This window comes from Cupriavidus sp. CPT47-8839-RL05A (assembly GCF_058792255.1).
Genome location: NZ_JBYTEG010000010.1, coordinates 168,194 through 252,601 on the forward strand (window position 1 = coordinate 168,194; position 84,408 = coordinate 252,601).

Consider the following 84,408-nt stretch of genomic DNA (forward strand, 5'->3'; position numbering starts at 1 on the left):
GCGGATCGGGCGGGATGGGAAGGCGTCGGCGGACTCGGCGGCGGGCGCTGCCAGCGGCGTGGCGGTGCCGATGGCCGCCAGCGCGGCGGCAGCGAGTCCGAGGAAGCGGCGGCGGGAACGGAAGGCCTGTTGCATGGTGTCTCCTGAGCGTGGAATGCCCGGCGTGTTCCCGCCGGTGCAAGGGGATAAGCGGGGATAAACGGGGGCTTAACGGCGCAAGCCGAGCAGGTCGCGTGCAATCACCCAGCGGTGCACCTCGCTGGGCCCTTCGTAGATGCGCATCAGACGGGTCTCGTTGGCCATCTGCTGCAGCGGCAGCTCCTTGGTCATGCCCATCGCGCCGAAGGTCTGCATGGCATGGTCGATCACGTCCCACGCCATCTCGGTGGCGAATACCTTGATCATCGATACCTGCGTGCGCGCCTCGTCGCCGGCGTCGATGCGGCTGGCGGCTTCGTAGGTCATCAGGCGGCAGGCGTGGATGCGCGTCGCGGCGTCGGCCACCCACCACTGGATCGCCTGGCGCTGCGCCAGCGGCGCGCCGAAGGTCTGGCGCTGCGGCGCGTACTCGCAGAGCATGTCCAGCGCGCGCTGCGCCCGGCCGATGCACCACGCGGCCATCTGCACGCGGCGCGTGGACAGCCGCGTCTGCATCGGCGCAAAGCCCTGGCCTTCGGTGCCCAGCAGCTGCGAGGCGGGGATGCGGCAGTCTTCCAGCACCACCTCGTAAGTCGATGCGCCGCCGATCATCGGGATGCGGCGCTCCACCCGGAAGCCCGGCGTGCCGCGCTCGACGATAAAGGCCGAGATGCCGCCGCGCGCGCCCTTGGCCTTGTCGGTCACGGCCATGACGATGGTCCAGTCGGCGCGTGCCGCGCGGCTGATCCAGATCTTGCGGCCGTTCAGCACCCATTGGTCGCCGTCGCGTTCGGCGCGCGTGGTCATCATGGCGGGGTCGCCGCCGGCGCCGGGTTCGGAAATGGCGATGGCCGACACGGTCTCGCCGCGCGCGTAAGGGGCCAGGTAGCGCTCGCGCTGGGCCTCGCTGGCGCTCAGCATCAGCATGCGCAGGTTGGGCGAGTCCGGCGGCAGTTCGTAGGGCGTGATGGTCTTGCCCAGTTCTTCGTTGACGCCCACCATGGCCACCGTGGGCAGGTCGGCGCCGCCCATCTCTGTGGGCGCATCCAGGCCCCACAGGCCCAGTTCGCGCGACATCGCGTCAAGCCGCGCGTGCTCTTCCGGCAGCAGCGTCATCTGCCCGCCGGCGGCTTCGCGCGCCAGCACCGCGGGTTCCAGCGGGATCAGCTGGTCGCGCACAAAGCGCGCGACCAGGTCCTTGAGCATCCGGTGTTCTTCGTCCAGTTCAAAGTTCATGCCCTGTCTCCTGCTGATTCGTTATGGTTGACTGACACCTTGCGCGAGGCCCAGCTCCTGCAGGACTTCGGCGGTGTGTTCGCCCAGTCCCGGCGCATGGCGGCGCAGCGACAGCGGCGTGGCCGAGAAGCGCGCGGCGGGGCGCACTTCGCGCAGCGGGCCTTCGGTGGGGTGCTGGGTTTCCTGGAACAGGCCGACGGCGCGCAGGTGCGGGTGGTCGACCAGTGCGTCCAGGCCGTAGATCGGCGTGGCGGGGATGTCGAGCGACTCGAACAGCGCCATCCATTCATCGGTGGTGCGCGCCGGCGTCAGCTCGGCCAGGTGACCGTACAGCGCGCGGATATTGGCGTTGCGCTGCGCGCGGTCGGCCACCTCGTAGCGCTCGGCCAGGTCGTCGCGGCCCACCGCGCGGAAGAAGGCTTGCCAGTGGCGCTCGGTGTAGGGCAGGGCGCAGATCCAGCCGTCGCGGGTCGGCGCGGGGCGGCGCCCGCCCTGCAGCAGACGGGCGTAGCCGGCACCGGCGGGCGCGGGCTCGAAGGTCAGGCCGCCCAGGTGCTCGGCCATCACGAACGCGGTCATGGTCTCCAGCATCGGCACCTCCACCGACTGGCCGACGCCGTGGCGCTCGCGGTACAGCAGGGCTGCCAGCACGGCGTTGGCCAGTGCCAGCCCGGTGGTCTTGTCGGCGATCAGGCTGGGCACGTACTCCGGGCGATCGCCGGCGGTGGAACCCAGCGCGACCAGCCCGCAGCCGGCCTGGATGATGTCGTCGAAGGCCGGCTTGTCGCGGTGCGGACCGTCCTGGCCGAAGCCGGTGGCCACGCAGTAGACGATGCGCGGGTTGATGCGCGCCACTTCGGCATAGCCGAAGCCCAGCCGCTCGATCGCGGCTACGCGCATGTTGTGCACCAGCACGTCGGCGCTGGCGATCAGCCCGCGCAGCGCCTCGGCGCCCTCGGGGGTCTTCAGGTCGAGCACGACCGAGCGCTTGTTGCGGTTCAGCGCCAGGTAGATCGAGCTCATGCCGGCGTGCTGCGAGACGCCGTTGGCGCGCATCAGGTCGCCCTCGGGCCCTTCGATCTTGATCACGTCGGCGCCAAAGTCGGCCAGCACCTGCGTGGCCAGCGGCCCGAGCACGACCGCGGTGAGGTCCAGCACGCGGATGCCGTCCAGCGGGCCGGCCGGCGTGGCGCGGGTGTCTTGTTCGCTCATCGGGGCCACTCCTTCAACGGCGCTTGAAAACAGGGGCGCGGCGCGCGGCCATGGCGGCGACGCCCTCGCGGAAGTCTTCGCTGCGGAACTGTCCGTGCTGGATTGCCAGTTCGCGCTGGTTGATCTCGGCGATGCGGTCGGCCAGCCCTTCGCGCAGCGTGGCGCGCGTGGATTCCACGGCCAGCGGGGCGGAGGCGGCGATCTCTTGCGCCAGGGCCATGGCGCGGGCATTGACCTGCGCCTTTTCCACCAGTTCATCGGCCAGGCCAATCTCGACCGCGTCGGTGCCGGTGATGCGCCGGCCGGTGTAGAACAGCAGCGCGGCCTGCTGCTCGCCCACCAGCCGCGGCAGCGTCAGGCTCATGCCGAAACCGGGGTGGAATCCCAGCCGGTTGAAGTTGGCGCTGAAGCGCGCCTCGGCGCAGGTCACGCGGAAGTCCGCCACCAGCGCCAGCCCCATGCCGGCGCCGATGGCGGCGCCTTCCACCGCGGCCACGATCGGCTTGCGGCTGCGGTAGAGCCTCATCGCATGCGCGTAGAAGCCGCCCGGGTCGTTGGCAACCGCGCCCTGGTCGGCGCCGCTGAAGTCAGCCCCGGCGCAGAAAGCGCTGACGCCGGACGCCAGCACGATGGCGCGGCAGTTCTCGTCGTCGTCCAGCGCCTGCAGGGTGTCGGCCAGGCGCCGCATGATGTCGGCATCGACAAAATTGTGCGGCGGGCGGGACAGGACGATGCGGGCGACGTGGCCTTCATGGGTCACCTGGATATTGGCGTCGGCTGACATGCGGGGCGTTCCTCTGTGGTGGATCGGCTCGGGGGCCGGGATGGACACAGTATTCGCGCCGCGCGGCCGTACCGCTATACTCTAATTTCACTAACTGAAATTAGTGGCGATGCCGGACGCCGTGCTGCCAGAGCCCTCCACCCGCCGCGTCACGCACCAGACCGGCCGCTTTACCCGCGACACCGCGGGCAGCCAGTCGCTGGAGCGCGGGCTGGTGCTGCTGCGGGCCTTCCGTGTTGGCACCACCAGCCTGACCAATGCCGAGCTGGCGGTGCGCACCGGCCTGCCGCGCCCCACCGTCAGCCGGCTGACGCGCTCGCTGGTGGATGCCGGCTTCCTGCGCTATGACGTGAACGAACGCGCCTACCGGCTGGCGCCGGTGGTGCTGAGCCTGGCCGATGCCTTCCACCAGTCAAGCCGCGCGCCGGACATTGCATTGCCGCTGATGCGCAAGGTAGCCGAGGCCGGCAAGGTCAACGTGGGGCTGGCCGTGGGCGACCAGCTGGAGATGGTGTACCTGGCGTCGATCCGGCACAGCCGCGACAGCGTGTCGCGCACGCGGCGCGTGGTGCCGGGAACCCGCGTGCCGATGGAGATGACGGCGATCGGGCTGTCATGGCTGGCGGCGCAGCCTGAGGGGGTGAGGGAGGACCTGCTGGCCGGCATTGCCGCGCGCCAGGGCGAGGCCTGGATCAACATGCGGGCCCAGGTGCTGCGCGGCATCGCGCAGGCGCAGCGGCACGGTTATTGCACCGCGGCCTACCAGCCCGGGCACCTGCTGGCCGTGGGGGCCGCATTTTCCGGGCCGGACCAGCAGCTGTACGGGCTCAATATCAGCTTCCCGTTCAACGAGAGCGAGCGCAGCCGCGACAATGCCCGCTATGCGGCCCAGCTGGCGCGGCTGGTGGCGGACATCCAGGAGGCCTGGCGCCGCGCCGCCGGATAATCCGGGTTCAGTACACCGACGGCATGCCTGCGGGCCGGTTCTTGAAGCGCCGGTGGATCCAGTAATACTGCTCCGGCATGGTGGCGATCTGGGCTTCGAGAAAGGCGTTCATGCGGCGCGAATCTTCCTCGACGCTGCCCGAGGGGAAGCCCTCCAGCGGATCGAACACGCGCAGCCGGTAGCCGCGGTAGTCGGGCAGCACCTCGGTGGTAAAGGGCACCACACGCGCGCCGGTCATGCTGGCCAGGCGCGAGGCCGAGGTCAGCGTGCAGGCCGGCACGCCAAAGAACGGCACGAACACCGAATCGTTGATGCCGAAATCCATGTCCGACGCCAGCATCACCGGGCAGCCGGCGCGCAGCGTGCGCACCACCTGCTTGCCGCTGCCGCTGCGCGGGATCATCTCGGCGCCAAAGCGCCCGCGCTGCGTGCGCGAGATTTCTTCCAGCATCGGGCTGGACATCCTGGTGTACAGCGAGGCCACCGGGTGGCGCATCGAATAGAACATGCAGCCGGCCTCGATGCCGACGAAATGGAAGCCCATGAAGATGGTCGGATGCTCCGCGCACGAGGCCAGGTCGATGCGGGTGTCCAGTTCCACCAGCTTGCCCAGGCGCTCGGCGCTGCCGAACCACTGCACGCCGCGCTCCAGATAGCTGCGCAGGACGTGGCCGAAGTGGTTGCGTGCCAGCTTGTCGCGCGTGTCTGCATCCATGTCCGGGAAGCACAGGGACAGGTTGGTATGGACAATGCGCCGGCGGCGGCTGGGGATGCGATACAGCAGCTTGCCGATCGCATCGCCCAGGCGTGCGGTGACACCGTATGGCAGGGCGGCGACGAGCTTGAAGACTGCGATGGTGAGCGCAGCCTGGAGCCGGTGTTTCATGAAGATCCTAGGGTCGGCAGCGGCGGCTCGGGCAATGGCCCCGGGCAGGCGGCTGCGCGGCAATAATTCGGCGCCACTGGCTGGTGGCGAACGGGATGCACCCGAACGACGGGAAGAGCGAGGGCCGGCCCCCGGCATATGCCTGGCGCCTGGCGCGGCACGGTGTGCGCGTCGGGGGCTGACAAAGCAAGGCGGGACGCCAGGGCGGCGCCCCCGGCACGGCGCGCGGGCTGAGGGGCGGCGTGGGTGCGCTATGCGTCGCTGCTCAAGCTTTCTCTGAAGGGCGCACTGTAGCACGATGGCCGCTGCCCGGCGATGACGGTTACTACCAGTAGCAAACAGGGGGAGATTATTGCAGCGCCTGGGTGATTCAGCGGAAATGCTCGGGCCGGGGGCAGGGCATTTCCGACTGTACCGGGAGCGATCCGGAGAAAGGAAAATGGCGCTGAATAATACGCGCAGGCGGCATCGCCACGCCTGCCAATAATGACCGGCGGGATTATCGGGCAGGAATTGCTCAGGGTTTTTTCAATTCGCCCAGGTAGTAATTGACCTCGGCCAGCAGGGCGCGGTGGAATTCCGCCGGCAGGACATGGTCGTCGGTCAGCGACATCAACTGGTTGATGCGCTGGCGGAAGCGCTGCTCGGCGCTGGCGCGCGCCGCCGGCGGCAGGCCTGTGGTCAGCGAGCACAGCAGCTCGCGCATCACCAGCAGGCGCGCGCCGTACTGGATCATGGCATCGCCTTGTGTCTTGAGGTTTTGCGCCAGCTGTTCCGGCATCGTCTTGCCCGGCTCGCCAGGCGCAGGCGGAGCGGGAGTTTCGGCGGGGTTGTGGTCATTGTTGTCGGGCGCGGCCGCGCCGGTCTTTTTTCCTAGCATGGTGATCCTGAACATGGGCGAGGCTCCCTGGTACAAGCGGGGCCGGCCTGAAACGCCGGCGGCCTGGATGGCAGAAGCACTCATCATGGAAGCCTGCCGTGCACCGGACTGTGCGGCGGCAGACACTGGGACGCCTTGCTCGGCGTCAGCCGGCCAACGCCGCCGGCGCGGGTTTGCGGCCCTTGCCTGCGCGCGCCGGCGGCAGGCACAGTCCGCAGACGTAGCGGTGGCGCGCATCGTCGGCCTGCACGACATACTCGCCCCGGCAGTCCCTGCAGCGCGCCAGCCGCAGCATGCCGCGCTCATAGAAGCGCACCAGCGTCCAGGCGCGGGTAAAGCTCAGCTGCGAGGCCTCGCCGGTGGCGCACAGCTGTTCGCGGTACATGCGGTAGCTGGACAAGACCGCGCGGATTCCGTCCAGGATGCCGCGGCTGGTCATGAAGCGGTAGGCGCCAAGCAGCATCGAGGCATGGGCATTCGGGCGCCAGGAGACAAACCAGTCCGTGGAGAACGGCAGCATGCCCTTGGGCGGCGACACGCCGCACAGTTCCTTGTACAGCCGGATCAGGCGCACGCGTGGCAGCGACACTTCGGACTCCAGCACCTGCAGGCGGGCGCCCAGGCCGATCATCTCGATCGCCAGGCGGATCTGCTCAACATCCTGCAGCATGCTCTTGCCGCCAAGCGGGGTCCTGGCGCGCGGAACCGGGGCCGGTGAGCCGGCCACAGCCGTGCCGGCGATATCGTGTACATCCATTGGTCTCCTCCTGGAGATATATCGGAAATGGGCGCGGGCAAAGTGCCGGTTGCTGATCCGGCTTGCCCGGGCCTGTCACCGATAATCATGACCCGGCGTGTCACCGTGCGCGGCACGGTTTCTCTCGGGTCCGGGGCTCAGGTTTCTCGTAGTCGAGGAGGATTTTTGGATCGATCGGGGCGTTATAACCATGACATGCATCAACAATCATATTTCCGCGATTATTGTGTGTCAGGTACGGCGCCTGGATTTGACCGTCCTTATCCTGGTGTAGGAGAAGTGCCCGCACGCTATCGGACTGACGCCGATTTCATTGGCAGGCCCATGGACTACGCTGCAAGAAGACCAACGACGGAGCGATCCATGGCTGCGAACTTCCTGATCAGGCAGACGGCGCAAGGCTGGGAACTGGCGGTCGAAAGTGCCCGCAAGGGCCTGGTGCACTGCGAGGATCGCGAAATCGCCGTCAGTATCGGCATGGCTGCGGCCAGGCGGCGTGGCGTCGCGCTGATCGTGCAGGAGGAAGAGGGCGGCAATAACACCCCGAGCGGCATCACACCACTGGCTGCCTGAACGGGCCCGCCCCGCCCGATAGCGCGGTACGGCACCTAGCGTGCCATCAGAACACCCCAAGCCCCAATCCCGCTGCCAACCCCTCACCCAACTCCCCGCAACGCGCCAGGTCCCCGGCTTCGATCTGCTTGGGCGCAAGGATGCGCTCCGGTGTCTGCGCATGCGTACAGACGATCAGCCCCGGCGCCACGGCGTTGAGCCGCCAGCCAGTGGCGATGCGCTCGATCTGGCGCAGCGCATTCTGGCCATCGCTGCCGGCGCAGATCATGGTGGCGTAGGGGCGGCCGTTGATGCGGTCCAGCGCGGCGTAATAGCAGCGGTCGAAGAAGTCCTTCATCATCCCTGCCATGGCGGCCAGGTTCTCCGGCGTGGCGAAGAGATAGCCGTCGGCGGCAAGGACATCGTACGGGCCGGCCTCGGCAGCGGTCTTGAGCACGACCTTGACGCCGGGCTGCTGGCGGGCCGCGCCAGCGGCGGCCTCGGCCATCTGCCGGGTGCCTCCGGTCATGGTGTGATAGACGATCAGCAGCGTTTTCATGCTTGCGTGTGGGCTGTGTGCCGTACGTTGAAGACTGTATCACGCAGGCCGGCGACGACACTTATCGTAGAATCCGGGGCAGCCATCCTGCGCGCCCGGCGCACGTGCCACCCCTTCATGCCGAAAGCCAAAGCCCCCGCCCTTGACCGCTCCGCCAGCGAGCAGGCCATCCAGTTGCTGGATGCCGCCACCGATCATGTTCTCGCCAATGGCTTGGGCGATCTGTCTTTGCGCAGCGTGGCGGACGCGCTCGGCACGAGCCACCGCATGCTGATCTACTACTTCGGCTCCGGGGATGGCTTCTGGCAGGCACTGTTGCATCGCATCCGCCATGCCGAGCAGGCCGCCCGCGAGCGCATGATGGTGGAAGGCATGGCTCCCGAAGCCGCGATGGAGGCGGCGTGGGAGCGCTATTCCGCCCCAGGCTACCTGCCGATCATGCAGCTGATGTTCGAGATCTACGGCAAGGCCATCCGCGACCGCGAGCGCTTCAGCGGCTTTCTGGAGGACGTCGTCGGCAGCTGGACAACCACGCTGGCGGCACGCCTGCAGCGCGACCTCGGTCTTGGCGCTGCCGAGGCCGGGCTGCGCGCGCGGGTGGAACTTGCCACCATGCGCGGGCTGCTGCTGGACCTGGTCACCACGGGTGACCGCAAGGGCACGACGGCCGCGCTGAAGTACTTCGCCGCCAGGATGGCGGCGCTTCCCCAAACCGGCAAGTAACGGCTTTTTTCCCCGGAAATCCGCGTAAACCCCGATTTTTTCCATTCGTGTACCACATGGTACATTGCATCCCACGCCTTGCGGACGAGGCGAATCGTGGCAAACCAACAGGGTGCAATATGGATCGGCGACAACTACTGGCCTGGGTGGCCGGGACTGCGGTGGCGATGGCGCTGCCAGGGATCGGGCAGGCGCAAACCTTCCCTTCGAAGCCAGTGCGGCTGGTGGTGCCGCAGGCCGGCGGCACCGGCAATGATGTGCTGGCGCGCGCGCTTGCGGAAAAGCTCAGTCGTGCCTGGAACCAGCCGGTGGTGGTGGAGAACAAGCCCGGGGCCAACGGGACGCTGGCGATCAGCTATGTGATCGGGCAGCCCGCCGATGGCTACACGCTGTTCTTCGCCGGCGTTTCCAACCTGAGCTTCAATCCCTTCCTGTATCCGAAGCTGCCCTATAACCCGGGTCGGGACCTGACTGGCGTGGCGATGCTCGCCAACTCGCCCTTTGTCTTTGTCGCGGCGCCGTCGCTCAAGGCCGATACGTTCCCGGATTTCGTGCGGATGGCCAAGGCTCGCCCCGGCGAGATCAGCTTCGCGTCGGGCGGCATCGGCAACTCCACCCACCTGGCGATGGAACTGGTCGCGCAACGCACCGGAGTCCGGCTGCAGCACGTGCCGTTCAATGGCAGCGGCGGCTCGACCAGCCTGATGAACGGGCAGACCCCGGTGATGATGAATGTGCTCGCGGGCGTGCAGCCTTACATCGCCGGCAAGAAGCTGATACCGCTGGCGGTCACCGGCGACAAGCGGCAGCCAGCCTTGCCCGCGGTGCCCACCTTCAAGGAGCTTGGCTATGACGTGCAGGTACCCGGGTGGTACGCGATCGTGGCCCGCGCAGGCACGCCCGCAGGCGTCATCCGCAAGGTCAATGCCGACATCAACCAGATCCTGGACGACCCGCAATTCCAGGGGAAGCTTGCCTTCCAGTTCCTGGATGCAATCAAGGGGCCGCCGACCGAGGTGGAGCGCTACATGAAGCGCGACGCCGATACCTGGGGCCCGATCATCCGCAACCTTGCCATTTCTCTCTGAGGACCGCTGCCATGGCACATCTCACCAAGGCCGTGCACGATTATCGCCTGGCGGCGATGCACAGGCTGATGGACAAGCTGCGCGTCGACGCGCTGGTGTTCGGCACGCCTGACTTCTTCCAGTACGCCACCAATTTCCAGCTCGATGTCTGGCCGTGGGAGCGCCCGGTGTTCGTGGTGGTGCCGCGCAATGGCGACACCTTCGCGGTCATGAACGAGCTGTCGACCAACCATATGCGCTTTGCGACGGAGAAGGGCACGGTCTGGCTTGCCGATGTCACCTACTACGCCGAGCATCCCCGTGTCTCGAACCGCCTGCCGCTGCCGGCGCAGCTGCCGGAAGTGGTTGCTGCGCTGCTGGGTGCCAGGGGGCTCGGCATGTCGCGGATTGCGGTCGACGTCCAGCATCCGATCCTGGCCGGTGCGCAGCGCTACCTGCCTGAACTCACGCTGCGGCCCGCCATGGCGGAGATGCGCAGCCTGCGCTGGGTCAAGCATGCGGAGGAGCTGCAGGTCATGCGCGAGCTAGGTGCGCTGACGGACTGGGTGCAGGATCGCTACCGCGAGAACTTCCGGCCAGGGCGGCTGGTGCAGGAGCTTGACCACGCCATGGCGGCGCTGATGTCGGAGGAGGCGGCGCGGCGCTTTCCGGGGGAGGACTTCGACATCCTCAAATGCTGGACGCTGACCGGGCCCGCTTCGGCATCGCCGCATGGCGATGGCGCCGGATGCGGCGCACGGATTTCCGCCGGCGACACCATCGTCAACCTGGTGCTGCCGCGCCTGAACGGGCTTTATGTCGAGAACGAGCGCACCTGGTTTTGCGGCCGGCCCGGCGACGAGCAGGCGCGGCTCTACCAGGTTGCGGCAAAGGCCACCGACGCCGCCGTTGCCGCGGCGGTGGTGGGCAAGCGCGTCTGCGACATGGATGCGGCCGCGCAGGCTGTGATCGAGCAGGCCGGCTGCGGGGACTACGTGTTCCATCGCACCGGCCACGCGGTCGGGCTGATGCTGCACGAATACCCGGAGGACATGGCATTCAATACCCGCCCGCTGCTTGCGGGAGAGGTGTATTCGGCGGAGCCGGGCCTCTATGTCTACGGCCTGGGCGGCTTCCGGCTGGACGATACCGTGGTGGTTGGCGACCAGCCGGAAGTCATCATCAAGACGCCGAAGACGCTGGAATACGCCACCGTGGACTAGGCGCCTGCCGCGTAGCTCAGTCGAGCGTCACCCCCGTATCCGCCGTCAGCTTGAGCACCACCGGCAGGTACGCCTTGTACGCCGCCTCCGCCTGTGCCGGCGTATTGCCGAGCGGTTCCGCGCCCATGTCCACGATGCGCCGCTGCATGTCGGCGCTGGCGACCAGGCTGGCGGTCTCGCGGCCCAGGCGGTCGATGATGTCCTGCGGTGTCTTCGCGGGCGCCATCAGCGTGATCGGGCCGGTCAGCCGGAACGGTTCGTCGGCGTAGCCGGCCTCGGCGAAGGTCGGCACGTCTGGCAGGCCCTGTGCGCGGCGCGTGCCGGTGACCGCGAGGGGTCGCAGCTTGCCGGTGGCGAAGTGTTGCTTGAGCGCGGTCACGGAGCCCACCGTCACGTTGACCTGGCCGGCGAGCAGGTCGGTCACCATCGGCCCTTCGCCGCGGTAGGGCACATGCAGCATGTCAGCCTGGTACTGCCTGGCGAGGTAGGTCTGGATCGTATGCGGCTGCGTGCCCGCGCCCCACGACCCCATGCGCAGCTTGCCCGGCGATGCCTTGGCATAGGCCAGCAGTTCGGCAACGGTCCTGGCCGGCACGCTGCTGTTGACCGCCAGCACGGTGCGCGCGGTGGCGATGTCGGAGATCGGGCGCAGCTCAGTGCGCGGATCGTAGGGCAGCTTCTTGTACAGCGCCAGGTTGGACGTGATCGGGCCGGGAATGGTCATCAGCAGCGTATAGCCGTCAGGCGCCGACTTGGCGACGTAGTCGGTGCCGATGATGCCGCCGGCACCGCCCTTGTTCTCCACCACCACCGTCTTGCCGAGCTGGCGCGACAGGCCATCGCCGATGGCGCGCGCCAGCGTGTCGGTCAGCCCGCCCGGCGGGTAGGCGACGATCAGGTGGATGGGCTTGGCCGGGTAGGCGCCCTGTGCGCCGGCCGGGGCGGGCGCGGCGGCCAGGGCCAGCACGGTGAGCAGGGGCAGGGCGGCTTGCAGCAGCGGGCCGCGCAGCAGGGGGGCAGCGGTCATCATGACGGCGTTGTCTCCTTGGGATGAATGGTCACGTATTGCTCTACGTCGAAGGGAAGGTCTCACTCCAGCCTGATGCCGCGCGCCTTGATCAGCTTGCCCCATTTTCCGATCTCCTGGTCGATGAAGGCGGAAAACGCGCTGCCCGGCTCCGGCTGCGGCTCGAGCCCCAGCCCCAGCAGCTTCTTGCGGATCTCGGCATCGGCCAGCACGGCCGATGCCTCGCGGTTCAGGCGCTCGGAGACGGCGGGCGGCGTGCCGGCCGGCGCGACCAGGCCGAACCAGCCGTAGCCGACCATGCCCGGGTAACCCTGCTCGGCAAAGGTGGGCGCATCCGGATAGACCGGCGAACGCTGCTCCGAGGCCACTGCCAGCACGCGCAGCTTGCCGGCCTTGATAAAGGGCAGCGCCGAGGTGATGGCGGTCAGGGTGGCGTCCGCGCGGCCGGCCAGCAGTTCGGTATAGGCGGTGGCGTCGCCGCGGTAATGGACATTCAGCAGCTTGAACTTGCCGACCTGCCCGAATAGCTCGGCGGTCAGGTGCGGGCCGGAGCCTGCGCCCGGGGAGGCCAGCGTCACGCCATCCGGCTTGTCCCGGGCCATGCGCACGAAGTCGGCAACGGTGCGAGCCGGCGAGCTGGCATTGACGATCAGGAAGACCGGGCCCAGCACGCGCGGCCCCACCGGCACGAAGTCCTTGTGGACGTCGTAGCGCTGGGCGATACCTGCCGCGGTATTGATGGCGAAGGGCGCGGCGGCCCACAGCAGGGTGTAGCCGTCCGGCGCGGCATGGGCCACCTGCTCGGTGGCCAGCCGCGTGCCGGCGCCAGGCTTGTTCTCCACCACCACCTGCTGGCCCAGCTTGTGGCCAAGTGCCTCGGCAAGGATGCGGGCAGAGATGTCATTGGAGCCGCCGGCGCCATATGGCGACACCAGCTTGACCGGCCGCGACGGATAGGCTTGCGCCTGCGCCGGGCTGGCCAGGCACAGCATCGCCAGGCCGGCCGTCAGCACGGCCCGGGCGAAGATTGAGGTCCGATTCATGATGCTTCCTTCATGCGGCGGATGGGTGGATAGCTGAAGCTGCGTTCCAGGTGCGTGGCGCCGGGCACGTAGAGGCGCAACGCTACATAGAACGGCTCAGCGGGGGCCGGCAGCCAGTTGCCGGCGAGGGCGTTCTCCGTAGGTGGCTGCGCGCCCAGCACGATGCGCAGGCTGCCATCGGGCGCCGGGCGCAGGGCCGGCGAGCGGTCGCCCAGCGAGTAGCGCTGCAGGGAGTTCTCGACCAGCATGCAGTCCGATTTACGGTACATGGTCAGCGACCAGAATGCGCCCACCTGGGGTAGTCCTTGCCGGGGAAACACCAGTTCATACTGGCGCCTGCCGTCCAGCGGCAAGCCGTCGCCATCGCAATCGGCCATCAGGTACATGGCTTCCTCAACGCCCAGCGCACCGATGTAGTTGCGCGCCACTTCGGCGCGCAGGGCGTAGTGGGTGCCGAACGAGGTGCGGATTTCCACCGGCAGGAACCAGCCGCCGCCCAGCGCGGAGGCCCTGGGCGCGGCCAGTTCCGCGTCGACCTGCGTCAGCGCGGTGGCCAGTGCCGCGCGCTGCTCTTCGGTCAGCGGCGCATTGCTGCCGATGCCGGCCCGGGCAAAGCTGCGGACCAGTTCCGCTTCGGCGGCGGGTGGCGGGTTCTCGCGCAGCATGCGGGTGACGACGGCGGCGTAGCGGTCGGGATCGGCCGGCCGCTCGGCGGCTTGCATGCCCGCATCGAATACGGTTGCTGCGCTGGTGCCGTCTGGCCGGCGCAGGCGGATGCCGTCCTGCAGGGCATGTGCACCCGGCAAATCGGCTTCGCCATCGGCCAGGATGCGGCCGATGATCCAGGCCGCGTTGGTGGGGCAGGGCAGCGGCGTTGCGCCGGCTGGCACCTCGCCCCGCCAGGCTGGCCCATGCAGCAGCCAGGTGCCGCCTTGCGTGCCGGTGGTGCGGGTGCCGATATAGCCGAACGGGTTGGTATAGGCGTCGAGCAGGCCTAGCACGTAGTAGCGGCCGTGGCAGTCGGGCACGTCGAGCAGCAGCGGGCCGCCGGACAGGTCGAGCCACGCATTGGTGTAGAGCGTGTCGTTGTTCGGCGTGACGACCTGCCGGTGCTGCGGGCCGAGCAGCGCGCGCACGTGCGTGACGGTGTTGATCCAGCGCTGCGTGGAATCGGGCCCGTCGCCGGCGAAGACCCCGGCGCCATCGCGCCGCGGGCAGGTGGCGGCGCGCATGCGCGCCATCTCGTACAGCGGCAGCGTGTAGCGCACCGCGTCGCACGCCAGCGTGCCGAGCAGGTTGTCGTGGTGTTCCATGGCGCGCTCCATCAGGCAACGCGCCGCAAGGGCGGGATCACGTAGCCGCCGGCCATGAAGCCATCGGTCGGGTGGTAGAGCCGCAGGATCAGGTAGAACGGGCCGTCCGGTGCCGGCAGCCAGTTGTCCTGCGCCCGCGTGGGGCGCTGGTGCGAGATGGTCAGCGTGAGGCCACCGTCGGCATCGTATTGCAGACCGGGGCTGCGGTCGCCCAGCGCATAGCGCCCGATGGCGTTGTCGGTGAAGAAGCGGTCGGCGCCGTAGAGCGAGACCGACCAGAACGCCTGCGCCGGCGGCAGGTGTCCCGCGGGAAAGTGCAGGGCGTAGGTGTGGCGGCCGTGCAGCGGTTCGCCATCGGCGTCGTAGTCGGCAGCGGCATAGACGGCCTCGTCGGCGCGCAGTGCGCCCAGGCCCTTCATCGCGGTGACCGCGCGCTGCATCCAGTCGTCGCCATAGCGGCCCAGCAGCAGGCTGTAGGTCCAGCTCTTGCGCGCATGGCTGCGGGTGTTGGCTTCGATCAGGGCCATGCCTTCGTGCCAGGCGCGGACCAGGCCCTGTTGCACCGCAGGCCGCAGCGCACCCACATCGACGGCGTCGCCGGCGCGGATGCCGCATTTGCGCAGCAGCGACAGCAGGCCGGCGGCGGAAGGCTCGGCGGGATACTCGCGCAGGGCGTTGAAGATGTTGGCGAAGAAGTCCAGCGCGGGCTCGCCGCCCTCCTGCCAGTCGCGCACGCAGGCGGGCTGCATCCTGGTGCCGCCGGACAGGCGGAAACCGTTCTCGAAGGCGCTCGCCGCCGGCAGGTCGTCGGCACCGGTCACCAGCACGCGGCCCAGCAGCCAGACCAGTGAGGTGGGGCAGCGCACCACGCGGTCGCCTTCGGCGTGCTGCCCGGGGCCGGCCAGCACGATGTCGGCGCCGGCCGCGGGCACGTTGCGCGGGCCCAGGTTCTCGAAGTTGTTGGTCCAGGCGTCCAGCAACTCCACCACGTAATAGCGGCTGGCATCCGGCAGCGCCGGCACGTGCAGCGTGACCGGGCCGTCGGCCAGGTTGGCCCAGGCGCAGAAGTAGAGCAGGTCATTGGCCGGGGTGACGATGTCGCGGTCCTTGTGCGTCCACTGGTGGGTGCTGGCCGACAGCACGTTGACGGGGGCACGGCCGTAGCCCGTGGCCTGCGCTACTGAGGTCTGCAGCCGGCAGGTGCGCAGGCTTTCAAACAGCGGATAGGTGGCGAGCACCAGCGGCAACGCCGCCGCGGCGGTGAGGGCTTCCTGGGGCGTGTCGATGGGTGCGCCGGCAAGGAAGGGCGCAGCGGGTTGGTTCATGGCGTTGTCTCCGTCGGGTTTTGCTTTACTCGTTGATGCCGTCCCCGGCATGCAGCGTGACCACGGCATCGGCCGCGACCACGCCCTGGGCGGTGACGATCAGCGGATTGATCTCCAGCGTGTCCAGCCGCGGCCCGAGTGCGGCGGCGGCCTGCGACACGCGCACCAGCACTTCGGCCACGGCATCGGCGTCGACTGCGGGATGGCCGCGATGGCCGCACAGCAGCGCTTCGGCACGGCTTGCGCGCAGCATGGTGCAGGCGCGGGCATGGGTCAGCGGGGCCAGGCCGAACGCGGTCTGCCGGAAGATCTCAACTGCCGTGCCGCCGATGCCGGCCAGCGCTACCAGCCCGAAGACCGGGTCACGCCGCACGCCCACCATCAGTTCGCCCCAGCCGCGCACCATGCCGGCGACCAGCGCGCCGTCGAAGCGCGCCGGGCTGCCGTGGTTGGTAGCGGCGGCCTGCACCTGCGCAAACGCCGCACGCACCGCCTGCGCATCGGCCACGTTCAGCACCACGCCGCCTACGTCGCTCTTGTGCAGGATGTCGGGCGAACACAGCTTGACGGCAACCGGGTAGCCGATGCCTTCGGCGATGCGCACGGCCTCGTCGGCATCGCGCGCCAGTCCGTGGGGTGCGGTGGGGATGCCGCAGGCGTTGAGCCACTGCATGGCATCGAACTCGGACAGCGACGTGGTGTCGCGCGGGAGGTCCGGCGCAGCCAGGGCCGCGGCAGCTACGGCGGGCTTCGCTTGTGCTGCCGCTGCCTGCGCGGCGGCGCGGGCCAGCACGGCCACGGCCTGCACCGCGTGGGCGGGTTCGCGGAAGACCAGCGCGCCGCGCGCTTCGAGCCAGCGGCGCTTTTCGTCATCGACCAGCCCGCTGAACAGCAGCGGCGCCGCGGTGCCGCTGCGGTGCAGGGTCTCGACAGCTTCCTGCAGGCCAGGCCAGATGCGCGGCGCACCAACGCCGCCCGCCAGGAAGGCGACGACACTGCCGTAGTCGGGGCTTTGCGCCGCGGCGGCAATCGCGTCCAGCAGCACTTCCGGCTGCGCCACGATCTGCCCGGTGACATCGATGGGATTGGCCGTGCTGGCAAAGGGGATGGCGCTGCGCAGCGCCGTGGCCGCGGCTTCCGGCATGGGCGGCAGGGGCAGGTCCAGCGCCTCGGCCTGGTCGGCCATCATGATGCCGACGCCGCCCGAAACCGTGACCAATGCGACCGGCGTGACGGCGCTTTCCGGCTCTTTCGCCGAGGGCTGCCAGCGCGTCGGCCGGCGCCCGCGCGAGAGCACGTAGCCCAGCCGGAAGAAGTCATCCAGCGTATGGGCGCGGAATACGCCGTACTCGTCGAAGACCGCCTGGTAGACGGCGTCCTCGCCGGCCAGGCTGGCCGTGTGCGATTGCGCGGAGCGGGCCCCGGCCTCGGTGGTGCCGACCTTGGTCACCACCACCGGCTTGCCCGCGGCACGCGCCGCCGCCAGCGCGCGGCGCAGGCGGGTGCCGTCGCGGCAGCCTTCCAGGTAGGCCAGGATCACGCGGGTGGCGTCGTCGTGCGCCAGCCATTCGATCACGTCGGCCACGTGCAGGCCGGCTTCGTTGCCGGTGGTGACCCAGTGGCTCAGCCCCAGCGATGCCTCGCGCGCCAGCCCAAAGGCATAGGCGCCGAAGGCGCCGCTCTGGCTGACCAGCCCGACATCGCCCAGCGGCGGCAGCCCGCTCAGCGGCATCGGCGAGAAGGTGGCAAAGACGCGCTCGCGCAGGTTCATCGCGCCCAGGCAGTTGGGCCCCAGCAGCGTGATGCCGTGCGCTTGCGCCAGGGCCGCCAGCTCCGCCTGCTTGGCGATGCCGTCGCCGCCGGTTTCAGCAAAGCCCGAAGTGAAGAACACCGCGGCGCGCGTGCCGTTGCGCGCCAGCTGGCGCATGGCGTTCAGGCTGGCACTGACCGGCAGCGCCACGATGGCGAGGTCGGCCGGTGTGTCCAGCGCATCCAGCGAGGGCACCGCAGCCAGCCCCTGTACTTCACGCGCCGTGGCATGCACGGGAATGATGCGGCCGGCGTAGCCCAGTTCGCTCAGCAGCCGCACCGGCATGCCGCCCACCTTGTCGGGCTGGGTGGAGGCGCCGATCACGGCGATGGTGCGCGGCTGCAACAGGGCGCAGAGGTCTGGCATCGCTTGTCTCCGTATGCGTGCGCCATGACTTCCAAGACGGCGCAGCGAATCTTGTCATTGGTGTGTCCGAGCATGTTGTCATGACATGTTATGATGAGTCAATGTTGTTATGATAAGTAGAAGCCCGCATCGGACATGCCGTGAACACCATCAATCTCGTGACAACAAGCTCCCTGCCTCGCTTCAAGCAGATCGAAGGCGCGCTGCGCCAGCGCATCATCAACAACGAATGGACTCCGGGCATCAAGCTGCCGTCCGAGTCTGAGCTGATGGCTGAATTCGGCGTCAGCCGCATCACCGTGCGCCAGTCGCTGGCATCGCTGCTCGCCGAAGGGCTGATCGAGACGGTGCATGGCAAGGGCAGCTTTGTCAGCCGTCCGGCGGGGCAGGCGGACCTGGGGCCGTTGACTGGCTTTTTCGACTACATGCGCGCGCGCGGGCACGAAGCGCACGGCAAGGTGCTGTCGACGCGGCTGATCGCGGCGCCGGCCATCGCCACCGATGCGCTGCGCCTGCCGCCGGGAACCAGGCTGCTGTGCGTGACCATGCTCAAGTCAGTGGCCGGCGCGCCGGTGGCGGTCGGCATGACGATGGCGCCCGAACCCCTGATGCGCGCGATCCTGGAGCACGACCTGGAAAACCACGATGCCCTGATGATCGTGGAAGCCCGCCTGGGTTATCGCCTCAAGTACCTGCATACGGAGAGCGCAGCAATCCCTGCCAATGCGGAAACCGCGCGCCGGCTCAAGGTGGCGCCGGGCGAGCCGCTGCTGCGCATCCGGTTCACGCCGCACGACATCGACGACAAGCCGCTGGCTTACTCCGAATTCATGTTTCGTGGCGACAAGTTCACCTACAAGGCCTGCGTGCGGCGCTAGCGCCGCCTGGCAGTGGCGCCGGGGGAACTTTTGTGCCGGTGCCGTGGCCTGAACGGCATCGGCGCTGGCGTTAGAATGTGGCGCCCAGTTCTGCCCCAGCCCAGGAGTCCAAGATGCTTTCGCCGCTTTTCCCGCGTTCCCTGTCCACCGCGCTGGTGATGGCGTTGTCGGTCACGTGCGCGTCGGCGGCGCTGGCCGCCGGGCAGGATGAAGCGCCAAAGCCGCGCGGCAAGGACGAGGCCCCGGAGGCCCCGGTCGCCTGCATGAAGGCGGTCAAGGCAGCGCTGCCCAATCCCGCCAGCTTCAAGTGGGTCGGCGGCAAGACCCGCAAGGTGGCCGAAGACGCCTACAGCGTGGTGGCCGACGTCGAATACCTGGCGCAGGACGGCGCCGTGCGCAAGGCCAAGGTCCAGTGCGACGTGCTGCGCGCCCCGGGCAACCAGTTCGTGGTGCCCAAGGTCAGGCTGCCGCAGCACTAGGGCCTGCCTGGCACTAGCAAGCCGGCATCCGCTCGAATGCCTGCAACGAAGAATCGATGGCGTCCCACGCCGGCCCGCGCACGCTGTAGGTGAGTACCTGCGGCATGAAGCGGTCCGGGTCGTCCAGGCTGCCCGCGTGGACCGCGATCAGCTCCGGCATTGCGGCAAAGCGCAGGAAGACCGGCGTGCCGCACGCCGGGCAGAAGGCGTGGACCTTCACGTTGCCGCTGTCGCCCGCGACCTCCCAGTGCGTCGCCTCGCCGGTGATGGTCATCTCGGCGCGCGCGGGAAAAGTCAGGTAGGAGCCATGCCCGGTGCCGCTGCGCCGCTGGCAGTCGCGGCACTGGCAGTGGTTCTGGAAGACGGGCGCGTGCCTGGTTGCGTAGCGAATCGCGCCGCACGCGCATCCGCCGGTGTAGGGCTGGGTCATGAGCAACTCCCGGTTCAGGCCGCCTTCGGCTTGGCGAAGACATCGATGCCTTGCCCGGTTTCCAGCAGGGATTTCAGGCTGGAAAGGACGATCGGCCAGCCCTGCTTGACGCCCTTGGCCATCCCGCTGCCGGCCTCCAGTTCGTCGTGGGTGACGGTCAGCCGGACCATCTCCTCGTATGCCTCGATGTCGAAGCTCACGCGGCTGTAGCTGGCAGGATCGGCGGCCTGCGAGGGGCTCGCCCACGTGATGACCAGGCGCGCCGGCGGCGCGGCCTCGACGACCTTGCCGACCACCTGGACCAGGCGCTGCTCGTTGGCGCGCACGTGCTCCCAGGCCGATCCGGGCTTCCAGTCGGAGACGTTCTCGTGGCCCCAGTAGCGCCGCGCGATCTCCGGCTTCGTGATGGCCTCGAACACCTTTTCCGGCGTCGAGCGGATGTAGGTCACATAAACGAAGCTGGTTTTCTCCTGGGTCATTGCGGATCTCCTTCGAGTTCGTTCTTCAGGTCGTGCAGCAGGCTGAGCCGCTGACGTTCGAATTTCCGCACCCAGCGCTCGTAGACCTCGTGCAGCGGCACCGGGTTGATGAAATGCAGCTTCTCCCGGCCACGCCGGACCGTGCTCACCAGATTGGCCGCCTCGAGGATCCCGATGTGCTGGGTGGCCGATTGCCGCGCCATGTTCAGGTGCTCGCAGAGCTCGCCCAGCGTCTGCCCGTTCCTCTCGTACAGCAGGTCGAGCAGCTTTCTGCGTGTCGGGTCGCCCAGCGCCTTGAAAACCTTGTCAGCGTCCATCCGGTCCGTTGTGTTTGTGCGTGAGGGGAGTATATGCAGGTAAATACCTGCATGTCAATCAGCGCATCGCTCTGCGTGCGGCGCGGTTGTTGGCTTGAAGCGATGCGGTGGCAGGCCAACGCAGCGCAGTAGATCGCAGACAAAAGTGGACGCCGTCCATTTCATTTGCTAGGCTATGTGTACGGCATCCACAAACGTTCGTGGATGCAACCCAAGGAGACCGCGAATGAAGACCGAAGCGCAGAAGGAGCACCGCTGGCTGCAACGGCTGGTGGGCAACTGGATCGCCGAAGGCGAGGCATCGATGGGGCCGGACCAGCCAGTGCAGAAGTGGGAGATCCCCGAGCGCGTGAGCAGCGTCGGCGACGTCTGGGTCCAGTGCGTGACGCAGGGGGACATGCCCGGCTGCGGCCCGTCCACCACGGTCATGACGCTGGGCTACGATCCTGCCCGCAAGCATTTCGTCGGGACCTTCATCGGCTCGATGATGACCCACCTGTGGATCTATGAAGGCGACCTCGATACCGGCGGCCAGCAACTGACGCTGCGTGCCGAGGGGCCGGATTGCTCCGGCAATGGCCGCATGGCCCAGTACCGCGACGTGATCACCTTCACCGACGACGACCACCGCACGCTGACGTCCTACATGCTGGGCGAGAACGGCGAGTGGACCCAGTTCATGAACGCCGGCTATCGCCGCCAGCGTTAAGCCTGGCGGCGCAGTGCCGCGAGCCGTGCCAGCCGGCCGCGCGGGCCGGGCGGATCGTCGTGCGGGTGCGCGGCGCCGCCCCCGGCATGGCGCCGGCGGCGCAGCACCAGCAGCAGCGACGCCGGCACCAGCAGCACCAGCGCCAGCAAGGCGAACGTGAACAGGCCCGGATCGCGCGCCGCGGCGGCGACCCGGTTCACCAGGCAGGCAGCGACCACGATGCCGGGCAGCATGCCCAGCGCGGTGCCGACCAGGCAGTCGCGCAGGCTGATGCGCGATGCGCCGATCACCAGGTTGACCAGCGCGAACGGTGCAATCGGTACCAGCCGCAGCACCACCATTGCCACCACCCCGTGTTTGCCCAGCTGGTGGCTGACCCGGTTCAGCCGCCTGCCGCCAAAGCGGCGCACGGCATTGCGCCCCAGCAAGCGGCCGGCCAGGTAGCCTGCGACGGTGCTCAGCACGGTGCCGCACAGCGCCAGCGCGGCGCCGTAGAGCGGGCCGAATATGACCACGGTCAGCAGGATCAGCAGCGTCACCGGCAGCATTGTCACCGCGCCGGCCAGGTAGACGCCCATCATCGCCAGCGGTGCCAGCGGCATCTCGTCCAGCTGCTCGACCACGCCGAGCAGTGCGCGGAAGTCCGCCCATTCGCGCAGCGGCGTATGGCGCCACGCAAATGCCAGCCCCGCCAGCAGCAGCGCCAGCACCACCATCATCCCGACGCGCCCGAGCACGCGCGGGCGTGCCTCATGGCTGACGAACTCGGCCAGCACCTGGTCGCTGTCGATCGGCTCGATCGGGTCCAGCAGGTTGGCCGCCGGCGAAGCGGCATCGACATCGTCCGGCAACGGCGGCTCGTAGGCTTCCAGCGAGCGCCCGTCCGCGCGCTGCAGGTTGCGGATGGCCGCAAGCACGCTGCGGGTGGCGGCGACCTCGGCCTGGAAGGTTTCAGGTGCCACATCCAGGTGCTCGCCTAGCAGCCGTGCGCGCATGCCGGCAATGGCCGCCTGCACGCGCGCGTCGCCGCCCGACATCACCACGACATTGCACTCGGTATCCAGCCCCAGCGAGCGGTTGCTGAGGTTGGACGAGCCGATGGTGATGAGATCGTCGTCGATCACCGTGACCTTGCTATGCACATTGACGCATTCGGGCATCAGGCCGGGAATCGACGGGCAGTACAGGCAGAAGCGTTCGTGCGTGTCGGCCGCGCGCAGGCGGCGGTACAGGCGCGCGCGCAGCACGCCCATGCTGTGCGCTTCCAGCCAGCCGCTCTCGTTGCGTCTCGACACCAGCACGATATCGGGGCCATCCTCGTGCCCCAGCCGTGCCTCCAGCGCGTTGGCGATCTCGCGCGAGCTGAAGTACTGGTTCTCCATGTAGATGCTGTGCCGGGCCGAGGCGATGGCATCGTGCAGCAGCATGCGGATCTCGCTGACACCGGGCTCGTCCTCGCACATGGGCATGGTGCGGGCGATGGCGACGCGCACATCGGTCAGTTCCGGTGCCAGGCCTGGCGGCCACGGGTCTGACGAGGTGGCCGCAACCGGGCGCGGCTCGCTGCCGCTGGCGCGCAGCCAGCGCGCCGCGCACAGGGTGCCCAGCGCCGCCGCGGCGGGGCCGTCGAGCGCGCACTGCACGTCATGGAAGGGCGGGTAGGGCTTGCCTTCGGCCATGCGCAGCGGCGCGCCGGGGGCATGGTGGTTGTCGTCCCAGCGGCGCAGCGTCAGGTCCAGCCCGCCGACAAAGGCGAGCTTGTTGTCGATCACCACTACCTTCTGGTGGTGCGAGGCGCCGGGGGGATGGTTGCCGTCAAGCCGGAACGACAGGTGCCGGTGCGCCTGCCAGTGCGCGCTGGCCGACGGCAGCCACTCGCGCTCCATCGCCATCACCATGGCGTAGTCCCAGCTGAGGATATAGATGCGCAGTTCGGGGCGCTGGTCCGCCAGCGCGCACAGGAAGTCGCGCAGGCCCGCTGGCAGGCCGTCCTGTGCGCCCTGTGGCACCAGTTCCATGCGGCTGTCGATATCCCAGCCCAGGATGAAGATGGTGTGCTCGGCGCGCGGCAGCGCTTCGCGCAACGCGCGGAAGTAGGCGTCGGCGTCGACCAGCATGGCAAAGCGCTGGCAGGGCTCGACGCGCCAGCAGTTGCGCCCCGGCTCCGGCGTAAAGGCGGCCGGGGCCTGGCGATCATGCGGAGGGCCAGTGGCGGGAGACGCGGTGGTGCCGGGCGGGTTGCGTTGCCTCATGTCGCACGCTTCGGGGAGGTTCAGCCAGAAACGTCGCGCAAGTTCCGTACCGGTGCGGCAAGTGGGCTGGCCCAGGCGTGCAGGCGGTGCCCCGGGGGACAAGGGCGAGCCGTGGGCGGCTCAGGCGCGTGTGCGCTTTACCTGCCTTTGTAAGAACGGCATGCCGGCGCGGGCGGGTCGGAAGACCCCGGCATGCGGCGAAGACGCTACGACGGATGGCCGCGCCGCAGCGCCGTGGGGCGCGCAATGCCCCAGACATCCAGCAGCGGCTCGAAATGCGGTTTGCTTTCGCGCGGTGCCGGTGCCACGCGGCGCGGCGGCGGCAAGGGCCGGCCGGTCAGCACTAGCGGGGTATCGGCCTCTGCCGGCGATTCAGGCTCGCCGGCGTAGGCCACTACGCCCATCTGGCGGGCGGACTTCAGCGCGCGCGTCAGTTCCGCGGCGTTAAGGCGGCTGGCGGCGGCAAGCTGGTGCCGGGGCATGGGCCCCTTGGCACGCAGGCTGGAAATCAACGCCATCACGCATTCCCGGGTGGTTCGATTCATTTCGCTGCGTCAGGAAAAAGGGTACAGCGGTGGGCTCGCCAATCGAGCCCGCCGCGTACGGTACCCATTCTTTCGCAGGGGTCATATCCTTGCCAACCGGATATGACACTTGTTCACATTTCCTAGCGCAGAGAGAGGAATCGTCCCTAGGTTAATGCCGCGTTTCCGGGTCGCCGGTCGGAAATCTGCGATCCGCGCGGTCGCGCGGGGTGAGCATCGTGCCATGCCGGCGCCACTTGCGTGCGTGCCTGGCATGGATGTCTTCGGCAAGTTCGTGCAGTTCGGCAACCCTGGCGTCGATCGGGTCGGGATAGATGTCCAGCGGGCGGTACCTGAGGAACAGGCGCATGGGGGTCTCGGTTGGTCCTGGATAATGGCGTGCTGCCTTGGTTCCAGTATCGGTGACAGACCCGTAGCTTTCACGAGCGCAGGCGTAACACATTGATTTCACTCAATGTGTTTCCCGCAATGGATTGTTGTGGCCCGCGTTCGCCGCGGGCCCGGGGGATACAGGGGGAACCGGCCGTTGACGGTGGCCGGGGTGGTCAGAAGCCGATGCGGGCGGTGCCGCGTGCGTCCCGGCAATAGATCTTGCGTTCGCGCACCAGGCCATCGCGGCCGTGGATGCACAACGGCAGGCCATCCTCGCGCGCGCGCATCCAGCCGGCCGCGATCGCAGCTTCCTGGGTCGGGAAATGCAGCGCGGTGTCGTCACCACCGTTCTCCAGGCCTTCGATGGTGAGTGCCCATCCGCCGTCGCCGGCGTATTCGGCGTTGTCGGTTGCGGCGGGAAGCACGTGGATGCTGCGTGACGTCATGGTGTTCTCCGGAGGGCGTGGGCTGACTCTTGATTTTTAAGCGACGGCGCCGCCGCGGGTATCCGTCGATGTCCTACAAGCGCACGCGGTGACCGCCGGTCGCGCCGTCGGCTGACATCCCGGTAGGACGAAAGCCGACTTTTTGCGCTGCGGTGCGTTGCTACGATCCAATTGCCGGTCGGGCAAGCGGCTGCCCGGTCCCAAGCCATTCCGATCCACTCCATCCTGGCGGCGCATGCCGCATCCACACGAAGCAAGGAGATCGTCATGAGAAAGCTATTTGCACTGTTTGCCCTCGCTGGCGTGATGCTGGTCACGGGTTGCAACACCATGGCCGGCGCAGGCAAGGATATCGAGCGCGGCGGCGAGAAGGTACAAGGCGCGGCGGAAAGCACCAAGCAGAAGATGTAAGTCCCGCTGCCTGCCGCCCTGGCATTGCTACGGCCCGCGTCTGGTGACGCGGGCCGTTGTCTTTGCCACGGCGAATTCAATGTGCGGCCGCCGCCGGGGCCTGCGCCGCATCGAGGTGGTTGCGGCGCCAGCTGGCGGGCGGCAGGCCGAACTCGCGCTTGAACGCGCGGCTGAACGCGGCCTCGGAATCGTAGCCGACCGCGCCCGCGACCTCGCTGATGGAACGGTTGCCACTGCGCAGTTCGGCGGCCGCGGAGCGCAGCCGCCAGTGCGCCAGGTACTGCATCGGTGGCTGCCCCAGCAGGTCGGTAAAGCGCTGCGCCAGCGCCGAGCGCGACAGGCCCACGTTGCCCGCCAGCTCATCGACCGTCCACGGGTAGGCCGGCCGCGCGTGCATGCGCGACAGCGCCCGCCCCACATAGCGGTCGCGCAGGGCGGCAAGCCAGCCGCTTTCATTGTCAGGCAGGGTGTCGATGCAGCGCCGCACTGCCTGCACGAACAGCAGCTCTGACAGCTTGGCCAGCACCGTGGCGGTGCCCGCACGCGGTTCCGCCGCTTCAGACGTGGCAAAGGCCAGCGCCGACGCCAGCCATGCCGATTCCAGCCCGCTGCCCAGCCCCACCTTGAACAGCCGCGGCAGCGACGTCAGCAAGGGGTTGCCCATGGTGTCGTCGAACCCCAGGAAGCCGCACACCATGCGCGTGGTCTCGCCGCCGCCGCCGTAGGACACGCGCATGACCTCGCCCGGGCTGTTGCGCAGCATGTCGTACACCAGCGGAGCGGATGGCAGTGGCTGCAGGCGCAGGTCGCTGCCCAGCACGTGCGGCTCGCCCTGCGGCACCACCAGCAGTTCGCCGGTGTCGACGCGCAGGCCCGGGCCGGTGCCGTCGACCAGGCGCGCCCAGCAGACGCCTTCGGTAATCAGGTGGTAGGAGACGACGCGGTCGGCGCGGGGCAGGAAGGCGGCGCGCAATTCAGCATCCGCTTCACTGATCAGGCACCACGGCGACTTGAACTCGCCGTTCAGGAACACGGCGCCGCTGAGCTGCACGGCGCGCAAGAGGTCGGACAAGGCATCCATGGTCACATTCCTCCAGATCCGGTGTTTCGCGCAAGAAAGCCGGACGCCCGATCATACGGGCAAGGGGACCGGGCTCCGATACTAGCACCGTGCCTGGCGCCATACAACGCCGCAGCGCACGTATCAGACTAGCCGGAGACAACACCATGGAAACCCTTTCCGCAGCGGATGCCAGCGCAGGCGCACAGGCCGACTGGCTCGGCCTGGCCGCGACCCTGGGCCGCACCTTCGACGCACGCGCGCCAGAGATCGATGCCAGCGGGCAGTTCGTCAGCGCCAACTACGACGACCTGCGCGCGCACCGCTTCTTTGCCGCGGCCGTGCCGCAGGAACTTGGCGGCGCCGGGCTGTCGCACCAGGAGCTGGGCGCGGTGCTGCGCGAGCTGGGCAAGTACTGCGGATCGACCGCGCTGGCGTTTGCCATGCACACCCACCCGGTGGCCACGGCCGCGTGGCGCTGGCGCAATCAGCAAGCGCCGGTGGAGGGGCTGCTCAAGCGCGTGGCGGGCGAGCAGATGGTGCTGCTGGGCAGCGGCGGTTCGGACTGGCTGCAGGGCAGCGGCAAGGCTACGCGCGTGGATGGCGGCTATCGCGTGGATGCGCGCAAGATCTTCGCCAGCGGCGCGCCGGCGGCGGACCTGTTCATGACCTGCGCCGTCCATGACGATCCGGAGACCGGGCCCACGGTGCTGCATTTCGCGCTGCCGATGAAGTCGCCGGGCGTACGCGTGCTGTCGAACTGGCACACGCTGGGCATGCGCGGCACCGGCTCGCACGATGTGCTGCTGGAAGGCGTGCTGGTTCCGGATACCGCCATTGCCGCCCGCCGCCCGCAAGGCGTGTGGCATCCGATGATGCATACGGTGGCGATGATCGCGCTGCCGCTGATCTATGCGGTCTACGTCGGCGTGGCCGAGGCCGCGCGCGATATCGCGCTGCAGCTGGCGCGCCAGCGGCGCCTGAGCGCGCATGCGGTGGAAGCCGCCGGGCGCCTGTGCAACGAGGCCGATGCCGCGCAGCTGGCGCTGGATGCGATGTTCGCGGCGGCATCGGGGCAGGCGCCGGGCGCGGTCACCACCAACCGCATCATGTGTGCCCGCACGCTGGCCGCGCGCGCGGTGCTGGCAACGGTCGAGGCGGCGATGGACCTGGCCGGCGGCGCGGGCTTCTATCGCGATGCCGGGCTGGAGCGGCGCTTTCGCGATGCGCAGGGCGCGCGCTTCCATCCGCTGCAGGCCGGTGCCCAGCAGGAGTACGCAGGGCGCATGGCACTGGGGCTGGATCTCGACGCGCCGCCCGGCGAGGTGCGGCCTGCCGCGCAATGATCCCCGCCCTGGCGCCGCTGCCGTATGACACGCAAGCCTGCAACGACAGCGGCCAGGACGACCCGGCCCGCGCCATCAGCCACGACGGCGCGGCGCGGCGGGCCTTGCGCGATGCGCTGGGGCAGTTTGCCACGGGCGTCACCATCGTCACGGCCGCGGACGCCGACGGCCAGCCGGTCGGCGTCACGATCAATGCCTTTACCTCGGTGTCGCTCGCACCGCCGTTGCTGTTGTGGTGCCTGGCACGCAGCTCCGGCAGCCTGGCGGCGCTGCGTGCGGCGCCTTGCCACGCGATCAATGTGCTGGGGAGCGGGCAGCAGGCCTTGTGCCGGCGCTTCGCCGCGCGCGGTGCTGACCGCTTCGCGGGCGTCGATTGCCGCCCCGGGCCGTTCGGCACGGTGCTGATCGGCGGCACGCTGGCGTACTTTATCTGCCGGCACCACTCGGTGCGCGTGGTGGGCGACCACGTGATCTTTGTCGTGGAGGTGGTGGCCTATGGATCGACGCCGGGCGCGCCGCTGGTGTTCCACGCAGGCGGGTTTGACGTACCAGCGCCTTAGCCGCGCTTGCCCGCGATCACCAGCGCAATGCCGCCCAGCACCGCGGCAGCGCTCAATGCCAGCCGCAGGCTCAGGGCTTCACCGAGCAGCGCGATGCCGCCTACCGCCGTAATGACCGGCACGCTCAGTTGCACGGTGGCGGCGGTGGCGGCCTTCAGCTGCGGCACCACGGCATACCAGATGACATAGCCCAGCCCGGAGGTGATGGCGCCGGACAACAGCGCATAGGCCAGCCCAGCGCCGTCCAGTGAACGCTGCGCCTGCATCACCGCACCCAGTGCCAGCGCCATCGGCACCGCGCGCAGGAAATTGCCCGCGGTGGTGGAAGCGGGATCCGCGGCGCGCCTGCCGCGCAGCGAATAAACGCCCCACGCGATGCCGGCCGCGATCATCAGCAGCGAGGACAGCAGCGGCGGCGTGGCCAGCCCCGGCAGCAACAGCCACACCAGCCCGGCCAGCGCCAGGGCCAGGCCAATCCATTGCTGCAAGCGCATGGGCTCGCCGGCATAGAGGCCATAGCCGGTCATGGTGGCCTGCACCGCCGCGAACAGCAGCAGCGCGCCGGTCCCCGCGGTGAGGCGCACATAGGCAAAGGAAAAGGCCGCGGCATAGCAGAACAGCGCAAGCGCGGAGATCCAGTTGCCTTCCACCTGCGGCAGCCGCTGCGCCACGACCGTGCGCACCAACTGGTGCCGCGCCACGACGATGACCCACAGCACCAGCGCCGCCGCGGCGACGCGGGCCAGCGTAAAGCTGGCCGCGTCGATGGTGGTGCCTTTCAGCGCGAGCCGGCACAGCAGTGAATTGCCGGCAAAGGCGAGCATCGCCAGCGCGGTCAGCACCACGGTGTTCGCGCGCGGCATGCGGCGGGGCGGCGGCGGCTGCGTGGTTCAGGCTGCGGGCGGTTCGTCACCGATGGCGAACGAGGACAGGTGCTCGATCGCCCTGACCAGTCCGGAATGATCCCAGCCCGCGCCGCCCAGCCCGCTGCAGACATTGAACAGCTGCTGGCACGACGCCGTGTTGGGCAGGCCCACGCCGAGCTGGCGCGCGGTGGACAGCGCCAGTTCCAGGTCCTTCTGGTGCAGCGCGATGCGGAAGCCCGGGTCGAAGGTGCGCTTGATCATGCGTTCGCCATGCACTTCCAGGATGCGCGAGCTGGCAAAGCCGCCCATCAGCGCCTCGCGCACGCGCGCGGGATCGGCGCCGGCGCGGGCGGCCAGCACCAGCGCTTCGCTGACCGCCTCGATGGTCAGCGCCACGATCACCTGGTTGGCCACCTTGGCCACCTGGCCGTCGCCGGCCTCGCCCACGCGCGTGATGTTCTTGCCCATCAGCTGCAGGATCGGCAGCACGCGGTCGAATACTTCCTGCTTGCCGCCGGCCATGATCGACAGCGTGCCCGCCTTGGCCCCGACCTCGCCGCCGGAGACCGGCGCATCGATATAGTCGGCGCCGAGCGCTTCGATGCAGCGCGCGAACTCGCGCGTGGCGATCGGCGAGATCGAGCTCATGTCGATCACGGTAACGCCGCCTGCCGTGTCGGCAAGGCCGTCAGCGACCCCCTTCTCGCCAAACAGCACCCGCTCCACGTCGGGCGTGTCAGGCAGCATCAGGATGATGGTTTCCGACTGCTTCGCCACCTCCTCGGCGCTGGCGCAGGCATTCACGCCAGCGTCCTGCAGGTCTTGCGGCACGCCGCTGCGCGTATGGGCGAACACGGTATGCCCGCCGTCGACAAGGTGCTGCACCATGGGCTTGCCCATCACGCCAAGTCCGATAAAGCCGATCTTGCTCATGTCAGTGTCCGGTAGTGGTCAGGCGCGAGGCCGGCCGTGCGTCGCGCACGACGCCGGGTTCATCTCTGATGATAGTCAGTCGCACGCCAGCGCAGACAGCGGCCCCGGCGCAGGCTGCGCGCCGGCGCGCGCGGCCGCCACCCGCGCGGCGGCATCGTCCAGCTGCGCCAGCGTACCGGCGTCAACCGGGACATGGGCGGCGCGGGCGGCGCGCCAGGCCCGTTCGGGCTCGCCCGGCAGGCGGATGCCATCCTGCCCCGGCTGCAGCCGCGACGCCTTCATCCAGTCGGCGAACGCCGCCACTTCATGCCCGAATGACGTGCTGGTGCCCAGGCGTGCGGGATCGAACACGATCGCCAGCATGTTGTTCCAGACCGCATGCTGATGCCGCAGCGTTTCGGGGCGGATGGTGTGGCCGCCGGTGACCGCGGCGCCCAGCAGCTCGCACATCACGGCCAGCACATGGCCCTTGTGTTCGCCAAAAGGCCGCAGCGCGCCTGGCGGCGCGCCGTCGGCGGGGTACATCACGGCAGGGTCGGCGCTGGGCTCGCCATGCGCGTCCAGCAGGCAGCCGGGCGCCACCGGCACGCCCTTGTTGTGGGCCACGCGCACCTTGCCCAGCGCGATCGCGCTGGTGGCGAAGTCCAGCACCAGCGGCGGCTCGCCCGCCACCGGCACGCCGATGGTGAACGGGTTGGTGCCGTAGCGCGCATCGTAGCCGCCGTGCGGCGCCACGATGGGCTTGGACAGCACGTTGACGAAGTGGATCGAGATCATGCCGGCGGCGGTGGCCTGCTCGGCCCAGTGGCCCACGCGCCCCAGGTGGTGCGACTGCCGCAGGCCCATCACGCAGACGCCATGCTCGCGCGCGCGGCCGATGGCCATGTCCATGGCCTGCGCCGTCACCGCCTGGCCCATGCCGCGGTTGCCGTCCAGGCTCAGCATGCTGCCGGCATCGTGCAGCACGCTGACCTGCTGGTTCAGCTGCAGCTCGTCGGCCTGCCAGGCCAGCACATAGCGCGGGATCATGCCGACGCCGTGCGAGTCATGCCCGCTCAGGTTGGCGCCGACCAGGTGGTCGGCCGTCAGGCTCGCCTCTTGCGTGCTGCTGCCCGCGGCAAGCCAGAGATCGGCCACCCACTGGTGCAGGGCGGCGGTAGGGATGCGGTGTTCGCTCATATCGGCCTTGGCTAGGGATGAAAAAAGCCCCGTGCCGTGTGACGGCAACGGGGCTTCATGATACGGCCGGCGCGAGCCCGGTGGCGCCGGCATGGCCGGTGATCGGCTACTGCTTACTGGCGCAGCACAGCTTCGGCAGGTGACTGGCCAAGGATTTCGCGGATACGGGCCAGGTAGGTATCGCCTACTGCGCGGTGCATGCGCGCCGCCTCGGCCGCGAACTGGCGGCGGCTGGGCGGGCGGATGCCCAGGCTGCGGCAGATCGTTGACAGGTAAGGCTTGCGCTGGCCGCCCAGGCGCAGCGCCGCGGTCTGCAGCGCGGCATCGCCGATGCGCCCGCGCAGCCAGGCCAGCACCTGGCGGTCATAGTCGTTTTGCACACGGATCAGGTGTTCCATGGACGGGACTCCTACTGTTCATCCATACAGGTACTGTAAATATATACAGTATCCAGCGGGACGCAAGGAGTTTGTTGTCGTGTGACACAATTGGTGCGACTGGCGACAGGATTCCTGGAAAACGGTGACGGAAAAGCTGGAAGTTTGCGCTGGCGCTGGCGGACTGATCGAAGTACCTCGGTACCCCAGTTCGGGCGGACATTTATCCCGCCCCTGGTCCTTAACTTGCCGGTCCTGCCATGTGCCTCGAAAGGCAATGTCCAATAGGACGTTGGCCTCGGCGCATGCATTTTCCCAGGAGGCGCCCCATCTGGAGCCGGCTCGCATCGGCTGCTGCCAGAAGCGTCTGGACGAGGTAAGGGCCGACTTGAATGCCGCACGCGCCCGTGTCGAGGCACATTTTGCGCAGGCGACCATGAGTCCAGACGCCATCCGCCAACGCATTGACGTGTCCTCGCAACAGAAAATCGAGCAACCTTTCAACGTTATGGCGGGGAAGCGTCGGTAAGTTCCAATTTTAGGTTCGACAACACATCAAACGGCTGGCGCACGGATAGCCAAGAGGCTTGGCAGGAGTTGCTCTGTGTGGTGCTTCGCCAGCGGTGTTTTTTTGATCGGTGGAGACATGTTTCTCCCTCTTCCATTCAATACTGTCAGTGCCACCCTTTCGCCATTTGCCTAAGCTTTTTCAGGAAGAAGCTTCGGCAGGGCACTACGAGAGCTAAATGATGCAGGAGCAACATTATATAGATCGCTCCACGACCAGCTCGTCACGTGCCATATCGAATCGCATAAGTTCGCGTCGGCCATCTGGATATTCGCGTACTGCGCGGCCGGGATAGAGCGGGTCAGCTATGTAGATGGGTCGACCCTCCCTCAGATGGCGGTCAGCCTCTGCGCCATCATCGTTGGCGATCATCATCTCAAAGGCGACAAAGAATTGCTCTTCCTCTGTCGGCGAGGCGTCATTCAATTCTCTTACGTCGATCATGAGTGCTCCACGGCGTGAGATGGGCACGTCGGTAGTAGTTAGTGTAAAGACAAGAGATGGAATATCAGCGAGGATCATGCCTTCGATCGTACGGAACTCACGTCGGCAGCGAGATGCCACACTTGTCCCGCCTGCGCATCCGATGGGCGAACATGATTTGAGAACCAGTCTCCGCTGTCTCCTTGACACTCCATGCCGGTAATCTCGCCGCAAAGCCATTCCCGAAGCGCTATTACTCGCTCCAGTCGCCACGATGGTGTACCGTTATGATGCGGCGAGATTAGTACGGAAACAGAGCCGATCCTCGTCGGTGTTGATGCAAGGACGCTATGGAGGCGTTCAAAATTCGACGACATAATCCACTCACTGTGAACTGAATCGTCGCGAATTTGAATTAGTTCAATTAATAAGCTCGGGCTTGTACTAGCGAAGGAAAAGCATTCCCATGCGACTGCGGGGCGGGCCAGTGCTTGGACGAATCGATTGGGGTGACGCCACTCGTTAAGTGAAAGAAACATCACCTACTCCTGTAAATGAACACTATAGATTGTAGTTCTATAGTGTTCATTTGGGTGAGATTCTGGGATTTGCCAAGCAGAAATCTCATGGATCTTCCCCGTAATTTTGGTCGGGCCCTTCGGACTGCTAGAAAGCTAAGAGGGGTCTCCCAGGAGGCGCTGGACAGCGTGAGCAGCCGTACCTATATCAGTTCGCTTGAGAGAGGCTTGAAGAGCCCAACCCTGGAAAAGGTGGATCAGATAGCAGGAGCGTTAGCCATTCATCCGGTCACTCTTGTGGCGTACAGCTATCTTGACCCAAGAGATAGTGACGCATTCGACAAGCTTTTGAGCCAGATTAAGGACGAGTTGCGTCAACTTATGGGAGCCAGACACGAATGATGTCACGCGAATTGGACCGACGATTAATTTTCCACTGGCCACGATGGGCACAATGAAATTCATGGACTCACCCTTCGCATGAGGGCTCAGTGAGCTGGCTCGATGCCTGTCGTGTCCATGGATCATGAACTTTCTGGGGGATCCGCATCGCTCGCACAGGGCATGAACTATCCTGCGCAATCAGAGGTGGTGCCGCCTGTGTTTGCGCGGATGTAGCCAAGGGAGTTTACAACGGCCGTTCAGCGCGATCAGTCGACTGTCTCCGCTCGACCCTTCTCGGACATTGGCCAAGTCCACCTCAACAGCCGATTTGACCGTAACCTGACATTCGAAGCTTTATTGGAGAATCAACCGAAGCCACGGCTGCGAGCAGGGATTCCATGCCCTTGCCAGATGGCCATTACCATCATGATCGCCCCGAAGTCGAGGCTTGACGAAAGCCAAAGCGCTTTGGCGCCGAAGGCATCCAGGCAGATGCCGAAGCGCCATGACGCGAGGGCTCGGGCCACGCGCGCGGGTACCATCAGGATGCCTTGACGGTGGCCATAGCCATTGGGTCCAAAGATCACAGCGGCAGGGTCCCTTGGCAATCGGGAGGATGCCATTGCCTGCGCCATGCAGCACCCCAAACAGCGTTGCAGCGGGCGCTTCGGCGACGCCGAACGCGATGGCACCGTCGGCGTGAAGGGCAGCCGCCTTGCGGGCGGAAAGCAGTGGATGGATCCTACGCAGCAGGCCGAACTCCAGTATCCGGGCACCCACCTGAGCGGGGCCGATCAGCGCACTGACCAGCACAGCAGTGGCCAACGTCGCGCCGCCCGCCTGCAGCAATCGCGGCAAGGGTGCCGCCATGGCGGTGCTAATGAACCAGGTCGCGGCGAAGACAAAGGCGAGTGCGAATGAGGAAAGCCGCCGAGACTGCGCGCCGTCGCGAGAAGCCTGCGACGATGTGGCTTTGGCCGGCGGTGGCTCAATTGCCGTCCTGCGGGGCATGCTGAGATTGTTCGTAAAGCCCTGCAGCCACTCCGATACCGAGAATGAGCCAAGCGGCGAAGAGGCCAAAGACGCCCTGTGCGACGCCGAGGCCTTGGCCAGATCGGCGACTGATTTTTCGGCCAGCAGGGTGTTTCGAACTGAGACCTGGCACGAATGATGGTCAAGACGTGATCTCGCTACCCGCCCAGATAGAGCCCCGTACATAGCCAACGGAGCGCGTAGCATGCAGGCGCTCGCGCTCGGCCCCAGTCGGCAAACGCGGCCCGCACGCCAATCACGCCGAATGAAGCATACGTCGCAATCCCGGTGCGGACGAAGGTCGCTTTTTAATATTGACAAAAACCTCAGGATGACGATAATGTCGACATAACATCGGGCGTCACCTAAGGCGGCGCCTGGCCATTTCAGGAGACGCCATGACCCGCCCGCCCCGCGGCGTGCTGCGCACGCCGCCGGCCTTCCCCGAAAGCGCGCTGCCTGCCTTCGTCCAGAAGCTCGACCGGCCCGAAGCCCTGGTCAAGGCCCAGGCGCTTGCCTTCCTGATGTTCGAGAAGCGCGACCTGCTAGCGACGCAGACTTTCCTGACGGATTTCGGCATGCGCTGCGTGTCGCGCACTGGCAGCCGGCTGTTGATGCGCGGCGCCGGCCCCCAGCCGTGCCTGATGCTTGCGACGCAAGGCCAGCGCTCGCGCTATGTCGGCGCGGCCTTTTCGGTGCGCAGCGAGGCAGACCTGGTTCACGTCGAGGCCAACGCGAATGCGCGCCGCCTGCGCGCCGACGAGATTCCGGGCGGCGGCGCCGGCGTCGAACTGACCGACCCCGCCGGGAACTTGCTGTGGCTGGTGACCGGCCAGCAGCCGGTCGACCCGCTGCCATTGCGTGACCCGCTGCATTCGCGCATCAACGACCCGGGACAGCTTCGGCGGGTGAACGCTATGGTCCGGCCGCCGCTCGAGCCCGCGGCCGTGGTCAAGCTCGGCCACGTCGTGCTCCAGACCGTCGACTTTCGCGGCATGGCGCGCTGGTATATGCGTCATCTCGGCCTGATCCCGACCGATGTCCAGTATCTGGAGGACGGGTCACCCAATCTCTGCTTCTTCCGCCTGGATCTCGGCAGCACGCCCGCGGACCATCACGCCCTGGTGCTCGCAGGCGGCATCGAAGAGAAATACGAGCACAGCGCATACGAAGTGCTTGATCTCGATGCGCTCGGCCAGGGCCACAACGTGCTGCGCGCGAACGGCCACCGTCATATGTGGGGGATTGGCCGCCATGTGCTCGGCAGCCAGCTGTTCGATTACTGGTTCGATCCGGACGGCATGGAATTCGAGCACTACGCCGATGGCGATGTCTTCACCGCCGACCGGGAAACCCACTACGTGCCGCTGGAAATGTCCGGCATCTGGGCATGGGGCGACGACGTCCCGGCCAGCATGGGCGTCAAGCGCAATCTCGCTACGGTGTTCCGGGTTGCGCGGCTGCTGCGCGCCGGCCGGCTCTCTGCCGCGCGGCTGAAGCTGCTTGGGCGCGCGATGACCCGGGCGCGGCCCTGGCTCTGAGCCTGCGCTACCGCGTCCCTACGAACCCCCTCACGTCAAGGAAAGCAAATGTCCGTCAAAGTTGTCCGATATCTCCACGGCGGCGAGCCCGGCTGGGGTGTGGTCCATGACCGCCGTATCGCGCCGCTGTCTTGCGGCGCCACCAGCACCGCCGACTTCGTCGCGAACGGCCTCGAAGCCGCGTGGGGCAGCACCCCCGACCAGGCCACGCTGCCGCTCGATGCCGTCACGCTGCTGCCGCCGGTCACGTCTGACCGCCAGTTCCTGTGCCAGGGCATCAACTACGCCAGCCATGTGCGTGAGTCCGGCATGGACCCCGACAAGATCGGCTTTAACACCCTGTTCACCAAGGCCCCGTCCTGCCTTGCGCCCGCCGATGCCGACGTGGTGCGGCCGGCGCATGTGCGCCTGCTCGACTATGAAATCGAGCTCGGTCTGGTGGTGCGCAAGCCGCTGAGCGGCGCGGTCCGCGTCGGGCCGGACCAGCTGCACGAGTACCTCGCCGGCGTGACCATCGTCAACGACATTTCGGCGCGCGACGTCCAGTTGCCGCAGGCGCAGTTTTACAAGGGCAAGAGCTACCGCAGCTTCGGTCCGGTCGGGCCCTTCCTGGTGCTGTTGAACGCAGAGGAATGGCGGCGCTGGCCCGAGTTCCGCATGCAGTTGCATGTCAACGGGCAGCCCCGCCAGGACGCCTATTGCGGCGACATGATTTTCAAGCCGCACCAGACGCTTACCGAGCTGTCGGCGCTGCACGATGTGCAACCTGGCGATCTGATCGCCACCGGCACACCGGCCGGATGCGCCGCCCGTGCCCCTGGCAAGCTTGCTATGTGGGTGTTCCGGCATGTGCTGTCCGAGAGCGCGAAATGGCGCGTCTTTATCAAGAAGGGCTTGTCCAACCCGGCTTACCTGCGGCCGGGCGACGTCATGACCGCTGCGATCCGCACCGACGACGGGGCCATCGACCTGGGCGAGCAGCGCAATCGGGTGGTGGCGGCATGAGCGACAGCTATATCGCCGCCATCGACGGCTTTGGCGATGCCTTCGCGTTGCGGCTGCGCCCGGCGCCCCGCCCGCAGCCGCGCCGGGGCGAGATCGTGGTGCAAGTGCAGGCCGCGGCGGTCAATCCCATCGATGTGCGCCGCCGCGGCGGCTACGGCAGCAGGCTTTTCTCTCTGATGGGCGCGGCGCGCATGCCGCTCGTGCTCGGTAACGATTTTGTCGGGACGATTTGCGCGGTGGGCCAGGGTGTGACCGGGCTGCGCGAAGGCGATGCCGTGTTCGGCGCCAAGCCGCCATCGAGTGCGGGCACGCATGCCACCCATGTCGCGATGCGCGCCGAACACGCTCGCCTGAGGCCGTCGTCCATCCCGGCCGCCGCCCTGGCGACGCTACCGTACAACTTCCTGACCGTGACGCGCGCGTTGGCCGACGCCGGGATCTGCCGCGAGACCGTGAACGGGCGTCCCGTGCTCGTGCACGGCGCGACCGGTGGCCTGGGCCAGATCGCGGTCTGGTTGCTGCACAGGCTGGGCGCGCGTGTGACCGCCGTCGGCGGAGGCAAAGGGCTGGTTGCCTGCCTGGCAGCTGGCGCCGACGAACTCGTCGATCGCCACCGCCAGTCGCTGGCGCGCCTGCCGCGGCATTTCGCTGCCACCCTGAACTTCGCCAATTGGGACGACGAAGCGGACCTGCTGTACCGGCTGGCGCCCGACGCGGCCGGTCATGCGACCACGGTTCATCCGTTGCTCGGCAACTTCGACCGGCTGGGACTGTTCAGGGGCGGGCTGGCCACGCTGGTCGGCAAGCGTGGCAAGCGCGGCCTGATACCGAAGGGCGCGCGCTATGGGTGGACGACCTTCCGCCCGAACCCTTCGGCCTTGCAGGCACTGGCCGATTGCGCGGCGGCGCTCGCGCCCGCCGAGGTCAAGACTTTCACGCTCAGCCAGGCCGGGCAGGCGTTCCTGCACGTCGGGCAAGGCCAACCCCGGCGGGCCGTCCTGCTGCCAGGGGAACTCTAGAAAAAGACAGGGCCACAACACGGAGACAAACATGCCCGATAACACGAACGACCGCGGGACGCGCGCCGGCGGCATCCAGAGCCAGGCCGATATCGACGCTTTCGAGCGCACGCCCTGGCAGGAAAAGCTGCCCGCGCAGAACACTTACGAACTGCTGTGCCGTGCCTGCGACAGTCAGCCGGACAAGACTGCGTTGCGCTTCGTCATGACCGGAGAGGCGGACGCGCCGGAATTCGTCGTCGATTACGCAACCCTCAAGGCGCGCGTGACGCAAGCGGCCAACGCCTTCCACCGCGCCGGCATTACCCCCGGCACGGCGGTGGCGTTGCTGCTGCCCAATCTGCCCCAGACCCATTACGCCTTGCTGGGTGCGCAAGCTGCCGGCATCGCCAGTCCCGTCAACCCGATGCTGGAGGTGGACTATATCGCTGCCATCGTCAATGAGACCGGAGCGCAGGCGCTGGTCGCCTGCGCCCCGGTCTCTGACAGCGCGCTCTGGGACAAAGCCGTCGCCGTGGCCGACCGTTGCCCTTCGGTGCGGACCCTGTTCGTCGTCAGCGCTGCGCCATACCTTCCTGAAGCGGCGCGGGCGCGGGTCGACGCGGCCTTCGACACCGCGGCAAGGCCGTGCCGCGCTGATGTGGAGATCGTCGGCTTCGACCAGGCGCTGGCGGCCGAGCCGTCGGACACACTGGTCTCGAAGCGCCGCATCCTGGCGACCGACATCTGTTCGCAATTCCATACCGGCGGCACGACCGGCCTGCCCAAGGTTGCGATGCACACGCATCTCAATGAAGCCTTCGTGGCGTCGATGCTCAAGGCGCTGATCCCGTCGCCAAACACGATCCTGTGCGGCCTGCCGCTGTTCCACGTGAACGGCGCGATGATTACCGGCCTTGCCGCGTTCCATGGCGGCTGGGAGGTGGTGATGCTGACGCCCGCCGGCTATCGGGGCCAGGGCGTGATGCCGAACTTCTGGAAGCTGGTCGAACGGTTCCGCGCCACCAGCTTCAGCGGCGTGCCGACTATCTACGCCGCGCTGGCCGATCTGCCGCGGGAAGGCGCCGACATTGCGTCGTTGCGCTTCGCCTTTTGCGGCGCCGCGCCGCTACCAGCCGAGGTCGCGCGGCGCTTCGAAGCCGCCGCTGGCATTCCGCTGTACGAAGGCTACGGTCTGACCGAAGGCGCGTGCGTCTCGGCCCTCAATCCGCCGCAGGGCGAACGTCGCCTCGGCACGGTCGGCCTGCGCCTGCCGCACCAGGCAATCGGCGCCTGGAAGGTCGACGGCTCTGGCCACGCCACCGAGCCTTGCGCGCCGGGCGAAACCGGCGTCATCGGCATCAACGGCCCCAATGTGTTTCCTGGCTATCTGCGCGAGCAAGACAATGGCGGTATCTGGCTCAAACCGGGATGGCTCAATACCGGCGACCTGGGCCATCTCGATACCGACGGCTATCTGCATCTGACCGGCCGCGCCAAGGAGCTGATCATCCGTGGCGGCCACAACATCGATCCGGCGATGATCGAGGACGCCCTGCTGCAGCATCCGGCCGTGGCGATGGCGGCCGCGGTCGGCCAGCCGGATGCGCACAGCGGGGAACTGCCAGTCGCCTACGTCATGCTCAAGCCAGGCTTCACCCCGGCTGCCGACGAACTGCTAGCGGCCGCGCGCAACCTCGTGCCGGAACGCGCTGCCGTACCAGCGCGCATCGACATCCTGCAGGAGATGCCGCTGACCTCCGTCGGCAAGGTGGCCCGGGCGGAGCTACGCATGCGCGCTGCCGAGCATGTGTTGCGAGAGATCCTGGCGCAGGCCGGCACGGCCGCCAGCGTGCGCGTGGGGCCGGATATCCGGCGCGGCACCGTCGCCTTCGTCCAATGCCCCGCTGCGGACGTGGCGCGCGTGCAGGACCTGCTCGGACGGTTTCCGTTCCCGCTCGACTTCAACGGCCCGGTGTGAACGCGCCGAGTCCCCTCCCGTAGAGAATCCGGTCATGAATACCACATTGCCCGAGCAGGTCGACGTCTTGCTGGTGGGCCTGGGCCCGGTCGGCGCCACCGCGGCCAACCTGCTGGGACGCTACGGCGTCCGTACCCTGGCCATCGACAAGGCCGCGGATATTTTCACCGCGCCCCGTGCCATCGTGCTCGATAACGAAGCACTGCGCATCCTGCAGATGGCAGGGCTCGAGGAAGGCGCGTTCGATACGCTGGCCATTGCCAAGGTGCAGATGCACTCGCCGCTGTTCGGCAGATACGCGCGTGCCAACACAGCCGGCACCATGGACTGCCACCCGCGACTGGTCACGTTCTACCAGCCGGATCTCGAACGCGCCTTGCGCGCCCGCTTGAGCCGCTATCCCTGCGTGAGCATCGCGCTTGGCGCCGATCTCACCGGTTTCGACGACGACGGTGAAGCGGTGCGCGCCACGGTAAGCCTTCCCGGCAGTGACATGGCCACCGTGCGCGCGCGCTATATCGTGGGCGCGGACGGCGCCAATTCTTTCGTGCGGCGCCACGCCGGCCTTGCCTTCGAAGGCAAGACCTTCACGCAGGACTGGCTGGTCGTCGACGCCCTGAACGTGCCCGACCCGATCGACCATGTCGAATTCCTGTGCGACCCGCGCCGGCCTACGCCGCACATGGTTGCCCCGGGCGGCAGGCAACGCTGGGAGTTCATGCTGCAGCCCGGCGAGACGCGTGAACAGATGGAATCGCCGGACAAGATCCGCGAGCTGCTCGCCCCCTGGTGCAAACCGGAGGACATCACGATCGAGCGCACAGCGGTCTACCGGTTCCATGCGCGCATCGTCGATCTCTTCTCCAGGGGCCGCGCCTTCCTGGTGGGCGACGCCGCGCATATCACGCCGCCCTTCGTCGGCCAGGGGCTCGTTGCCGGGCTGCGCGACGTGGGCAACCTGTGCTGGAAGCTCGCCTGGGTCGTGCAGGGAAGGGCGGCGCCCGCCATTCTCGACACCTACGACACCGAGCGGCGCCCACACGCCCGCTCCATCATCAACCTGGCGCTCCTGATGGGCCGGCTGGTGATGCCGCGCAACCGGCTGGCTGCATTCGCCGTCCATGGCGCGATGGCGCTGATGCAGCGCATGCCCTGGGCGCGAGCCTTATTCGAGGACCTGAAGATCAAGCCGCCCGCGCGTTTCAGGCGCGGCCTGTTCCAGCGCGGCAAGACGCGCGCGAGGCTGGTGCGCGGCGGTCTGCTGCCGCAAGGGCTGGTGCGCCGCGGGCCGGGCGCGCCTATCGTGCCGAGCGACGATGCGCTCGGGGCGCGGCTCGTGCTGGCGGGATTCGGCTGCGATCCCGCGCCGCGGCTGAGCCGCAGCCTTCTCGCCGCGTGGCAGCAGGCGGGTGGCGACATTGTGCAGCTGCGCCATTGCGGACAAGCCGGGCGCGGAGCGCTCGAGGCGCACGAAGGGCAGGGCGGACCTTCGTGGGAGGACATGTCGGACCAGCTCGTGCCCGGCGCCGCACCGGTCGGCTGGATCGCGGTCGTGCGCCCCGACCGCACCGTGCTGCACGATGGCCCGCTCGAGGCCCTCGACGATATCGTGCGCGAATCGCTTGCGATGCTCGGCGCGGACAGCCCGCTGCCCGAAGGCTTGCCTCGCACTTTGCAGGCCGCCGCCTGACATCGGCTTGCCCTGATCGTTGTGGCGTGCGCCCCCGCGCGCCAGCGATGTGCTGGAGATGTGCTGGGCGAAGGTGCGCCGCCGGCCAGAGGCATCCCGCGATAACCCCGGGCGAACACACCGGCCATCCAGGTGGCCTATCTGCCCACATCGAACCTGGCCGTCGCGGCCAAGATATCCGCGGGCCTGAACAGCCGCAACCGGGACAACGATGTACGCAGCGGCAACTGGTTCGGCGTGGAGTTCGCTGCCGGGTATAAAACGCCGATCGGGGTTGTGGGCGTGCATGGGATCCGGATCCAGCAGTACCAGGACGACGAGAACAATCCGCTGGGCGCAAGCCGTCTCAGTTCAACAACCTGGGGGCGTTCTTCACGACGATGATCCCGGTGGTCGATGTGGCATTGACCGTGCAGTACATGGCGACGACATCGTCGCGCAATGCCAAGCACGGGAACTTTACCCAGGTCCGACATGATCCCGATGTTCTGACTGCCGCCAGGGGGCCGGCCGAGTATTCCCGACGCTCCCCGACGGCGCCGGTCATTCCGGCTGAATGCCGGCGGCTTTGATCACCTCAGCCCATTTCACGGCCTCGCCGCGCACGAACGCGGCCAGCTCTTCTGGCGTCGATGGGGAGGGTTGGCCTCCTGTCCGGCTGAAGTATTCGGTAGCCGCCGGGTTCGTCAATCCCTGTCGAATCAGCTGGCTCATCCGCGCGACCACCGGCTTTGGCGTATTGGCAGGAAAGAAGGCAGCAACCCAGGCCGTCATCTCGTACCCTGGCAGGCCGCTTTCCGCCATGGTCGGGACATTGCCGAGCAGGGGATGGCGGCTGGACGTGGTCACGGCGACCGCGCGCAGCTTGCCGTTCTGAATCAGGGGCAGGGCCGGATTGATGTCGGAAATCATGAAGTCGACCTGGTGGCCCATCAAGTCGGTCAGGCCCTGCGGCACGCCCTTGTAGGGCACATGCAGTGCCGATGCGCCGCTCATCATCTTGTAGAGCTCACTGGCGACCCGGGTGGAAGAACTGCCGCTGGCGAAGGTCATCTTGCCTTGCCGGCTTTTCGCCAGCGTGGTCAGGTCCGCCACCTTCTGCACGGGGCTGTCGGATGGCACCACCAGGACCAATCCGCTCTTGGCGATCAGCGAAACCGGCGCATAGTCCTTGATGGGATCATAGGGCAGCTTCCTGAACAGGGATGCATTGGCCGCGTGGGTGGTATTTGTCGTGATCAGCATCGTGTACCCATCTCCGGGCGCCGTCGCGACCGCCGTGGCCGCGATGAACCCGTTGGCACCGGGGCGGTTTTCCACGACGACGGACTGTCCGGTCTGGGCCGTGATGGTCCGCGCGATGTAGCGCGCGATGTTGTCCGTGCCACTGCCTGCAGGGAACGGCACCACGACACGGACCGGTTTGTCCGGATACTCGCTCGGGCTCGCTGCCCACACCAGTTGCGGGGCCGCGCAAGCAGCGGCCAGTCCGGACAGCAGGGCGAGCATGCGTCGCCGGGGAAATCGCTGGATCATCTTGTCTCCTCCCGCATCTTGGGATCTGATGGATTGATTTGGCCGAGCTTGCGTCAGGACAGCGGATCGTGTGCGCGAATGACAATCAGCTCGCACGTCCCGTCCGCCGCTTCGAGGCTGAGCTCCGCACCTTCGGGTACGTAGACCCACTCCCCAGTCCCGGCGGCAAAGCGCTCGCCTTCGATGCGACCGTGAATCGTGCCGCCACGCACGAAGAGCACCTGCTCGGTCTCGCCAAGCTTGTGCGGCTCGGCGCCGCCATCGGGATCGAGGTCGACCATGTAGATGTCGAGAAAGCGGGAATCGACGGTCTGGCGTGTGATGACCGGCCTGGCGAGCGCGCCACGGTAGTGCGGCAGGGTGATCGGTTCGGTGCTGGCGGGAACATCGCGGACCTCGGCGGCACCGGCCTGAAGGCGCGGGTCATCCGGGCCGGTCGCGGTCACTGCTGCGTTGGGGTTTTCGCTGTACGGGGGCGCGTAGACCACCATCACCCGTACCGGTTCGTCGCTGATGACCTCGAAGCGATGGAAGACGCCGGCCGCATTGAAGCTCCAGTCCCCTGCGCGCAAGATGCGCTGCTTTCCAGGTAGTTCGCCGAGACCCTCGCCGGCGAGCAGGAACGACGCCTGCTCGAGGTCCGGGTGTGCATGCGGCAATGCGCCGTGGCCCCGGGAAATCGTGCCGAGCAGGACCTCGAGCCGGCGCGCGCCGACAGTCTCCTTGCCGATGATGCGCTGGTTCGCCGTTCCCGTGTGGTTGGCCGGTGCGTACGCGGGCACGTCGGTGGCCCTCCGTACAAAGGATGATGTCATTTCGGATGTCTCCTCGCTTGAACAGTGAAGTCTGTCGCGCTCAGCGGCGGCTGTCGGGGATGGCGAGCGCGGGGTAGTGCTCGGTCAGCTTGGCAGGCATTTCCACATCCAGGATGAACCGGTCGCCGCGATACCAGAACTCCCCTGCCAGCAGCACATTGCCGTCGACGTCCAGCGTCGACCGGATGATCCTGGCGATTGGCGCCCCGAAGCCATAGGCGAGATCGCGTGCCAGGATGTAGTCGGCCGGCTCAACCGTCATGGTCTGCTGCATCATGCCAAGGCGATCGCCTTCGACCTGGCGCAGCAGATGACCGAGCTTGTGGTGCTTTTCGCCACCGCGCGGAAAGCGGGCAAAGACCGACGACGCCACATACACCTCGATCAGGCAGAAGGGCGTGCCGCCATGCAAATGCAGTTTGCGGACCATCACATAGCTGTCCATCGGCGTGCCGCGACGGGCCAGCCCCGGCCGCAGCGCCACGCCCTCGCGCATTTCCAGGATGCGGATTTCCAGCTCGCTGCCATGGGCCGATTCGTCATTGATGGCGGAGCGCAGGCCTTCTCCGGGTGCTGGCGGCTGCTTCATGACGTGGGTCCCACGACCGCGCTGGCTGCTGACCAGCCCCTCTTCCGTCAGCGCGGCGAAGGCCTGGCGCACGGTGACCTTGGCGATCCCGTAGGTTTGCGCGAGGCTGTCCACGGTTGGCAGTTGCATGCCCACCGGATACTCGCCCGAAACGATCTTGTGCCGGATGACGCTGGCCAGTTGTCGATATCGCGTCACGCCGCCGATGCCGTCGTCGGCCAGGATGACGCCCTCATTGGCAGCGGCGTTGGACGCATGGCTCGTCATGGCAACAACTCCCGCGGCACGCGCACGGGCATGGTCAGCAGGATCTGCGCCATGCCCTTGCCGAGTGGATCATTGCGCAGCGACGCCATGCCGCCGCCATCCAGGGCCGACTCGCAGACAAAGTTCATGGCGTCGAAGCCGGGCAGGTCGTAGCATGTCACCGGCCCCTTCACCAGGTACCCAAGCCAGTCCGCCACGCGCGCGACCGTCACTTCGGCACGCAGCACGGGCAGGTACGCCGGCCGGCGGGCGATCAGCCCGATGTTGGAGGTATCCCCCTTGTCGCCGCTGCGGCCATAGGCAAGCCGGATCAGCGGAACTTCGACGGTATCGTGTTCCGCAGGGCCGGCGCCCGTTTGTTCAGCGACTGGAAGTGCCGCGGGCGCGACTGGTGCCACCGGGCTGCCCGAAGGAACGGTGACGCCTCTGCGTACGCCGTCCATCACCACCGCTGGGGTCAGGGCGCTCTTGTCGAGCAGGAATGCATACTGGCGGATCGATGGCGAGGGACTGGAACGCCCTCCGGCCGAGCCCGTCGTGCCCGGCGCCCAACTGGTCCCCGCCGCGGCAATTTCCCGCGCGAACAGTTCCAGCGCCGCCTTCTCGGGGTGCATGACCGCCAGCCGCATCACCGCCTCGCGGGTGTGGCGCGCGGCAGCATGTGGCCCGAAGCAGGACTCCGCTCCCAGCACCTCTATGTGGGTGCGGCTGTAGTCTCCCCACCCGTTCTCCCCGAACAGCTTGCGCGTGCGGGCAAGGATCGCCTGCGCCGTGCGTTCCGCCTTGGCGACCGCGTCGATGCCGACGATGGAAAGCTGCGCGTTGCAGCGAAAGCCGTCGACATAGGTGGCACAGACCTTGTAGGCATTGCCCGGGGCCCGCCCGCGCGCGCCGCTGACTTCCACCAGGTCCGGTGCGGCCTGCCGAAGGGTCACCTGCGTGAAATCGCAGGTGACGTCTGGCAGCAGGTAGGTGGCCGGGTCGCCGATCTCGTACAGCACCTGCTCGCCGACCGTGGCGGTATTGACCAGTCCGCCGGTGGCGGGCGGCTTGCCGACCAGGAAGGTGCCGTCGGCACGGCACTCGACCACCGGATAGCCGATGTCGTGCCAGTCGGGGACGCTTTCCCAGTCGGTATGCAAGCCGCCCGTCGCCTGGCACCCGCACTCGATGATGTGCCCGGCCAGACTGCCTTGCGCCAGGCGGTCATAGTCGTCCGCCTGCCAGCCGAACTCGTGCATCAGCACGCCGAGCGTCACGGCACTGTCGACGCAGCGTCCGGTGATGACGATCTGGGCGCCCTGGTCCAGCGCCTGTCTGATCGGCAAGGCCCCCAGGTACGCGTTGGCGCTGACCACCTTCTCCGGCAGGGGGCGGCCTTTCTGCATGTCCTGCACACCGGCTTCGCGCAGCTGTGGAAGCAGGGGCATCACGTCATCGCCTTCCACCACGGCGATGCGCAGCGTCAGGCCCTGTTCCGCGGCCAGCGCGGCAATGGCCTGCGCACACCCGTGGGGGTTCATGCCACCGGCATTGCTGACCACGCGGATCCCGCGCTCGGCAATCTCTCCGAGCAGGGCCTTCATTGTCACCGTCACGAAATCGGTGGCGTAACCCAGTTCCGGCTTGCGCAATCGGGCAGCGGCGAGAATCGACATGGTCAGTTCGGCCAGGTAGTCGAACACCAGGTAATCGATATCGCCGTGGCGCACAAGCTGTGGCGCGCCAACGCTGCTGTCGCCCCAGAACCCGGAAGCCCCGCCAATGCGTACCGTTTTCACATCCATTCCCATCTCCCTATCTGCCAGTCCACATGGGCTGGCGCTTCTCGCGGAATGCCAACTGGCCTTCGCGCGCGTCCTCGGTCAGTGCAAACAGCCCGATCTGGCTTTCCGTGAACGCCATGGACTGCTCGAACGACATGGTTTCCATATGCTTGAGCGTGTACAGCCCTCGCCGGATGGCGGCGGGCGAATTGTTCAGCAGGCGGGTCAGCAGCAAGTCCAGTCTGGCGTCGAGATCGTCGCTGACATCGTTGACGAGACCCGCGGCCAGCGCTTCCCTCGCGGACAGTGGCTCGCCGCACAGGCACAATTCGGTGAGCGTGCGACGTGGCACCAGGTGCTGCAGCACGCTCAGGACCTGCGCCGGGAACAAGCCCAGCTTGACCTCCGGCAGGCCGAAGCGGGCGCCTTCGCTGGCGATCGCCAGATCGCACATCGCCATCAGCCCCATGCCGCCTGCCATGCAGGCGCCGTTGACGCGAGCGATCAGCGGCACCGTCGACTGCCTGGCGCAGCGGAAGAGATCCGCCATCCCCAGGTAGGGCTCGGCGTAATCAAAGGCAAAGGATTTGCCGGTCTGCAGATCGGCGCCGGCGCAGAACGCCTGCTCGCCCGTTCCGGTAATGACCACGGCGCGGATGTCGGCATCGCGATCGGCGCGCACAATGCCGTCGCGAAGTCCCTGCACCACGCCCGGCGTGATGGCATTGCGGCGCTCCGGGCGGTTGATGGTCAGGTAGAGCACTGCGCCCCGGACCTCGCTCAGCAACTCTTCACTCATGCCTGGTTTCTCCTTTGGCGGGGCGCGCTTTCGGCCCATCTCCCAAGATGCCCGACGCGTACAGCGCATCGATGGCGGTGTCGTCGTACCCGGCCTCACGCAGTACCTCACGGCTGTGCTCACCCAGGCCGGGTGCATGGCGGCGGCTTGTCGGCGGGGTGCCATGCCATTCGCTGGGCACGCCCATCTCCCGGATACGCCCGACGGCCGGGTGTTCCGATTCGCTGAAGAATCCGATGTCCTGCAAATGGGGATCGTCCAGCAGCGACTCGAACGTGTGCATCGGAAAGACCGGAACATCGGCCTCCTTGAGCAGGGTGCGCCATTCATCGGTGGTGCGCTTGGCCAATTCGTCGCTGACCATGGCATACAGGTCGGTGATGTGTGCGGTGCGGGTGTTGATGTTGGCGAAGCGCGGATCGGTGTCGTACAACTCCGGCTTGCCAATGACCCGGAGGAAGGCTCGCCAATGATGATCGTGATAGATCAGGCAGCAGACATGTCCGTCCTTCGTCTGGTACGGACGCCGCTCGGGCGAGAGCAGGCGCGGATAGCCGAAGCCTCCCTTTGGCGGGACGAAGGTCTCGCCATACAGGTGGTCTCCCATCACATAGGGAACCATGGTCTCGAACATGGGGACATCAACGCGCTGGCCCTTGCCGGTGCTCATGCGCGAATACAGGGCGGCACAGATCACGCCGAAAGCATAGAGCCCCACTGAGCGATCCGCGATGGTGATTGGCAGATACCGGGGACTGTCGCCGCTGCCCAGCGAAACGGCCAGCGGCAGGCCGGTTGCGGCCTGGATCAGGTCATCGAAGGCAGCCTGGGGCGCGTAGCGTCCTCGCTGCGAAAAGCCGAACATGCCGACATAGACCAGGCGCGGATTGATGGCCGACAGCGTTTCATAGTCCAGCCCCAGCCGCTGCATCGCCTGCGGGCGCACGTTGTAGGCCAGCACGTCGGCATCCCGTACCAGGCAAAGCAGGGCTTCCCGCCCCGCGGGCGCTTTCAGGTCAAGCACGATGCTGCGCTTGTTGCGGTTCAGGCCCAGGAATAGCGGGCCCATCTTTTCATCGCCACAGGGACCGATGCCGCGCGTACTGTCTCCGCCCGGAGGCTCGACCTTGATCACGTCGGCGCCCAGGTCAGCCAGCATCTGGGTGGCAGAAGGCCCCATGAATACTGACGTGATGTCGACGACTTTCACGCCGGCCAGCGGCCCCGTTTTCTCCTCTTTCTTCATATCCTTTTCATCCTGGTGGGGCAATGTATGACGGCTGGCCCGGAGGCCGCCGTTTTGTGCCGATCGGCCGCGACATCGGGCTTGCAACAATGCATCGGTCATGGGTCGGGTACAGTTGAATTCGTCCACCATCATCGGCTGCAAGCATTCGTCGACCGGTGTCGTGCGTCGCGCGGTCCTCAGCGACCAGGATCCTGTTGACGTGGACCGCGGTCGAGCGCAAGCCGTTCTGGTATCGGCCTCTTGATTTTCGAGATGGTGTGGGTCTTCACCTGGCGCGCCCACGGCCCATCGATGGTGCGCAGATTCCTCGGCACGAGATGCGCCAGGCCAAGCTCGTCACTGAGCTGCGACAGCGCAGTCTCGACATCGAGCGAGAGGTTGGTGACCAGAATGTCGTCGCCATGGAAGACGAGGCTGTTCGACCAGAGAAAGCCGATCGGCGTGCCATTGCGATCGATGCCACCGAAATCGCCGAGCTTGGCAATCACCCGGCCCTGCGTCGGCTCGAGCACGAGAATCTCGTTGGACTGGTTGCACGCGATCCAGAGGTTGTCGTGCTCGTCGATGATCAGGCCGTCCGGTCCGCCGCCGATCCGGTTGACGAAGACTTCAGGGGTGCCGGGCTCGAACGTTGGGGCGGTCACCGGTATCCTGACAACGATGTCGTTCGCCGTATTGGCAACGAACAAGGCCGTCTTCTTGTTGTTGAACGCCAGGCCATTGGCGCCGATGGACGGCGGTATCCGCGTGGGCTTCAGCAGCGGGGTGGTGACCCATGCCGACGCTTCGCCGCCATCGGGTCCGACTTTCCAGATGATGCCCTGGTGGGCGTCGGTCACGTAGACGTTTCCGGCGGGATCGAACGTCAACCCGTCGAGGCCGGGGTTCTTGCCGGTGACCGTCATGAACACGGACGAGGCACCCGTCCTGGGATCGACGCTCAGGACCTTGGCGCCCTTGTAGTCGACGACGAGCAATTGACCCGTCCGGGGATGGAAGCCGAGGTCAAGCAACAATCTGCTCGAGCCCTTGATGGTGACGGTGCGCTGGTGCTTGCCCCGCGGATCGAATACAAGCAGCGTGCCCTCGCTCGTTCTAGGTTTGTTCGCCGCCACCGTGACGACGTAGACGTTGCCCTCGCGGTCCACGGTGATCCCCTCGGGATGCGCCTCGCCAGCAGGCAACGTTGCGAATGTCTCAACCTTGCCGCGCTCCCACGCTCTTGCGGCTAGCGGCGTCGCCAGCAACACGAGCAACATCAGCATCGGCAGTATCGACATCCTCTCGGCTTTGATCATTCTCATCTTGCACTCTCTCGATCTCGCAGATTGATGGATCGTCACTGATTGATCTGATCGGTGTCGTACACGCTGGCCTGTAAGGAGCAGAGGAACGGCACCGCGCAGGCCGGCGAGCGGCCTGTCTTGGTGTCAGTCGCTTCTTATCGCTCGATAACGTCGGTCCCGTTGCCGCGGACGTAGGGCACCGGTCCGATGCCGCGGGCCGCCGCGAGAGCCTGGATCGCGTACTGGATCGAGAGTGCATCATTGAGCGAGTGGAACGTGCCGTCCTCGTTGAAGCTCACTTGCGCGCCTTCGATCCAGGCGATGGTGATCGTGTCCTCGGTGTTGTCCTCGGGGGTGTAGAAGGTGTGCACCGAGCCGCCGGGTTCGTACAGGTAGGAGCCGGCCGTCTGCGGCTGGTCAGGGTACTCGCGATACTTCCAGCAGCCCTGGATTGTCCATACCTGCGCCGTACCGGTGTGGTAGTGAATCGGCAGGGAACAACCGGGTTCCACGATGGCCATGAAGACCCACTCTCCGCGCTCCGGGTCCAGGCGCAGCGGCTTGATGTGGATGCCCGGAAAGACATCCTTGATCAGCGGGATCTGCTCGATATTGACGGTCAGGAGTTTGTCCTGCGGCAGGGCTGGCAGCGGCAGCTTGGCGCCGGTGGAGGTGGTGGGCTGCGTAAGAATTTTTGCAGTCATGAGTGGTCTCCGTTTGTTAGAGGATGTGGATCAGTGGAAGGAAGCCGTCCTTTGACGAGACATATGAGGCACGCCGGTCCGGCGGGAAACTCAGAGCTACCGCGGGAACGCGCCGGAGGAATAGAAGCGCCCAGCGCGACGGTGAAGCCTGGCTAACCGTCGCGGGGCTACATGTCACTGGAAAACTACTAAAGTTCTAATGTTGGAAGTTTAGAGGGTGAGGAAGATTTTTTCTGCCCCTTGTTTACCCTAGGGACAGCCGCGACATCTAGCGTTTGTAGAGGCCGGTCAGGGTAGCCGTGGCGAGCGTGTACCGGGAGATGAAGAAGCGCACCACAGCTGGGATGATCTTTCTGCCGCTTGTTTAAGCTAAAGGCTGAACGAAGGGGGCTTTAGCCTTGCTTGCGCTCGCCAGCGGCCCGGCGTTGGGGTTCGGTAATGGCGGGCACCGCCTTCAATGCGGACGCGGGGATGTCAATTTCGGAGACGTAGCGGTCACCCCGATACCATGTGACGCCTGCGTAGAGCACGCTGCCTTTGCCATCAAGAAGACGTCGCGACATCTTCGCGACGGGTGTGGCGAACGGGATTTTCAACATGTCGCACAGGGGGAAATCTGCCGGCATCACGGTCGTGCGTTGTCGCACCCGTTTGCCCCGCGAGCCCAGTTCATCGAGCAACGCGGCGAGAAGCTTTTTGTTCCTGGCGGTGTCCTTGGGCAAGGCGTCGAAGACCGGCGCCAACACATAGATCTCCGCGTAGCAGAACGGCTCGCCGGAATAGGTATGCAGCTTTCGGACACAGACGTATTCGCCGTCCGACCGGTCGCCCGGTCCGAGCAGTTCCTGCGGCACCCCGGTGCCGCGCCGGACCTCGAGTACCTCAAAGGCGAGCGCCTCAGGCACGGCGAACGGATCGTTGATCGCCAGTTCGAGGTCGCCCGTGGCGGCCGGCCGGGCCGCCACGTGGGTCCCGATGCCTCGCTGGCTACGAATCAGCCCCTCCTTGGAAAGCAGCTCATACGCCTGCCGGACGGTAACGACGGCCACGCCCAGGTCAGCCGCGAGCTGCGTGATCGGCGGCAGCAGCATGCCGAGCGGATACTCCCCCTTTGCGATCCGGTGCCTCAGCAACGAAGCCAGCCGCTGATATTGCGCAACGCCCCGTTCAGCCGACAGCTCTGCCCTCTCAAGCCCCGTGGTTCGATCGTCCATCATTCCATTGCCTGACATTCAGAACATTGGAGTATGCACCAGAAGAACGGGGAGGCGTTTAGCTTGCAGCCGTCGGTCGGCTGGAAGCGGTAGCGTCGAGACGTGGAGCGGTGGCATCGGGTGCGGAGCGTTTCACGTCTAGCGGTTTAGTGATTGCACGCCGACAGCTATATCGGCCGCGGTGGCTGCGAGGATCTCCCGATACGCCTTCACCACGCCCTCCACCTGCCCGGGCGCGGGCACCTCTGCTTCGGTGCGGCCGCTCAGGACCTTGCCGTCCGGCAGCCGCCGCACGGTCCAGGCGATGGTCGCCGCTGCCCGATTGCCCACGTCGGCGTCGAGGGCTACCACATCGGTCGTCACGCGGAATGCCGGCTGCGTCGCCGACAGGCCGCGCTGGTAGACGTCCACCGCATCGAGGCTCGCCTGCAGTTGTTGCGACAGCGCATCGCGCAGCTCGTTGGGGAATGGCGACGTCCAGCGCGAGGTGTCGGACAGCTTGAGGCCACCGTTGTTTCCGTCACGCACCACCAGCTGAATGCGGTTCAGGCGCTCCGGCACGCGCACCGGCGTGACTTCGATCCATAGTGGGTCGCCGCTACGGCTGGGTCGCGCGGTCACGGCCGGCGCAGCGTCGGAGCGACTGGCCGCCAGCGTGTAGTAGCGCGCTTCGGGCGACGCGCAGCCGTTCATCAGGGTCGTGGCCGCGGCGGCCAGCGTAACGAGCATCGTCAGACGTTTCATCATTTCTCTTCCCTCTTGCCTTGCAGGAGCGCTTCGGGATGCCGCTCGAGATAATCGGTGAGCATGCGCAGCGAGACGGCTGTTTGTGTGAGTTCCTGCATCATCCGGCGCGTATCCTGTTGCAGCGATGCGTCGGGCGCCAGCGCGCCATTGGCCGTGTCGAGCGTACGGCGCATATCCTGCAGCGCGGCGACCACCTGTGGTGCCACATCGCCATTGACCTGTGCCACGAGCTTGTCTGCCTTGACGAGCATCTTGTTCATCGACACCATCGCCGTGCGCGCGTCCTGTCCGATCTGGTCGAACGGCACCTTGCCGATCTTGGTCACGATGTCGCCAAGCTTGGCCTGCAGTTCATCGAAGGTACCCGGTGTGGTGGGGAGTTCAGGCACCGATGCGTTGAGATCCAGATCAACCGGCGAGGACGCTTTCGGAAAGAAATCGAGTGCCACATACATCTGTCCGGTCAACAGGTTGCCGGTGCGCAACTGCGCACGCATGCCGCGCTGTACCATGCTATGCACGATGGCGCGCTTGCGCATGTCGTCAGCGACGTCCTTCTCGCGAAGACCCATGCGAGACGGATAGAGCTCCACCACCACGGGCATGCGGAAGGCCTTCTTGTCACGCTGGTATTCGATACCGATCGAGCGCACCTGCCCGACGGTCACGCCGCGGAAATCGACCGGCGCACCGGGCGACAGGCCGCGCACGGACTGATCGAAGTTGAGTACTGCCAGCGCGGGGGCGAGTTCGTCCGGTTCCTTCATGGCTTCGGATTGGTCCGCCGCCAGCAGGTACTCGGTGTTCTCGGCGGCGGGGGCATGCGCGGTGGAGTGGTCCGGAGCCTGGAAGGCTACGCCGCCAAGCATCACGGTGGCCAGCGACTGCGTGGACAACTTCAGTCCGTTCGCGTCGAGCTTGAGGTCGACACCGCTGGCATGCCAGAAGCGCGTATCGGCGGAAACGAGCTTGTCATAGGGCTTGTCGACGAAGACCCGCAGCGTGATGTCGCGGCCGTTCGGTTCGAGCTGGTACGCCACCACATGGCCGACCCGTACGCGACGATAGTAGACCGGTGAGCCGATGTCGAGCGAGCCCAGGTCCTGCGCACGCAGCACGAACTGCCTGCCGGAGGCGTCAGTGGTGATGACCGGCGGATTTTCGAGCCCGGTGAAGCTGTGCTTCGTCTCGCCCGACTTGCCAGCATCCACGCCAATATATGCGCCCGATAGCAGCGTCTCCAGTCCCGAGACCCCGCTCATGGCAAAGCGGGGTCGTACCACCCAGAATCGTGTGTCGGCCACGGCGAAATTCTTGGCGTCCTTGGTCAGCGCAATCGTCGCGATCACATGCGAACGGTCCGCTGCCAGCCGTGCCGTCTTGACCAGTCCGATATCGACGTCCTTGTAGCGCACGGCGGTCTTGCCTGGCGTCAGGCCTTCGGCAGTGCGGAATGTGACGGTGATCTCGGGCCCGCGCGACGCAAGCGTGCTGATCAGCAGCGAGAGTCCGACCACGGCGGCAACGATCGGGATTACCCAGACGAGGGAGGGTAGCCAGCGCGCGGGGGGCTTGCGTCCTGGCTGCGGTATATCGTTGGGCGGAGGATGTTTAACGTGTTCGGGCATTATCGGAGTGCTGTAATTCGATGGGGGAGGGCGACGTCCCGAGCGCATCCCACAGCAGACGGGGATCAAAGCTCAGTGACGCGAGCATGGTCAGTACGACAACCGAGGCAAAGGCCAGGGCTCCGGCACCGGGCGTAATCGTGGCCAGCGCCCCGGCACGCACCAGCGATGCCAGCAGTGCCACCACGAAGATATCGAGCATGGACCACCGGCCGATGACTTCGACCAGGGTGTAGAGCCTGGTCTGCTCGCGGATGCGCCAGGTCGATCCGCGGCGCACCGATAGCAGCAGCAAGGTCAGGATCATCATCTTCAGCAACGGGACGACGATGCTGGCGATCAGCACCACGATTGCCAGCATGTATGAGCCGGACAACCACAGGTAGATCACGCCGGACATGATGGTGTCGCGCTGCGTGCCGAAGATTGACTGCGTCACCATGATCGGCAGCAGATTGGCCGGGATATACAGCAGGTAGGCGGCCAACAGGAAGGCCCAGGCGCGCGCCAGGCTGGCCGGCTTGCGATGATGCAGTACGGTGCCGCAGCGCGGACACGGTTCGGCCTCGAGCCTCATCGGACTGAGCCGGTCGCACGTGTGGCACGACAGCAGTCCGCGCGAGGTGGCGGTGGGGTGGGGCGACTGAGACGCGGTCATGACACGGCATCCCGCGGGCAGGCCGGTACTTCATCTGCATCGTGCGCATCGAGGTGGTGCCAGAGTTCACGCGGGTCGAACGACAGGATGACGGCCAGTACGACCACCAGGGCGCCGAACGACCAGAGCGCGACGCCAGGCACCACCTGCGCTATGGTCGACAGCTTCACCAGCGTAACCAGCACGCCGATCATGAACACTTCGATCATGCCCCACGGCCGCGTGCGGCAAATGCCGCGCAAGATGCGCTCGAACCCGGCTGGCGTGCGCCCCTGCGCCATCGGCACGAGCAGGTAGCACATCATCAGCAACTCGGCGAGCGGAAACAGGATGGTCGTGGCGAACACGAGCATCGCCACCGGCGCCATGTCGTCCGCGAAGAGGGCCTGTACCGCGCTCCATAGCGTGGTCTCCATGCGCGAGCCCTTGAGATCCATGGCGACGATGGGGTACGCGTTTGAAACCAGGAGCAGGATCAAGGCAGTCACCACGAGCGGCAGCAAGCGGCGATAGGCTCGCGAACTGTCGCGATACAGCGCGCCGCCGCAGCGCAGGCACGTGGCACGTTCGTCCTGTTTCAGCGCCGCGCGCGTATGGAGTGCGTCGCAATGCTCGCATGCCACCAGCTTGTCGGGATTCTGCATGGCAACTGGCAGCGAGGCGTGGTTCTGATGCACAGGTGTCCTGGGGAAAATGATCGGCCTCGTTGTGTGAGGCAAGCAGCGCGTGCGCGCACCGGAATCTTTCATGAGTTCCGCATTCTTTCACATAATGACTGTCGTGTCATCATGACACATTGTATGTTATAAGAAGGGCACGGGCGCCGCTGCCGCCAATATGACGTACGCCATGTGGGCGGCGTTGAAGCGGCGTATTGATATAATCGCGTCGTCACATAAGGTCCTCTAACTGAAGATGCCTGCCGTTCCTGATCCCAAAGACCATCGTCCTCGCGTTGCCGCAGAACGTCGTGAACGGATGCGCAAACGTCTCATTGAAAGCGCGATGATCGTTTTTGCGCAAAGGGGTGTCGGAGCCAGCGTGATCCCGGAAGTCATCGCGTCAGCTGGCGTCTCGCAAGGTTCCTTCTACAACTACTTCCGTACTAACGAGGATCTGCTGGCGGCTGTCGGCGACGCGCTCAGTCACGACATGGTGCAAATGATCGAGAGCGTGGTCGGCGAAATCGAGGACCCGGCGTTGCGGGTCGCAACGGGGATTCGCTTATACCTGCACCTTGCGCGCTCCTATCCTGTCTTGGCGCAATTTCTTTCCGGTACGGGCCTGCTTTTGGTCGGCAGCAAGAGTGCTGCCGTCTACGAATACCTGCCCACGGATATCAAGGAAGGCCTGAAGACGGGCACCTTTGACGAGACTGCGGCCGACGTGGCATTGGACATGGTGGCCGGTGCCGGGCTGATCGCCGTTCACCGCATGGCCAAGGGAAGAACACCAAGGGATTATCCCGAACGGATTGTCCGGGCGGTGTTACGGTCGCTCGGCGTGCCTGCAGCGAGTGCGGTACGGTTGACCTCCGCTCCTTTGCCAAAACTGGTGGCCCCGCCGGAATCATTGCTCGAAAAGGCCCAGGGGAAGCTCGCCGCCAGGGCCGAGCCCTCCAGCTAGCAGCCAGCGCTACGGCAAATCGCTGATCGCTTCCGCGAGCAAGCCATCGAACAGCGCTTCGCTCGCATGCAGTGGCGACCTGGATATCGCATCGGCCGCTGATTCCTCCACGCCCAGGGCGCGCAATGCCACGGCAGCGGCGAGCTCCGAAAAGTCTTCGCGGCATTCGGTGTCAAGCATGCTCTGCATTGCGCTCATTGCGGCTCCGGCAACGATATTGAAGCCAAGGGCGATCGGCATGCGCTTGAAGCGATTGCGACGAACGCCTTCCTCTATGTCCCTCCGGACAAACTCCAGCATATTCGGCGCGTGGTAGCCCGCCCATCCGTGCCGGCCAAGGATGCCAGCCACACCCGGCTGGTGTACCGTCAGTATCGACGCCAGCCGTATTCCCCTGGCGATGTGCTCGGCCGGGTCGTCATGGTCGCGCACAATGGGGTCGGCCGCCCGCACCCACTGTTCAGCCATCTTCCCGACAAGCTCCCGCACGATCGCGTCAGACGACGGAAAGTACTTGTAGAACGTTCCGCGTGAAACCCGTGCTGCCGAGATGATGTCGTCGATGGATGGCGTCGCGGCGCTGTTGTCCAGCATCAGTCGCATCGCGCTGTTCAGCAACAGCGAGCGCATACGCTGCCGCCGCTTTGCCGCGACGCGCTGACGGTGATCGCCAGTCTTCCACGGGTCTAATTCCGCTGCGAATCGCGTCTGCATCGGGGTCATTGAACTGTTCTCTCCTCATGGTTAATGCGTCGACAACGCCGCGCGCGGGTCCTCCTGCGTCTCAGCCTATGTAGTCGCACCCTCGGGTATAGCCATTGTGGTAGCGCACCGCATTCTTGCGGCGCGCGCTTCTTCGTCTCATGCGGTCCGGGACCTCAAAGTCGATCCGTCCTCACACACACAAATAAATTGTACGTCATCATGACAAATAAGTCAGTATGACGTAGACTTCGAACTCTCAGGAAGGGCGAAAGCCCGAACAGGCCTGCCGTCAATGACGCCAGCACGAGTCCGAACACAGCGGCTCGATGACGTGGATCGCTGATGACTCGCAGGAGAGCGACGGACCTTAGTGGAGCGCAGAAATTGAACAGGAACCTTCGAGCGGCAGCTCTTACCATCATCGCGGCACATCTGGCCGCGTGCACACCGGGTCCGGAACCCGAACGCAAGGACGTGAGGCCAGTACGGACAGTGGTCGCCGGGCGCACCGCCGGGTCGGTCGGTGCGACCTATTCAGGCGAGATTCGTGCGCGTTACGAAAGTCAGCTGGGATTCCGCACCGCCGGCAAGATCGTCGCGCGCATGGTGGAAGTCGGCAGCCATGTCAAGCGCGGCCAGCCGTTGTTCCAGCTCGACACCACGCAGGAATCGTTGCAGGTAGCCGCCGCGGGCGCGGAGGTTGATGCGGCAAGAAGCCGGGTAGCGCAGGCGCGGGTGGACGTCAGGCGTACCGAGCAACTGCTCGCCCAGAACTTTGCCTCGCAAGCCGAGCTGGACCAGCAGCGGCTGGCGCTTAACCAGGCGGAAGCACAACTGCGTTCGGCACAGGCGCGCCAGCAGCTGAATGCCAACATGCGCGGATTCACCACGCTCGTAGCAGACCGCGATGGCGTGGTCAGCGCAATCAACGCGGAAACTGGCCAGGTGGTTTCAGCTGGGCAGACGATCGCCACCGTCGCAGCCGACGGCGAACGCGAGATCTCGATCAGCATTCCGGAGTCGCGCGTCGACGAACTGCGCAAGGCACCGACGCTGACGATTACGGTGTGGGCGCAGCCGGACAAGTCCTGGACGGGCAAGCTCCGCGAGCTTGCGCCGGACGCGGACAGCGTAACCCGGACGTACTCGGCGCGCATCTCGATTCAGGAGGCGGATCCGGAAGTGCTGCGGTTAGGCATGACAGCGTCGGTGATCGCACCCGACGTGGACGGCAGCGGCGTAATCCGCGTTCCGCTGACCGCCATCGTCGACCATGAACGTGGCCGCCAGGTATGGGTGGTCGACCCTAAGACGTCGCGGGTGATATCGCGTGAAGTCAAGCTGGGCGCGGCGCAGAACGACAGCGTCATCGTGGTTGGGGGACTGGCGGGTGGAGAGACCGTGGTAAGTGCCGGCGTGCACATGCTGCAGCCTGGCCAGCAGGTGAAGGTGGCCGAGACGGTAACGCTCGCCAAGGCTGGAGGTGCGAAGTGAAAGGTATCAACCTGTCCGAATGGGCACTGAAGCACCAGCAAATGGTCGCGTTCCTGCTGTTGCTGTTGTCAGTGGCCGGCGCGCTCGCATACGGCAGCCTGGGCCAGAAGGAAGACCCCGAGTTCACGATCAAGACCATGGTTGTGCAGGCGTACTGGCCGGGCAGCTCCGCCCAGCAGATGGCCGACCAGGTCACCGACAAGATCGAGCGCAAGCTGCAAGAGGTCGCGGAGATCGACTATACGTCCACCTATGTAAAGCCGGGCGAAACGCAGGTCAAGGTCAACCTGCGCGAGAATGTACCACCAGAGGCCGTGCCGGATGTGTGGTACCAGGTCCGCAAGAAGATGGGCGACATCCGGCATACCTTGCCTCAGGGTACGCAGGGCCCGTTCTTCAATGACGAGTTCGGCGACACGTTCGGTAACCTCTATGCCATCACGGGCGATGGCTTCGACTATGACGACCTGAGACGGATTGCGGACGCCGCGCGTAATGAGTTCCTTCGTGTCGACGACGTCAACAAGGTCGACCTCGTAGGCAAGCAGGAACAGAAGATCTATGTGGAAGTCTCCACCGCCAAGCTTGCCTCGCTGGGTATCGACCCGGCACTGATCGCATCGACGCTTGCACAAACCAATGCCGTGACATCCGGCGGGACGGTGCAAACATCGGCGGAACAAGTACGGCTGGCTGTCAGTGGCGAGTTCGACTCGGTCGAAAAGATTCGCGCCATCGGCATCCGTGCCGGCCAGCGTACCTTCCGTCTCGGCGATATTGCCGACGTCCGCCGGGGCTTTGTGGAGCCGGCCACCTCGAGGATGCGCTTCAACGGCAATGAGGCGATCGGCCTGGCGGTGAGCATGCGCAAGGGCGGCGACGTGATTCGGCTGGGCGCAAAGCTGGATGAAACGATCCAGCGCATCGAGTCCAACTTGCCGGTGGGCGTTCAGATCCACGCGGTCAGCGACCAGCCGCGTATCGTCGAGCATTCTGTATTCGAATTCAAGAAGAGTCTGGCCGAGGCAGTGATCATCGTGCTCGTCGTCAGCTTCCTGTCGCTGGGCTTCCGGACCGGGCTGGTGGTCGCGCTCAGCATCCCGCTCGTGCTGGCCATGACCTTCCTGGCGATGTACATGATGGGCATCGAGCTGCAGCGCATCTCGCTGGGCGCGCTGATCATTGCGCTGGGACTGTTGGTGGACGACGCCATCATTGCCGTCGAAATGATGGCGCTGAAGCTGGAGCAGGGCTGGGACAAGTTCCGCGCCGCCACCTACGCCTACACTGCCACGGCTTTCCCCATGCTTACCGGGACGCTGATTACGGCGGCGGGCTTTCTCCCGGTCGGCTTTGCGAAGTCGGGCACGGGCGAATATGTGTACTCCCTGTTCCAGGTGGTGGGCATTTCGCTGGTGTTGTCATGGGTCGTGGCCGTCCTCTTTACGCCTTACATCGGCTTCAAGCTCCTGAAGGAGCATGCGCACGCCTCGCATGACGAGGACGCGGTCTACCAGCGCGGCTTCTATGTCAGGTTCCGCCGGTTCATCGACTTCTGCCTGAAGCAGCGCGTGTGGGTGCTCGGCATCACGGTTGCTGCGTTCATCGGCTCACTGCTGCTGTTCCAGGCAATACCCCAGCAGTTCTTTCCGGCGTCTGACCGGCCCGAACTCATCGTGGACCTGTGGATGCCGAAGGCTTCGACGTTCGAGGCGAGTCAACGCGAGGTCCAGAAGCTGGAAGGCCTGCTCAAGGGCGATCCGGACATTGCGGCGGTGACCAGCTTTGTTGGCAACGGTGCGCCGCGATTCTACCTGCCCCTCGACGTGCAGACGCCCAATCTGAATCTGGGCGAGATGCTGGTGATGACGAAGGGCGGCGAGGCACGGGAGCGGGTGAAGGAGAAGCTCGAGAAGCTGTTCGACGAGAAATTCCCCAATGTGCGCGGCCGCGTCAATCGACTGGAAAACGGCCCGCCAGTCGGTTATCCGGTGCAGTTCCGCGTGTACGGGCAGGACAACGCCAAAGTACGCGCAATCGGGCAGAAGCTGGCCGCAATCATGCGCGAAGAGCCGCACGTGCGCCAGGTCAATCAGGACTGGGGCGAACGCGTCAAGCGCTTGCAGGTCGACGTCGACCAGGACAAGGCGCGTGCACTGGGTGTCAGCTCAGGCCAGATCAAGGAGGCCCTTGAGGCTTCGCTGTCGGGCACGCCAATCACGCAGTACCGCGAGGAAGACCAGGGCATTGACGTGGTCTCGCGCCTCGTCGCGGCGGAACGCACGGACCTGAATAACCTGAAGGACGCAAAGATCTACGTGCGCGACGGCAAGTTCGTGCCGGTCTCGCAGGTGGCCCGACTCACGCTTGACAGCGAGGACAGCGAGCTGTGGCGGCGTAACCGCGTGCCGACGCTGACGGTTCGTGCCGATATCGCCGGGGCGCAGGCACCTGATGTCACGCGTGCACTGCAACCGAAGATCGACGCACTGGAAAAAGAACTTCCGCTCGGCTATGGCATCGAGATCGGTGGCGCTTACGAATCGAGTGCGAAGGCTCAGGCTTCTGTGTTCGCGGTGATGCCTGTGACGATCATCGCTGTGCTGCTGCTGCTGATGTTTCAACTGCAGGATATGAGAAAGATGGCGATGGTCTTGCTGACAGCGCCGCTCGGACTGATCGGTGTCAGCATCATCATGGCCGCGTTCCGGATTCCGTTTGGTTTTGTCGCGATGCTGGGCGTGATCGCCCTCGCCGGAATGATCATCCGCAACTCGGTGATCCTGGTCGTGCAGATCGACCAGGACGTGGCCGCGGGTGTCCCATTGTGGACGGCCATCGTCGAGGCCGCGGTGCGACGGCTGCGCCCGATCGTGCTGACTGCCCTGGCGGCGATCCTGGCGATGGTGCCGCTTACCCATTCCGTGTTCTGGGGTCCCATGGCGTGGGCAATCATGGGAGGGCTCGCCGTTGCCACGGTGCTGACCCTCGTCTTCCTTCCCACCCTGTATGCGACCTGGTACCGGGCCAAGCGTCCTGCGACCGTCTGATCGCAATGTGACGATGAGAGTGATTTCGATGAATAGATTGAGTATGGCCCTGCGGGCCGGGCAAGTGGCGTTGGGCTGCATGCTGTTCCTGAACGCCGGAGAGTCGGGCGCTATCGATCTCGTGACGGCCTATCAGCAGGCGTTGGCGCATGATCCGACGAGCCTCGCTGCAAACGATGCGCTCACGGCGGGGCGGGAAAAGGCAGTGCAGGGCGACGCCTTGCTGCGTCCCCGCGTAAACCTCCAGGCGACGCTGGACAGGATCAACAATCGTTCGTCCGGCAACCAGCCGGTCGACGGCGCGCCGCTGGTATCTGGCGATAGCTCGGGAACGTCGCGGCAGGCCGGCGTGGTGCTGGTTCAGCCGCTGTACGACAGGACCGCAGTAGCCACCAGGAAGCAGTTCCGCGAGCAGTCAAACCTGGCGCAGACGCAGTTCGACCAGTCTCGCCAGGATCTGGCCTTGCGGGTCGCCGAGGCATACTTCGGCGTGGTGTTGGGCGAGGAAACGCTGCGTGTGGTGCAAGCCGAGAAGGCGGCCTTGCGCCAGCAACGCGACCGCGCCAAGGCCCGCTTCGACGTCGGGCAGGGCAAGATCACCGATCTTCATGAAGCCCAGGCGCGCCTGGATGGTGTAGAGAGTCGCGAAGTCACGGCTCAGTCCGCGCTGGAGCAACGACGCACGCGATTCCAGGAAACGGTCGGCATGCCGCCCGAGCAGCTCACCGCGCTGGCACCCAAATTCGCGCCGAGGCCGCCGGAACCGGACAATCTCGCGGCGTGGCAGGCAAGGGGTGAAGAGCAGAGCTACCTGGTGAAGACCAGGCAGTCGGAGCTCGACATTGCCGGCATGGAGATCGACAAGTACCGCGTCAGCAGCCGCCCGACCGTCGCGCTGGTGGCACGTTATGGCGCACAAGGGCAGAGCGGTAACCTGGCTCCCTGGGTTGCACCCAGCAACACCCGAACCGCGACGGTCGGCTTGCAGCTGAACATTCCGCTTTACGCGGGCGGCAGCCTGGATTCGCGCGAGCGTGAGTCCGTTGCGAAGAAGAGCCAGGCGGAGCAGGAGCTTGCCGCCGCCCGGCGCGACGTGCGCCTGAAGGTGCAGGACGGATTCCTCGCGGTGAAAACGGGCGTGTCGCGCGTCGCCGCACTCGAGCAGTCGCTGACTTCGGCGCGTAGCGCGCTCGCGGCGACGACGCTTGGCCGGGACGTGGGCACCCGTACGGAACCCGACGTGCTGGACGCGCAGCAGCGCGTGTTCGCCGCCGAGCTTGACGTGGTCCAGGCACGCCTGGACTACCTCCTTGGCCGTCTGCGTCTTGCCGCCGCGGCCGGCGAGCTGAGCGAGGAAACCTTGCGCTCGCTGAATGCCTGGCTCGCATCCTGATCGCGAGACCCCATGATCGGCGATCTGCAACACTATTGGAGCGGTAGCTATCTCGCCGCCAACGCGTTCATCGGGTTGAACTTGGTGGGCGCGTTGCTGCTGGGAATGCTGGTGGGCTACGAGCGCTCGTACAACGGCCGGGCCGCTGGCATGCGCACTTATGGCCTCGTATGCATGGCCTCGGCGGCATTGACGGTGTTCGTCGGCTACCCGGCGCTGTGGTACGGCGGTGCTGCAGCGCACGCCCAGGCAGACCCGACACGTATCGTGCAGGGGGTCGTCACCGGCGTCGGTTTCCTTTGCGCGGGGGTCATCATGAAGGACGGCATGACCATCCGGGGCCTCACGACCGCGGCATCGATCTGGGCCGCCTCGGCCATAGGCGTGCTGCTGGGCGTGGGCTTTTATGCCGCCGGGTTGCTGCTCGCTGTGCTCTGCGTGGCTTCGATGTCCCTGCTGCATCGGCTGGAGGCCTGGCTTCCGGGCCGTATGACGCTTGATCTGACGCTGACTTTCCAACCCGGAGAAGCGCCTGATTTCGATCTGCTGATCGACAGGGCAAGGGCTCGCGGCTATCGCGTGCTGCACGATACCCTGAACATAACGTTTGCTGACAACCAGGCAGTGTGGCGCGTCAGCCTGGTCGCGCCGGACAAGGCGCGCGCGATATCGCCGGCTTCGCTGGCGGCCGAGATGGCTGCAACCGAGGGTGTCTCGCGGTTCAGCATCGTACCGGTGCGCAGTTAGCCGGGTAAGCCTGGGTAAGCGCGACGAAGTGTTGCTCACCGCTGCAGCCTGGCCCCCAGAATGCCTTTAACCGTTTTGGTGACCGGTACTTTCGGTAAACCTATCTCTTGCGACGGGCGGTGATTACGCCTCTAATGAGTCCGTGGCAGGCGAAGGTCAGAGGGCAGCATGCGCAAATGCGGGTTCGAGAACCCGGCGCGAGGAAAGTTCTAAGAGGAGTGCGGGCAAAAGCTTGCGCAGATCTGCCCGCAATGCGGCCATGAGTCCAGCCGCAGGGCATAATTTTGCAGTGCTTGCGGCGCGCCCCTGACAGAGTTGCCGGCAACCCTGCTGTTCCGACTGCGTGATCTGAGCCGCTTGCCCGGCGGCCCCGGTGTCGGAACGTGTCTGCCTACGGACAGGCAGCCACGACCAAGCCTTTTCTGCGAGACAGGGCTTCTGTTCGCGACCGCCGCAACGGTCTACGAGCCGAAGGTCATAGCATCATTGATGACCGTCTCTTCTCGGCCCGGAAGCGGGCAGTCGTGAAATTTCCTTGAGCGACTCAAGGTGGCCGTTAGCGACCTCCGCCGGTAGCGCCTCCGTCGGCTCTTCTCGACCTTTCTCAGCCACTTCGCAGTTCAAGGCCCAATGGCCGCGGGGGCCGACAGCCGGCCTTGTTATGGAATAGCCGGCCCAGTGCTGGAAGTTAAAGTCCTTCAACGGGCTGGTTTCGGTAAAGGACGCATGATCCGGCCACGAACGGCTTGCTCCATGTTGAGTAGTGCGTGGACCTTCAGCGCGCTTCTTCTGGTAGTCCTCATTGCTTCCTGAGAAGCGGACTCAGGAAAAATTGACTTCCCCGGAAAGCAACGCCTGCTCTGCAGGTGAAGCGCCGCTGTACTGCACGTGAGTGATCTCGATGCCAGTGATTTTGGAGAGATATCTAATGAAAGGTTCGTGACTTTCCGTTCGACTTGGCTGACATAGACGCGATCGTGAGAGAACATGTCACCCCGAGGGCAACAGTGGTTCATTGGGAGCGCGTCCGGGCTTCTGCAACTGTCGATAGAGCCAGCGCAAGGTATCGAGTTCGAGCAGACCGGCGAGAAATATCGAGTGCCAATTGTTCTTGCTGCCAGAAATGTCGTCCAGTTGATCCAGTTCGTCCTCAAGCGTTTGGCGCAGGCTCACTTCCGAGGCTGGATTTGTTGCAAGGGCGCGCACGACGAGACTCGGTTTGCGACATAGGTTGAACCAGCGCTCAAGAAGGAAGTTCTTGATGGCCGTGCGCTCCACGATCGTTTGTACATGAAACGCAATCGCCGCGTATTCCGGATGTGTGGCTTCGGGGATGATCTGTATCGCGACGCTGGGCACGTCGCCCAGATCCGTGAAGCTAGCGGCGAGCAAGCGAGTTCCGAGACACAGGTCGAAGTAGGGGTGGAGCACTCGCTGATTGGGGCCAGGCCCTGTGACGGCCGTCCCGCGCAGGGCGTTGCACTTGCATGCGGGTACCAGATTGCAGGAAAAAATGGAGAACGCGGCGTACGTCTCCTTTGGCAGAATATGGTCCAATGTTCCGCTATGCGAGGAGCCGCACATCGGGCAAGTCCGGTGCTCGTGGTCCGAACGCAGGGTATCAATATGTCGAAGTTCTGCGGGAGGCTGCTTGTAGTGCTTCCTCAAATGGTTGCCAACCACATCACTAATCGGAACTGGGTCTATCGCATGCACGTTCCCACCGGCGGCCACATACTGGGCGTAGGCCTGCTGCAAATGGGGTAGTTCGGCCCGTAGATCCGGATAGCTGCCGAGCCGCGCGTTGTTGGCTAGGTTTGCGATGGCGGTGGCGTCATCATGAAGTGGGCGCGGCAGGCGATTCATGATGGACGCTCCATCGCTTGGCGTAGCGAACCTAGCATTTCCAGTGAAAGTTGGTCCTTGTACGCCTCGTAGAGCTTTTCCCAGGAATCGAAGCCTTTTTTGAGGCGTGCTTCCAGGGCACGAGCCATTTTTGAAGCTTCATCCTCCCCGAACACGAAGTACGAGATGGCGCCGACGTCGGCGCCAAAAGTCCGCAACTTCGGCTGCTCAGACTGCACGAAGCCTTCTTTGTCGCTACGCAACACAACGACTTGATCCTGGAAAACTTCGCGCACGAAGTAAGCGGAGTGCGTGGCGATAATCGCAGCCGATCCGGACTGGGCGAGTAGCTTATCCAGCAGCGCGGCAAACTGACTAATAAAGTTCGGGTGAAGATGGGTTTCCGGCTCGTCCAGGAGCAATAGGGAGCCGTTTTCGATATGCAGGCTAGCCTGTGCCGCAAAACGGAGGAACGAAATCTCGCCGCTGCTCAGTGGATAGACCATATCGTCAATCGTACGCACGGGCTCCTTGCTAGGATCAATGGAACCGAGTCGCCGCAAGACACTTTGCTCGTTTGTCAGAATCAGGCTGTGCAGGGGAAGGGGGGAGCTGCCCTTGTGTCGCCGGATCAGGGCAAGCTGCTCCCAATTATCGATGGCACGAATCGCGTTCAAGAAGATGTCCCATCGCGAAGAGGTGCCAAGTGCCTCGGCAGAGCGAGCTAGCTGTAGGATCTGCTCTGCGATACTGTCGCTGCTGCGGCTGGACCCTGAGCGATTGAGAGAAAATCGTCGATACCATACACGCGGCCGCTTGACGTTTCCGCTGGGAAACACAGAACGGGCCTCATTGGTAGGCGCAAACGCGAGAATCCGATTCACGACTAGGCGCCCGCTAGTATCTCCATCGGAAAGCTCGCGCCTCCCGTGTAAGGCGGCCTTTGCGATACGTCCGAGTGTCTGACTCTTGCCGACCCCATTTTTGCCTATGACCACCGCAATGCGTTTTGGCAGCAGGGCCTCATGCTCAAACCGGAATGTCAGGTCATGCGGATTCTCTCTTCCCGCCAGTTGAAAACTAATGTGTACGGCACGTGAGAGGTTCCCGAATACTTCAAATTCTCGGCCACGAAGCACTGAGCCAGCGTTCTTGTAGGCAAAGAAGGAATCGGAATTGCGCAGGAACGCCTGTTGAAATACCTCAGTGGCGGTAGCGCGGGAAAGCCATTTTGTTGCGGGTGCAAACTCCGCTGACGTTACCACATCGTTGAGCGCCAGGAGCAGATCAACGATACGCTGGCTGCCGAGATTACGCTCGAGTTCGCGATAGCTTTCCATGTCGGGCAGCATCGTGAAGAACTGGGGCGTTTTATTGACAGGGACCGTTTGTGTTTTCGCGTCATGTAGCAGCTTTTCGATTAGCGCAACGCCGTTAGGTACTCCGTCAGAGTCCGTAACGAATCCCAGGAAGCTCGTCATCCCCTCAACTTGCGTCTCGACGCCAGGTTCGGTAACTATGCGGGCGCGGATGTCAACTCGAATGCGGTAGCCGAAGTCGTTCCAGTCGTTGTCAGAGGGAACGATCAGGATGGTATTGCTCTCTAGCCTAGCTTCGTGAAGCGCTTGGCGGGTGCCAAACAGCAGCGAAAATGAGCGTGAGGGTTTCTTGGATGAAGCATCCATAATCTGGTCAGACGAATATCGCAAAGAGCGCGAGAAGGCTAGCCGCGGACCTCATCGGCGTACCGGGCGCACTGGAATCGAAATGCGGATGGTGTGCAAGAGCCGGAACGGGCCGGCGAACCGGTGAGCCTGGCCACGCTCTCAGGTGTTGATATTGACGCCGACAGGCAGAGCTTGGGTAATCCATCCACTTCGTTGCAATGCCTTATGACCGTCCGCGTACACGTTCGGATTCTCGTCGAGCGAACGAAGCGTGACCAGTACGACCGCCCTGAGCGGTTGCCTCAACGGAGGTTCGAACTCCCGTCGTAGTACGGATGCCTGTACGGCCCAGAGGTTGCCGGCCACTCCGTTGGTCATGGCGCGCCGGAATACCTTGACAGGAGCCCACTTTCCACCGTGCTCGATCTGGGCGCTTTCGAAGCCATGATTGCCCTTTTCATGGTCTCCGGGCAGCTTTCCGTGAAACTGCAAGTCGCCTTGTTCGGACTGTGACAGCGTGCCAAAGCCGATTTCGACGTTGAACCTCACATACTCGGCACCTGCCTCACCGTTCAACGACGGAGCATACGCACAGGTCATGATCACTTCGGCACGAAGCTTGCCGTCGACAACAAGGGATGCCGGAACCGGGAAAGGCGCCTTGCGCCATTTCGCACCGTCGACAAGATCCACTTCGAACATGAGCGTAAAGCTGGAATCCGAGTCGTGAAGAACGCCGAGCGGATCGGAGGGAATGCCAGCCCCAAAGTACCTGCGCTCCCGCGCGGTGCGGGGTGGAGAGTTCAGTTCGGCCGCATGGACGATCAGTGCTTTCACCAAAGTTGGCGAGACGGGGACTGGATTGCGGCGTTGCCCACTTTCCAGGTTCCGCCACGTATGTGCGGCAAGTGCAGCAACAACGGGCGCCGAATAACTTGTCCCAAACACACGGGCTGTCTTGCCATTTGTATGCAATACCTTTAGGCCGACACCCGAGCTATTCCAGTCTGTATTCACATTGCCACCGAAGTGGGTGACATCTGGCTTAGGCGTGAACACTGGCCCAGGGCCGCGCCTGGAATACGGGGCTGGCTGGCCTGAGCGCACGAGGGTGTGTTCACCTTCTCGATGCGCAATTGCCCCTACTGTCAAAGCGCGCACGGAGTCTCCTGGGCTCGCCAGCCGGTCAAGCAGACCATCGCTTGCAGGCCACGAACGCCTTGGCTCTAGCAGGTAGTTGCCGGCGGACACCACGAACAGAACATTGTGGCGGTCGCTGAGTGCATCGAGTTCGCGCGCGAATTCGCTAAACTCCTCATCGCTTACCTCGGAAGTGGTGGCGACGGAAAGGTTCCACACGCGGACCTTCGGTTCTTTGGCGACGGCTGCGCGCAATCGCACGATGAGGTCACCTAGGCGCGTGCCGCCGAGTTCGGCGGCGGCAACGTCGTGGATCCGACACGGCACGAGCGGGAAACGCTTGTCCTCGTCGTTCAGGTGTGCCGCGCAAGCAATTAGCGAGGCCACCCAAGTGCCATGCTCGTAGTTGGTGTCCGGTGGCAGAACATAGGTGTCCCGGCCCGCGATCCACGGCGCCATGCTGCGAAGTGTTGGGGCAACGCCGCTGTCGAAGATGCCCACCACAGGCAAGTCGGCGTCAGGCGCTGGCAATGCGTGGGCCTCCGCTGGGGCGATGATACCAGTGGCGGAGCTGTGTATGTGGGGCTCGGGCATGACCCGGCGAACTGCCGGAAATCGCAGCAGTTCAGTTAGTTTGTTCTTCGTGAGCTGCCCGTCGATCGGGATAAGGAACAGGGGAGGGCCTGACTGCTGGGGGAGCTGATCGGCAGTCAGGCCTGATCGCTTAAGAAATTCAAGGAACCGGTGCACAACCTTCTTAGAAGTTTCCTCCGACGCATAGGAAAACAGCCGGACCAAAACGCGCTGTGCGGCCAACTTGACCGCCTTAAACAGGGCATCGTCCGCCAGGCCGCGCAATGGGGCCGGCAGCCTGCGCTGCATGCCCCATGAACGAATGCCGTCGAGCGCGCTCAGATTTTCGCGGATCGCCTTCGTCGCCCGTGTCTTGATGACCTGATCTAGTGCCGAAATGGCGCCCGCGTCTGCTGCGATCAGCATTTCGTTCAAAGCTCCATGCCCAACAGGCACCGTTTGCGCTTCGGCGGCAAGGGTGGTCGGTCGATGGCTCTTTGCAATGGCCTTTTCTCGGAGCTCCAACACGAGCACGGCGGGGACGTCTGGGACGATCAGGTCCTGACTACTCGCTTCTACGGCGGCCGACAGGGCTTTGCACAAGCTGCTGCGCAGGGCGGGTGTAACGGGTACAAACTCGGTACCACCCCCCCCTTGTGTTTCTACGCCAAACAAATCTTTGGCCTGGAACGCGACATGTACATACGGATTGGCGCGTCTAGCCCGATCGATTCTTTTTGCCCGTACCTTTGGCGGCATTCTGACCCCTCAGCATATTGGAGATTTGCCTGGTCGAGACCTCATAGAGCCGTGCAAGCTCTCGCAAGGAAAAGGCTTCACTTCTCCATTGCCTCAACCAGCGCACCTCGTCTTCTATTGATGGCAGATGGTGCCCATTCATTAGGGAAATGGCAATACCCAACCTTCGAAGGATTTCCGTGGGATCGGCTTCGGGTTGTCCGGCCAGGATAGCCGTGCGAATGGCATCGTTGCATACTTGCTCGATGATGGCGCCCGATACGCCTTCGGAGCTGTGCACAAGTTCGTCCCAATGCAACGACGCCGGCGCAAAGTTTCGCAGCATGGTCTTCCAAAGGGCTCGTCGCAGGGAGGCGTCGGGCATGGAAAAGGGAATCTGAAACGGAAAACGTCTCCAAACGGCAGGATCAATTCCCTGTGCGAAGTTTGTCGCGGCGACGACTACGGTATGGCCAGGTAATGCATCAATGTTCTGCAGTAACGCAATCACGATGCGCTGCAATTCCCCGACATCGCGCTCATTACCGCGCGCAGAGGCGAGCGCATCAAACTCATCCAGTAACAGCACGGATGGCGTCTGCTCAGCAAAGTCAAATACTCGACGCAAGTTTCTACTTGTCTGGCCAAGCAAACTACTGATCAGGGTATCGCATCGCACTGTCGCCAGTGGCAGCGCGAGCTCGCTGGCGAGCTGACGCGCGGTCATTGTCTTGCCCGTGCCCGGCGGACCGTAAAGAAGCAGACGGCTGACTGACGCGATGCCTGCTGCCGCGAGCCGATCATAGTTCGCGACCGTCGCCACAAACTCCTGCAGTCGCTTTGCTGCCGCGGAGGGCAGATGAAACCCCTCCGCCTGCAGCGCGGGGTACGAAATGTCGACAGTATCGAGTCGACTCTCGGTGTCCGTTGGTACAGCAGTCGTCATCCGCGAACCATCTTGTGCGAAGGCCATGGCCGACGGCGCCCGTGCCAGTCGGTCTCGAATACGCAGGGCATCCTCGCGTTCGCCACTACGCTCGAGCTTGTCCGCCAGCAAGCCCGCGTAATTGCCGGCCATCGACGCGTTAGCCTTCAGGGCACCATCTAGAATCTTGAGAACTTCGGACAAGTGCTCCAATGCCAAACCTCAGTATCGTTTCGTCACGGCATCGAATCGTAACGCAAATGACCAGTATCGAATCGAAAAATTTGCATTCTGATCCGAAATTCTGAATCTCGCCTTACTGGAAGGTACCACGGTGGTGGCGAGTGGGTGGTACTACCCCGAACGGACCTTGGATACGCCGTTCGAGCCGGCCAATTACGGCGCGGCTCGCCTGACACTGTATGAATATACAGTTTGGATTTGACCGGAAGTGCACGAAAAGTCGCGCGGTGACCGCTAGCGCCATCTCAACGACGGGGTTCATGGCGGATGGGCCGATCGCTTGGGCGGCGGCGCGTACGCGATGATGGAGCGGTCGCAGCAGGATGCAGGATATCCAACAGTTGTTGAGCAACTGGAACGGGCGCAAGCACTATCTGGACCAACTAAACTCTCCGTGCTTTCAGTCGACGCTTAGTGCGCCCAAAATGTCGACGCATTGGCGCGATCCAGCCGGCGGGATCGGCTGCCGCCGCCGAGGCTCCCGACGCGACTAGCAGGATATGGGTTCTCATCTGGTTTAGAGCTTGGGTTGCTGATGCAGATGCAGCAGGCTCCGATCCTTCGAGGCAATAGATCACGACCTCGTTGTCCTTGTCGTTTTCGAGGACTTTATTGGCTTACCGCAAGGCAAGATCTGGTTGTAGCGTCCCAACATAACCCGAGCTACTTCGCCGTGCCATAGTATTGCGATAACTATCCTTATCCTAATAGCACTGTTCCTGCGCTAAACTGGCGCTCATGAAAACCCGCTTGACCCCGCAATCCAAGCAACCGCCCGTCGCATCCGGTTTCCCGGATGCCGCCTCGCTCGCCGCGCTGCGGGCGTGGCATGCGGGACTCACCACAAGGGAAGCCGTCGCGCGGTATCTGGGCGAAGAGAAGGCCGATGGGCAGTCGTCGCGTGGCATGCTGGGCCGCATCCGCCGGCAACTCGCCACGTATGCCCGCGGCCGCCAGCGCGAAGACCTCGCGCAGTTGTTCGAAATCTCCGCGGCCGAGCGCGCCGAGAATGGCCGCATAGCGGACCAGGCGATCGAGCAGTTGCGCACGCTGCCGCCGCCGGCACCAGCCATCAGCGACGACATCGGCCTGTGGCTGGCGCCGCGGACGGTCGCCGCGCTGCGCGCGCACGGCATCGACACGCTGGCGGCGCTGACGGTACGCGTGCCGCGGCGGCGGCGCTGGTGGGCCGCCATCCCGGGACTGGGCGCCGCCGGCGCGCGGCAGGTGGAGGCCTTCTTCGCCAGGCATCCGCAACTGACCGAGCGGGCGCGCGCACTGGTCGCACAGTCACCGCGTGGCGTGGTGGTGCCATGGGAGCAGCTGCGCCTGCCGCAGCAAGTCGATGGGTCGCAAGGGCAGTTCCGCGCGCCGCGCGAGACCTGCACACTCAACGCGGACAACGATTACGCCGCCGCCCAGGCATGGCTGGCCCTGCATGAATCGCAGGCCACGCAACGGACCTACCGCAAGGAAGCGGAGCGCCTGATCTTGTGGGCCATTGTCGAGCGCAAGCGGCCGCTGTCGTCACTGACCACCGAGGACGCGACGGCCTACCGCAGTTTTCTGCGGCGCCCGACACCGCACGAGCGCTGGGTCGGGCCCGCGCGGCCGCGCACCGCGCCGGACTGGCGGCCGTTCACCGGTGGCCTGTCGGCGCGCTCGGCCGCGCATGCCTTGTCGATCCTCGGCGCGATGTTCCGCTGGCTGATCCAGCAACGCTATGTGTTGGTCAATCCATTCGCCGGCATCAAGGTGCGCGGTGGCGGCCGAAAGACGGCGCTGGAGAGCTCTCACGCGTTCACAGAAGGGGAGTGGCTGCTAGTCCGGACTGTTGCCGACGGTCTGGAATGGTCTTATGGCTGGGATGGCGCCGCGGCACAACGCTTGCGCTTTGTATTGGACTTTGGCTACGCGACTGGCTTGCGTGCCAGCGAACTGGTCGGTGCAACGCTTGGCGACATTGAGACCGACGGGCAGGGCGATTACTGGCTCAGGGTGATCGGCAAGGGTAGTCGCGGCGGCCGGGTGGCGCTGCCGCCGCTGGCCCGGAGCGCATTGGATCGTTACTTGGTTGAACGCGGCCTACCGGTAACGCGAACCCGCTGGCATCCCGGGACGCTGATCATTGGCGGACTTGGTACGCATGCAGACGCGGGTATCACGAGCACGCGCTTGTGGCATGTGTTGAGGCGATTCTTCTCGCAGGTGGCTGAGTTGATCTACGAGGACCATCCTGCAGCGGCTGAGAAGCTACGCCGTGCGAGCCCTCACTGGATGCGGCACACCCACGCCACCCATGCATTGGCGCGAGGTGTGGAATTGCTTGCGCTCCGGGACAACATGCGACATGCGTCGATTTCGACGACTTCCTGCTATCTTCACGGTGACGACTCGAAGCGCGCGAGGCAACTCGGCGTGGTCTTCGGCAACTGATTCCGGCTGGGCCGGCGATCTGAATCGCAAAATCAGTTTAGACGACATCACCTTTGTGAGATGTCCATGCATTGTCACGGGTCGACTACTGCCAGGGCCTAATTCCTGCCTTCAATTGCATTTCCATGCCCCACAAAGCCGTTCTGCCCCACCTGCTTTGCAATGGGGGCAGAACGATTCTTTGAGCATAAGAGAATACTTGTGTGGGCGCGCTTTCCTGACTCTTGAAATGCCAAATGACTTGGCAGCGGACTCAGCTGGCCTGGATATTACTTATCTGTCTGGATCCGCTCGCACCTAGTAGTGACAGTTGTGTCCCTAAGGACTAGCGTTTGATGGTCCTTCCGAAGTTGGGTTACGGTGCCACCAGCCAATCCCCACGGTTGTATGGGACTGAAGCGTGACTTGGTGAAGCGAGGTCCCCGGGTGGCTGTGGTCATCGCAATTCTCTGCGGTTCAGGCAAGTTTCTCGCTTGATGAGAGACAGCGTGAAGAGGATTCACGTCGAAGGATCTGTGTTGCTCAACGTTCGAAGGAGGCGCGTCATGCGCGGCTTCACTTTGCGTAAGGGTGCGGTACTTGAGCGCAACCAGGTTCAAGTAAAGATCGTGCGAATCGTTGAGGATGGCAGCATTGTTCTCGAGGATCTGCAAACAGGCTACGTATATACCTGCCGTAAAGACGATCTGCTGGATGAATACCTGGCGGGAACACTTTCCGCATGCGGACCTTCTGCAGCCAAATTACCTTATTCTATATTCGGGCGTCCACTTGAAGAGCTGCCGGATCATGTTAAGTCCGAAGCGTACAGGAGAAAGCGCTATTTAGATTATTTGGCCGACGCTGGAAGAGTTCCTTGGACGAGAGCTGAGATGGAGAGCCTAATCCAAGCAGCTGCTACAACTTTCAGCGATAACAAGCCACCGACAGTCAGCTCATTGTATCGTTGGCATCGTCGATTCCGGCTGACCCAAGACGTTCGCTCGCTAGTGCCACTGTATCACCGACGGGGGCCGGCTAAGCCGAATACGAATCCCGAAGTAATTGCTTTGCTTGTGCAGGCTATTAAGCAGGCCGAAAAAACGATGCAGCGTTGGACCATGGTAGATGTCGAGTCAACGCTGCGAGTCCTAATGGATAGGGAAAATTACGGGCGACCAGCGCAATTGCAATTAAAAGTGCCAACCCGTAGGACGCTCTATCGGCTCGTTCCTCGTCTTGCGGAGTATGGGTTGGAAAGCATTGAGGCAGGTGGTGGAATGGGAGGTTGTAAGGTCAAGCTTACAAGTCAAACAGTGAAGAGCAAAGCAGTACTGGAGCGAGCCGAGATCGACCATACTCCGATGGATGTGTTCGTTGTCGACGACAAGACCTTTCTGCCTTTGGGTAGGCCGTTGATGACAATGGTGATTGATCACTATAGCCGCATGCCTATGGGCTACTACTTGCGCTTCGGTGGCCCTTCTATATCTGCCGTGCTAGGCGCGTTACGTCACGCGATACTGCCAAAGCGTGCAGCGGAGAACCTTATTCCTGGACTAACGGTGGAGCATCGCTGGCATTGCTATGGCCTGATGCATCGACTAATTGTGGACAATGGCATGGAGTTCCGAAGCGACGCACTAGAACGAGCCTGCTTTGAGCTGGGCATTGAATTGGCCTTCTGCCCTGTACGTCAACCGCGATTCAAAGGAACCATTGAGCGATTTCTGAAGACGTTAAATTATGGATTTGCGCATTGCTTACCCGGCACCAGTCTCGCGCATGTCGCTGAGCGCGGAGAATATGATCCTTTGAAGCATGCCATCTTGACACTAGGTGAGCTCAAGCACGCTTTGGAGAAATGGCTGCTTGACATCTACGCTCAAACGCCACATAGAAGCCTGAACGACACGCCTTACCGCACTTGGGAGACTTCTGCGGCGTTGGAGCCGCCGCGCCTACCGCAAAGTGCCATTGATCTCATGCCTGCGCTAGGCATCCCGACGACACGCCGGATTCGACATGACGCCATTGGCTTGGTAGGGCTACGGTATAGCACTGAAGCGCTGAAACAGCTCATGAGGCGCTATGGTGAAGGCATTTCCGTTCGACTGGTGTACGACCCGGAAGATCTAGGAAAAGTCATTGTGTGGCCACCAGAAGGCAATACCCCGTTGGTCGTGCCAGCCGTACTTTCGGAGTATGCCAACGGGCTTACGGTGGCGCAGCATCGGCTGATTCGAGCGTTGGCCAAGGACCGGCGGATGAACGAACAAGACGAATCTTCGCTCTTGTATGCCAAAGCAGTCCTTGCCAACAGAATCCAAGATCTATTGCGCAGCAGAAAACTACGGACCCGTAAAAAGGCGGCGCGCATCCAAGGCGCTAATAGTGAGCACCCCACTAGAAATCTTGACCGGCAAGGAGTGGTGGCCAAGAGTAGTAGTCTTCAAATAGCGGAAGTGAGCGCATCACTCGCGTTGTCAGAGGTAAAGCCTTTTCCAAAAATGCGGCTGCCGTAGTTGCGGAGGCAATCATGTCACAAGCGATCCCGCCAGATGTCTATAGTGCGATAGCCGCTTTGAGAAAAAACGTCTTCATGTTTCCCCGCTTTCGTAATGCCTTCGAGCAATTGATCCAGGCGATCGAGCTATATCGCGCAACCGGAGTTGCATCGAACCATCTGATCCTGGGGTCGTCTGGTTGCGGGAAGTCCACGCTGTGCAAACTATTAGTCTCGCAATATCCAGAAAGGAGGGAGCCGGAACGAAACGTTATTCCCGTTCTCTATATGGAAATACCAGCCCTTGCCACAATCAAATCATTGGTGGAAGGCCTACTTTCAAAGATCGGTGATCCAGCGCCATGGGCGGGCACGATTTCCGACAAGACAGCTAGGTTGTGCCGGCTAGTTATTGGCTGTGGCGTGTTTATCGCTATTCTGGACGAGATGCAACATGTACGCGATCGTGGGCAGGATTTGACGGTTTCGAAGGCTGCTGACTGGATAAAAGCTTTTTCTAATTCCGTTGGATGTCCTTTTGCGTTAGTTGGGCTGCCACGAACACAATATCTATTGGATGCTAACGAGCAACTACGGCGACGGTTTAGTGCGACCATATTTCTTGAGCGATTCAATATGGACGACCCGGACAGCGTAAACGAATTTGCTGGTGTCGTTATCTCGTTTCTGGAGGGTATGCCGCTACGTTGCTCGCTTCGACCTGATGCATCGATTGATGATTTGATGCAATTTTACTATGCAACTGACGGGCGGATCGGGTATCTCGCTAGCCTATTGAGTCGAGCGTTGCTGCTGGCTCATGTTAGCGGGGCCTGGACCATTGATCAAAGCCTACTCGAGCGAGCTTTTTCGGCGGAAATATGGTATCAGGGTGTGGGGGAACTTAATCCCTTCTCAGGACATTTCTGCGGACGTAGCCTAAGTGAATACGGCGAGCCGTTCTATGCCGCTGATCTTCCCAAAAAAGAGTCCAAATCGACAGCGATCATTAATGACTTGTGAAGAGTTCGTATTGTGAAGACCAGGACGAGGTTCGAATTAGCCGAGTTTCCCCTTCGGCCAAAAGCGAAGGTTGATGAGAGCGTTCGAATGTATATTCATCGGGTTTACAACGCGAACGGCCACCGCGTAGGAGTTCCCTTCTTGGAGCGCCGTCGGATCCGTCCCTGGTTTCAAGTGATGGGACGATTATGTGGGTCCGCCGTCCATGAGATCCCGTTCGCGTGGACTGACAGCCTCACGCAGATTCCGGGTCGGAGACTTGAGAATAGGTGGGTAAAATATTGTTGTGGCTGTGCTGCGGAGTTTGGGTATCAACTATGGATCGTTGATTACTACGATAGTCGATTCTGCCCGGTGCATCTGCAGCCGTTGTTGCACTTGTGTCACGCGTGCAGCAAACCGGTTGCGCCACGTGTAGTTCTTGCTAATCGATGTAGTTGTGGATTCGAACTTAGAGATACTCCGGTTATAGGTGTTCGAGCCGATTCCGCGACGTGGGAGTTGGCAATTGGGACTTATTTGAAGGGTGTCTCTGCCAAGGAACGGATCAATGATAATAGACTTTTATTGCCGTTATGGGTGCGGAAACTGGATCTGCCCGGCATGATGAGATTGCTCATGGAACTTCACTGGTTATTTGAAACACCAACTATCCTGAGTATCGATGATGTTGTTAGAGATTCGCTTATCGATTGGCCGAAGAATTTTCGTGATAATGTTTTGATATGTGCGTCAGACTTCATATTGCTGGAGATATTTGGCGTTGCCGCTGCTTTGCACGATATGGGTAATAAAGATCACCGATGGACCAAACTGGAAGCAGGCGGTATCACGGCGGAGATGGTCAGACAAATAAAACTTCTCATTTTGGATGCGGAATCTGCGCGGTTAAAAAGTTTGAGGGCGGAAGCAGAGCTCATGCAGGATGCAACTTGCTCGAAAAACCACCTGTCGCGGCGCATTCACCTGCACGATATGCGAGGAGGGTGCTCCGAAGACCGCGACTGGTTTTAAAGTAGGAATACGGCGAGAATTCTGATAATAGGATTTTGTCGTGGTTGTGACTCATCGGTCATGTATGTGATGACTCTGCTGTTGCCAGTTGAAATTTCTAGTAATTCCGTCAACAGTTGACGGTTTCGCGACTTTTGAGTCAACCGAGATGAGACTTGGTGACAGAATTACTGAATAAGGCCTTGTATATCAAAGGGCATTTTTTCAGCAACCATGTCATTCGACATTTGTCCAGGAACACTTCGGGCGCACGGCCAAGTCGACTACAAGCCACCCAGGGCATTCACAGTGAACGCCAGAATCCCCATGTTGAAAAGGAACGCGGCCACGCAGTGGCCCAGGACCACCCTGCGCATGTGGGCGCCGGCGATGGTCACGTCAGAAGTCTGGAAAGTCATGCCCAGCGTGAAGCTGAAATAGAGGAAGTCCCAATAGCTGGGGTGCTGCACGCCTGGCACCTGCAGCCCGCCCTGGTCGCCGGTAGCGGTCTGGAGATAGTAGAGATGTGCATAGTGCAGCGTGAAAACGGTGTTGGCAAAAAGCCAGGACAGGATGAGCGTGGCGACGATCAGCGCGATGTCGGCCCAGTGCGGTGTCTCGGGGCGCGCGATCAGCGTACCGATTGCGACCAGGATCACCATCGAGAGCAGCACCGTGATCGTGAGCAGCGCTGTGCGGTTGGCATCGTTGTGTTCCGCCGTGCGCCGCATGGCAGCAGGATCGGCGCGCAACAGTGGCAGCGCGGCGCCAAGGAAGACAAGGGCCGCGAGATCGAAACCGATCAGCAGGGCGATGCGTGGCTCCGCGCCGAGCGCACCCGCGGCAACGGTCGCAACGATCAATATGGCGCCGCACAGCAGAAAGCGTGCGGGTGCAATGCGCTTGCCGATAGCGAAGCGGGCGGGTCTGTTCATGGGGGTATTCATCCGGATGACCCTTCGTCAGGAAAGGAGGCTGGTCTTCCGTGAATAATATCCGTGCCGTCGCGCAGTTTGTAACGCTGCATGCGCCTTTCATTTGGCGGCATCGAGGTCGATAATGGCCCTGTGCCATGACCGGCAAGGAGAGACGCCATGACCAAAAGCTCTTCCTCCACGGATAAGCCCGATCTCGCCCAGGGCGTGCCGCTGGCTGACATTGCTGACGGCGGCATGGTGACAGGCCAGGTTGGCGGCAAGCCGGTCTTGCTTGTGCGTTGGGCTGATGAACTGTTTGCCATCGGTGCGACCTGTACCCACTATGGCGCGCCACTGGCGGACGGCCTGCTGGTCGGCGACACGATCCGATGTCCGTGGCATCACGCCTGCTTCAGTCTTCGCACCGGCGAGGTCCTCGGGCCGCCCGCCCAGGACGATCTGAAATGCTGGCGCGTGGAACAGCAAGACGGGAAGGCCTTCGTCCGCGAAGCGCTGCCGGCGATGCGGCCACCGAGGCTTGCCTCGGCCCGACTCCCTGAATCCGTGGTGATCATCGGCGGCGGCGCCGCCGGGACTGCCGCGGTCGAAACCCTGCGGCGCGAAGGCTATAGCGGCCCAGTCACGCTGCTGAGCGCCGATCGCTCATTGCCGTACGATCGGCCGAATCTGTCGAAAGACTACCTCGCCGGGACAGCAAACGCGGACTGGCTGCCAATGCGGCCACCGACGTTCTACGCGGATCACGACATCGACGTGCGCTCTAACAACCGTGTCGTCAAGCTCAGCCCCGCGCAAAAATCCGTCACGCTCTCGGATGGCAGCAACGTGAGCTACGGCGCGCTTCTGCTTGCCGTCGGTGCCGTGCCGATACGGCTCGACGTTCCTGGCGCAACCTTGCCGCACGTGAGCGTGCTCCGTACGCTGGCCGACTGCGACGCCTTGATCGCGCGTCTCGGCATGGCACGCCGATGCGTCGTGGTGGGCGCAAGCTTTATCGGGATGGAAGTCGCGGCGGCGCTGCGAACGCGAGGACTGGAAGTGCATGTTGTCGCGCCCGAAGCGCATCCGATGGAGCGGGTCCTGGGCGCGACGCTCGGCGACATGATCAAGGCGCTTCATGAATCGCACGGGGTAACGTTCCATCTCGGGGCCACGGTGGCAGAGATTCAACCGGATCGGGTGAGATTGTCGACCGGCGCGGAGCTGGCCGCCGACCTGGTCGTGACCGGGATCGGCGTTCGCCCCGACGTGGGCTTGGCGCAGGACGCCGGCCTCGCGCTGGACAAGGGCGTGGCGGTCGATGAATTTCTCCAGACCAGCGAACCTGGCATCTATGCCGCGGGCGATATTGCGCGCTGGCCCGACCCGGGAACGGGCCAGCGTATCCGCGTCGAACACTGGGTGGTCGCCGAGCGCCAGGGCGTGGTGGCAGCGCGAAATATCCTGGGACAGCGGCAACGCTTTGCGGCAGTGCCTTTCTTCTGGACCCAGCACTATGATGTGGCCATCAACTACGTGGGCCATGCGGAGCCATGGGATCGTTTCGATGTCGACGGCGATCCCGCCGCGCATGACTGCACGGTGACCTATTGGAACAAGGACAAGCGGCTTGCGGTTGCCACGGTCGGGCGCGATCTGGCGAGTCTTCGGGCGGAGGTCGCGATCGAGCAGCAGGCGACAGGAACCGGGGCGTGATCGACTGACCGTGGCCGCGCGCGCCTGCGAGCGCGGTGCAGGTTATTCAAATTGGCGGCTCCCTTTGAGCGATCGGGCAGCAGGGGCTTCGCGGTCCGCAAGTCCTTCAAGCAGGTCGGCCGACGGGACAAAGAACAGGCTACCGGTGACTGCCTTGCTGAAATCGAGCAGCCGGTCGTAATTGCCGGGCGGCAATCCGACGAACATGTTCTCGAGCATCTTCTCGATCGGCGCGGGCGAACGGGCGTAGCCGATGAAGTAGGTGCCGAACTCGCCCGCGCCCGGGCGGCCGAACGGCATGTTGTCACGCAGGATCTTCACCTCCTGCCCGTTCTCGACCAGCGTGGTCAGTGAACTGTGCGATGACGATGGCTTGACCTCTTCGTCCAGTTCGATGTCGGACAGCTTCTTGCGCCCGATGATCAGTTCCTGCGTTTCCACGGGAAGGGCATTCCACCCGGCCATGTCGTGCAGATACTTCTGCACGATGACGTAGCTGCCACCGGCAAACTCGGCATCCTCGTCGCCGATCACCGTGAAATCGACCGCCTCGCGTCCGGCCGGATTCTCCGTGCCATCGACAAAGCCGATCAACGCCCGCATGTCGAAGTTGCGAAAGCCGTGCACCTCGTCGACAACCTGGATTGCATTGCCAAGCTTGCCGAGCAGTTGCGTGGCAAGCTCGAAGCAGAGGTCCATCGATTCGGCGCGGATGTGCAACAGAAGGTCGCCCGGCGTGGCGATGGCGACGCGATCGCCGGTGCCGAACTCCCGGAAGGGGTGCAGTGCCGCGGGACGGGGCTTGCCGAACAGCCTGTCCCAGGCGTCGGCGCCGAAGCCGCAGACACAGGACAGGTTGCCCGACGGCAAACGATGGCCAACCGCGCGCACGACGGCGGTAACGTCGGCACACCACGCGCGGACGGTGTCGGCGTGGTCGTCACCGTCGGTGAGTGTCGCAACGATGAATATGGCGCTGCGGGTGACCGTGCCGGAAACGGCCTGTGGTTCGGGAACCTTTGTAGGCATCGGGCTCTTCATGTTGGTTATACCGAATCGGTTTGCGGGCTGACGGAAGAGAATTCAACGCATAAGCCTACACGAATTGAGTGGTGCCTCTGACCTTTCATTTTCTCCTGGCCAGGAAGTGTCAGTTGCGGTTGCCAATCCAGCCAGCTGGAGCAAGGCCTGTGCCCGTGGCGGCATCCTTGGAAAGTCAGGCGGTCCGGCGCGCCGCAAGCGCTGCAGGGCCTGCGCGATGGACAAAATGTCCATGTTGAGCCAGGTCTCTCGGGTCAATCTGTCCATCTAGCTGCCACTTAAGGCATCGCTTATAGGCACGCAAAGAATCGCTGAATTTACCTTAGGTGGCCAGGCAATTATCTTGTCTCCAACGATGCAGGAACACTAAGCACAGCGGCATCGATGCACGCATCAGCAAGCCTCATCGGCCATTCAAACAAGGATAGGGGAGACCATGCATGATCACGACGAGGAAACCCCGACGACAGTCCCTGATGGTCTCCGTCACGTCAGGCTGTTGGGCTATCTGACGCGGCCATGATCGTCGGCACGGCAGGACATATCGATCACGGCAAGACCAGCCTGGTCAGGGCGCTGTCGGGCATGAATACCGACCGCCTGAAGGAAAGGAAGGCGCGCGGTTTCTCGATCGAGCTTGGCTATGCGTACGTGCCGCTCGAGAACGGCGACGTGCTCGGCCTGGTCGATGTCCCGGGCCACCAAAAGCTGATTCACACCATGGCCGCGGGCGCGAGCGGCATCGACTTCGCGCTGCTGGTGGTCGCCGCCGATGACGGCGTGATGCCGCAAACGCGCGAGCACCTGGCGATTGTGCAGCTGCTCGGCATCCGGCGCGGCGCGATTGCGCTGACCAAGGTCGATCGCGTGAATGACGCGCGGCTGCGGCAGGTGCGTGAGGAGATCGCGTCTTTCCGGCGCGGCAGCATGCTGGAAGACGCACCGGTTTTTGAAACCTGTGCAATGCGCGCCGACGATCCGGGTGTGAACGCGTTGAAGCGGCACCTGCATGCGGCGGCGGCCGCGTCGCGAACGAAGCGCGACGACGGGCTGTTCCGCCTTGCGGTTGACCGGGTCTTCACGCTTGCCGGGCAGGGGACGATCGTGACGGGAACCGTGGTGTCCGGGCGCATCCATGTCGGCGACAGGGTGTTGCTCGCGCCGAAGAACGAGTCTGTGCGCGTGAGCGGCATCCATGCGCAGAATCGTCCTGCTGCTACCGGGCGGGCAGGACAGCGCTGCGCGCTGAACCTGGCCGGTATCGACAAGGGCGCGATCGAGCGCGGTGACTGGGTGGTCGATGTGCGCCTGGCGCAGGCGTCGGTGCGCATCGATGTGATGCTGACCCTGTTGCCGGACGCCCCTGCGCTGGAGCACTGGGCGCCCATGCATGTTCACCTGGGCACGCAGCATCAGGTGGCGCATGTCGCGCTGCTCGATGGCCCGACGCTTGCCCCCGGCCAGCGCGCGCGCGTGCAGCTTGTGTTCGAGCGGCCTGTGTGCGCGCTGCCTGGCGATCCCTTTGTCGTGCGGAACGCGCAGGCCAGCCGCACCATCGGCGGCGGCGATGTACTGGATCCGTTCGCGCCCGCGCGCAAGCGCCGTTCCCCGGCGCGGCTGGCGTGGCTCGACGCGATGCAGGCCATGCTTGACACCGGCTCGGTTGGCACATTGCTCGAGCAGGCGCCAAACGGGCTGTCGCGCGCGCTGCTGGAACGGCTGAGCGGCATGCCGGCGGCGGCAATCGAGCTGCCGCGGGACACGCGCGTGATCGAACTTGCGAACGACGATGCCTTGCTGGTGTCGAGCGCGGCGTGGCGGGCGCTGGCGGCGCGACTGACCACTGCGCTCCGGCAATTCCACCAACGCTCGCCGGATGTGCTGGGCCCGGAGGTGGCGCGTTTGCGCAGGATCGCCGCACCGCTCGCGCAAGACGCGTTGTGGAGTGCGATCGTCGATGACGCCTGCGCGCGCGGCGAGATCGTCAGGAACGGCCCCTGGCTGCACCTGCCCGGGCACACCGTGACGCTCGACGATGCGGATCGCTCGCTTGCCGCGACACTGCAGCAGGACATGAAAGCGGGGCGCTTCGATCCGCCATGGGTGCGCGAGCTGGCGAGCGCGCATGGCGTGCCGGAGGACAGGGTGCGGCAACTGATGCGCAAGCTCGCGCGTCATGGCGAGACGTTTCAGGTCGTGCATGATCTCTTCTACGATCCGGAGGCCATTCGGGAGCTGGCCTTGCTTGCCGCTGCCGACGCCAGCAGGAACGCCGGCACGGTCGTCGCCGCGGCGTTTCGCAACACCACCGGGCTCGGACGCAAACGTGCGATCCAGGTCCTGGAGTTCTTCGATCGCGTTGGCTATACACGCTTCGACCGTGGCCGGCACATGGTGCGCACGGACAGTCGTTGGCTGGAGTTGCTTTGACAGGCGACGACTGCCTCCCTACGTTCATCAGCAGCGGAGTATGTCTTGAGCGTCAGCACTGAGCAGGTCACCGAAGCCCTGCGCACCGTCATCGACCCCAATACGGGCAAGGACCTGGTCTCCACCCGCTCGGCCAGGAATATCCGTGTCGACGGCGGCGATGTCTCGCTGGAAGTCGAACTCGGCTACCCCGCGAAGAGCCAGCTTGATCCGATCCGCAAGCTGGTGGTGGCTGCGGTGCGGCAAGTGCCGGGCGTGAGCAATGTCAGCGTCGCCGTGACCATGAAGATCGTCGCGCACGCGGTGCAGCGCGGGGTCAAGCTGCTGCCGGGCGTGA

Annotated in this window: 77 protein-coding genes (1 of these 77 running past the window's edge); 31 read left to right on the forward strand and 46 right to left on the reverse strand. The window is 64.6% G+C overall.

Annotated features, from left to right (window positions below):
- From AC3WVS_RS14535 to AC3WVS_RS14550, 4 genes are all read right to left on the reverse strand, one after another.
- Positions 1-135: the beginning of a Bug family tripartite tricarboxylate transporter substrate binding protein gene (locus tag AC3WVS_RS14535; protein WP_492319200.1), read on the reverse strand. Its footprint begins 870 nt before the window's first position; only the first 135 of its 1,005 coding nucleotides appear in the window; it begins with the start codon at positions 133-135; its stop codon lies off the left edge, out of view.
- A 72-nt stretch (positions 136-207) separates the two neighbouring features.
- Positions 208-1,374 (reverse strand): acyl-CoA dehydrogenase family protein, encoded by a 1,167-nt coding sequence (locus tag AC3WVS_RS14540; protein ID WP_492319201.1) that lies wholly within the window; start codon positions 1,372-1,374, stop codon positions 208-210.
- Between the two features lie 21 nt (positions 1,375-1,395).
- Complete coding sequence (locus tag AC3WVS_RS14545) at positions 1,396-2,586, reverse strand: CaiB/BaiF CoA transferase family protein (protein WP_492319202.1); 1,191 nt, start codon at positions 2,584-2,586, stop codon at positions 1,396-1,398.
- Between the two features lie 13 nt (positions 2,587-2,599).
- Positions 2,600-3,370 (reverse strand): enoyl-CoA hydratase/isomerase family protein, encoded by a 771-nt coding sequence (locus AC3WVS_RS14550; RefSeq protein WP_492319203.1) that lies wholly within the window; start codon positions 3,368-3,370, stop codon positions 2,600-2,602.
- Positions 3,371-3,479: 109 nt separating this feature from the next.
- Here AC3WVS_RS14550 and AC3WVS_RS14555 point away from each other — a divergent pair, with 109 nt between their 5' ends.
- Positions 3,480-4,316: an IclR family transcriptional regulator gene (locus AC3WVS_RS14555; protein WP_492319204.1), complete on the forward strand. Its 837-nt coding sequence runs from the start codon at positions 3,480-3,482 to the stop codon at positions 4,314-4,316.
- A gap of 7 nt (positions 4,317-4,323) precedes the next feature.
- Here AC3WVS_RS14555 and AC3WVS_RS14560 read toward each other — a convergent pair whose 3' ends face one another.
- The 3 genes from AC3WVS_RS14560 to flhC all read right to left on the reverse strand — a co-directional run bounded on the left by AC3WVS_RS14560 (position 4,324) and on the right by flhC (position 6,839).
- Positions 4,324-5,202, reverse strand: a complete 879-nt coding sequence (locus AC3WVS_RS14560; protein ID WP_492319205.1) for a lipid A biosynthesis lauroyl acyltransferase — start codon at positions 5,200-5,202, stop codon at positions 4,324-4,326.
- A gap of 517 nt (positions 5,203-5,719) precedes the next feature.
- Positions 5,720-6,097 carry a hypothetical protein gene (locus AC3WVS_RS14565; RefSeq protein ID WP_492319206.1) on the reverse strand — a complete coding sequence of 126 codons (378 nt, stop codon included), beginning with the start codon at positions 6,095-6,097 and terminating at the stop codon, positions 5,720-5,722.
- 130 nt (positions 6,098-6,227) lie between these two features.
- Positions 6,228-6,839, reverse strand: coding sequence for a flagellar transcriptional regulator FlhC (gene flhC / locus AC3WVS_RS14570; protein WP_492319207.1), 612 nt, complete (start codon positions 6,837-6,839; stop codon positions 6,228-6,230).
- Positions 6,840-7,202: 363 nt separating this feature from the next.
- Between flhC and AC3WVS_RS14575 the strand changes: the two genes are divergently transcribed.
- On the forward strand, positions 7,203-7,412 hold the full coding sequence (locus tag AC3WVS_RS14575; protein WP_492319208.1) for a hypothetical protein: 210 nt from the start codon (positions 7,203-7,205) through the stop codon (positions 7,410-7,412).
- A gap of 46 nt (positions 7,413-7,458) precedes the next feature.
- Here the strand turns inward: AC3WVS_RS14575 and AC3WVS_RS14580 are convergent, their stop codons facing one another.
- Positions 7,459-7,950, reverse strand: a complete 492-nt coding sequence (locus tag AC3WVS_RS14580; protein WP_492319209.1) for a flavodoxin family protein — start codon at positions 7,948-7,950, stop codon at positions 7,459-7,461.
- Positions 7,951-8,067: 117 nt separating this feature from the next.
- On the opposite strand from AC3WVS_RS14580, the gene AC3WVS_RS14585 reads away from it, so the two are divergent.
- The 3 genes from AC3WVS_RS14585 to AC3WVS_RS14595 all read left to right on the forward strand — a co-directional run bounded on the left by AC3WVS_RS14585 (position 8,068) and on the right by AC3WVS_RS14595 (position 10,963).
- The gene (locus AC3WVS_RS14585; protein WP_492319210.1) at positions 8,068-8,673 is read left to right on the forward strand and encodes a TetR/AcrR family transcriptional regulator; all 606 of its coding nucleotides are present in this window, start codon (positions 8,068-8,070) and stop codon (positions 8,671-8,673) included.
- A gap of 119 nt (positions 8,674-8,792) precedes the next feature.
- Positions 8,793-9,761 (forward strand): Bug family tripartite tricarboxylate transporter substrate binding protein, encoded by a 969-nt coding sequence (locus AC3WVS_RS14590; protein WP_492319211.1) that lies wholly within the window; start codon positions 8,793-8,795, stop codon positions 9,759-9,761.
- Between the two features lie 11 nt (positions 9,762-9,772).
- Complete coding sequence (locus AC3WVS_RS14595; RefSeq protein WP_492319212.1) at positions 9,773-10,963, forward strand: M24 family metallopeptidase; 1,191 nt, start codon at positions 9,773-9,775, stop codon at positions 10,961-10,963.
- 16 nt (positions 10,964-10,979) lie between these two features.
- On the opposite strand, the gene AC3WVS_RS14600 is transcribed toward AC3WVS_RS14595, so the two are convergent.
- The 5 genes from AC3WVS_RS14600 to AC3WVS_RS14620 are packed head-to-tail and all read right to left on the reverse strand — an operon-like array spanning position 10,980 to position 17,847.
- Positions 10,980-11,993 (reverse strand): Bug family tripartite tricarboxylate transporter substrate binding protein, encoded by a 1,014-nt coding sequence (locus AC3WVS_RS14600; protein ID WP_492319213.1) that lies wholly within the window; start codon positions 11,991-11,993, stop codon positions 10,980-10,982.
- Positions 11,994-12,052: 59 nt separating this feature from the next.
- On the reverse strand, positions 12,053-13,033 hold the full coding sequence (locus AC3WVS_RS14605; protein WP_492319214.1) for a Bug family tripartite tricarboxylate transporter substrate binding protein: 981 nt from the start codon (positions 13,031-13,033) through the stop codon (positions 12,053-12,055).
- The gene (locus AC3WVS_RS14610) at positions 13,030-14,346 is read right to left on the reverse strand and encodes a DUF1254 domain-containing protein (protein WP_492319215.1); all 1,317 of its coding nucleotides are present in this window, start codon (positions 14,344-14,346) and stop codon (positions 13,030-13,032) included. Before AC3WVS_RS14610 ends, AC3WVS_RS14605 begins: the two co-directional genes overlap by 4 nt.
- Positions 14,347-14,357: 11 nt before the next feature.
- The gene (locus AC3WVS_RS14615; protein ID WP_492319216.1) at positions 14,358-15,671 is read right to left on the reverse strand and encodes a DUF1254 domain-containing protein; all 1,314 of its coding nucleotides are present in this window, start codon (positions 15,669-15,671) and stop codon (positions 14,358-14,360) included.
- A 25-nt stretch (positions 15,672-15,696) separates the two neighbouring features.
- Positions 15,697-17,847 (reverse strand): acetate--CoA ligase family protein, encoded by a 2,151-nt coding sequence (locus AC3WVS_RS14620; RefSeq protein ID WP_492319217.1) that lies wholly within the window; start codon positions 17,845-17,847, stop codon positions 15,697-15,699.
- 140 nt (positions 17,848-17,987) lie between these two features.
- Between AC3WVS_RS14620 and AC3WVS_RS14625 the strand changes: the two genes are divergently transcribed.
- Both AC3WVS_RS14625 and AC3WVS_RS14630 read left to right on the forward strand, forming a co-directional pair.
- On the forward strand, positions 17,988-18,725 hold the full coding sequence (locus AC3WVS_RS14625) for a GntR family transcriptional regulator (protein ID WP_492319218.1): 738 nt from the start codon (positions 17,988-17,990) through the stop codon (positions 18,723-18,725).
- Between the two features lie 113 nt (positions 18,726-18,838).
- Entirely contained in the window at positions 18,839-19,204 is a 366-nt protein-coding gene (locus AC3WVS_RS14630; protein WP_340521852.1) for a DUF2880 domain-containing protein, read from the forward strand.
- Positions 19,205-19,217: 13 nt separating this feature from the next.
- On the opposite strand, the gene AC3WVS_RS14635 is transcribed toward AC3WVS_RS14630, so the two are convergent.
- Genes AC3WVS_RS14635 through AC3WVS_RS14645 form a run of 3 tightly spaced genes read right to left on the reverse strand, consistent with a single transcriptional unit; the run spans position 19,218 to position 20,430 of the window.
- Positions 19,218-19,634 carry a GFA family protein gene (locus tag AC3WVS_RS14635; RefSeq protein ID WP_492319219.1) on the reverse strand — a complete coding sequence of 139 codons (417 nt, stop codon included), beginning with the start codon at positions 19,632-19,634 and terminating at the stop codon, positions 19,218-19,220.
- Between the two features lie 14 nt (positions 19,635-19,648).
- On the reverse strand, positions 19,649-20,113 hold the full coding sequence (locus AC3WVS_RS14640; protein WP_492319220.1) for an SRPBCC family protein: 465 nt from the start codon (positions 20,111-20,113) through the stop codon (positions 19,649-19,651).
- A complete protein-coding gene (locus AC3WVS_RS14645) occupies positions 20,110-20,430 on the reverse strand; it encodes an ArsR/SmtB family transcription factor (protein WP_492319221.1) in 321 nt (106 codons plus the stop codon). Before AC3WVS_RS14645 ends, AC3WVS_RS14640 begins: the two co-directional genes overlap by 4 nt.
- Before the next feature lie 226 nt (positions 20,431-20,656).
- On the opposite strand from AC3WVS_RS14645, the gene AC3WVS_RS14650 reads away from it, so the two are divergent.
- Positions 20,657-21,139: a DUF1579 domain-containing protein gene (locus AC3WVS_RS14650; protein WP_492319222.1), complete on the forward strand. Its 483-nt coding sequence runs from the start codon at positions 20,657-20,659 to the stop codon at positions 21,137-21,139.
- On the opposite strand, the gene AC3WVS_RS14655 is transcribed toward AC3WVS_RS14650, so the two are convergent.
- The 4 genes from AC3WVS_RS14655 to AC3WVS_RS14670 all read right to left on the reverse strand — a co-directional run bounded on the left by AC3WVS_RS14655 (position 21,136) and on the right by AC3WVS_RS14670 (position 24,754).
- Complete coding sequence (locus AC3WVS_RS14655; RefSeq protein WP_492319223.1) at positions 21,136-23,391, reverse strand: VTT domain-containing protein; 2,256 nt, start codon at positions 23,389-23,391, stop codon at positions 21,136-21,138. The genes AC3WVS_RS14650 and AC3WVS_RS14655 overlap by 4 nt on opposite strands.
- A 206-nt stretch (positions 23,392-23,597) precedes the next feature.
- Complete coding sequence (locus tag AC3WVS_RS14660) at positions 23,598-23,936, reverse strand: hypothetical protein (RefSeq protein ID WP_231881494.1); 339 nt, start codon at positions 23,934-23,936, stop codon at positions 23,598-23,600.
- Positions 23,937-24,087: 151 nt separating this feature from the next.
- Entirely contained in the window at positions 24,088-24,285 is a 198-nt protein-coding gene (locus tag AC3WVS_RS14665; protein ID WP_010809653.1) for a hypothetical protein, read from the reverse strand.
- Positions 24,286-24,481: 196 nt separating this feature from the next.
- The gene (locus tag AC3WVS_RS14670) at positions 24,482-24,754 is read right to left on the reverse strand and encodes a DUF2188 domain-containing protein (RefSeq protein ID WP_492319224.1); all 273 of its coding nucleotides are present in this window, start codon (positions 24,752-24,754) and stop codon (positions 24,482-24,484) included.
- 267 nt (positions 24,755-25,021) lie between these two features.
- Here AC3WVS_RS14670 and AC3WVS_RS14675 point away from each other — a divergent pair, with 267 nt between their 5' ends.
- The gene (locus AC3WVS_RS14675; protein WP_010809655.1) at positions 25,022-25,165 is read left to right on the forward strand and encodes an entericidin A/B family lipoprotein; all 144 of its coding nucleotides are present in this window, start codon (positions 25,022-25,024) and stop codon (positions 25,163-25,165) included.
- Between the two features lie 76 nt (positions 25,166-25,241).
- Here AC3WVS_RS14675 and AC3WVS_RS14680 read toward each other — a convergent pair whose 3' ends face one another.
- A complete protein-coding gene (locus tag AC3WVS_RS14680; RefSeq protein ID WP_492319225.1) occupies positions 25,242-26,246 on the reverse strand; it encodes an AraC family transcriptional regulator in 1,005 nt (334 codons plus the stop codon).
- Positions 26,247-26,392: 146 nt separating this feature from the next.
- Between AC3WVS_RS14680 and AC3WVS_RS14685 the strand changes: the two genes are divergently transcribed.
- Together AC3WVS_RS14685 and AC3WVS_RS14690 are read left to right on the forward strand one after the other, a co-directional pair.
- Positions 26,393-27,571: an acyl-CoA dehydrogenase family protein gene (locus AC3WVS_RS14685; RefSeq protein ID WP_492319226.1), complete on the forward strand. Its 1,179-nt coding sequence runs from the start codon at positions 26,393-26,395 to the stop codon at positions 27,569-27,571.
- Positions 27,568-28,131 carry a flavin reductase family protein gene (locus tag AC3WVS_RS14690; protein WP_492319227.1) on the forward strand — a complete coding sequence of 188 codons (564 nt, stop codon included), beginning with the start codon at positions 27,568-27,570 and terminating at the stop codon, positions 28,129-28,131. Before AC3WVS_RS14685 ends, AC3WVS_RS14690 begins: the two co-directional genes overlap by 4 nt.
- Here the strand turns inward: AC3WVS_RS14690 and AC3WVS_RS14695 are convergent.
- The 5 genes from AC3WVS_RS14695 to AC3WVS_RS14715 all read right to left on the reverse strand — a co-directional run bounded on the left by AC3WVS_RS14695 (position 28,128) and on the right by AC3WVS_RS14715 (position 32,576).
- A complete protein-coding gene (locus tag AC3WVS_RS14695) occupies positions 28,128-28,994 on the reverse strand; it encodes a DMT family transporter (protein ID WP_492319228.1) in 867 nt (288 codons plus the stop codon). The two genes, AC3WVS_RS14690 and AC3WVS_RS14695, sit on opposite strands and share 4 nt — an antisense overlap.
- Positions 28,995-29,021: 27 nt before the next feature.
- Positions 29,022-29,930 (reverse strand): 2-hydroxy-3-oxopropionate reductase, encoded by a 909-nt coding sequence (locus AC3WVS_RS14700; RefSeq protein WP_492319229.1) that lies wholly within the window; start codon positions 29,928-29,930, stop codon positions 29,022-29,024.
- A gap of 75 nt (positions 29,931-30,005) precedes the next feature.
- Positions 30,006-31,109, reverse strand: a complete 1,104-nt coding sequence (locus tag AC3WVS_RS14705) for a malate/lactate/ureidoglycolate dehydrogenase (protein WP_492319230.1) — start codon at positions 31,107-31,109, stop codon at positions 30,006-30,008.
- Between the two features lie 113 nt (positions 31,110-31,222).
- On the reverse strand, positions 31,223-31,507 hold the full coding sequence (locus tag AC3WVS_RS14710; RefSeq protein ID WP_492319231.1) for a CppA family protein: 285 nt from the start codon (positions 31,505-31,507) through the stop codon (positions 31,223-31,225).
- 742 nt (positions 31,508-32,249) lie between these two features.
- Positions 32,250-32,576 carry a hypothetical protein gene (locus AC3WVS_RS14715; protein ID WP_492319232.1) on the reverse strand — a complete coding sequence of 109 codons (327 nt, stop codon included), beginning with the start codon at positions 32,574-32,576 and terminating at the stop codon, positions 32,250-32,252.
- A 527-nt stretch (positions 32,577-33,103) separates the two neighbouring features.
- Here AC3WVS_RS14715 and AC3WVS_RS14720 point away from each other — a divergent pair.
- From AC3WVS_RS14720 to AC3WVS_RS14755, 8 genes are all read left to right on the forward strand, one after another.
- Complete coding sequence (locus AC3WVS_RS14720; protein WP_306848091.1) at positions 33,104-33,397, forward strand: helix-turn-helix domain-containing protein; 294 nt, start codon at positions 33,104-33,106, stop codon at positions 33,395-33,397.
- A 615-nt stretch (positions 33,398-34,012) separates the two neighbouring features.
- Positions 34,013-34,300, forward strand: a complete 288-nt coding sequence (locus AC3WVS_RS14725; protein ID WP_492319233.1) for a hypothetical protein — start codon at positions 34,013-34,015, stop codon at positions 34,298-34,300.
- A 530-nt stretch (positions 34,301-34,830) separates the two neighbouring features.
- Entirely contained in the window at positions 34,831-35,952 is a 1,122-nt protein-coding gene (locus tag AC3WVS_RS14730) for a VOC family protein (protein WP_492319234.1), read from the forward strand.
- A 48-nt stretch (positions 35,953-36,000) separates the two neighbouring features.
- Entirely contained in the window at positions 36,001-36,957 is a 957-nt protein-coding gene (locus tag AC3WVS_RS14735) for a fumarylacetoacetate hydrolase family protein (protein WP_306848089.1), read from the forward strand.
- Positions 36,954-37,976 carry an alcohol dehydrogenase catalytic domain-containing protein gene (locus AC3WVS_RS14740; protein ID WP_492319235.1) on the forward strand — a complete coding sequence of 341 codons (1,023 nt, stop codon included), beginning with the start codon at positions 36,954-36,956 and terminating at the stop codon, positions 37,974-37,976. The genes AC3WVS_RS14735 and AC3WVS_RS14740 overlap by 4 nt, the downstream gene beginning before the upstream one ends.
- Before the next feature lie 31 nt (positions 37,977-38,007).
- The gene (locus AC3WVS_RS14745; protein ID WP_492319236.1) at positions 38,008-39,936 is read left to right on the forward strand and encodes an acyl-CoA synthetase; all 1,929 of its coding nucleotides are present in this window, start codon (positions 38,008-38,010) and stop codon (positions 39,934-39,936) included.
- 34 nt (positions 39,937-39,970) lie between these two features.
- Complete coding sequence (locus AC3WVS_RS14750; RefSeq protein WP_492319237.1) at positions 39,971-41,626, forward strand: bifunctional 3-(3-hydroxy-phenyl)propionate/3-hydroxycinnamic acid hydroxylase; 1,656 nt, start codon at positions 39,971-39,973, stop codon at positions 41,624-41,626.
- Positions 41,627-41,758: 132 nt separating this feature from the next.
- Positions 41,759-42,010 carry a transporter gene (locus AC3WVS_RS14755; protein WP_492319238.1) on the forward strand — a complete coding sequence of 84 codons (252 nt, stop codon included), beginning with the start codon at positions 41,759-41,761 and terminating at the stop codon, positions 42,008-42,010.
- Positions 42,011-42,169: 159 nt separating this feature from the next.
- Here AC3WVS_RS14755 and AC3WVS_RS14760 read toward each other — a convergent pair whose 3' ends face one another.
- From AC3WVS_RS14760 to AC3WVS_RS14820, 13 genes are all read right to left on the reverse strand, one after another.
- Entirely contained in the window at positions 42,170-43,162 is a 993-nt protein-coding gene (locus AC3WVS_RS14760; protein WP_492319239.1) for a Bug family tripartite tricarboxylate transporter substrate binding protein, read from the reverse strand.
- Positions 43,163-43,215: 53 nt separating this feature from the next.
- Positions 43,216-43,977 (reverse strand): cupin domain-containing protein, encoded by a 762-nt coding sequence (locus AC3WVS_RS14765; RefSeq protein ID WP_492319240.1) that lies wholly within the window; start codon positions 43,975-43,977, stop codon positions 43,216-43,218.
- A 40-nt stretch (positions 43,978-44,017) separates the two neighbouring features.
- Positions 44,018-44,833 (reverse strand): GntR family transcriptional regulator, encoded by an 816-nt coding sequence (locus AC3WVS_RS14770; protein WP_492319241.1) that lies wholly within the window; start codon positions 44,831-44,833, stop codon positions 44,018-44,020.
- Positions 44,830-46,620 (reverse strand): acyclic terpene utilization AtuA family protein, encoded by a 1,791-nt coding sequence (locus AC3WVS_RS14775; RefSeq protein ID WP_492319242.1) that lies wholly within the window; start codon positions 46,618-46,620, stop codon positions 44,830-44,832. The genes AC3WVS_RS14770 and AC3WVS_RS14775 overlap by 4 nt, the downstream gene beginning before the upstream one ends.
- A gap of 10 nt (positions 46,621-46,630) precedes the next feature.
- Positions 46,631-47,398, reverse strand: a complete 768-nt coding sequence (locus AC3WVS_RS14780; RefSeq protein ID WP_492319243.1) for an enoyl-CoA hydratase/isomerase family protein — start codon at positions 47,396-47,398, stop codon at positions 46,631-46,633.
- Positions 47,391-48,644, reverse strand: coding sequence for a CaiB/BaiF CoA transferase family protein (locus AC3WVS_RS14785; protein WP_492319244.1), 1,254 nt, complete (start codon positions 48,642-48,644; stop codon positions 47,391-47,393). Before AC3WVS_RS14785 ends, AC3WVS_RS14780 begins: the two co-directional genes overlap by 8 nt.
- 179 nt (positions 48,645-48,823) lie before the next feature.
- On the reverse strand, positions 48,824-49,945 hold the full coding sequence (locus tag AC3WVS_RS14790; protein ID WP_492319245.1) for an SMP-30/gluconolactonase/LRE family protein: 1,122 nt from the start codon (positions 49,943-49,945) through the stop codon (positions 48,824-48,826).
- A gap of 143 nt (positions 49,946-50,088) precedes the next feature.
- Positions 50,089-50,637 (reverse strand): 2,4'-dihydroxyacetophenone dioxygenase family protein, encoded by a 549-nt coding sequence (locus AC3WVS_RS14795; protein WP_492319246.1) that lies wholly within the window; start codon positions 50,635-50,637, stop codon positions 50,089-50,091.
- Positions 50,638-51,029: 392 nt separating this feature from the next.
- Positions 51,030-51,854 carry a GntR family transcriptional regulator gene (locus AC3WVS_RS14800; RefSeq protein WP_492319247.1) on the reverse strand — a complete coding sequence of 275 codons (825 nt, stop codon included), beginning with the start codon at positions 51,852-51,854 and terminating at the stop codon, positions 51,030-51,032.
- Between the two features lie 135 nt (positions 51,855-51,989).
- Positions 51,990-52,598, reverse strand: a complete 609-nt coding sequence (locus AC3WVS_RS14805; protein WP_492319248.1) for a PqiC family protein — start codon at positions 52,596-52,598, stop codon at positions 51,990-51,992.
- Positions 52,595-54,226, reverse strand: coding sequence for a PqiB family protein (locus AC3WVS_RS14810; protein ID WP_492319249.1), 1,632 nt, complete (start codon positions 54,224-54,226; stop codon positions 52,595-52,597). Before AC3WVS_RS14810 ends, AC3WVS_RS14805 begins: the two co-directional genes overlap by 4 nt.
- Positions 54,210-54,884 carry a paraquat-inducible protein A gene (locus tag AC3WVS_RS14815; protein WP_492319250.1) on the reverse strand — a complete coding sequence of 225 codons (675 nt, stop codon included), beginning with the start codon at positions 54,882-54,884 and terminating at the stop codon, positions 54,210-54,212. The genes AC3WVS_RS14810 and AC3WVS_RS14815 overlap by 17 nt, the downstream gene beginning before the upstream one ends.
- Positions 54,881-55,528 (reverse strand): paraquat-inducible protein A, encoded by a 648-nt coding sequence (locus tag AC3WVS_RS14820; RefSeq protein WP_492319251.1) that lies wholly within the window; start codon positions 55,526-55,528, stop codon positions 54,881-54,883. The genes AC3WVS_RS14815 and AC3WVS_RS14820 overlap by 4 nt, the downstream gene beginning before the upstream one ends.
- Before the next feature lie 334 nt (positions 55,529-55,862).
- Between AC3WVS_RS14820 and AC3WVS_RS14825 the strand changes: the two genes are divergently transcribed.
- Complete coding sequence (locus AC3WVS_RS14825) at positions 55,863-56,510, forward strand: TetR/AcrR family transcriptional regulator (RefSeq protein WP_306848055.1); 648 nt, start codon at positions 55,863-55,865, stop codon at positions 56,508-56,510.
- Between the two features lie 9 nt (positions 56,511-56,519).
- Here the strand turns inward: AC3WVS_RS14825 and AC3WVS_RS14830 are convergent, their stop codons facing one another.
- Positions 56,520-57,233 (reverse strand): TetR/AcrR family transcriptional regulator, encoded by a 714-nt coding sequence (locus AC3WVS_RS14830; RefSeq protein WP_492319252.1) that lies wholly within the window; start codon positions 57,231-57,233, stop codon positions 56,520-56,522.
- A gap of 366 nt (positions 57,234-57,599) precedes the next feature.
- Between AC3WVS_RS14830 and AC3WVS_RS14835 the strand changes: the two genes are divergently transcribed.
- The 4 genes from AC3WVS_RS14835 to AC3WVS_RS14850 are packed head-to-tail and all read left to right on the forward strand — an operon-like array spanning position 57,600 to position 63,899.
- Positions 57,600-58,709, forward strand: a complete 1,110-nt coding sequence (locus AC3WVS_RS14835; protein WP_492319253.1) for an efflux RND transporter periplasmic adaptor subunit — start codon at positions 57,600-57,602, stop codon at positions 58,707-58,709.
- Positions 58,706-61,759 carry an efflux RND transporter permease subunit gene (locus tag AC3WVS_RS14840; protein WP_492319254.1) on the forward strand — a complete coding sequence of 1,018 codons (3,054 nt, stop codon included), beginning with the start codon at positions 58,706-58,708 and terminating at the stop codon, positions 61,757-61,759. Before AC3WVS_RS14835 ends, AC3WVS_RS14840 begins: the two co-directional genes overlap by 4 nt.
- Before the next feature lie 13 nt (positions 61,760-61,772).
- Entirely contained in the window at positions 61,773-63,152 is a 1,380-nt protein-coding gene (locus AC3WVS_RS14845) for a TolC family outer membrane protein (RefSeq protein WP_492319255.1), read from the forward strand.
- A 12-nt stretch (positions 63,153-63,164) separates the two neighbouring features.
- Positions 63,165-63,899 (forward strand): MgtC/SapB family protein, encoded by a 735-nt coding sequence (locus AC3WVS_RS14850; protein WP_492319256.1) that lies wholly within the window; start codon positions 63,165-63,167, stop codon positions 63,897-63,899.
- Between the two features lie 990 nt (positions 63,900-64,889).
- Here AC3WVS_RS14850 and AC3WVS_RS14855 read toward each other — a convergent pair.
- From AC3WVS_RS14855 to iteA, 4 genes are all read right to left on the reverse strand, one after another.
- On the reverse strand, positions 64,890-65,765 hold the full coding sequence (locus AC3WVS_RS14855; protein WP_306848044.1) for an HNH endonuclease: 876 nt from the start codon (positions 65,763-65,765) through the stop codon (positions 64,890-64,892).
- Entirely contained in the window at positions 65,762-67,429 is a 1,668-nt protein-coding gene (locus AC3WVS_RS14860; protein WP_492319257.1) for an AAA family ATPase, read from the reverse strand. Before AC3WVS_RS14860 ends, AC3WVS_RS14855 begins: the two co-directional genes overlap by 4 nt.
- Before the next feature lie 141 nt (positions 67,430-67,570).
- Positions 67,571-69,883 carry a S8 family anti-phage peptidase IteS gene (gene iteS, locus AC3WVS_RS14865; protein WP_492319258.1) on the reverse strand — a complete coding sequence of 771 codons (2,313 nt, stop codon included), beginning with the start codon at positions 69,881-69,883 and terminating at the stop codon, positions 67,571-67,573.
- Entirely contained in the window at positions 69,843-70,991 is a 1,149-nt protein-coding gene (gene iteA, locus AC3WVS_RS14870) for an anti-phage ATPase IteA (RefSeq protein ID WP_306848038.1), read from the reverse strand. The genes iteS and iteA overlap by 41 nt, the downstream gene beginning before the upstream one ends.
- A gap of 777 nt (positions 70,992-71,768) precedes the next feature.
- Between iteA and AC3WVS_RS14875 the strand changes: the two genes are divergently transcribed.
- The 4 genes from AC3WVS_RS14875 (at position 71,769) to AC3WVS_RS14890 (ending at position 77,988) form a co-directional block, all read left to right on the forward strand.
- On the forward strand, positions 71,769-73,466 hold the full coding sequence (locus AC3WVS_RS14875) for a site-specific integrase (RefSeq protein WP_492319259.1): 1,698 nt from the start codon (positions 71,769-71,771) through the stop codon (positions 73,464-73,466).
- 545 nt (positions 73,467-74,011) lie between these two features.
- Entirely contained in the window at positions 74,012-75,970 is a 1,959-nt protein-coding gene (locus AC3WVS_RS14880; protein WP_492319260.1) for a TnsB C-terminal domain-containing protein, read from the forward strand.
- A gap of 14 nt (positions 75,971-75,984) precedes the next feature.
- Positions 75,985-76,974: a TniB family NTP-binding protein gene (locus AC3WVS_RS14885; protein ID WP_306848032.1), complete on the forward strand. Its 990-nt coding sequence runs from the start codon at positions 75,985-75,987 to the stop codon at positions 76,972-76,974.
- Between the two features lie 618 nt (positions 76,975-77,592).
- Positions 77,593-77,988: a hypothetical protein gene (locus AC3WVS_RS14890; RefSeq protein ID WP_492319261.1), complete on the forward strand. Its 396-nt coding sequence runs from the start codon at positions 77,593-77,595 to the stop codon at positions 77,986-77,988.
- Between the two features lie 263 nt (positions 77,989-78,251).
- Here AC3WVS_RS14890 and AC3WVS_RS14895 read toward each other — a convergent pair whose 3' ends face one another.
- On the reverse strand, positions 78,252-78,902 hold the full coding sequence (locus AC3WVS_RS14895) for a DUF1345 domain-containing protein (protein ID WP_492319262.1): 651 nt from the start codon (positions 78,900-78,902) through the stop codon (positions 78,252-78,254).
- 159 nt (positions 78,903-79,061) lie between these two features.
- On the opposite strand from AC3WVS_RS14895, the gene AC3WVS_RS14900 reads away from it, so the two are divergent.
- Positions 79,062-80,600 (forward strand): FAD-dependent oxidoreductase, encoded by a 1,539-nt coding sequence (locus AC3WVS_RS14900; RefSeq protein ID WP_492319263.1) that lies wholly within the window; start codon positions 79,062-79,064, stop codon positions 80,598-80,600.
- A 42-nt stretch (positions 80,601-80,642) separates the two neighbouring features.
- On the opposite strand, the gene AC3WVS_RS14905 is transcribed toward AC3WVS_RS14900, so the two are convergent.
- On the reverse strand, positions 80,643-81,641 hold the full coding sequence (locus AC3WVS_RS14905) for a Dyp-type peroxidase (RefSeq protein WP_492319264.1): 999 nt from the start codon (positions 81,639-81,641) through the stop codon (positions 80,643-80,645).
- 519 nt (positions 81,642-82,160) lie between these two features.
- Here AC3WVS_RS14905 and selB point away from each other — a divergent pair.
- Positions 82,161-84,071: a selenocysteine-specific translation elongation factor gene (gene selB / locus AC3WVS_RS14910; protein WP_492319265.1), complete on the forward strand. Its 1,911-nt coding sequence runs from the start codon at positions 82,161-82,163 to the stop codon at positions 84,069-84,071.
- A 45-nt stretch (positions 84,072-84,116) separates the two neighbouring features.
- A partial coding sequence (locus AC3WVS_RS14915; RefSeq protein ID WP_492319266.1) for an iron-sulfur cluster assembly protein occupies positions 84,117-84,408 on the forward strand: 292 nt, incomplete at its 3' end.

What these genes read in the sequence shown, in the direction of transcription:
- AC3WVS_RS14540 (WP_492319201.1), bottom strand. Translation starts at nt 1,374, where the DNA reads ATGAACTTTGAACTGGACGAAGAACACCGGATGCTCAAGGACCTGGTC.
- AC3WVS_RS14545 (WP_492319202.1), bottom strand. Translation starts at nt 2,586, where the DNA reads ATGAGCGAACAAGACACCCGCGCCACGCCGGCCGGCCCGCTGGACGGC.
- AC3WVS_RS14550 (WP_492319203.1), bottom strand. Translation starts at nt 3,370, where the DNA reads ATGTCAGCCGACGCCAATATCCAGGTGACCCATGAAGGCCACGTCGCC.
- AC3WVS_RS14555 (WP_492319204.1), top strand. Translation starts at nt 3,480, where the DNA reads ATGCCGGACGCCGTGCTGCCAGAGCCCTCCACCCGCCGCGTCACGCAC.
- AC3WVS_RS14560 (WP_492319205.1), bottom strand. Translation starts at nt 5,202, where the DNA reads ATGAAACACCGGCTCCAGGCTGCGCTCACCATCGCAGTCTTCAAGCTC.
- AC3WVS_RS14565 (WP_492319206.1), bottom strand. Translation starts at nt 6,097, where the DNA reads ATGTTCAGGATCACCATGCTAGGAAAAAAGACCGGCGCGGCCGCGCCC.
- flhC (WP_492319207.1), bottom strand. Translation starts at nt 6,839, where the DNA reads ATGGATGTACACGATATCGCCGGCACGGCTGTGGCCGGCTCACCGGCC.
- AC3WVS_RS14575 (WP_492319208.1), top strand. Translation starts at nt 7,203, where the DNA reads ATGGCTGCGAACTTCCTGATCAGGCAGACGGCGCAAGGCTGGGAACTG.
- AC3WVS_RS14580 (WP_492319209.1), bottom strand. Translation starts at nt 7,950, where the DNA reads ATGAAAACGCTGCTGATCGTCTATCACACCATGACCGGAGGCACCCGG.
- AC3WVS_RS14585 (WP_492319210.1), top strand. Translation starts at nt 8,068, where the DNA reads ATGCCGAAAGCCAAAGCCCCCGCCCTTGACCGCTCCGCCAGCGAGCAG.
- AC3WVS_RS14590 (WP_492319211.1), top strand. Translation starts at nt 8,793, where the DNA reads ATGGATCGGCGACAACTACTGGCCTGGGTGGCCGGGACTGCGGTGGCG.
- AC3WVS_RS14595 (WP_492319212.1), top strand. Translation starts at nt 9,773, where the DNA reads ATGGCACATCTCACCAAGGCCGTGCACGATTATCGCCTGGCGGCGATG.
- AC3WVS_RS14600 (WP_492319213.1), bottom strand. Translation starts at nt 11,993, where the DNA reads ATGATGACCGCTGCCCCCCTGCTGCGCGGCCCGCTGCTGCAAGCCGCC.
- AC3WVS_RS14605 (WP_492319214.1), bottom strand. Translation starts at nt 13,033, where the DNA reads ATGAATCGGACCTCAATCTTCGCCCGGGCCGTGCTGACGGCCGGCCTG.
- AC3WVS_RS14610 (WP_492319215.1), bottom strand. Translation starts at nt 14,346, where the DNA reads ATGGAACACCACGACAACCTGCTCGGCACGCTGGCGTGCGACGCGGTG.
- AC3WVS_RS14615 (WP_492319216.1), bottom strand. Translation starts at nt 15,671, where the DNA reads ATGAACCAACCCGCTGCGCCCTTCCTTGCCGGCGCACCCATCGACACG.
- AC3WVS_RS14620 (WP_492319217.1), bottom strand. Translation starts at nt 17,847, where the DNA reads ATGCCAGACCTCTGCGCCCTGTTGCAGCCGCGCACCATCGCCGTGATC.
- AC3WVS_RS14630 (WP_340521852.1), top strand. Translation starts at nt 18,839, where the DNA reads ATGCTTTCGCCGCTTTTCCCGCGTTCCCTGTCCACCGCGCTGGTGATG.
- AC3WVS_RS14635 (WP_492319219.1), bottom strand. Translation starts at nt 19,634, where the DNA reads ATGACCCAGCCCTACACCGGCGGATGCGCGTGCGGCGCGATTCGCTAC.
- AC3WVS_RS14640 (WP_492319220.1), bottom strand. Translation starts at nt 20,113, where the DNA reads ATGACCCAGGAGAAAACCAGCTTCGTTTATGTGACCTACATCCGCTCG.
- AC3WVS_RS14645 (WP_492319221.1), bottom strand. Translation starts at nt 20,430, where the DNA reads ATGGACGCTGACAAGGTTTTCAAGGCGCTGGGCGACCCGACACGCAGA.
- AC3WVS_RS14650 (WP_492319222.1), top strand. Translation starts at nt 20,657, where the DNA reads ATGAAGACCGAAGCGCAGAAGGAGCACCGCTGGCTGCAACGGCTGGTG.
- AC3WVS_RS14655 (WP_492319223.1), bottom strand. Translation starts at nt 23,391, where the DNA reads ATGAGGCAACGCAACCCGCCCGGCACCACCGCGTCTCCCGCCACTGGC.
- AC3WVS_RS14660 (WP_231881494.1), bottom strand. Translation starts at nt 23,936, where the DNA reads ATGAATCGAACCACCCGGGAATGCGTGATGGCGTTGATTTCCAGCCTG.
- AC3WVS_RS14665 (WP_010809653.1), bottom strand. Translation starts at nt 24,285, where the DNA reads ATGCGCCTGTTCCTCAGGTACCGCCCGCTGGACATCTATCCCGACCCG.
- AC3WVS_RS14670 (WP_492319224.1), bottom strand. Translation starts at nt 24,754, where the DNA reads ATGACGTCACGCAGCATCCACGTGCTTCCCGCCGCAACCGACAACGCC.
- AC3WVS_RS14675 (WP_010809655.1), top strand. Translation starts at nt 25,022, where the DNA reads ATGAGAAAGCTATTTGCACTGTTTGCCCTCGCTGGCGTGATGCTGGTC.
- AC3WVS_RS14680 (WP_492319225.1), bottom strand. Translation starts at nt 26,246, where the DNA reads ATGGATGCCTTGTCCGACCTCTTGCGCGCCGTGCAGCTCAGCGGCGCC.
- AC3WVS_RS14685 (WP_492319226.1), top strand. Translation starts at nt 26,393, where the DNA reads ATGGAAACCCTTTCCGCAGCGGATGCCAGCGCAGGCGCACAGGCCGAC.
- AC3WVS_RS14690 (WP_492319227.1), top strand. Translation starts at nt 27,568, where the DNA reads ATGATCCCCGCCCTGGCGCCGCTGCCGTATGACACGCAAGCCTGCAAC.
- AC3WVS_RS14695 (WP_492319228.1), bottom strand. Translation starts at nt 28,994, where the DNA reads ATGCCGCGCGCGAACACCGTGGTGCTGACCGCGCTGGCGATGCTCGCC.
- AC3WVS_RS14700 (WP_492319229.1), bottom strand. Translation starts at nt 29,930, where the DNA reads ATGAGCAAGATCGGCTTTATCGGACTTGGCGTGATGGGCAAGCCCATG.
- AC3WVS_RS14705 (WP_492319230.1), bottom strand. Translation starts at nt 31,109, where the DNA reads ATGAGCGAACACCGCATCCCTACCGCCGCCCTGCACCAGTGGGTGGCC.
- AC3WVS_RS14710 (WP_492319231.1), bottom strand. Translation starts at nt 31,507, where the DNA reads ATGGAACACCTGATCCGTGTGCAAAACGACTATGACCGCCAGGTGCTG.
- AC3WVS_RS14715 (WP_492319232.1), bottom strand. Translation starts at nt 32,576, where the DNA reads ATGATCCTCGCTGATATTCCATCTCTTGTCTTTACACTAACTACTACC.
- AC3WVS_RS14720 (WP_306848091.1), top strand. Translation starts at nt 33,104, where the DNA reads ATGGATCTTCCCCGTAATTTTGGTCGGGCCCTTCGGACTGCTAGAAAG.
- AC3WVS_RS14725 (WP_492319233.1), top strand. Translation starts at nt 34,013, where the DNA reads ATGCAGCACCCCAAACAGCGTTGCAGCGGGCGCTTCGGCGACGCCGAA.
- AC3WVS_RS14735 (WP_306848089.1), top strand. Translation starts at nt 36,001, where the DNA reads ATGTCCGTCAAAGTTGTCCGATATCTCCACGGCGGCGAGCCCGGCTGG.
- AC3WVS_RS14740 (WP_492319235.1), top strand. Translation starts at nt 36,954, where the DNA reads ATGAGCGACAGCTATATCGCCGCCATCGACGGCTTTGGCGATGCCTTC.
- AC3WVS_RS14745 (WP_492319236.1), top strand. Translation starts at nt 38,008, where the DNA reads ATGCCCGATAACACGAACGACCGCGGGACGCGCGCCGGCGGCATCCAG.
- AC3WVS_RS14750 (WP_492319237.1), top strand. Translation starts at nt 39,971, where the DNA reads ATGAATACCACATTGCCCGAGCAGGTCGACGTCTTGCTGGTGGGCCTG.
- AC3WVS_RS14760 (WP_492319239.1), bottom strand. Translation starts at nt 43,162, where the DNA reads ATGATCCAGCGATTTCCCCGGCGACGCATGCTCGCCCTGCTGTCCGGA.
- AC3WVS_RS14765 (WP_492319240.1), bottom strand. Translation starts at nt 43,977, where the DNA reads ATGACATCATCCTTTGTACGGAGGGCCACCGACGTGCCCGCGTACGCA.
- AC3WVS_RS14770 (WP_492319241.1), bottom strand. Translation starts at nt 44,833, where the DNA reads ATGACGAGCCATGCGTCCAACGCCGCTGCCAATGAGGGCGTCATCCTG.
- AC3WVS_RS14775 (WP_492319242.1), bottom strand. Translation starts at nt 46,620, where the DNA reads ATGGATGTGAAAACGGTACGCATTGGCGGGGCTTCCGGGTTCTGGGGC.
- AC3WVS_RS14780 (WP_492319243.1), bottom strand. Translation starts at nt 47,398, where the DNA reads ATGAGTGAAGAGTTGCTGAGCGAGGTCCGGGGCGCAGTGCTCTACCTG.
- AC3WVS_RS14785 (WP_492319244.1), bottom strand. Translation starts at nt 48,644, where the DNA reads ATGAAGAAAGAGGAGAAAACGGGGCCGCTGGCCGGCGTGAAAGTCGTC.
- AC3WVS_RS14790 (WP_492319245.1), bottom strand. Translation starts at nt 49,945, where the DNA reads ATGATCAAAGCCGAGAGGATGTCGATACTGCCGATGCTGATGTTGCTC.
- AC3WVS_RS14795 (WP_492319246.1), bottom strand. Translation starts at nt 50,637, where the DNA reads ATGACTGCAAAAATTCTTACGCAGCCCACCACCTCCACCGGCGCCAAG.
- AC3WVS_RS14800 (WP_492319247.1), bottom strand. Translation starts at nt 51,854, where the DNA reads ATGATGGACGATCGAACCACGGGGCTTGAGAGGGCAGAGCTGTCGGCT.
- AC3WVS_RS14805 (WP_492319248.1), bottom strand. Translation starts at nt 52,598, where the DNA reads ATGATGAAACGTCTGACGATGCTCGTTACGCTGGCCGCCGCGGCCACG.
- AC3WVS_RS14810 (WP_492319249.1), bottom strand. Translation starts at nt 54,226, where the DNA reads ATGCCCGAACACGTTAAACATCCTCCGCCCAACGATATACCGCAGCCA.
- AC3WVS_RS14815 (WP_492319250.1), bottom strand. Translation starts at nt 54,884, where the DNA reads ATGACCGCGTCTCAGTCGCCCCACCCCACCGCCACCTCGCGCGGACTG.
- AC3WVS_RS14820 (WP_492319251.1), bottom strand. Translation starts at nt 55,528, where the DNA reads ATGCAGAATCCCGACAAGCTGGTGGCATGCGAGCATTGCGACGCACTC.
- AC3WVS_RS14825 (WP_306848055.1), top strand. Translation starts at nt 55,863, where the DNA reads ATGCGCAAACGTCTCATTGAAAGCGCGATGATCGTTTTTGCGCAAAGG.
- AC3WVS_RS14830 (WP_492319252.1), bottom strand. Translation starts at nt 57,233, where the DNA reads ATGACCCCGATGCAGACGCGATTCGCAGCGGAATTAGACCCGTGGAAG.
- AC3WVS_RS14845 (WP_492319255.1), top strand. Translation starts at nt 61,773, where the DNA reads ATGAGAGTGATTTCGATGAATAGATTGAGTATGGCCCTGCGGGCCGGG.
- AC3WVS_RS14850 (WP_492319256.1), top strand. Translation starts at nt 63,165, where the DNA reads ATGATCGGCGATCTGCAACACTATTGGAGCGGTAGCTATCTCGCCGCC.
- AC3WVS_RS14855 (WP_306848044.1), bottom strand. Translation starts at nt 65,765, where the DNA reads ATGAATCGCCTGCCGCGCCCACTTCATGATGACGCCACCGCCATCGCA.
- AC3WVS_RS14860 (WP_492319257.1), bottom strand. Translation starts at nt 67,429, where the DNA reads ATGGATGCTTCATCCAAGAAACCCTCACGCTCATTTTCGCTGCTGTTT.
- iteS (WP_492319258.1), bottom strand. Translation starts at nt 69,883, where the DNA reads ATGCCGCCAAAGGTACGGGCAAAAAGAATCGATCGGGCTAGACGCGCC.
- AC3WVS_RS14875 (WP_492319259.1), top strand. Translation starts at nt 71,769, where the DNA reads ATGAAAACCCGCTTGACCCCGCAATCCAAGCAACCGCCCGTCGCATCC.
- AC3WVS_RS14880 (WP_492319260.1), top strand. Translation starts at nt 74,012, where the DNA reads ATGCGCGGCTTCACTTTGCGTAAGGGTGCGGTACTTGAGCGCAACCAG.
- AC3WVS_RS14885 (WP_306848032.1), top strand. Translation starts at nt 75,985, where the DNA reads ATGTCACAAGCGATCCCGCCAGATGTCTATAGTGCGATAGCCGCTTTG.
- AC3WVS_RS14890 (WP_492319261.1), top strand. Translation starts at nt 77,593, where the DNA reads ATGGAACTTCACTGGTTATTTGAAACACCAACTATCCTGAGTATCGAT.
- AC3WVS_RS14895 (WP_492319262.1), bottom strand. Translation starts at nt 78,902, where the DNA reads ATGAACAGACCCGCCCGCTTCGCTATCGGCAAGCGCATTGCACCCGCA.
- AC3WVS_RS14900 (WP_492319263.1), top strand. Translation starts at nt 79,062, where the DNA reads ATGACCAAAAGCTCTTCCTCCACGGATAAGCCCGATCTCGCCCAGGGC.
- AC3WVS_RS14905 (WP_492319264.1), bottom strand. Translation starts at nt 81,641, where the DNA reads ATGAAGAGCCCGATGCCTACAAAGGTTCCCGAACCACAGGCCGTTTCC.
- selB (WP_492319265.1), top strand. Translation starts at nt 82,161, where the DNA reads ATGATCGTCGGCACGGCAGGACATATCGATCACGGCAAGACCAGCCTG.